General features: G+C 72.7%; 110 protein-coding genes and 3 riboswitches (1 of these 113 only partly in view). Of the genes, 46 read left to right on the plus strand and 64 right to left on the minus strand.

Annotated elements, in window-relative coordinates:
- Positions 1–110: 110 nt before the first annotated feature.
- Positions 111–1106 (minus strand): DMT family transporter, encoded by a 996-nt coding sequence (locus tag ACWCYY_RS19460; protein ID WP_449796770.1) that lies wholly within the window; start codon positions 1104–1106, stop codon positions 111–113.
- Between the two features lie 82 nt (positions 1107–1188).
- On the opposite strand from ACWCYY_RS19460, the gene ACWCYY_RS19465 reads away from it, so the two are divergent.
- Positions 1189–2022: an AraC family transcriptional regulator gene (locus tag ACWCYY_RS19465; RefSeq protein ID WP_449796771.1), complete on the plus strand. Its 834-nt coding sequence runs from the start codon at positions 1189–1191 to the stop codon at positions 2020–2022.
- Here ACWCYY_RS19465 and ACWCYY_RS19470 read toward each other — a convergent pair.
- Positions 1988–3241 carry a cation:proton antiporter gene (locus ACWCYY_RS19470; protein WP_449796880.1) on the minus strand — a complete coding sequence of 418 codons (1254 nt, stop codon included), beginning with the start codon at positions 3239–3241 and terminating at the stop codon, positions 1988–1990. The two genes, ACWCYY_RS19465 and ACWCYY_RS19470, sit on opposite strands and share 35 nt — an antisense overlap.
- Positions 3242–3829: 588 nt before the next feature.
- Between ACWCYY_RS19470 and ACWCYY_RS19475 the strand changes: the two genes are divergently transcribed.
- From ACWCYY_RS19475 to ACWCYY_RS19495, 5 genes are all read left to right on the plus strand, one after another.
- On the plus strand, positions 3830–5341 hold the full coding sequence (locus ACWCYY_RS19475; RefSeq protein WP_449796772.1) for an amino acid adenylation domain-containing protein: 1512 nt from the start codon (positions 3830–3832) through the stop codon (positions 5339–5341).
- On the plus strand, positions 5338–5607 hold the full coding sequence (locus ACWCYY_RS19480; protein ID WP_345279710.1) for an acyl carrier protein: 270 nt from the start codon (positions 5338–5340) through the stop codon (positions 5605–5607). The genes ACWCYY_RS19475 and ACWCYY_RS19480 overlap by 4 nt, the downstream gene beginning before the upstream one ends.
- Positions 5608–5612: 5 nt before the next feature.
- Positions 5613–6569, plus strand: a complete 957-nt coding sequence (locus tag ACWCYY_RS19485) for a chlorinating enzyme (protein WP_345279712.1) — start codon at positions 5613–5615, stop codon at positions 6567–6569.
- 97 nt (positions 6570–6666) lie between these two features.
- Entirely contained in the window at positions 6667–7389 is a 723-nt protein-coding gene (locus tag ACWCYY_RS19490; protein WP_345279714.1) for a thioesterase II family protein, read from the plus strand.
- Positions 7386–8039 carry a hypothetical protein gene (locus ACWCYY_RS19495; protein WP_449796773.1) on the plus strand — a complete coding sequence of 218 codons (654 nt, stop codon included), beginning with the start codon at positions 7386–7388 and terminating at the stop codon, positions 8037–8039. Before ACWCYY_RS19490 ends, ACWCYY_RS19495 begins: the two co-directional genes overlap by 4 nt.
- 328 nt (positions 8040–8367) lie before the next feature.
- Here the strand turns inward: ACWCYY_RS19495 and ACWCYY_RS19500 are convergent, their stop codons facing one another.
- From ACWCYY_RS19500 to rsmH, 15 genes are all read right to left on the minus strand, one after another.
- Positions 8368–9639 carry a DivIVA domain-containing protein gene (locus tag ACWCYY_RS19500; protein WP_345279718.1) on the minus strand — a complete coding sequence of 424 codons (1272 nt, stop codon included), beginning with the start codon at positions 9637–9639 and terminating at the stop codon, positions 8368–8370.
- A 50-nt stretch (positions 9640–9689) separates the two neighbouring features.
- Positions 9690–9980, minus strand: coding sequence for a YggT family protein (locus tag ACWCYY_RS19505; protein ID WP_345279720.1), 291 nt, complete (start codon positions 9978–9980; stop codon positions 9690–9692).
- 99 nt (positions 9981–10079) lie between these two features.
- Complete coding sequence (locus tag ACWCYY_RS19510) at positions 10080–10688, minus strand: cell division protein SepF (protein ID WP_345279722.1); 609 nt, start codon at positions 10686–10688, stop codon at positions 10080–10082.
- Between the two features lie 188 nt (positions 10689–10876).
- Complete coding sequence (locus ACWCYY_RS19515) at positions 10877–11662, minus strand: YggS family pyridoxal phosphate-dependent enzyme (protein ID WP_449796774.1); 786 nt, start codon at positions 11660–11662, stop codon at positions 10877–10879.
- A gap of 118 nt (positions 11663–11780) precedes the next feature.
- Positions 11781–12974 carry a cell division protein FtsZ gene (gene ftsZ / locus ACWCYY_RS19520; RefSeq protein WP_345279723.1) on the minus strand — a complete coding sequence of 398 codons (1194 nt, stop codon included), beginning with the start codon at positions 12972–12974 and terminating at the stop codon, positions 11781–11783.
- A 387-nt stretch (positions 12975–13361) separates the two neighbouring features.
- Complete coding sequence (locus ACWCYY_RS19525; protein WP_449796775.1) at positions 13362–14141, minus strand: cell division protein FtsQ/DivIB; 780 nt, start codon at positions 14139–14141, stop codon at positions 13362–13364.
- Positions 14134–15237, minus strand: a complete 1104-nt coding sequence (gene murG / locus ACWCYY_RS19530; RefSeq protein ID WP_345279727.1) for an undecaprenyldiphospho-muramoylpentapeptide beta-N-acetylglucosaminyltransferase — start codon at positions 15235–15237, stop codon at positions 14134–14136. The genes ACWCYY_RS19525 and murG overlap by 8 nt, the downstream gene beginning before the upstream one ends.
- Before the next feature lie 6 nt (positions 15238–15243).
- Positions 15244–16590 (minus strand): putative lipid II flippase FtsW, encoded by a 1347-nt coding sequence (ftsW, locus tag ACWCYY_RS19535; RefSeq protein ID WP_396292285.1) that lies wholly within the window; start codon positions 16588–16590, stop codon positions 15244–15246.
- A 32-nt stretch (positions 16591–16622) separates the two neighbouring features.
- Positions 16623–18053 (minus strand): UDP-N-acetylmuramoyl-L-alanine--D-glutamate ligase, encoded by a 1431-nt coding sequence (murD, locus tag ACWCYY_RS19540; protein ID WP_449796776.1) that lies wholly within the window; start codon positions 18051–18053, stop codon positions 16623–16625.
- On the minus strand, positions 18050–19111 hold the full coding sequence (gene mraY, locus ACWCYY_RS19545; protein WP_345279733.1) for a phospho-N-acetylmuramoyl-pentapeptide-transferase: 1062 nt from the start codon (positions 19109–19111) through the stop codon (positions 18050–18052). The genes murD and mraY overlap by 4 nt, the downstream gene beginning before the upstream one ends.
- Entirely contained in the window at positions 19108–20508 is a 1401-nt protein-coding gene (locus ACWCYY_RS19550) for a UDP-N-acetylmuramoyl-tripeptide--D-alanyl-D-alanine ligase (RefSeq protein ID WP_345279735.1), read from the minus strand. Before ACWCYY_RS19550 ends, mraY begins: the two co-directional genes overlap by 4 nt.
- Positions 20505–22058 (minus strand): UDP-N-acetylmuramoyl-L-alanyl-D-glutamate--2,6-diaminopimelate ligase, encoded by a 1554-nt coding sequence (locus tag ACWCYY_RS19555; protein WP_345279737.1) that lies wholly within the window; start codon positions 22056–22058, stop codon positions 20505–20507. Before ACWCYY_RS19555 ends, ACWCYY_RS19550 begins: the two co-directional genes overlap by 4 nt.
- Positions 22059–22171: 113 nt before the next feature.
- On the minus strand, positions 22172–24292 hold the full coding sequence (locus ACWCYY_RS19560) for a peptidoglycan D,D-transpeptidase FtsI family protein (RefSeq protein ID WP_449796777.1): 2121 nt from the start codon (positions 24290–24292) through the stop codon (positions 22172–22174).
- Positions 24289–24786 (minus strand): FtsB family cell division protein, encoded by a 498-nt coding sequence (locus tag ACWCYY_RS19565; RefSeq protein ID WP_345279741.1) that lies wholly within the window; start codon positions 24784–24786, stop codon positions 24289–24291. Before ACWCYY_RS19565 ends, ACWCYY_RS19560 begins: the two co-directional genes overlap by 4 nt.
- 123 nt (positions 24787–24909) lie before the next feature.
- Positions 24910–25878, minus strand: a complete 969-nt coding sequence (rsmH, locus tag ACWCYY_RS19570) for a 16S rRNA (cytosine(1402)-N(4))-methyltransferase RsmH (protein ID WP_345279743.1) — start codon at positions 25876–25878, stop codon at positions 24910–24912.
- Between the two features lie 643 nt (positions 25879–26521).
- On the opposite strand from rsmH, the gene ACWCYY_RS19575 reads away from it, so the two are divergent.
- The 4 genes from ACWCYY_RS19575 (at position 26522) to ACWCYY_RS19590 (ending at position 32142) form a co-directional block, all read left to right on the plus strand.
- The gene (locus ACWCYY_RS19575) at positions 26522–27061 is read left to right on the plus strand and encodes a beta-class carbonic anhydrase (RefSeq protein ID WP_345279745.1); all 540 of its coding nucleotides are present in this window, start codon (positions 26522–26524) and stop codon (positions 27059–27061) included.
- Between the two features lie 234 nt (positions 27062–27295).
- Complete coding sequence (locus ACWCYY_RS19580; protein ID WP_380150212.1) at positions 27296–28288, plus strand: AAA family ATPase; 993 nt, start codon at positions 27296–27298, stop codon at positions 28286–28288.
- Between the two features lies 1 nt (position 28289).
- Positions 28290–29609, plus strand: a complete 1320-nt coding sequence (locus ACWCYY_RS19585; RefSeq protein ID WP_345279748.1) for a DUF58 domain-containing protein — start codon at positions 28290–28292, stop codon at positions 29607–29609.
- Positions 29610–29727: 118 nt separating this feature from the next.
- On the plus strand, positions 29728–32142 hold the full coding sequence (locus ACWCYY_RS19590) for a transglutaminase family protein (protein WP_345279750.1): 2415 nt from the start codon (positions 29728–29730) through the stop codon (positions 32140–32142).
- Between the two features lie 142 nt (positions 32143–32284).
- On the opposite strand, the gene ACWCYY_RS19595 is transcribed toward ACWCYY_RS19590, so the two are convergent.
- The 3 genes from ACWCYY_RS19595 to ACWCYY_RS19605 all read right to left on the minus strand — a co-directional run bounded on the left by ACWCYY_RS19595 (position 32285) and on the right by ACWCYY_RS19605 (position 34516).
- On the minus strand, positions 32285–32668 hold the full coding sequence (locus tag ACWCYY_RS19595; protein ID WP_345279751.1) for a DUF3040 domain-containing protein: 384 nt from the start codon (positions 32666–32668) through the stop codon (positions 32285–32287).
- Positions 32669–32965: 297 nt separating this feature from the next.
- Complete coding sequence (locus ACWCYY_RS19600) at positions 32966–33718, minus strand: methyltransferase domain-containing protein (RefSeq protein ID WP_345279753.1); 753 nt, start codon at positions 33716–33718, stop codon at positions 32966–32968.
- 258 nt (positions 33719–33976) lie between these two features.
- On the minus strand, positions 33977–34516 hold the full coding sequence (locus ACWCYY_RS19605) for an SAV_6107 family HEPN domain-containing protein (protein ID WP_345279755.1): 540 nt from the start codon (positions 34514–34516) through the stop codon (positions 33977–33979).
- Positions 34517–35011: 495 nt separating this feature from the next.
- Here ACWCYY_RS19605 and ACWCYY_RS19610 point away from each other — a divergent pair, with 495 nt between their 5' ends.
- The gene (locus ACWCYY_RS19610; RefSeq protein WP_345279757.1) at positions 35012–35650 is read left to right on the plus strand and encodes a DUF4126 domain-containing protein; all 639 of its coding nucleotides are present in this window, start codon (positions 35012–35014) and stop codon (positions 35648–35650) included.
- Between the two features lie 7 nt (positions 35651–35657).
- Here the strand turns inward: ACWCYY_RS19610 and ACWCYY_RS19615 are convergent, their stop codons facing one another.
- On the minus strand, positions 35658–36530 hold the full coding sequence (locus ACWCYY_RS19615; RefSeq protein WP_345279759.1) for a sigma-70 family RNA polymerase sigma factor: 873 nt from the start codon (positions 36528–36530) through the stop codon (positions 35658–35660).
- An 87-nt stretch (positions 36531–36617) separates the two neighbouring features.
- Here ACWCYY_RS19615 and ACWCYY_RS19620 point away from each other — a divergent pair, with 87 nt between their 5' ends.
- A complete protein-coding gene (locus ACWCYY_RS19620) occupies positions 36618–37997 on the plus strand; it encodes a phytoene desaturase family protein (RefSeq protein ID WP_449796778.1) in 1380 nt (459 codons plus the stop codon).
- A 66-nt stretch (positions 37998–38063) separates the two neighbouring features.
- On the opposite strand, the gene ACWCYY_RS19625 is transcribed toward ACWCYY_RS19620, so the two are convergent.
- The gene (locus ACWCYY_RS19625) at positions 38064–38420 is read right to left on the minus strand and encodes a tetratricopeptide repeat protein (RefSeq protein ID WP_345279763.1); all 357 of its coding nucleotides are present in this window, start codon (positions 38418–38420) and stop codon (positions 38064–38066) included.
- A gap of 142 nt (positions 38421–38562) precedes the next feature.
- Between ACWCYY_RS19625 and ACWCYY_RS19630 the strand changes: the two genes are divergently transcribed.
- Positions 38563–38817 (plus strand): DUF2630 family protein, encoded by a 255-nt coding sequence (locus tag ACWCYY_RS19630; RefSeq protein ID WP_345279765.1) that lies wholly within the window; start codon positions 38563–38565, stop codon positions 38815–38817.
- 15 nt (positions 38818–38832) lie between these two features.
- Here the strand turns inward: ACWCYY_RS19630 and ACWCYY_RS19635 are convergent, their stop codons facing one another.
- On the minus strand, positions 38833–39624 hold the full coding sequence (locus ACWCYY_RS19635; protein WP_449796779.1) for a hypothetical protein: 792 nt from the start codon (positions 39622–39624) through the stop codon (positions 38833–38835).
- Between the two features lie 373 nt (positions 39625–39997).
- Complete coding sequence (metF, locus tag ACWCYY_RS19640; RefSeq protein ID WP_345279769.1) at positions 39998–40912, minus strand: methylenetetrahydrofolate reductase [NAD(P)H]; 915 nt, start codon at positions 40910–40912, stop codon at positions 39998–40000.
- Positions 40913–41131: 219 nt separating this feature from the next.
- On the opposite strand from metF, the gene ACWCYY_RS19645 reads away from it, so the two are divergent.
- Entirely contained in the window at positions 41132–42238 is a 1107-nt protein-coding gene (locus ACWCYY_RS19645) for a polyprenyl synthetase family protein (RefSeq protein WP_449796780.1), read from the plus strand.
- Positions 42239–42277: 39 nt separating this feature from the next.
- Here ACWCYY_RS19645 and ACWCYY_RS19650 read toward each other — a convergent pair whose 3' ends face one another.
- The 5 genes from ACWCYY_RS19650 to ACWCYY_RS19670 all read right to left on the minus strand — a co-directional run bounded on the left by ACWCYY_RS19650 (position 42278) and on the right by ACWCYY_RS19670 (position 46565).
- On the minus strand, positions 42278–43045 hold the full coding sequence (locus tag ACWCYY_RS19650; protein ID WP_449796781.1) for a polysaccharide deacetylase family protein: 768 nt from the start codon (positions 43043–43045) through the stop codon (positions 42278–42280).
- A gap of 167 nt (positions 43046–43212) precedes the next feature.
- Positions 43213–43851 (minus strand): thiamine phosphate synthase, encoded by a 639-nt coding sequence (gene thiE, locus ACWCYY_RS19655; RefSeq protein WP_345279774.1) that lies wholly within the window; start codon positions 43849–43851, stop codon positions 43213–43215.
- A complete protein-coding gene (locus ACWCYY_RS19660) occupies positions 43851–44216 on the minus strand; it encodes an Rv2175c family DNA-binding protein (RefSeq protein WP_345279775.1) in 366 nt (121 codons plus the stop codon). The genes thiE and ACWCYY_RS19660 overlap by 1 nt, the downstream gene beginning before the upstream one ends.
- Before the next feature lie 33 nt (positions 44217–44249).
- The gene (locus tag ACWCYY_RS19665; RefSeq protein WP_380150211.1) at positions 44250–45431 is read right to left on the minus strand and encodes an NAD(P)/FAD-dependent oxidoreductase; all 1182 of its coding nucleotides are present in this window, start codon (positions 45429–45431) and stop codon (positions 44250–44252) included.
- A 141-nt stretch (positions 45432–45572) separates the two neighbouring features.
- Entirely contained in the window at positions 45573–46565 is a 993-nt protein-coding gene (locus ACWCYY_RS19670) for a zinc-dependent alcohol dehydrogenase family protein (RefSeq protein WP_449796782.1), read from the minus strand.
- Between the two features lie 143 nt (positions 46566–46708).
- On the opposite strand from ACWCYY_RS19670, the gene ACWCYY_RS19675 reads away from it, so the two are divergent.
- The 6 genes from ACWCYY_RS19675 to ACWCYY_RS19700 all read left to right on the plus strand — a co-directional run bounded on the left by ACWCYY_RS19675 (position 46709) and on the right by ACWCYY_RS19700 (position 50675).
- Positions 46709–47017 carry an ArsR/SmtB family transcription factor gene (locus ACWCYY_RS19675; protein ID WP_345279778.1) on the plus strand — a complete coding sequence of 103 codons (309 nt, stop codon included), beginning with the start codon at positions 46709–46711 and terminating at the stop codon, positions 47015–47017.
- A gap of 69 nt (positions 47018–47086) precedes the next feature.
- Positions 47087–47199, plus strand: a riboswitch (TPP riboswitch).
- Complete coding sequence (thiO, locus tag ACWCYY_RS19680; RefSeq protein WP_449796783.1) at positions 47193–48344, plus strand: glycine oxidase ThiO; 1152 nt, start codon at positions 47193–47195, stop codon at positions 48342–48344. (Overlaps the previous riboswitch by 7 nt.)
- On the plus strand, positions 48341–48559 hold the full coding sequence (gene thiS, locus ACWCYY_RS19685) for a sulfur carrier protein ThiS (protein WP_345279780.1): 219 nt from the start codon (positions 48341–48343) through the stop codon (positions 48557–48559). Before thiO ends, thiS begins: the two co-directional genes overlap by 4 nt.
- Positions 48560–48561: 2 nt before the next feature.
- A complete protein-coding gene (locus ACWCYY_RS19690) occupies positions 48562–49359 on the plus strand; it encodes a thiazole synthase (RefSeq protein ID WP_345279781.1) in 798 nt (265 codons plus the stop codon).
- Positions 49360–49438: 79 nt separating this feature from the next.
- Positions 49439–49894, plus strand: a complete 456-nt coding sequence (locus ACWCYY_RS19695) for a hypothetical protein (protein ID WP_345279782.1) — start codon at positions 49439–49441, stop codon at positions 49892–49894.
- A 10-nt stretch (positions 49895–49904) separates the two neighbouring features.
- Positions 49905–50675, plus strand: a complete 771-nt coding sequence (locus ACWCYY_RS19700; protein ID WP_345279783.1) for an endonuclease/exonuclease/phosphatase family protein — start codon at positions 49905–49907, stop codon at positions 50673–50675.
- Here ACWCYY_RS19700 and ACWCYY_RS19705 read toward each other — a convergent pair.
- From ACWCYY_RS19705 to ACWCYY_RS19715, 3 genes are all read right to left on the minus strand, one after another.
- Entirely contained in the window at positions 50665–50892 is a 228-nt protein-coding gene (locus ACWCYY_RS19705; protein ID WP_345279784.1) for a hypothetical protein, read from the minus strand. The genes ACWCYY_RS19700 and ACWCYY_RS19705 overlap by 11 nt on opposite strands.
- Before the next feature lie 65 nt (positions 50893–50957).
- Positions 50958–51554 (minus strand): hypothetical protein, encoded by a 597-nt coding sequence (locus tag ACWCYY_RS19710; RefSeq protein ID WP_345279785.1) that lies wholly within the window; start codon positions 51552–51554, stop codon positions 50958–50960.
- Positions 51555–51570: 16 nt separating this feature from the next.
- A complete protein-coding gene (locus ACWCYY_RS19715; protein WP_345279786.1) occupies positions 51571–52371 on the minus strand; it encodes an alpha/beta hydrolase in 801 nt (266 codons plus the stop codon).
- Positions 52372–52540: 169 nt separating this feature from the next.
- On the opposite strand from ACWCYY_RS19715, the gene ACWCYY_RS19720 reads away from it, so the two are divergent.
- Positions 52541–53356: a lysophospholipid acyltransferase family protein gene (locus tag ACWCYY_RS19720; protein ID WP_345279787.1), complete on the plus strand. Its 816-nt coding sequence runs from the start codon at positions 52541–52543 to the stop codon at positions 53354–53356.
- A gap of 19 nt (positions 53357–53375) precedes the next feature.
- Positions 53376–54527: a MacS family sensor histidine kinase gene (gene macS, locus ACWCYY_RS19725; RefSeq protein ID WP_345279788.1), complete on the plus strand. Its 1152-nt coding sequence runs from the start codon at positions 53376–53378 to the stop codon at positions 54525–54527.
- 7 nt (positions 54528–54534) lie between these two features.
- On the opposite strand, the gene ACWCYY_RS19730 is transcribed toward macS, so the two are convergent.
- A complete protein-coding gene (locus ACWCYY_RS19730) occupies positions 54535–54918 on the minus strand; it encodes a hypothetical protein (protein WP_345279790.1) in 384 nt (127 codons plus the stop codon).
- A gap of 85 nt (positions 54919–55003) precedes the next feature.
- Here ACWCYY_RS19730 and ACWCYY_RS19735 point away from each other — a divergent pair, with 85 nt between their 5' ends.
- Positions 55004–55666: a response regulator transcription factor gene (locus ACWCYY_RS19735; protein WP_345279792.1), complete on the plus strand. Its 663-nt coding sequence runs from the start codon at positions 55004–55006 to the stop codon at positions 55664–55666.
- Positions 55667–55696: 30 nt separating this feature from the next.
- On the opposite strand, the gene ACWCYY_RS19740 is transcribed toward ACWCYY_RS19735, so the two are convergent.
- A complete protein-coding gene (locus ACWCYY_RS19740) occupies positions 55697–57634 on the minus strand; it encodes an anthranilate synthase family protein (protein WP_449796784.1) in 1938 nt (645 codons plus the stop codon).
- A gap of 303 nt (positions 57635–57937) precedes the next feature.
- On the opposite strand from ACWCYY_RS19740, the gene ACWCYY_RS19745 reads away from it, so the two are divergent.
- The gene (locus ACWCYY_RS19745) at positions 57938–59272 is read left to right on the plus strand and encodes a class II 3-deoxy-7-phosphoheptulonate synthase (protein WP_380150210.1); all 1335 of its coding nucleotides are present in this window, start codon (positions 57938–57940) and stop codon (positions 59270–59272) included.
- Between the two features lie 140 nt (positions 59273–59412).
- Positions 59413–59649 (plus strand): (2Fe-2S)-binding protein, encoded by a 237-nt coding sequence (locus ACWCYY_RS19750; protein ID WP_345279796.1) that lies wholly within the window; start codon positions 59413–59415, stop codon positions 59647–59649.
- A 4-nt stretch (positions 59650–59653) separates the two neighbouring features.
- Here the strand turns inward: ACWCYY_RS19750 and bfr are convergent, their stop codons facing one another.
- The gene (bfr, locus tag ACWCYY_RS19755; RefSeq protein WP_449796785.1) at positions 59654–60133 is read right to left on the minus strand and encodes a bacterioferritin; all 480 of its coding nucleotides are present in this window, start codon (positions 60131–60133) and stop codon (positions 59654–59656) included.
- A 185-nt stretch (positions 60134–60318) separates the two neighbouring features.
- Here bfr and ACWCYY_RS19760 point away from each other — a divergent pair, with 185 nt between their 5' ends.
- Positions 60319–60948, plus strand: a complete 630-nt coding sequence (locus tag ACWCYY_RS19760; protein WP_345279799.1) for a sulfite oxidase-like oxidoreductase — start codon at positions 60319–60321, stop codon at positions 60946–60948.
- 7 nt (positions 60949–60955) lie between these two features.
- Here ACWCYY_RS19760 and pknB read toward each other — a convergent pair whose 3' ends face one another.
- The 6 genes from pknB to ACWCYY_RS19790 form a co-directional block, all read right to left on the minus strand.
- Positions 60956–62689 carry a Stk1 family PASTA domain-containing Ser/Thr kinase gene (gene pknB / locus ACWCYY_RS19765; RefSeq protein WP_345279801.1) on the minus strand — a complete coding sequence of 578 codons (1734 nt, stop codon included), beginning with the start codon at positions 62687–62689 and terminating at the stop codon, positions 60956–60958.
- A 39-nt stretch (positions 62690–62728) separates the two neighbouring features.
- Positions 62729–63151, minus strand: a complete 423-nt coding sequence (locus ACWCYY_RS19770; RefSeq protein WP_449796786.1) for a hypothetical protein — start codon at positions 63149–63151, stop codon at positions 62729–62731.
- A 100-nt stretch (positions 63152–63251) separates the two neighbouring features.
- On the minus strand, positions 63252–64193 hold the full coding sequence (locus ACWCYY_RS19775; RefSeq protein ID WP_345279805.1) for an ROK family glucokinase: 942 nt from the start codon (positions 64191–64193) through the stop codon (positions 63252–63254).
- A gap of 195 nt (positions 64194–64388) precedes the next feature.
- On the minus strand, positions 64389–64643 hold the full coding sequence (locus ACWCYY_RS19780; RefSeq protein WP_380150209.1) for a DUF5304 family protein: 255 nt from the start codon (positions 64641–64643) through the stop codon (positions 64389–64391).
- A gap of 34 nt (positions 64644–64677) precedes the next feature.
- The gene (locus tag ACWCYY_RS19785) at positions 64678–65832 is read right to left on the minus strand and encodes an ArsA family ATPase (protein WP_449796787.1); all 1155 of its coding nucleotides are present in this window, start codon (positions 65830–65832) and stop codon (positions 64678–64680) included.
- 179 nt (positions 65833–66011) lie between these two features.
- A complete protein-coding gene (locus tag ACWCYY_RS19790) occupies positions 66012–66443 on the minus strand; it encodes an SRPBCC family protein (RefSeq protein ID WP_345279809.1) in 432 nt (143 codons plus the stop codon).
- A gap of 269 nt (positions 66444–66712) precedes the next feature.
- Between ACWCYY_RS19790 and ACWCYY_RS19795 the strand changes: the two genes are divergently transcribed.
- Positions 66713–68506, plus strand: coding sequence for an AMP-dependent synthetase/ligase (locus ACWCYY_RS19795; protein ID WP_449796788.1), 1794 nt, complete (start codon positions 66713–66715; stop codon positions 68504–68506).
- 139 nt (positions 68507–68645) lie between these two features.
- Here the strand turns inward: ACWCYY_RS19795 and ACWCYY_RS19800 are convergent, their stop codons facing one another.
- On the minus strand, positions 68646–69785 hold the full coding sequence (locus ACWCYY_RS19800) for a glycosyltransferase family 4 protein (protein WP_449796789.1): 1140 nt from the start codon (positions 69783–69785) through the stop codon (positions 68646–68648).
- 217 nt (positions 69786–70002) lie between these two features.
- Here ACWCYY_RS19800 and ACWCYY_RS19805 point away from each other — a divergent pair, with 217 nt between their 5' ends.
- A complete protein-coding gene (locus ACWCYY_RS19805) occupies positions 70003–71388 on the plus strand; it encodes a glycosyltransferase 87 family protein (protein ID WP_380150207.1) in 1386 nt (461 codons plus the stop codon).
- A 59-nt stretch (positions 71389–71447) separates the two neighbouring features.
- On the opposite strand, the gene ACWCYY_RS19810 is transcribed toward ACWCYY_RS19805, so the two are convergent.
- From ACWCYY_RS19810 to ACWCYY_RS19835, 6 genes are all read right to left on the minus strand, one after another.
- The gene (locus ACWCYY_RS19810; protein WP_449796790.1) at positions 71448–72704 is read right to left on the minus strand and encodes a hypothetical protein; all 1257 of its coding nucleotides are present in this window, start codon (positions 72702–72704) and stop codon (positions 71448–71450) included.
- Positions 72701–73756 carry a C40 family peptidase gene (locus ACWCYY_RS19815; protein WP_345279817.1) on the minus strand — a complete coding sequence of 352 codons (1056 nt, stop codon included), beginning with the start codon at positions 73754–73756 and terminating at the stop codon, positions 72701–72703. The genes ACWCYY_RS19810 and ACWCYY_RS19815 overlap by 4 nt, the downstream gene beginning before the upstream one ends.
- A gap of 217 nt (positions 73757–73973) precedes the next feature.
- Positions 73974–75029: an NlpC/P60 family protein gene (locus ACWCYY_RS19820; RefSeq protein WP_449796791.1), complete on the minus strand. Its 1056-nt coding sequence runs from the start codon at positions 75027–75029 to the stop codon at positions 73974–73976.
- A gap of 61 nt (positions 75030–75090) precedes the next feature.
- Positions 75091–75252, minus strand: a riboswitch (cyclic di-AMP (ydaO/yuaA leader).
- Positions 75253–75624: 372 nt separating this feature from the next.
- Positions 75625–76656, minus strand: coding sequence for a C40 family peptidase (locus ACWCYY_RS19825; RefSeq protein ID WP_345279821.1), 1032 nt, complete (start codon positions 76654–76656; stop codon positions 75625–75627).
- 195 nt (positions 76657–76851) lie between these two features.
- Entirely contained in the window at positions 76852–78153 is a 1302-nt protein-coding gene (locus tag ACWCYY_RS19830; protein ID WP_449796881.1) for an NYN domain-containing protein, read from the minus strand.
- A gap of 329 nt (positions 78154–78482) precedes the next feature.
- Complete coding sequence (locus ACWCYY_RS19835) at positions 78483–78746, minus strand: hypothetical protein (RefSeq protein WP_345279823.1); 264 nt, start codon at positions 78744–78746, stop codon at positions 78483–78485.
- A 194-nt stretch (positions 78747–78940) separates the two neighbouring features.
- On the opposite strand from ACWCYY_RS19835, the gene ACWCYY_RS19840 reads away from it, so the two are divergent.
- Together ACWCYY_RS19840 and ACWCYY_RS19845 are read left to right on the plus strand one after the other, a co-directional pair.
- Positions 78941–79738 (plus strand): rhomboid family intramembrane serine protease, encoded by a 798-nt coding sequence (locus tag ACWCYY_RS19840; RefSeq protein WP_449796792.1) that lies wholly within the window; start codon positions 78941–78943, stop codon positions 79736–79738.
- The gene (locus ACWCYY_RS19845; RefSeq protein ID WP_345279827.1) at positions 79735–80013 is read left to right on the plus strand and encodes an Lrp/AsnC family transcriptional regulator; all 279 of its coding nucleotides are present in this window, start codon (positions 79735–79737) and stop codon (positions 80011–80013) included. Before ACWCYY_RS19840 ends, ACWCYY_RS19845 begins: the two co-directional genes overlap by 4 nt.
- A 152-nt stretch (positions 80014–80165) precedes the next feature.
- On the opposite strand, the gene ACWCYY_RS19850 is transcribed toward ACWCYY_RS19845, so the two are convergent.
- The 3 genes from ACWCYY_RS19850 to ACWCYY_RS19860 all read right to left on the minus strand — a co-directional run bounded on the left by ACWCYY_RS19850 (position 80166) and on the right by ACWCYY_RS19860 (position 83445).
- Complete coding sequence (locus tag ACWCYY_RS19850) at positions 80166–81527, minus strand: aminotransferase class V-fold PLP-dependent enzyme (protein ID WP_345279829.1); 1362 nt, start codon at positions 81525–81527, stop codon at positions 80166–80168.
- A 53-nt stretch (positions 81528–81580) separates the two neighbouring features.
- Positions 81581–81698: riboswitch (SAM riboswitch) on the minus strand.
- A 112-nt stretch (positions 81699–81810) separates the two neighbouring features.
- Positions 81811–82842, minus strand: coding sequence for an anthranilate phosphoribosyltransferase (trpD, locus tag ACWCYY_RS19855; RefSeq protein WP_449796793.1), 1032 nt, complete (start codon positions 82840–82842; stop codon positions 81811–81813).
- 183 nt (positions 82843–83025) lie between these two features.
- Positions 83026–83445, minus strand: coding sequence for a response regulator (locus tag ACWCYY_RS19860; RefSeq protein ID WP_345279832.1), 420 nt, complete (start codon positions 83443–83445; stop codon positions 83026–83028).
- 438 nt (positions 83446–83883) lie between these two features.
- On the opposite strand from ACWCYY_RS19860, the gene ctaE reads away from it, so the two are divergent.
- The 5 genes from ctaE to ACWCYY_RS19885 all read left to right on the plus strand — a co-directional run bounded on the left by ctaE (position 83884) and on the right by ACWCYY_RS19885 (position 88640).
- Positions 83884–84504 (plus strand): aa3-type cytochrome oxidase subunit III, encoded by a 621-nt coding sequence (ctaE, locus tag ACWCYY_RS19865; protein ID WP_345279833.1) that lies wholly within the window; start codon positions 83884–83886, stop codon positions 84502–84504.
- 144 nt (positions 84505–84648) lie between these two features.
- Positions 84649–85458 (plus strand): cytochrome bc1 complex diheme cytochrome c subunit, encoded by an 810-nt coding sequence (qcrC, locus tag ACWCYY_RS19870; protein WP_345279834.1) that lies wholly within the window; start codon positions 84649–84651, stop codon positions 85456–85458.
- Positions 85455–86522 (plus strand): cytochrome bc1 complex Rieske iron-sulfur subunit, encoded by a 1068-nt coding sequence (qcrA, locus tag ACWCYY_RS19875; RefSeq protein ID WP_345279835.1) that lies wholly within the window; start codon positions 85455–85457, stop codon positions 86520–86522. Before qcrC ends, qcrA begins: the two co-directional genes overlap by 4 nt.
- Complete coding sequence (gene qcrB, locus ACWCYY_RS19880) at positions 86519–88171, plus strand: cytochrome bc1 complex cytochrome b subunit (protein WP_345279836.1); 1653 nt, start codon at positions 86519–86521, stop codon at positions 88169–88171. Before qcrA ends, qcrB begins: the two co-directional genes overlap by 4 nt.
- 103 nt (positions 88172–88274) lie before the next feature.
- Complete coding sequence (locus ACWCYY_RS19885) at positions 88275–88640, plus strand: GntR family transcriptional regulator (protein ID WP_449796794.1); 366 nt, start codon at positions 88275–88277, stop codon at positions 88638–88640.
- Positions 88641–88755: 115 nt separating this feature from the next.
- On the opposite strand, the gene ACWCYY_RS19890 is transcribed toward ACWCYY_RS19885, so the two are convergent.
- From ACWCYY_RS19890 to ctaC, 4 genes are all read right to left on the minus strand, one after another.
- Positions 88756–89994, minus strand: a complete 1239-nt coding sequence (locus ACWCYY_RS19890) for an Ig-like domain-containing protein (RefSeq protein ID WP_449796795.1) — start codon at positions 89992–89994, stop codon at positions 88756–88758.
- 200 nt (positions 89995–90194) lie between these two features.
- Positions 90195–90593, minus strand: a complete 399-nt coding sequence (locus tag ACWCYY_RS19895; RefSeq protein ID WP_345279839.1) for a cytochrome c oxidase subunit 4 — start codon at positions 90591–90593, stop codon at positions 90195–90197.
- A complete protein-coding gene (ctaD, locus tag ACWCYY_RS19900; RefSeq protein ID WP_380150205.1) occupies positions 90593–92374 on the minus strand; it encodes an aa3-type cytochrome oxidase subunit I in 1782 nt (593 codons plus the stop codon). Before ctaD ends, ACWCYY_RS19895 begins: the two co-directional genes overlap by 1 nt.
- Complete coding sequence (ctaC, locus tag ACWCYY_RS19905) at positions 92371–93225, minus strand: aa3-type cytochrome oxidase subunit II (protein ID WP_345279841.1); 855 nt, start codon at positions 93223–93225, stop codon at positions 92371–92373. Before ctaC ends, ctaD begins: the two co-directional genes overlap by 4 nt.
- A 444-nt stretch (positions 93226–93669) precedes the next feature.
- Between ctaC and ACWCYY_RS19910 the strand changes: the two genes are divergently transcribed.
- Positions 93670–95055 carry a cysteine desulfurase/sulfurtransferase TusA family protein gene (locus ACWCYY_RS19910; protein WP_345279843.1) on the plus strand — a complete coding sequence of 462 codons (1386 nt, stop codon included), beginning with the start codon at positions 93670–93672 and terminating at the stop codon, positions 95053–95055.
- 43 nt (positions 95056–95098) lie between these two features.
- On the opposite strand, the gene ACWCYY_RS19915 is transcribed toward ACWCYY_RS19910, so the two are convergent.
- On the minus strand, positions 95099–96076 hold the full coding sequence (locus ACWCYY_RS19915; protein WP_345279845.1) for a carbohydrate kinase family protein: 978 nt from the start codon (positions 96074–96076) through the stop codon (positions 95099–95101).
- 253 nt (positions 96077–96329) lie between these two features.
- Here ACWCYY_RS19915 and ACWCYY_RS19920 point away from each other — a divergent pair, with 253 nt between their 5' ends.
- Together ACWCYY_RS19920 and ACWCYY_RS19925 are read left to right on the plus strand one after the other, a co-directional pair.
- Positions 96330–96551, plus strand: coding sequence for a hypothetical protein (locus ACWCYY_RS19920; RefSeq protein ID WP_345279847.1), 222 nt, complete (start codon positions 96330–96332; stop codon positions 96549–96551).
- Positions 96552–96634: 83 nt separating this feature from the next.
- Entirely contained in the window at positions 96635–97216 is a 582-nt protein-coding gene (locus ACWCYY_RS19925; RefSeq protein WP_449796796.1) for a hypothetical protein, read from the plus strand.
- A 62-nt stretch (positions 97217–97278) separates the two neighbouring features.
- Here ACWCYY_RS19925 and erpA read toward each other — a convergent pair whose 3' ends face one another.
- On the minus strand, positions 97279–97632 hold the full coding sequence (erpA, locus tag ACWCYY_RS19930) for an iron-sulfur cluster insertion protein ErpA (RefSeq protein WP_345279850.1): 354 nt from the start codon (positions 97630–97632) through the stop codon (positions 97279–97281).
- Between the two features lie 208 nt (positions 97633–97840).
- On the opposite strand from erpA, the gene ACWCYY_RS19935 reads away from it, so the two are divergent.
- Both ACWCYY_RS19935 and ACWCYY_RS19940 read left to right on the plus strand, forming a co-directional pair.
- Positions 97841–98713, plus strand: coding sequence for a GNAT family N-acetyltransferase (locus tag ACWCYY_RS19935; protein ID WP_449796797.1), 873 nt, complete (start codon positions 97841–97843; stop codon positions 98711–98713).
- Between the two features lie 32 nt (positions 98714–98745).
- A complete protein-coding gene (locus ACWCYY_RS19940) occupies positions 98746–99378 on the plus strand; it encodes a (2Fe-2S)-binding protein (protein WP_345279854.1) in 633 nt (210 codons plus the stop codon).
- Between the two features lie 18 nt (positions 99379–99396).
- Here the strand turns inward: ACWCYY_RS19940 and ACWCYY_RS19945 are convergent, their stop codons facing one another.
- From ACWCYY_RS19945 to ACWCYY_RS19955, 3 genes are all read right to left on the minus strand, one after another.
- Complete coding sequence (locus tag ACWCYY_RS19945) at positions 99397–100758, minus strand: pyridoxal phosphate-dependent decarboxylase family protein (RefSeq protein ID WP_449796798.1); 1362 nt, start codon at positions 100756–100758, stop codon at positions 99397–99399.
- A gap of 178 nt (positions 100759–100936) precedes the next feature.
- The gene (locus tag ACWCYY_RS19950; protein WP_345279858.1) at positions 100937–101401 is read right to left on the minus strand and encodes an Lrp/AsnC family transcriptional regulator; all 465 of its coding nucleotides are present in this window, start codon (positions 101399–101401) and stop codon (positions 100937–100939) included.
- A gap of 87 nt (positions 101402–101488) precedes the next feature.
- Positions 101489–102838 carry a hypothetical protein gene (locus ACWCYY_RS19955; RefSeq protein ID WP_449796799.1) on the minus strand — a complete coding sequence of 450 codons (1350 nt, stop codon included), beginning with the start codon at positions 102836–102838 and terminating at the stop codon, positions 101489–101491.
- A gap of 195 nt (positions 102839–103033) precedes the next feature.
- On the opposite strand from ACWCYY_RS19955, the gene ACWCYY_RS19960 reads away from it, so the two are divergent.
- The gene (locus ACWCYY_RS19960) at positions 103034–103375 is read left to right on the plus strand and encodes a DUF5713 family protein (protein WP_345279862.1); all 342 of its coding nucleotides are present in this window, start codon (positions 103034–103036) and stop codon (positions 103373–103375) included.
- A gap of 37 nt (positions 103376–103412) precedes the next feature.
- Here the strand turns inward: ACWCYY_RS19960 and ACWCYY_RS19965 are convergent, their stop codons facing one another.
- Complete coding sequence (locus ACWCYY_RS19965; protein WP_449796800.1) at positions 103413–104339, minus strand: NADP-dependent oxidoreductase; 927 nt, start codon at positions 104337–104339, stop codon at positions 103413–103415.
- A gap of 175 nt (positions 104340–104514) precedes the next feature.
- Here ACWCYY_RS19965 and nadA point away from each other — a divergent pair, with 175 nt between their 5' ends.
- Positions 104515–105696: a quinolinate synthase NadA gene (gene nadA, locus ACWCYY_RS19970; protein WP_380150203.1), complete on the plus strand. Its 1182-nt coding sequence runs from the start codon at positions 104515–104517 to the stop codon at positions 105694–105696.
- Positions 105697–105758: 62 nt separating this feature from the next.
- Here the strand turns inward: nadA and pspAA are convergent, their stop codons facing one another.
- Both pspAA and ACWCYY_RS19980 read right to left on the minus strand, forming a co-directional pair.
- The gene (gene pspAA / locus ACWCYY_RS19975; protein ID WP_380150202.1) at positions 105759–106052 is read right to left on the minus strand and encodes a PspA-associated protein PspAA; all 294 of its coding nucleotides are present in this window, start codon (positions 106050–106052) and stop codon (positions 105759–105761) included.
- 30 nt (positions 106053–106082) lie between these two features.
- Positions 106083–106868, minus strand: a complete 786-nt coding sequence (locus ACWCYY_RS19980; RefSeq protein ID WP_380150201.1) for a PspA/IM30 family protein — start codon at positions 106866–106868, stop codon at positions 106083–106085.
- A 271-nt stretch (positions 106869–107139) separates the two neighbouring features.
- On the opposite strand from ACWCYY_RS19980, the gene ACWCYY_RS19985 reads away from it, so the two are divergent.
- Together ACWCYY_RS19985 and ACWCYY_RS19990 are read left to right on the plus strand one after the other, a co-directional pair.
- Positions 107140–107733, plus strand: a complete 594-nt coding sequence (locus ACWCYY_RS19985; RefSeq protein ID WP_449796801.1) for a DUF3043 domain-containing protein — start codon at positions 107140–107142, stop codon at positions 107731–107733.
- Positions 107734–107903: 170 nt separating this feature from the next.
- Positions 107904–108617 carry a class I SAM-dependent methyltransferase gene (locus tag ACWCYY_RS19990; RefSeq protein ID WP_380150218.1) on the plus strand — a complete coding sequence of 238 codons (714 nt, stop codon included), beginning with the start codon at positions 107904–107906 and terminating at the stop codon, positions 108615–108617.
- Positions 108618–108624: 7 nt separating this feature from the next.
- Here the strand turns inward: ACWCYY_RS19990 and ACWCYY_RS19995 are convergent, their stop codons facing one another.
- Entirely contained in the window at positions 108625–108825 is a 201-nt protein-coding gene (locus ACWCYY_RS19995) for a hypothetical protein (RefSeq protein WP_380150199.1), read from the minus strand.
- A gap of 88 nt (positions 108826–108913) precedes the next feature.
- Here ACWCYY_RS19995 and cobU point away from each other — a divergent pair, with 88 nt between their 5' ends.
- Together cobU and ACWCYY_RS20005 are read left to right on the plus strand one after the other, a co-directional pair.
- Complete coding sequence (cobU, locus tag ACWCYY_RS20000) at positions 108914–109477, plus strand: bifunctional adenosylcobinamide kinase/adenosylcobinamide-phosphate guanylyltransferase (RefSeq protein WP_449796802.1); 564 nt, start codon at positions 108914–108916, stop codon at positions 109475–109477.
- 11 nt (positions 109478–109488) lie between these two features.
- A protein-coding gene (locus tag ACWCYY_RS20005) for a nicotinate-nucleotide--dimethylbenzimidazole phosphoribosyltransferase (RefSeq protein WP_380150198.1) crosses the window boundary here: on the plus strand, positions 109489–110175 show its 5' portion. 432 nt of this gene lie beyond the right edge of the window; 687 of the gene's 1119 nt are visible here — the first part of the coding sequence; its start codon is at positions 109489–109491; the stop codon falls past the right edge of the window.

The following is a 110175-nucleotide window of genomic DNA, read 5'->3' on the forward strand; positions in this document are numbered from 1 at the left end:
AACCCTCCCGCCCGGCGTTCACCGCGGCGTACCGGCGTGCCCCTTCCCCCCCGCCCCCCCGCCCCCCCCCCCCCCGGCCGCGGTCGGTGTGCTCCGCTCCGGACCCTCCGTCAGGAGCTCGCCGACCGGCCGACCTCGCTCGCCCTGGCCTCGACCGGGCTCGGCGCCGGCACGGCCTCGGCGGGCGCGGCCGGCACGGCCGGCACGGCGGGCGCGCGGCGGGGCAGCTTGCCCTGCGTCACCGCCAGGACCGCCCCGAGCACCAGCACCAGCGCACCCGTGCCCTGGATCCAGCCGAACGACTCCCCGAGCAGCAGGGTCGCGCACAGGGTGTTGACGATCGGCACGTTGAACATCATCAGCGAGGCCCGCGCGGGCCCCACCGAGCCGACGCCCCGGTAGTAGAGGAGGTTGGCGACGGCGGCCGCGCCGATGGCCAGGTAGGCGGAGTTCCACCAGACGCCGGCGGGCAGGTCCGACCAGACCACCTCGCCGAGGTCGGGCGCCGCGAGGACACCCAGCAGCACCGCACCGGCGCAGGTCGCGTAGGTGGTGGCCCGCAGCGGGTCGACACCCGCCAGGACCCGGGGGCCGATCAGCGTGTAGGCCGCCCAGCAGACGGCGCTCAGCACGAAGAGCGCGTCACCGAGCAGCCGGGACGAACCGCCCGATCCGTGCCCACCGGCCCCGACGAAGAACACCGCCGCGCCCGCGAGCCCCAGGCTCAACCCGGTCACCCGGGCCCAACTCGCCTTCTCCTTGCCGGTGACGAGCAGGAAGGTGTTGGTCAGCAGCGGGCTCATCACCGGAATGAGAATGCCGGCGTCGAGGGACGGGGCGAGCGACAGGCCCCAGAAGAAGAACCCGTTGTAGGCGAAGACGCCCAGCACGCCGGCGGCTGCCGCGAGCCACCCGCTGCGGGCCGGCACCCGGACCTGGCGGTTGCCGAACATCGCCACCGCCAGGAGCAGCGCCACCGCGCCGCCGCCGAAGCGCAGGAGCGCACCCACCGAGTGCGGCACGTTCTGCACGACCATCTTGGAGCTGGAGAAGGAGCTGCCCCAGAGCACCATGGTCGTGAGGAGGAGGATGTACGGATTGCTCATCCGACGTGATGTTCCCATGATCCAACCTTCTTCGAGTTCACCGGCCGTGTCTTGAACGCTGGTGCGCGGCCACAATGGGTTCATGTCAACGGCAAGCAGCTGGGTACGGTACTGGCGGGACGGCGCCCGCTCCCTGGAAGCCATGCACGCGCACTTCCGCAACCACGTGTACGCGCCGCACAGCCATGACACGTACTCCTTCGGCATCACCGACCTCGGCGCCCAGAGCTTCCACTGCCGTGGGGCCAACCACACCAGCGGCGCCGGCATGGTGATGGCGTTCAACCCGGACGAGGTCCACGACGGCCAGGCCGCAGCCGAGTTGGGCTACCAGTACCGGATCGTGCACATCGGCCCGGCGGTCGTCCGCGACGTCCTCGCCGACGCCGCCGCCCGCACGACGGGAGCGATGCCGCTGTTCGTCCGCCCGGTGCTGACCGACCCGGTGCTCACCACGCTGCTGGCCCGCCTGCACGGTGCGCTCGTCGACGGGGCGGGCCCCGTCGAACGGGACGAGCTGCTCACGGCGACCGTCCTGGCCCTGGCCGAACGCGGGTCGACGAAGGCGCCGCGCACCCGGGGCCTGGACGGCACCGCACAGCGTCGAGCGGCCCGGCGGGCCCGCGAACGGCTGGACGAGTGCTTCCTCGACCAGCTGTCCGCGGACGACCTGGCGGCCGACGCCGGCTGCAGCCGCTTCGCCCTGTACCGGGCGTTCCGGGCGGAGTTCGGCCTGGCTCCCAGCGAGTACCAGCGTCTGCTGCGGCTGCGCCGGGCGCGGCAGCTGCTGGTCGGCGGCCTGACGCCCGCTCAGGCCGCAGCGTCCGTGGGCTTCGCGGACCAGGCCCATCTCGGCCGGTGGTTCAGGCGCACCTACGGCATCACTCCGGCGATCTACCAGCGGGCGACCCGCTGACCGCGCCGGCCCCGGCGAGCACGGACTCGACCGGCTCCGCCGACGGGACCGGCTCCTCCGGTGCGGGCCCCGCTCCCGCGGCCCGCAGGAGCGGCGCGGTCATCACGGTGGTGACCAGCGCCACGATGGTCAGCAGGCCGAGCATCTGCTGGCTGATGATGTGGGCCTGGTAGCCGATCTGGATCACCACCAGTTCGGTCAGTCCGCGGGCGTTGAGCAGCACTCCGAGGACGGCCGAATCCCGCCAGGGCAGTCCGGTCAGCCGGGCGCACAGGCCGGGACCGACCAGCTTTCCCACGATCGCGACGGCCAGGAGCGCCAGCAGGACCAGGCCGGCCCCGCCGTCGAGGTGGAGCGAGCGCAGGTCGACGTTCAGACCGAAGCCCAGGAAGAAGAACGGCAGGAGGACGGTCTTGGCCGTCGACGCCAGTGGGGCGGCGGCCGCGACCGCGATCCGGTTCCCCTGCGGCCAGACCAGGCCCACCAGCAGGGCGCCGATGAGCTGGTGAATGCCCAGCATCGCCGTGAGGGTGGAGACCGCGCCCACGGCGATCACCAGCAGGACCGCGGCGCTCGGCGCCCGCTTGGCCCAGTCCGTCCGGTCGGGCACCTTCGTCGCGAGCCGGCGCAGCGGCCCGACGAACAGCGCGACCAGCACGAGCACGGCAACTGCCCTTCCCAGCAGGGCAGTCGGGTCCGAGCCGTGCGCGAGCGAGAGGATGACGGACAGGATCAGCCAGCTGCCGCCGTCGCCGACCGCCGCGGCGAACAGGCTGAGCTGCCCGGGCCTGGTCCGGGTGAGGCCGAGGTCGCTGAGGATGCGCGCGAGCACGGGGAACGCGGTGATGCTCAGCGCGCAGCCGATGAACAACACGAAGGCCACGGGCCGGACTTCGGTCCCCATGTACTGGCCCATCAGGGGCAGGGCGATCAGGACTCCCGCCGCGAACGGCACCAGCAGGGAGGCCTGGCTGATCAGCAGGGCTTGCGGAGCCGCACCACGCAGCCGCATGGCGCCGAGCTCCTGCCCCACTCCGAACATGAACAGCACGAGGCCCAGCTGCGCCAGACCGTTGAACATCGGGACGACGCCCGGAGGAAAGAGGAAGTGAGCGACCCCTGGTGCCACCGACCCCAGGAAGGAGGGGCCGAGAAGAAGTCCGCCTACGATCTCACCAGTCACTCGCGGCTGGCGCAAGAGAATGGCAACACGTCCCATGATGTGAGACACGGCCAGGACGGCGGAAACGCCCAGGAAGAAGTGTCCGGCCGTATCCAGAATGGATGATTCCGCTCCGGTTGGGCTTTTCTCGACAACAGGCCCCGCCACCTGGAGTGATACGGCGATCACCACGAGCGCCGGCGCCAGGATCGTGAGCGCGATCGCGGTCCGAGTCCGCCGCCGAGGTCCTGCTTGTCCGGATTCGAGTAGTCGGATTTTCGCCAAGTCTCCCCCTTGGAAGCTGAGTTGGGCTCAGGGGCTGCGACTCGGATCACACTGACGTCCCGTCAGGATCACGCCGCCCCCGGCGTCCGCCGCCTACTCGGAGTGAGCAGTGGGACGCAAGCTGCGAGCGAGTCAACCCCGAAAATTGCTCACTAGTCCATCAGGTGTGACGGATGTCACATGATCTTGACGATCTTGACCGTGGCGTGTCAGCGTCGATAGCGGCCCACCAGCCACCGGGGATTGCGTCTCGTAATGCGAGACGTGAATTGAGGTACAACAGAACAGAAATGGGGGGTTCAAATGGATCGATCTGTTTCCATCGAGGCTGAAATCGGCCTTTTGGCGATGTTCCGGGAAATGGCCTCCACCCATGCGGGGCGCACGGCACTGTCCGCCGAGGGCAGGCGCTACACGTACCGCGAGCTCGACGCCTGGTCGGACCGCATCGGACAGCTGCTCAAGGGCCGTGGTGTACGGCAGGGCGACCGGGTCGCCCTGCGGATGCTTCCCGGTGCCGAGGCGATCGCCGCCATGATCGGCGTCCTGAAGGCGGGGGCGGCCTACGTTCCGCTGGACGTCCGGCACCCGTCGGCCAGAAGGAGCTTCATCCTCACCGACAGCGAGTCGACCGTGCTGATCGGCGACCCGGGCGAGGGGCACGACACCGCGAGCGTCGCGGTGATCGCCGAGTCGGAGATCGCCGCACTGGCCGAGGGCCCGGCCGGCGAGCCGTTGACGGTCGTCGACGACGCCTCCGCCGAGGCGTACGTGATCTACACGTCGGGCACCACCGGTACCCCCAAGGGCGTCCCGGTCCAACACCGCCACGCGGGAGCGCTGTTCACCGCTGCCAGGGCGGCCTTCGAGTTCGACGAGCGGGACCGCTGGCTCCTCTTCCACTCCCTCGCCTTCGACTTCTCGGTCTGGGAGATCTGGGGCGCGCTCACCACGGGCGCGGAGCTGGTGGTGCTGCCGCACTGGGCCGCACGCTCGCCCGAGAAGTACCTCCAGGTCATCGTGGACGCGGGCGTCACGGTGCTCAGCCAGACGCCCACGGCCTTCACCGCGCTCGCCGCCGCGGCACTGCGCTCGGACCACGACCTGGCGGGCCTGCGCTACGTCGTCTTCGGCGGCGAGAAGCTGGTGCCCGCGACGCTCCACCCGTGGGCGAAGCGGTACGGTCTGGAGCAACCCCGCCTGGTCAACGGCTACGGGATCACCGAGACCACGGTCTTCACCACCTTCCACGAGGTCGGGACGGACGACCTGGCCTCGAACCGCTCCGTCATCGGTACCGCCCTGCCGGGCTTCCGGCTCCGGGTGGTCGACGAGAACGGCCGGGACGTCGAGGACGGAGAGGCCGGCGAGCTGTGGCTGGCCGGCCCGCAGGTCACCGACGGGTACCTCAAGCGTCCCGACCTGACCGCGGACAAGTACCCGCTGGTCACGGAGCAGGACACCGGTGAGGCGGTCCGCTACTACCGCTCCGGCGACCTGGTGACCCGGCTGCCCGACGGTGCGCTGGCGTACATCGGCCGCGCCGACCTCCAGGTGAAGCTCCGCGGCTACCGCATCGAACTCAGCGACATCGAGGCCGTGGTCCGCACCCATCCGGGGGTGCTCGACGCGGTGGTCCAGGTACGGGAGTTCAAGGCCGGCGACGACCGGCTGGTCTGCGCCTTCGTCGCCCGCGACGAGGACGGAGCCCCTGACGCCGCGGACCTGCGCCGACACGTCAGGGACCAACTGCCCGCCTACATGCAGCCGGCCCGCTACCTGCGGCTGCCGGAACTGCCGAGCACGGTCAACGGGAAAGTCGACCGGGCCGCTGTCGCCCGGTCATGGAACGAAACGGCTGTCAACGCATGACTGAACTGACACACGGCGGAGAGCAACTGGCTGAGGCTCAGGCGCTGATCCTGGCATGGGCCGAGGAGCTCCTCGAGGAGCCGGTCACCACCGAGGACAACTTCCTCGACCTGGGCGGCCACTCGGCCCTCGCACTCGAACTGGGCAACCGGATCAACGAGCGCTTCGGCGTCGAGCTGGACATCGAGGTGCTCTTCGAGGACAGCCTCGGCAAGGTCGCCGCCAGCGTCCTCCACCCCACCAACACCCCCGTACAGAGCGGATGACACTGATGACGACTTCCGAGCAGACGACGTTCACCCTGACCGCGGCCGAGCTGGAGCAGTTCGAGCGGGACGGCTTCCTCGGCCCCATCAAGATCTACGAGGTCGAGGAGATGGAGGAGCGCTGGAAGACCATCCAGCGCGAGCTGCGCGACCGCTCCCACGCCATCTACCCGGTGGGTGAGGGCAAGGCGAGCAGCATCTCCAACTACGACCGGCACCTGGACATCGACCTGCTGTCCGAGCACATCCTCAAGGGCGAGATCGTCGACCGGGTCGCCTCGATCCTCGGCCCGAACCTCCTGTGCTGGCGCAGCGAGTTCTTCCCCAAGTACCAGGGCGACGAGGGCACCGACTGGCACCAGGCCGCGACCTTCGCGCACGCCAGCGGCAGCCCTCAGATCCTCTGGCCCTCCGAGAACGGCCTGCCGGCCTTCGGCGGGACCATCACCGTGTGGACCGCCTTCACGCACTCCACCAAGGAGAACGGCTGCCTGCAGCTGATGCCCGGCACGCACAAGTTCATGAACTACGACGAGTCGAAGGGCATGGAGTACGAGGCCGAGGCGTTCAACGCCCGCGAGAAGGACGGCATCAAGCGCGGCTTCTTCGGCTACGACTACCGGCAGCTGCAGAAGGACCCCGACTGGAGCCCGGACGAGTCCCAGGCGTTCCCCCTGGTGATGAAGCCGGGCGAGTGCGTGATCTTCTGGTCCACGCTCATGCACGCCTCGCTGCCGCACACCGGCACCAAGAAGGACTACCGCATGGGCTACGCGGCCCGCTTCGTACCCACCCAGGTCCAGGTCTACCCGGGCACCGAAGAGGTGAGCGAGTACGGCGGCGGCATCGTGCTCGACAAGTACGGCACGGTCCTGGTCTCCGGTGAGGACACCTACGGCCACAACCGGGTGGCGAAGGAGAGCCAGCGCGGCTTCCAGTTCGTACCGCGCCAGCAGGCCTGACCCCGGATCCCTGCGGCGGAGGCGGCCCCCGGGCCGCCTCCGCCGGCTCGCTCGCTCGCCGGGCCTTCCACGGCCCGGCCCGGCCGACTGGAGATCGATGTCCACGCACCCCCTCCCCCTCCTGATGCTCCATCACGCGGGCGGATCCGCAAGCTACTTCGACGTGCTGGCCAAGGCCCTGCCGCCGGAGATCCGGCCCGTCGCGGTGGATCTGCCGGGGCGAGGCCGTCGGTGGCGGGAGGCGCCCGCCACCACGATGAACGAAGCCGTCGACGCGTTGCTGGACGGTGTCGCCGAGCTCGACGCCCCGTTCGCCGTCTTCGGGCACAGCCTGGGGGCCTACGTCGGCCTGTCACTGGCGGCCCGGTTGGAGGAGACCGGCGCCGCGAACCGGTGCGTCACCCTGTTCGCCTCCGCGAACTCCGGCCCGCGGGGGGCGGTCCTGCCCTTCGACGGCTCGCCCCTGACGACCAGTGACGAGGAGATCTTCCGCATCGCGGCGGAGTCCGGCGGCGGAGTCCCCCGGACGATCCTCGACCACCCGCAGCTCCGGCGCCGGACCGCCGATCTGCTCCGTGCGGACTTCTCGATCTCCGAGTCCTTCCTGGCCAAGGACCGGCAGACCGTCACCGAGGCGGACATCGTGGTCTGCTACGGCGCCGACGACATCTTCACGGCCGACCAGCTCGACCTGTGGCGTCTCAACACCACGCAGTCCTCGCAGATCCACCTCTTCCCCGGCGGTCACTTCTACGTCGAGGAGAACGCCACCGCCCTGGCCGAGCTCATCGCGCGGCGATTGCTCGCTCCGGTGGCGTGAGCGGGGACGAGCTCGGCCGGCTGCTGGTCTCGTTGGCGCACCGGGCCGGGCTGGCGAGCGGCTTCGCGATCGGAGTACGGCGGATCGCCGACCTCGACGTACCGGCGCGGGTCCCGGAACTCGAGCGGGGATTCCGCGTCTCCGAGCGCCGACGCCGGGAGTTCACGGCCGGCCGGGCAGCGGCCGCCGAGGGGCTCGCCCGGCTGGGCGGGCCGCGGCGGACCGTGGCCAGATCGGCCCGCGGGGTGCCGGTCTGGCCGTCGGGGTCGGTCGGCAGCATCTCCCACACGAAGGCCTGGGCCGTCGCGCTCGTCGCCGACTCCGCCTTCGCCCGCCGTTGCGGGGTGGACATCGAGGAGGCGGCCGCGGCGGATACGTCGGCTCAGCGGCTCTGCGCCCGGGAGGCGGCGTACAAGACGCTCTCACCCGGCACCGGACTGCCCTTCCGTCCCGACGACTGGCCGCTCCTGGAGGCCGGCCCGGCCACCGACAGCTGGACCGTCGGAGTCCCCGGACCCTTTCGAACAGGTGACCCCGCTCTGGACGTGGTCACCGGCTGGGTCTCGGGCGTCCACGCGGCGCTGACCGTGACCCTCCGTCCGGATCCCGGCCCCCCGCTGAAGCACGAAGACGGCCTCCACAAGGCCTGACCCACCCCGAAGGGGCGCCCGGAGCACACCAGCTCCGAGCGCCCCTTCGGCGTTCGCGCGAGGGGCTGATGCCGGGGGCACGGGGCGGTGATCCCGGGGGCGCGAGCACGTACGTGGTGATGCCAGGGGCGCGAGGAACTGCGCGAGGCGGAAGGCCCCTCACGTGCAACCGACCCACTGCCGGCCAGGTGCAGGTGCTGCCGTTCCCCTTCGCGCAGTTCCTCGCGCCCCCGGCATCACCAGGTACGTCCTCGCGCCCCGGAGAACGCGAGGGCGCCCCCGTGGTGACGGTTCGTCACTACGGGGGCGCCCTCGTGGGTGGTGCTGTTTAGTTGTCGCCGTCCTCGTCGATGAGGAAGCCGCGCATCGGGGCCGGAGCCTGCTGCATCGGCTGCGGCGGCTGCGGGCGGACCGCGGCCATCGGCTGGGTCATCCCGGCGGGAGCCATCTGCGCGGCGCCGGTGGGGGCACCGGTCGGCTGACCGCCGAAGGAGGGCTGGCCGTTGCCGCCGAAGGAGTTCTGACCGCCGAAGGACGGCTGGGCGCCGCCGCCGAAGGAGTTCTGACCGCCGAAGGACGGCTGGCTGCTCATCGCGGAGGAGCCGGCCGGCGGAAGCGAGGCGGTGGCCGGGATCCGCGGCGGGGCCAGCGAGTCGTCCGCCTGCGACTCCAGCTGGCGCAGCTGGGTCTCCAGGTAGGACTTCAGGCGGGTGCGGTACTCGCGCTCGAAGGCGCGCAGGTCCTCGACCTTGCGCTCCAGGGTGGCGCGGGCGGACTCCAGGGAGCCCATCGCGACGCGGTGCTTCTCCTGCGCGTCCCGCTCCAGGGCGTCGGCCTTGGCGCGGGCGTCCCGCTCCAGGCCCTCGGCGCGGCTGCGGGCCTCGCCGACGATCTTGTTGGCCTCGGAGCGCGCCTCGGAGATCGCCTGGTCGGCGGTCTGCTGGGCGAGGGCGAGCACGCGGGCGGCGCTGTCGCCACCGGGCTGCTGCTGCGGCTGGGGCTGCATCGGACCGCCGAGCGGGCCGCCGAGCTGCTGCTGCATCGGACCGCCCATGGGCTGGAGCTGCTGCCCGCCCATGGTCTGGCCCATCTGCGGCTGACCCATCGGCTGGAGCATCTGGCCGCCCATCGGCTGGACCAGCTGCTGCTGGCCGCCCATGGTCTGGCCCATCTGCTGCGGCTGACCCATCTGCTGCATGGGCTGCATCTGCTGCGGCTGGCCCATCGGACCGCCCTGGCCGGCCGGCAGCTGCGGGGCGCCCGAGGGCAGGCCGAGCGGCTGGTGGCCCTGCTGCTGCGGGGGCTGCTGCATCTGCGGCTGGCCCGGCACCGGCGGGCCGGATATGGCGGCCGGGACGGGGGCGCCCTGCTGGCGTCCGTCCTGCGGCTGCTGCTCCTTGCGCATGTTCGCCTGGTTCTGCGCGGCGGCACGGGTCGCGGCGGCCAGCTTGGCGCGCAGGTCCTCGTTCTCGCGGAGCAGGCGGGTCAGTTCGGCTTCGACCTCGTCGAGGAAGGCATCGACCTCGTCCTCGTCATAGCCTTCACGCAGGCGGACGGTCGTGAACTGCTTGTTCCGAACGTCCTCGGGGGTCAACGGCATCTCTTCACCTCAACGTGATCGTCGGCATCAGCGGCATCCTGTGGCAGCGCTCAAGACGGCAGAGTCAGCACGAGCGATCTCAGGACAAACACAATGATCATCAGTACGAAGAAGGACAGGTCGAGCGCCACGCCCCCGAAACGCAACGGCGGGATGAAACGCCGAAGAAGCTTGAGCGGCGGATCGGTGACAGTGTACGTGGCCTCCAGGACGACGACCATGGTCTTCCCGGGACGCCACGAGCGGGCGAACTGGAAGACCCAGTCCATCACCAGACGGAAGAGGAGGACGAGCAGGAAGGCGCTCAGTGCGTAGTAGAGCACTGCCCGCACGATCCCCATCGAGTCTCCCTCTCCCTGGTCCTTCTGTCCCGCTCTTAACGGACGGTCCGTCAGCCGCGTTCCACTGCCATCAGATCCACACATGAAGTCGTGGCCGGGTCAGCTCTGGTTGAAGAACCCACCCTCGGCGATCCGAGCCTTGTCCTCCGCCGTTACGTCGACGTTAGCAGGAGACAGCAGGAACACCTTCTGTGTCACTCGCTCGATACTGCCGTGCAGACCGAAGACGAGTCCAGCGGCGAAGTCTACGAGCCGCTTGGCGTCCGTGTCGTCCATCTCGGTCAGATTCATGATCACGGGGGTACCGCCGCGGAACTGTTCCCCGATGGTACGGGCCTCGTTGTAGGTCCTGGGGTGCAGCGTGGTGATGCGGTAGGGCTCGCGTTCGTTGACGACCTTGGGCATGATCACCGGGCTGCTCTTCTCCAGGTTGTGGCGGCGTTCGGGTGTGATGGACGACACTGGCGCCATCCGCGGCGGCTCCTGCCGGATCGGCACCGCGGCCGGGACGGGCTGGGGCGCGATGTGCGCGACCGGCGCCGGGGCGGGCGCCGCGGGGGCGGGCCGGTCCAGGCCCTCGGTCCGTCCGGTCCGGATCGGCTCGGGGTCCGCGTCGTAGTCGTCGTCGGGGTCGTACCCCTGGCCGTCGTACGTCTCGTCCTCCACGAGGCCGAGGTAGACCGCCATCTTGCGCATCGCGCCGGCCATGCTCCCGTCTCCTCCGCTCGGTGGTGGATCGATCCGGCCTTCGCCTGCGGTCCCCGCGCGCGCCCGACACCCCGTCAGGGGGCTTGGGCGGGGGCGGACTTCCGTCGATCCACGGTTGCCAGCGCTGTAGGCAGCTGCTGGGTTCTGTCCTGTTTTGTCCTGCAGTCTGATCTACTTACCCGCTGACGTTACCGGAGCGTCGGGCGCACTCCGAGCACCGCCGTCCCGACACGCACGTGCGTCGCCCCGGCGGCCACCGCCTGCTCCAAGTCCCCGCTCATCCCTGCCGAGACCATCGTGGCAGCCGGGTGGCTCCCGCGTACGGCGCTTGCGATTTCCGCCAGCCGCTCGAAGGCCTTGGCCGGGTCGCCCGCCAGCGGCCCGGCCAGCGGAGCGACGGTCATCACACCGTCCAGGCGCAGCCCGGGCGTGTCGGCGATGGCACCGGCCAGCGCGAGCACCTCCTCGGGGGCCACCCCGGCGCGGCCCTCGCCCTCGCCGCTCTCCTTGTCCAGGGCGACCTGGACCAGGCAACCGAGCGGCGGGCGTTCGGCGTTGCGCACCGCGGCGGCCAGCGACTCGACCAGCCGCGGGCGGTCGACGGAGTGCACGTGGTTGGCGTAGCGGACCACCGAGCGCACCTTGTTGGTCTGCAGCTGGCCCACGAAGTGCCAGTCCAGCGGCAGTTCACGGCAGGTCTCGGCCTTGGGGGCGGCGTCCTGGTCACGGTTCTCGGCGACGTCGGTGACGCCGAGCGCGGCCAACAGGGCGGTGTCCTCGGCGGGGTAGGTCTTGGTGACCACCACCAGCCGCACCTCCTCGCGGGCCCGCCCGGCGGCGGCGCAGGCGTCGGCGATCCGGCGCTCCACGACCTCCAGGTTGGTGCCGAGCTCCTCGTACCGGGCGCGCTGACGGTCGGTCAGCGCGGCCAGGAAGTCCGGGCCGCCCGGGAAGGGTCCGTACAGATCAGTCATGGTCGCCTCGGTGGGGTTCGCCGGGAGGAGCGATCAGATGATCGCACCCCGGACCGCACGATGCCCACCGTGTTCCCGCCCTGGGACGGGGACGCGGTGGGCATCGGCGCGTGGTCTGTTACTTGAGGAAGTCCGGCACGTCGAGCTCCTCGGCGGGGCTCTCCACGAAGGGCTGGCGGGCCGGCTGGACCTGCGGCGGCACCGGCGGGGCGGTGGTGGTCGCCGTCTCGGCCGGGGCCTCCTTCGGACGCTCCGTCACCGATCCGAGGCCGCCGCCGTAGGTGGCCGGCCGGGTGGTGGGGCGCTCCGGCGTGGTGGAGGCCGGGGTGGACTTCACCACCGGGTCGCGGACGATGGCCGGCGGCTGGCCGCCGTCGAAGCCGGCCGCGATCACGGTGACCCGGACCTCGTCGCCGAGGGCGTCGTCGATGACCGCACCGAAGATGATGTTGGCCTCGGGGTGGGCGGCCTCGCTGACCAGCTGGGCCGACTCGTTGATCTCGAACAGGCCGAGGTCGGAGCCGCCGGAGATGGAGAGCAGCACGCCGCGGGCGCCGTCGATGGACGCCTCCAGCAGCGGGGAGGAGATGGCCATCACCGCGGCGGCCTTGGCACGGTCCTCGCCGCGGGCCGAGCCGATGCCCATCAGGGCCGAACCGGCGTCGGACATGACCGACTTGACGTCGGCGAAGTCGAGGTTGATCAGGCCCGGGGTGGTGATCAGATCGGTGATGCCCTGGACGCCCGAGAGGAGCACCTGGTCGGCCGAGCGGAACGCGTCGAGCACCGAGACCTGGCGGTCCGAGATGGAGAGCAGCCGGTCGTTGGGGATGACGATCAGGGTGTCGACCTCTTCGCGCAGCTGCGCGATGCCGTCCTCGGCCTGGTTGGCCCGGCGGCGGCCCTCGAAGGTGAAGGGGCGGGTGACCACGCCGATGGTGAGCGCGCCGAGCGAGCGGGCGATGTTCGCCACCACGGGGGCGCCACCGGTGCCGGTGCCGCCGCCCTCGCCGGCCGTCACGAAGACCATGTCGGCCCCCTTGAGGACCTCCTCGATCTCCTCGCGGTGGTCCTCGGCGGCCTTGCGGCCGACCTCGGGGTTGGCCCCGGCGCCGAGGCCCCGGGTGAGTTCACGGCCCACGTCGAGCTTGACGTCGGCGTCGCTCATCAGGAGGGCCTGCGCATCGGTGTTGATCGCGATGAACTCGACGCCCTTGAGACCGACCTCGATCATCCGGTTGATGGCGTTGACACCACCGCCGCCGATACCGACGACCTTGATGACTGCGAGGTAGTTCTGCGGTGCTGCCACGTCGAAGGCCTCTCGCCTCGAGATTCCGGGTCGCCCGCACCGGTTGGCGCGGTCCGACGGATGTCGATGGGTGGGGAGCCCGAGTGATTCCTGACTGTATGTCCGAAATTCCGACCACCGACCCGAACCCTAAACTTGACCTTTAGGGTTGCAGCTGTGCCTGCGTCACATCACCGTGGGACACAGCCTGGTGACACAGGACACTATGGCGGCGAGCGGGCCGTGTTCAACGAACACGCCGAGCTTCCCGTTTTTCTTTTGAGCCTATGTGATCATCCATTGCCGGGTGAAACCGGGGTGACCACCAAGAGTCGGGCCGGAGCTGCTGCTCCGTCAACACCTCCTCCGGGAGGAGAACTTACCGGATCTTCCGGGCCCGACGGGCCGTCAACCCCCGATACCGGGCGCTTCCGGGGCACTCACGTCGTAGATCCGGGCCTTCCTGACCAGCAGCGCGGTGAGCACCTGCGCCTTGCGCGCGGTCCGCTCCGCGCTCCCCCAGCGCACCACGGCACCGTCGGCCAGCTGGAGTTGGATGTCGTCGAAGGACTGCACCTTCACGCTGCCGGCCTGCTTGCGGACCGCCTCCGGCAGGCCCGCCGCGACGGTGATCGCCGAGCGCAGCAGCTCCTCCCGGGGGAACACCGCCGCGGCGTCGTTCGCCTGCTGACTGAGCGCCAGCTCCACCACCGGCACCCCCTCGGGGGCGGCGTCCTCGGTGGCGAAGGTGAAGCCGGCCGCGTCGACCTGGCCGTACCTGCCCTCCGGGGTCCTGACGGCGGCCACCGCCCGGCGCTCGGTCACCTTGATCCGCAGGGTGTGCGGCCAGCCGCGCCAGACCTCGGCCTTGGCCACCCGGGGCAGCGCCTCCACCCGGCGTTCGGCCTCGTCCAGGTCGATCCTGGCCAGCGGCCCCTGCTCGCCGTCGCCGAGCGCCTCGCGCACCTGGTGGGCCGTCAGCTTGTCGCCCACCAGGCCCTGGACGGCGACCACCCGGACGTCCAGCACCGAGGAGAAGAACACCAGCCAGCCGAGCACGCCCAGGACCAGTGCCCCGAACGCGCTCAGCACCACGATCCCCCGCCGGGAGAGCCGGAGCCGGGGCGGGTACTCGCCGTCGGCCTCCTCGTCCTCCTCGACGGGGTCGAGGACCGGCGTCTCAGCCACGGCGGCCCCGCCGGGAGGCCTCGATCGCCTCGTACACCATCCCGACCAGCAGGTCGTCGGCGTCCCGGCGGCCGAACTCGGCGGCGGCCCGGCTCATCTCCCAGAGCTTCTGAGGGGCGGTCAGCACCGGGAGGACGTTCTGCAGCACCCACTCCGGGGTCAGCTCGGCGTCGTCCACCAGCAGGCCGCCGCCCGCCTTGACCATCGGCTGGGCGTTCAGCCGCTGCTCGCCGTTGCCGATCGGCAGCGGCACGAAGGCGGCGGGCAGGCCGACGGCGGCCAGCTCGGCCACGGTCATCGCGCCGGCCCGGCAGAGCATCAGGTCGGCGGCGGCGTAGGCGAGGTCCATCCGGTCCACGTAGGGGACGGCCCGGTACGGCGGCATCCCGGGGATGTCGTCGATCACCGGCAGCTCGTTCTTCGGTCCGACCGCGTGCAGCACCTGGACCCCGTACTGCTGGAGCCGGGGGGCGATGGTCTCGATGGTCTGGTTCAGCCGGCGGGCGCCCTGCGAACCGCCGGAGACCAGCAGGGTGGGCAGCCGCTGGTCGAGGCCGAAGTACGCCCGGGCCTCCGGGCGGACGGCGTTGCGGTCCAGGGTGGCGATGGTGCGGCGCAGCGGGATGCCGATGTACCGGGAGTCGCGCAGCTTGGAGTCCGGGGTGGAGACCGCGACGAAGTCGGAGTACCGGGCGCCGATCTTGTTGGCCAGACCCGGCCGGGCGTTGGCCTCGTGCACCACGATCGGGACCCCGGCGCGCTTGGCGGCGAGGTAGGCGGGCATCGCCACGTAGCCGCCGAAGCCGACCACCGCGTCGGCCTTCACCCGCTCGATGATCGCCTGGGCGGCCCGGACGGTGGAGCGCAGCCGGCCCGGGACGGTGATCAGCTCGGGGGTGGGCTTGCGCGGCAGCGGCACGGCCGGGATCAGCTCCAGCTGGTAGCCGCGTTCCGGCACCAGCCGGGTCTCCAGGCCGCGTTCGGTGCCCAGGGCGGTGATCCCGATGGACGGGTCGTGCCGGCGGAGGGCGTCCGCGAGGGCCATGGCCGGCTCGATGTGACCGGCGGTCCCGCCGCCTGCGAGTACGACATGCACCGAAATTCACCGCTCCCTGCGCTTCGGCCTCGCGGCCCCGCGCCCCGTGGTTCGTCCTGGCAGCACCCGGTTCAGGACCGACCTGAACCGGCTGTTCTTGCTCCGCGCGGCCAGCGCCGCCCTGGCCTCCGGCGAGCTGCGCGCGAAGCAGAGCAGCACCCCGACGGCGCACAGGGCCGACAGCATCGCAGACCCGCCGTAGGAGAACAGCGGGAGGGGCACGCCCGCGATGGGCAGCAGTCCCAGCGCCGACCCCAGGTTGACCATGGCCTGGGCCATGATCCAGGTGGTGACGGCTCCCGCGGCGTACCTGACGAAGGGGTCCTTCGTGCCGCTGGCCACTCGGATACCCGCGTAGCCTAGTGCCGCGAAGAGCCCGAGGACCGACAGCGTCCCCACCAGTCCGAGCTCCTCGCCGGTCGCGGCGAAGATGAAGTCGGTGTGGGCCTCCGGGAGTTGGCCCCACTTCTCGACCCCGGCGCCGATGCCGGAGCCGAACGGGCCGCCGGCCGCGAAGGCGTAGAGGCCGTGCAGGGCCTGGAAGCAGTTGACGTTCGGGTCCGGCTTGGTGACGCCGATGCAGGCCAGCCGGTCCATCCGGTGCGGCACGGTGATGACCAGGGCGGTGCAGGCCACCACGGCGATGCCGAGCACCGCGGCGAACAGCCGCAGCGGGGCGCCGACCGTCCAGAGCAGGCCGAACAGCATGGCGATCAGGATCATCGTGGTGCCCATGTCGCCGCCGAGCATGATCAGCAGCATCAGCAGCAGGGTGCCGGGCACCAGCGGGACCAGCAGGTGCTTCCACTGGTCGAGCATGTGGGTCTTCTGCTTGCGGGCCAGCAGGTCGGCCGCCCACAGGGCGAGCGCGAGCTTGGCGAACTCGGAGGGCTGGAGCTGGAGCAGGCCGAGGTCCAGCCAGTTGCGGTTGCCGCCGACCTCCTTGCCGATGCCGGGGATCGCGACCAGCACCAGGGCGGCCGTCACCCCGAGCACCACCGGGTAGACCAGCATCCGCAGCAGCTTGACCGGCATCAGGGCGAACAGCACCAGGCCGACCAGGCCCATCAGCACCGCGATGAACTGCTTGCCCACGAAGAAGGTGGCCGGCAGGCCCCAGCGGACGGCCAGGATCTGCGAGGAGGAGAAGACCATGCTGAGCCCGAGCACCAGCAGCAGCAGGGCCGAACCGACGATCAGCAGGTACGGGGTGAGCGGACGGGAGAGCAGGTAGGCCACCCGGCCGCGGAACTGCCGCAGCCGGGTGACCGGGTCGGCCGCCTTGAAGGTGGCACTGCTGGCCGAGATGACCGGCGCCTGCCACGGGCCTCGCTCCGGGGCCTGACCCGCCATCACACCGCTCCCCCGTCTTGGTACTCGACTCGTTACAGCGCCCGGACCGCCTCGGCGAAGAGGTCGCCGCGCTCGCCGTAGTTGGTGAACATGTCCATCGAGGCACAGGCCGGGGCCAGCAGGACGGTGTCGCCCTCCCGGGCCAGTCCTGCGGCAACGCGGACCACCTCGGTCATCGCCACGGCGCCAGTCTGACCGGCCGCCGCCTCGATCACCGGGACATCCGGGGCGTGTCGGGCCAGGGCCTCCGCGATCAGCGCCCGGTCCTCGCCGATCAGCACCGCGGCCCGCAGCCGGCCCGCGGCGCCCCCCACCAGCTCGTCGAAGGTCGCCCCCTTGGCCAGCCCGCCGGCGATCCAGACCACCGGCTCGTAGGCGGCCAACGAGGCCGCCGCCGCATGGGTGTTGGTGGCCTTGGAGTCGTCCACGTAGGTGACCCCGCCGACCACCGCGACCTCGGCGATCCGGTGCGCGTCGGGGCGGAAGGCCCGCAGGCCGTCCCGGACGGCGGAGGTGTCCACCCCGTAGGCCCGCGCCAGCGCCGCCGCCGCCAGGGCGTTGGTGACGTTGTGCGGCGCGGGCGGGTGCACGTCGGAGACGGCGCCGATCTCGGCCGCGTTCTTGTGCCGGTCGGGCACGAAGGCGCGGTCCACCAGCAGGCCGTCCACCACGCCGAAGTCGGACGGGCCGGGCGAGCCGAGGCCGAAGCCGACGGCCCGGCAGCCCTCCTCGACGTCGGCCTCCTCGACCAGCGCGCGGGTGGCCGGGTCGGCCAGGTTGTAGACGCAGGCCACCCGGTTGCCCTGGTAGATCCGGCCCTTGTCGGCCGCGTAGGCCTCCATCGAGCCGTGCCAGTCCAGGTGGTCGGGGGCCAGGTTGAGCACCACGGCCGAGTGCGGGCGCAGGCTGGGCGCCCAGTGCAGCTGGTAGCTGGAGAGCTCGACCGCGAGCACCTCGTACGGCTCCTCGGCCAGCACCGCGTCCAGCACCGAGACGCCGACGTTGCCGACCGCGGCGGTGCGCTTGCCGGCCGCCGTCAGGATCGAGGCGAGCATCTGCACCGTGGTGGTCTTGCCGTTGGTGCCGGTGACGGCCAGCCAGGGGGCCGGCTCGTCGGTGCCCGGCAGCGGCCTGCGCAGCCGCCAGGCCAGCTCGACGTCGCCCCAGACCTCCACCCCGGCCGCCTCGGCGGCCAGGAAGAGCGGGCTGTTCGGCGGCCAGCCGGGCGAGGTGACGACCAGTCGGGTCCCCTCGGGGAGGGTGGCACCGTCGCCGAGCCGCACCGCGATGCCCTCGCCGAGCTGCTCGGCGCGCACGCGCAGGCCCTCGCCGTCTCCGCCGTCCACCACGGTGACCTCGGCGCCGAGGTCGCGCAGCACCCGGGCGGCGGAGACGCCGGAGATGCCGAGGCCGGCCACGACGACGGGCAGGCCCTTGAAGTCGGGGTTGTGAGGGGTCGTCATCCGGTCACCCAGCCCGCGTAGAAGAGGCCGAGGCCGACCGCGACGCAGAGGCCCTGGATGATCCAGAACCGGACCACGATCAGCACCTCGCTCCACCCCTTGAGTTCGAAGTGGTGCTGGAGCGGGGCCATCTTGAAGACGCGCTTGCCGGTCATCCGGAAGGAGCCGACCTGGATGATCACCGACAGGGTGATGATCACGAACAGGCCGCCCAGCAGGGCCAGCAGCATCTCGGTGCGCGAGCAGATCGCCAGACCGGCCAGCGCGCCGCCCAGGGCCAGCGAGCCGGTGTCGCCCATGAAGATCTTGGCGGGCGAGGTGTTCCACCACAGGAAGCCGAAGCAGGAGCCCATCAGCGCGGAGGCGATGACGGCCAGGTCCAGCGGGTCGCGGACGTCGTAGCAGCTGCTGGTCGCGGTGGCCATCACCGCGCAGGTCTGGCCGTACTGCCAGACGCCGATGAAGACGTAGGCGCCGAAGACCATCACCGAGGCGCCGGTGGCCAGGCCGTCGAGGCCGTCGGTGAGGTTCACGCCGTTCGACATCGCGGCGATCATGAAGTACGCCCAGATCACGAACAGCACCGGGCCGATCGACCAGCTGAAGTCCTGGACGAAGGACAGGCTGGTGGAGGCCGGGGTCAGCCCGCGGTCGTCCTTGAACTGCAGCGCCAGGATGGCGAAGGTCAGGCCGACGAACGACTGGCCGAGCAGCTTGGCCTTGGCCCGCAGGCCCAGCGAGCGCTGCTTCACGACCTTGATGTAGTCGTCCAGGAAGCCGACCAGGCCGAGCCCGGCGGTCAGGAAGAGCACCAACAGCCCTGAGGCTGTGGGCCTCTCACCCGTTATCACCTTGGTCGCGGCGTACGCGATCAGGGTGGCCAGGATGAACGCGATGCCGCCCATGGTGGGCGTGCCGCGCTTGCTCAGGTGGGCCTGCGGGCCGTCGTCCCGGATCATCTGGCCGTAGCCGTGCCGGGCCAGCAGCCGGATCAGCGCCGGGGTGCCCAGCAGCGAGAGGACAAGGCCGATCAGGCCGGAGAACAGGATCTGCTTCACTGCGCGGCTCCATCGGCCAGCAGGGCCTCGGCGACCCGCTCCAGACCCACCGAACGGGAGGCCTTCACCAGGACCACGTCCCCGGGCCGCAGTTGACCCCGCAGCAGCTCCACCGCCGCGTCCGCGTCGGACACCAGCACCGACTCCTCACCCCACGAACCTTCGTTCCTCGCGCCCAGTTCCATACAGGCCGCGTCCCGTCCGCCGACCGCCACCAGCTTGGTGACGTCCAGTCGGACCGCGAGCCGCCCGATGGCGTCGTGCTCGTCGAGGCTGTCCTCGCCGAGCTCCCGCATCTCTCCGAGCACCGCGAAGGTACGGCGGCGCTCCGGGCCGCGTCCAGCCATGTTCGCCAGCGCCCGCAGCGCGGCCCGCATGGACTCGGGGTTCGCGTTGTAGGCGTCGTTGACCACGGTGACACCGTCGGCCCGTTCGACGACCTCCATGCGCCAGCGGGACAGCGCTTCCGCCTCGCCGAGGGCGGCGGCGGTGTCGTCGACGGACATCCCGAGCGCCACCGCCACCGCTGCGGCGGCGAGGGCGTTCGAAACGTGGTGCTCACCGTACAGCCGCAGGCTCACGGGTGCGGAACCGGCCGGGGTGCTCAACGTGAAGCGTGGCCGTCCGGCGTCGTCCAGGTGAACCCCGGTGGCCCGGACGTCGGCGTTCGGGCTCTCCCCGAAGTAGAGGACCTTCGCCTGCGTACGGGCCGCCATGGCCTTGACCAGCGGGTCGTCGGCGTTCAGGATCGCGGTGCCGTCGGCGGGCAGCGCCTCCACCAACTCGCCCTTGGCCTCGGCGATCCCGGCCTTGGAGCCGAACTCGCCCAGGTGCGCGGTGCCGATGTTCAGCACGGCGCCGACCACGGGCGGGGTGATGCCGCAGAGGTAGGCGATGTCGCCCTTGTGCCGGGCGCCCATCTCCATCACCAGGTGCTCGGTGGCCGGCTCGACCCGCAGCGCGGTCATCGGGTGGCCGATCTCGTTGTTCATCGAGCCGGGCGGGAAGACCGTCACGCCCTTGCGGGCCAGCACCTGGGCGATCAGGTCCTTGGTGGAGGTCTTGCCGGCCGAGCCGGTCAGCGCCACCACGGCGGCCGTGGAGCGGTCCACCACGGCCCGGGCCAGCTTGCCCAGCGCCGTCTGCACGTCGTCCACCAGCACGGTGGGGACGTCCAGCTGACGGGTCGCCAGCACGGCGACCGCCCCGGCCCCGACCACCTGCGCGGCGAAGTCGTGCCCGTCCACCCGCTCGCCGACGATGGCGACGAACAGGCTGCCCGGCGTGACCTTGCGGGAATCGTGCTCCACGGTCCCGGTCACCACGGCGGCCGGGTCCGCGTTGTGCAGGGTGCCGCCGACGGCCTCGGCCACCTCGGCGAGGGTCAGTGCGATCACAGGTGCTCAACTCCCTTGGAACCACGGTGCTCGATGGCCGTGCGCAGGACCTCGCGGTCGTCGAAGGGGCGGACCTCGCCCCGGACGTACTGGCCGAGTTCGTGGCCCTTGCCCGCGACCAGGACGGTGTCCCCCGCGTGCGCGTGGGCCACCGCGTCGGCGATCGCCTCGGCGCGGTCCGGGACCACCAGGACCTCGCCGCGCTCCGTCTCCGGTACCTCGGTGGCGCCGTTCAGCATGGTGGCGAGGATCGCCAGGGCGTCCTCGGAGCGCGGGTTGTCGCTGGTGAGCACCGCCGTGTCGGCGAGCCGGGCGGCGATCGCGCCCATCGGCCCGCGCTTGAACGGGTCCCGGTCGCCGCCGCAGCCGACCACCACGTGCAGGCGGCCCTTGGTGACCTCGCGCAGCGACTCCAGGACGGCCTGCAGGGCGTCCGGCTTGTGCGCGTAGTCCACCACCGCGACGAACGGCTGCCCGGCGTCCACCCGCTCCAGCCGCCCGGGCACCCCGGGGACGGCGGCCACACCGGCGACCGCCTCGGCCAGCGGCACCCCGGCGGTCACCAGCGCGGTGATCGCGCCGAGCGCGTTGGAGACGTTGAACGGGCCCGGCAGCGGCACGCTCGCCTCGGCCGACGCGCCGTCAGGACCGGTCACCGTGAAGGTCGAGCCCAGCGGGCCCAGCTGGACGTCCAGCGCCCGCCAGTCGGCCGCCGGGTCACCCTTGGCGGAGAAGGTGGTGACCGGGATCGGCGCCTCGGCGGCGATCCGCCGGCCGTACGCGTCGTCCTGGTTGGCCACCCCGAGGCGGGCCTTGTCGGCCTGGAACAGCTTGGCCTTGGCCCGGTAGTAGTCCTCCATGTCCGGGTGGAAGTCCAGGTGCTCCGGCGTCAGGTTGTTGAACAGCGCGACGTCGTAGACCACGCCGTCCACCCGGCCGTAGCTGAGCGCGTGGCTGGAGACCTCCATGACCACGGCCCCGGCACCCCGCTCGCCCATCACGGCGAGGATCGCGTGCAGGTCGGTGGACTCCGGGGTGGTGCGCTCGCTCTTGATCCGCTCGCTGCCGACCCGCATCTCCACCGTGCCGATGACGCCCGGGTTCAGGCCGGCCGCCTTGAGGCCGCCCTCCACCAGGTAGGCGGTGGTGGTCTTGCCGTTGGTGCCGGTCAGCCCGATCATCCGCAGGCCCTCGCTGGGGCGGCCGTACACGGCGGCGGCCAGCTCGCCCATCCGGGCCCGCGGGCTCTCCACCACCAGCAGCGGCGCCCCGCAGCCGGCCGCCTGCTCGGCGCCCTCACGGTCCGTCAGCACCGCCACCGCGCCCTGCCCGACCGCCTGGGCGGCGAACCGGGCCCCGTGGTGGTTGGCGCCGGGGAAGGCCACGTAGACGTCGCCGGGCCGGACGGCCCGGGAGTCGTGGGTGACGCCGGTGACCGCCGCGCCCTCGACGGCCGGCACCCCCAGCAGTCGGGCGGCCTCGGCCAGCGGCAGGGCGGCCACGGAGGTCGGTCGGGGCGGGCTCGCGGAGATTTGATCGGGTTTCGGCACGGCCGGAAGGCTATCCGCCCCACCCCCGTGAGGGCCAAACGCGCCCCCCGGCGCGGCCGGGGACGGCTTCGGCTGAGCTTCCGTCAGGCGGGGCGAGGGCTGGGGGTCGTTCATCAGGGCTTCCGCTCGACGGGGAGGTTCGGGGCCTGGCTGCCGCTGGGGGCGACGTGCAGGGACTTCAGGGTGAACTCCATCACCTGCTTGAACACCGGCCCGCAGAGCTGGCCGCCGAAGTGGCCGTTCTTCGGGTCCTGGATCACGCAGGAGACGGTGACGCGCGGGGCGTCGGCCGGCGCGAAGCCGATGAAGGAGGCGGTGTAGCCGTTGTACTTGCCGGTCTTGGGGTCCACCCGGTTGGCCGTGCCGGTCTTCCCGGCCACCCGGTAGCCCTCCACCGCCGCCTTGGTGCCGGTGCCCTGCTCGTCCGAGACCACCGACTCCAGCATCTCGGTCAGGGTCTTCGCGGTCTCCGGCTTGACCACCCGGGTCTCCTTGCCCGGCGGTGCGGCCACGTACCGCCCGTCCGCCCCGGTGGTCCCGGCCAGCAGGTTGGGCGTCACCCGCACGCCGCCGTTGGCGATCGTGGAGAACACCGAGGTGGCCTGGAGCGCGTTGACCGACAGGCCCTGGCCGAACGGGATGGTGTACTGCTGCGAGCCGTTCCAGGCCTCCGGCTTGGCCAGGATGCCCTTGGTCTCGCCGGGGAAGCCCAGCCCGGTGGACTGCCCGATCCCGAACCGGGTCAGGTAGTCGTGCAGCACCTTGTTGGAGGCCGCCTGGTCGGCGCCGAGCCGCTCGGCGGCCAGGATGGTGCCGATGTTGGAGGACTTGGCCAGCACGCCCGCCAGGGTCAGGTGCCAGGTCGGGTGGTCGATGTCGTCGTGGAAGATCCGGTCCGAGCGCTGGAGCGTGTTCGGCACCTCGACGTAGGTGTCCCAGGCCGCCGTGCCGGTGTCCAGCACCGCCGCCATCGTCATCAGCTTGGCGGTGGAGCCCGGCTCGAAGGCGTCGCCGACCGCCGCGTTGCCCAGCTGGTCCGCCTTCGCCTTGGAGAGCTCGTTCGGGTTGAAGCCCGGGGAGCCGGCCATCGCCAGGATCTGACCGGTCTTCACGTCCTGGACGACGACGTAGCCCTTCTCCGCCCCGGCGTTGGCCACCTGGTCGGTGATGGCCCGCTGGGCCGCCCACTGGATGTCCCGGTCGACGGTCAGCCGCAGGTCCGAGCCCTCCACCGGGGACTGCTGGCTGCCGCCGGCCGTCGGCACCATCCGCCCGTTCACCTGGGCGTAGGTGCTGTGGCCGTCCTTGCCCGCCAACTCGCCCTGGTACTGGAGCTCCAGGCCACCGGTGCCGATGCCGTCCGCGTTCACGTAGCCGAGCAGGTTGGCGGCCAGGCCCCCGGCCGGGTAGACCCGGCGCTTGGAGTCCTGGAAGACGATCCCGGCCAGCGGGTTGGCGCAGGCGGCGTCCACCGTCTGCCGGCCCCCCTGCTCGGCGGGCTTGCCGACCAGCTTGCGCTGGGCCCGGCAGGCGGCGGTGTCGGCCTGCTTGGCCAGGGTCGACTTGAGGTCGGTGATCTGCTTCTTGGTCTCCGGGCTCTGACGGGGCGCCAGCATCACCCACTGGGTCTTCGGGGTGTGCAGCAGGGCGGCCAGCTGCTCCTTGCTCCGGTTCAGGATCGGCGCCAGCAGCGCGGCGGCCTGCTCCGGGGCGTCCGGCACCAGCGACTTGTCCGGCGGGTAGAGCGAGGGGTCGGCGGTGACGTCGTACGCGTCCACCGTGGTGGCCAGCGCCACGCCGTCGGAGGACGTTATCGAACCGCGGTCGGCGGAGAGCTTGGCCTGCACGTACTTGTTCGCCTGGGCCGCGGCGGCCAGCTCGTCCGAGTCCAGCAGCTGCAGCTGGACCAGCCGGCCGGCGAAGACCGAGAAGACCGCCACCATCGCCACACCCACCAGCCGCAGCCGCTTCTTCGGATCGCCCAGCTTGATCAGCCGCGGCTGCGGCGGGGCCGGGCGGCGGGGCGGCTGACGGCGCGGCGGCTCGCCGCTGCGCGGGCGCGGGGTGCGGGGGCGCTGCGCTCCGGCCGCCGCCCGGGCGGCTCCTGACGCACCGGCGGCGGGGCGGCGGGCGGGCTGCGGGCGGGCCGCTCCGGCCGCCCCGGCCGGGCGGGGCCGGGGCTTGCCGCTCCCCCTGCCGTTCCCGCTTCCACCGGGCTGACGGGGGGTGCTCATCGCGCGGTACCTCCGGACGGGGCGGCCGCCGACGGGGTGCCGAGCGGTGGGGCCGGGTTGATCTGCACCCCGGTGTCGGCGGGCGGCGGCGCCGCGGGGGTGGGGCTCGGCGAGGCGCCGGTGCGGCTCCACAGCTCCTGGTCGGTGCGCTTGACCGGCGGGCTGTCCTCGGCCTTCTCGGGCTTGCCGTTGACCGAGCCGTCGTCCTGCAGGAAGGCCAGGTCCCCGCCGGGCACCATGCCCAGCTCACGGGCCCTGCGCTCCAGCGCGTCCGGTGCGGACTGCTGGTCGATCTCCTGCTGGAGGGTCTGCTGGCGGTCCGTCAGCTCGGTGGTCTGGCGCTCCAGCCGGCTCTGCTCGAAGGAGCCCTCGTTGAGCGCGGTGTTCAGCATCAGCAGCCCGAGCAGCCCGGCCGAGAGCAGCGCCACCACCAACACCGCGAAGGGCGTGCGCCCCCGCACCTGCCGCCGGGCCGGGCGCACCGAGATCCGCACCCCGCCCCCCTGACCCGGTACCGACCCGCGCTCCCGCCGCGTCCGACCACCCGTCAGGCCTCCACCGGCCACCGGCACCGCTCTTCTCCCTCGCCGCTCACGTCCCCCCGTCCGGCGTCCGTTCTAGCCGCGGGTCTCCCTGATCCTCTCCGCCACGCGCAGCCGCACGGGCGCGGCACGCCGGTTCTCCTCGATCTCCTCCTCCGTGGCCAGCTCGGCACCGCGGGTGAGCAGCTTCAGCCAGGGCTGGTGCTCCTCCGGGATGATCGGCAGCCCCGGCGGGGCGGTGTTGGTGGCCCCCTGGGCGAAGTACTGCTTCACCAGGCGGTCCTCCAGCGACTGGTACGACATCACGGCGATCCGGCCGCCGAGCGCGAGCACGTCCAGCGCGCCCGGGATGGCCCGGTCCAGCACCTCCAGCTCGCCGTTGACCTCGATCCGCAGTGCCTGGAAGGTGCGCTTGGCCGGGTTGCCGCCGGTGCGGCGGGTGGCCGCCGGGATGGCGTTGCGCACCAACTCGACCAGACGCGCGGAGTTGGTGAACGGTTCCTTCTCGCGCTCGCGCAGGATCACCGAGGCGATCTTCCCGGCGAACCGCTCCTCGCCGTAGACCTTGAGGATCCGGGCCAGCTGACCGTGGGTGTAGGTGTTCAGCACCTCGGCCGCGCTCAGGCCGCGGGTCTGGTCCATCCGCATGTCCAGCGGGGCGTCCTGGGCGTACGCGAAGCCGCGGTCCGCCTCGTCCAGCTGCATCGAGGAGACGCCGAGGTCGAACAGGATGCCGTGCGCCTCCGGGATGCCGAGGCGGTCCAGCACCTCGGGGATCTCGTCGTACACCGCGTGCACCAGCGTCGCCCGCTCGCCGAAGCGGGCCAGCCGCTCCCCAGACAGCTTCAGCGCCGCCGGGTCGCGGTCCACGGCCACCAGCCGCACCTCGGGGAACTGCGTCAGCAGCGCCTCGCTGTGGCCGCCGAGGCCGAGGGTGGCGTCCACCACCACGGCGCCGGGGGCGGAGATCGCCGGGGCCAGCGCGTCTACGCAGCGCTGCAGCATCACCGGGACGTGCTTGGGGGCCGGACTGTCGGTGCTCATGACGACCATTCTGGTCCATCCCGCCCACCCCGCCGCCCACCCGGGCCCGCGGAGGCGGCAGGTCGGTCACCCCGGGGGCGCGAGGAACTGCGCGAATCGGGAGGCGGCCCAGCGTGAGGTCGGGGCAGGCGAGCCAGTTGCAGGCGCTGCCGTTCCCCTGCGCGCAGTTCCTCGCGCCCCCGGGGTGACCACCTCCGCCGGGAGCGTGCCTGCGGGACGCAGGCCGGGGTCCCCGCCCGCTCGTCCGGGGAAGGAGTGGCCGCCCGGCACCGGGGAAGGTGCGCCAGGTGGACACGGAGCGGGTGGAGGCCTCGGACTGCGTACCGGCCCGGCCCCGGGCGGCGGTTGACGGGCCGTCAGGGGTGGGGCTCCACTGGCCGGAACTCTACCGTCCCCACCTGCCGAGTCAATCGACCGCGACCGCGCGCCACCCGGGCGGCGGCATGGATTCCCGCAGGTGGGAGCAGGGACGGCCATCCGCTCCCCCGCACGGCCGCACCGCGCACGGCCCCCACCGCGCGCCGGACGGACCGGCACGAACCGGACGTGCGGCACCGCTCAGCAGCTATGCCCTCCGTCACACCCCACCCGTTCACCACCGGCCCCCCTCCGCAACGGCCGGAAGGCCACTACCGTCATCGGCATGACAGTGACCCCCGACCGGCCCGTGCCGACCGCCGCTGCCGACTCCACCCCGTCCATCACCGACCGGTTCGTCGCCGCGAACCGCGAGTACGCCAAGACCTTCCGGGACGGCGGGATGGACGCCCGCCCGGTGCGGAACGTCACCGTGGTGGCCTGCATGGACGCCCGCCTCGACCTGTTCGCCGCCCTCGGCCTCGAACTCGGCGACGCCCACCTGATCCGCAACGCCGGCGGCGTCGTCACCGACGACACCATCCGCTCCCTGACGATCAGCCAGCGCGCCCTGGGCACCCGCTCGATCGTCCTCATCCACCACACCGGCTGCGGCCTCCTCGGCCTCACCGAGGACTTCCGCCGCGACCTGGAGCTCGAGGTCGGCCAGCGCCCCACCTGGGCCGTCGAGTCCTTCGTCGACCTGGACGGCGACGTCCGACAGTCCATGCAGCGGGTCCGCACCTCCCCCTTCATCCCCCACCGCGACGACGTCCGCGGCTTCGTCTTCGACGTCCACACCGGCCTCCTCCGCGAGATCCACTGAACCCTCGCGCCCCTGGGAGGACGACGAAGTCGTCACCCCGGGGGCGCGAGGAACTGCGCGAAGCGGAGGAAACGAACGGTCAGATCGCGGCACACGGCTCAGCCCCGCATCGGAGCGCAAAACGGACACTCCCCCCGTGTCGCCCACTCGGGTGACGTTCCGCCCCCCGACAAGGAAGAATGCGCCTTCAGGCCGACCGGCCAGCTTGCATTTTCGGGGCATGGGAGCAATCGAGTGACGACCTTCAACGGACAGAGCGGCACGGGCGGTTCAGGACTGCACGAGCTCGGCGCAGTGGTCGAACGGGTCCGGGCCTCGGTGGAGAGCGTCATCGAGGGCAAGCCCGAGGCCGTCCGGATCGCCCTCACCGTCCTCCTCGCCGAGGGCCACCTCCTCCTCGAGGACGTCCCCGGCGTCGGCAAGACCATGCTCGCCAAGGCCCTCGCCCGCTCCGTCGACTGCACGGTCCGCCGGATCCAGTTCACGCCGGACCTGCTGCCCTCCGACGTGACCGGCACCAACGTCTTCGACCAGCAGCGGATGGACTTCGAGTTCCGCCCGGGCGCGATCTTCGCGCAGATCGTGGTCGGCGACGAGATCAACCGCGCCTCGCCGAAGACCCAGTCCGCGCTGCTGGAGTCGATGGAGGAGCGCCAGGTCACCATCGACGGCACCAGCTACGAGCTGCCGTCCCCGTTCATGGTGATCGCCACCCAGAACCCGGTGGAGATGGAGGGCACCTATCCCCTCCCCGAGGCGCAGCGCGACCGCTTCATGGCCCGGGTGTCGATCGGCTACCCCAGCGCCGAGGCCGAGTTCGCGATGCTGGACGTGCACGGCGGCGCCAGCCCGCTGGACCACCTGACCCCGGTCGCGCACGCGCACGACATCCTCAAGCTGGTCGAGGTGGTCCGCTCGGTGCACGTCTCCGAGGCGGTCCGCCGCTACGCGGTCGAGCTGGTCGGCGCCACCCGCTACCACCAGGAGCTGCGCCTGGGCGCCTCGCCGCGCGCGACCCTGCACCTGATCCGGGCCGCCCGCGCCCACGCCGCGCTGGACGGCCGCGACTACGTGCTGCCGGACGACGTCCAGGCGCTGGCCGTGCCCGTGCTGGCGCACCGTCTGCTGCCCACCGCGGAGACCCAGCTCAGCCGCCGTTCGACCGAACAGATCGTCACCGACCTGGTGGCGAGCCTGCCCATCCCGCGTCCGCAGGGCCGGGGCTGAGGTGGCCAAGGGGGACAGCGCGACCGGACTGCGCACCGGACTGCGCGGCCTGACCACCCGGGGGCGGTCCTTCCTGGCCGCCGGGATCACCGCCGCGCTCTGCGCCTACGTCTTCGGCCAGGACACCCTGCTCCAGGTCTCGGTGCTGCTGGCCGCCCTGCCGCTGGCCGCCGCCGTGCTGCTGCTGCGCACCCGCTACCGGGTGGCCGGCGGGCGGCGCCTCAGCCCGTACCGGGTGGCGGCGGGCCAGGAGGCCCGGGTGCACCTGCGCCTGGACAACGTCTCCCGGGTGCCCACCGGCCTGCTGCTGCTGGAGGACCAGGTCCCGTACGTGCTGGGGCCGCGGCCGCGGTTCGTGCTGGACCGGGTGGAGCCGCGCGGCTTCCGCGAGGTCTCCTACCGGGTCCGCTCGGACCTGCGCGGGCGCTACCCGCTGGGGCCGTTGCAGCTGCGGGTGGCCGACCCGTTCGGGATGTGCGAGCTGAACCGTTCGTTCGCCGCCTCGGACGTGCTGACCGTGGTGCCCCAGGTGGTGGCCCTGCCGACCGTGAAGCTGCCCGGGGAGTCCACCGGCCACGGCGAGTCCAACGTCCACACCCTGGCGCTGGCCGGGGACGACGACGTGATCCCGCGCGAGTACCGGCACGGCGACGACCTGCGCCGGGTGCACTGGAAGTCCACCGCCCGCTACGGCGAGCTGATGGTCCGTCGGGAGGAGCAGCCGCTGCGGGCCAAGGCCACCGTGCTGCTGGACACCCGGGACGTGGCGCACCGGGGCTCCGGCCCGGCCTCCTCCTTCGAATGGGCCGTCAGCTGCGCCGCCTCGGTCGGCGTGCACCTGCTGGAGCGCGGCTACCAGACCCGACTGCTGACCGACACCGGTCTGGCCGTGCCCGGCCCCGAGGCCGGGGCGATCGCCACCGTGGCGGAGGCGGCCGGCCTGCTGCTGGACTCCCTCGCCGTGGTCGAGCTCTCCGACGGCGGCACCCTGGCCCGGGCCGAGCAGGTGCTGCGCCAGGGCGGCGACGGCGTGCTGGTCGCGGTGCTCGGCTCGCTGGACGAGGAGCAGGTGGCCCGGCTCGGGCGGCTGCGGCGGCGGGCGGCCGGAGCGGTCGCCTTCCTGCTGGACACCGCCACCTGGGCCGGCCTGCGCCACCTGGCGCCGGACACCCCGGACCAGGACGCCACCGACCAGGTGACCCGCCTGCGCGAGGCCGGCTGGACGGTGCTCTCCGCCCGGGCCGGCGACTCGGTGGCCACCCTGTGGCGGCACGCCGAGCGCGCCGCCGCGGTCCCCTACCGCAACGGGGCGGGGTCATGACCGCCGCATCCTCCCGGGCCCGCCGCGCCCGCCGGAGCACGCCGCGGGACCGTTCCCTCCCGGCCGCAGGCGCCGCGCGCCCGGCCGTCCGTACCGACCGAAGCGGGGAGGCCGCCGGATGACCACCCGGGCCAAGCTCACGCTCTACTCGGCGCTGGCCACCGTGCTGGTGACGCTCTGTCTGACCCCGCTGGTGGAGCCGGCCTCCTGGGTCCTGCGCGCCGTGCTGGTGACCGCCGCCGCCGGAGGCGCCGGGGCCGGGCTGCGCCGGCTGGCGTTCTCCCGCGCGCTCCAGGTGCCGCTCCAACTGCTGGCCGTGCTCTACCTGTTGATGCTGCTGTTCGTGCAGCGTTCGATGGACTACCTGGTGCTGCCCGGCCCGAGCGCGCTGGACGCGGTCGGCAGCCTGCTGGCGGAGGGCCAGAAGACCGTCCAGGAGTACACCGCCCCGGCCCCGGCGACCGAGGGCGTGCAGCTGATCCTGGTCGGTGCGGTGGCGCTGATCGCGGTGCTGGTCGACGCCCTCGCGGTGACCTTCCGCCGGGCCGCGCTGGCCGGGCTGCCGCTGCTCGCGCTGTACTCCGTCGGCACCGGCCTGAACGGCGCCGACAACGCCTGGCTGTGGTTCCTGCTCTCCGCCGCTGGCTACCTGCTGCTGCTCTTCGCCGAGGGCCAGGACCGGCTCTCCCGCTGGGGCCGGGTCTTCCACGGCACCTCGCAGGACGGCAGCGGCACCATCTCGCACAGCGGCCACCGGGTCGGCCTGCTCGCCCTGGCCTGCGCGGTGGTGATCCCGCTGATCGTCCCGCAGACCGGCCTCGGCCTGTTCGGGGACGGCAACGGGAGCGGCGCGGGCCTCGGCAAGGGATCGGGGCGGCCGGTCACCTCGCTGAACCCGGTGGTGGCCCTGACGGCCAATCTGACCCGCCAGGACGTCAACACCGAGATGTTCACCTTCCGCACCGACTCCAACGCCACCGACCTCTACATGCGGATCGGCGCGCTGGACAGCTTCGACGGCGTCTCCTGGAAGTTCTCCGAGCAGCGCCTCCAGCAGATCCCCAGCCCGATGCCCTACCCGCAGGGGCTCGGCCAGGACGTCCAGGCCGAGAGCTTCCGCACCGACATCAAGATCTCCAAGAACCTCTCCACCGAGTGGTTGCCGATGCCCTACCCGGCCGACACGGTCACCGTGCGGGGCGACTGGAAGTACGAGCCCGACACCCGCTCGGTGGTCGGCGACGGCGGGCAGAAGACCGACGGCATCACGTACTCCGTGGTCAGCAAGGACGTCCGCCCGACCCCCGAGCAGCTCCGCTCGGCCGGCCCCGTCCCGAACGAGATCGCCCGCCGCTTCACCTCCCTGCCGGACACCCTGCCGCCGGTGGTCGCCCAGACCGCCCGCAAGGTGGTGGCCGGCAAGAACAACCCGTACGACCAGGCCGTGGCGTTGCAGGCCTGGTTCAACGGCCCCGAGTTCCGCTACAGCCTCCAGGTCGCCGCGGCCACCGGGAACGAGGCCATCGAGCGCTTCCTGCGCGAGAAGACCGGCTTCTGCGTGCACTACGCGGCCACCATGGCCGCGATGGCCCGCTCGCTGGGCATCCCGGCCCGGGTGGCCATCGGCTTCGCTCCCGGCACCGACATGGGCCGGGGCAGCTTCCTGGTGCGCAGCCAGGACTACCACGCCTGGCCGGAGCTGTACTTCCCCGGCTCGGGCTGGCTGCGCTTCGAGCCGACCCCGAGCCGCGGCAGCGCCCCCGAGTACACCTCGGAGAAGGCCGCGCCGGCTCCGAGCGCCCAGCCGACCGAGGCGACCACCGCGCCGAGCACCGCGCCCTCCGCGGCGCCCAGCTCCAGCAGCAGCTGCACCGCGCAGCAGCAGCGCCAGGACGGCTGCGCCGACGAGCAGGCGGTCACCCCGCTCACCGTCGAGGAACGGCCCTGGTGGCTGGAGTGGCCGGTGCTGGTCTCCGTGCCGGCCGCACTGCTGCTGCTGGCCCTGCTGGCCACCCCGATGCTCTGGCGGATCCGCCAACGGCGCCGACGGCTCGGCACCGGCCGACGGGCACCGGGTGGCGACGGCGGCGGCGAGTTGACGGACCGCCAGGTGCTGGCCGCCTGGGAGGAGCTGATCGACACCGCCTGGGACCTCGGCATCCCGCCGGACGACTCGCGCACCCCGCGCACCGCCGTCCGCCGGATCGCCGAGGTCGGGCAGCTGGATCCGGAGGCGACGGCTGCGGCCGGCCGGGTGGCGCTGGCCACCGAACGGGTGCTCTACGCCCGCAGCGCCGACACCGAGCTGCCGCTCGGCCCGGACGTGCGGACCGCCGCCGAGGGCCTGCGGGCCTCGGCCGGCCGCCGCGGCCGGACCAGGGCCGTGCTGCTGCCGCCGTCCTCGGCGCGGCTGCGCCGGCGGATCGGCGACCGGGCGGCGGCGGTCGGCGACGCGGTCCGCTCCCGCCTGGACCGGCTCTCCGCGGCGGTGCGCCGTCTGCCGGGCCTGCGGGGGCGCGGCGAACGGGACTGACGGACGGCGGGAGGGCAGGGGGCTCGGCCCCCTCCCCTCCCGCCGCGCGGTTCACCTCCGCACGGACGCACGACGAGGGCGGGCAGTCGAATCGACTGCCCGCCCTCGTGCGAACCCAGGTCTTCCGGTCTTCCGGTGCCGGTCACATGCCGTCGTGCTCGTCCCGACGGCGTTGCCAGCGCTGCTCCATCCGGTCCATCACACCGGCCTTGCGGCGGGGAGGCGGGGAAGCCTTGGCTCCCGCTCCCTGCCCGGCCGGACCACGCCTCCAGCCCTTCACGGCGAAGACCGCGCAGCCCAGCATCACCACGAAACCGACCACGCCCACCACGATCACGTTGGCGACGAGGCCCCCCATCAGGAGGGCGATGCCCACCACGAACCCTGCGGCGGCCAGGTAGACCCGCCGACGGGTGTAGGTGCGCAGCCCGGTTCCCTCAAGCGCTGACGCGAATTTGGGATCTTCGGCGTACAGCGCTCGCTCCATCTGCTCGAGCAGTCGCTGCTCGTGCTCCGAGAGCGGCACGGAGTCCTCCTACTCGTCGGTCGCGGGGCGACCGGTCCGCCACCCCTGGCTCGGGTCGTTGTGTGGACCATATGCCCCACGGGCCAGGCCGTCATGCTTTCCGGCTTTACCCAGATCATACGGTCCGGGCCGCCGGTTCGGGACGGTCAGGAGCACGTGGCTCGGGCCACGTCGCGTTCCCCGTCCCCAGCCACCCAACGCCGCGGTGCACCGACAAGTGCCCGAGGCGGTGGAATCATCCCGACGGAGTCGCGACGAGCCGGGTTTCGGGGCGGGAAACGGCGGGCGAAGGAGGGGTCAGGCGAGGGCGGCCAGCAGGTGGAGCTGGGTCGCCACGGCGTGGAAGGCGGGCTGCTCGGCGGCGGCCTGCTCCAGCTTGAGCAGGGCCTCCACCGCCCCCGGCTCGGTGTCCACCAGAACGCCGGGCACCAGGTCGGAGAAGACCCGGACGCCGTGCACCGAGGAGACCCGGAGCCCGGCGGCGGCGGCCAGTCCGTTCAGCTCCTCGGCGGTGAAGCGGCGGGGCATCGGGTCCTGGGCGCCCCAGCGGCCGTCCGGGGCGTCGAGCACCGCGCGGGCGTCGTCGAAGTGGCCGGCCAGGGCGCGGGCCAGCACGGCGCCGTTCCGGTTGGCGGCCAGCAGGCTGACCAGACCGCCCTCCGCCAGGGTGGCGGTCAGGTTCTTCAGCGCCTCGGCCGGGTCGTCCACGACCTCCAGGACACCGTGGCAGAGCACCGCGTCCACCGACCCCGGGGTGACCACCTCGGGCAGGGTCTGGGTGTCGCCCTGGACGGCCCGGACCAGCTCCGTGACGCCGGCCTCGGCGGCCCGGCGCTCCAGCGCGAACAGCGCGTCCGGGCTCGGGTCCACCACCGTCACCCGGTGGCCCAGCTTCGCCACGGGCACGGCGAAGTTGCCCGTGCCGCCGCCGGTGTCGAGCACCTCCAGCACGGGCTTGCCCAGCTCGGCCGCCCGGGTCTCCAGGGCGGCTCGCACCACCTCCCACACCACGGCGGTACGCAGGGCACTGCGGGGACGGGTCGGGTACAAGGCGGAGGCTCCTCGGCTAGGGCGAAGCGGGACGCTGGACGCCACCACCTTAGACGCCCCGGACACCACTCCCGGTTCACCGCCGCCCACGGCCCCACCGAACGGCCTGACGGCCCGTCACCCACCCCTTCCCGAACGCCGACGGCCAGGCCGGACGCTTCAGTCCGCGTCCCCCACCTCATCCCCCGGCGGGAGCGATCAGGTCCGACCCCCTACACCGACCCCCTCACCCCACGCCCCCCACCCCGACCCTCCCCCTCACTCCACGTCCCCCACCCTGTCCCCCAGCGGGAGCGGCTGGTCCGGGTGGAGGTCCAGCAGGCGCTGCACCAGGCGGAGGTAGAGGGCCGTGTTCCTGATCAGGTCGTCCGCGTCGCGGGCCGAGGCCGCGTTCGGGATCCCCGCCTCGGCGGCCGCGCGGCGCCGCGCTCCGGCGGCGAAGTACGCGGCCCACTCGACCAGCTCGGGGGCCACCTCGGGCAGCACGTCCCAGGCGCTGCGGATGGCCTGGCGCCGCCTGCCCCGTTTCTCCGGGCGCCCCCGGACGGCCAGCACGGCGGCGGTGGTGCGGAGTGCGGCGAGGTGGGCGGTGGAGTAGCGCTGCAGCGGGTCCTCGTACTGGCGGGCCTGCAGCAAGGTCAGCTCGGCGTGCCGGAGCAGGTCGAGCGCGGCCGGCGGGGCGGCCGCGCGACGTGGCACCGGGTGGATGTCGGCGCCCCTCAGGCGGCCGGCCGGGACGGACGGCGGGCCTGCGGGCGCGGGCAGCAGTGGGGCGGTCTCGGGCTGACTGATGGTCATACTCTCCCCCGGTCCACGGCGGGTGCACGGACCGGACGGCCCGTACGTCTCCATGGTGGACGGCGGCACTGACAATCTGGTAGTGGGCGCTGACGCACGGACACCCCGCACCGGTCGGTGCGGGGTGTCCGGACGCGTCCCCCCGTGGTTCCCCCGTAGGCCCCCCGGTGGGTCCCCCCGGACCCGGCGTTCCCCCGTACCGCGTTCCGCCGCCCCGTGTCGGCGGTCCGCGGCCGCACCCGGCCCGTTGTCGCGGCCCGAGTGGTTGCCCACCGGTCCCCCACAGTCCGTGGACGTCGGGCCGCTGCCCGGAGGAGACCTGACGGTCCGTCGCTCCGGGATGCCCCCACTCTGCCGTTCCCGCAGGTGGGACGGGTATCCGTCGCCGTACTCAAGTGCGCGGCTGAGTATCCGTACTCATCTTCGGCACCCGCGGAACCGGCACCGGTACGGTGGCGTCCTGACAGCGCCTGGAGTGTTCACGAGGGGGAGCGGATGAGCGTCATCCCGTTGGTCTTCACCAGCGGTTGGGCCAGTGGCATCAACGCCTACGCGGTGGTCCTGCTGCTCGGCCTGCTGGGCCGGTTCGGCGGGGCCGATTCGGTGCCGCCCGCACTGGAACGGACGGACGTGCTGATCGCGGCCACCGTGCTGTTCCTCTGCGAGGCGGTGGCGGACAAGATCCCGTACGTGGACTCGGTCTGGGACGCGGTGCACACCGTGATCCGCCCGATCGCGGGCGCCACCGTCGGCGCGCTGCTGGCCGGTCAGGACCCGGGCTCGCTGGGCGAGGTGGCGGCCGGAGCGGTGGGCGGCACCACGGCGCTGGTCAGCCACGGCATCAAGGCCTCGCTCCGGATGGCGATCAACACCTCGCCGGAGCCCGCCAGCAACGTCATCGCCAGCATCCTGGAGGACCTCTCGGTGGCCGGGCTGATCACCCTGGCGATCTTCCACCCCTGGCTGGCCGCCTCGGCCGCCGCCGTCCTGCTGGTGCTGGGCGCGCTGCTGGTCTGGTTCGCGGTCTCCCGGATCCGCCGCTTCCTGGCCCGCCGCCGGGAGAAGAAGGCCGACCGGCGGTCGGGTGGCGCCGCCCCGGTGGGACAGGGCGGCGCCACCCGGCTGCCGTACTGACGGGCGGTCAGACCGCGGGCGGCAGGTCCAGCCGGGCCAGCCGCTCGCGGTCGGCGAGGATGGCGATCTCGGTGATCCGTCCGTCCCGGACGGTGAAGGCCATCAGCGAGTACGGGCGGCCGTTCGGCTCCACCAGACTGCCGACGCTGCCGTTGACCAGCACCAGCCGCCCGAACGGGGCCAGCCCGGCGAACCGCGCCGCCTGCGCGGCGACCAGCCGGGCACCCCGCAGCAGTTGGGAGACGCCGGGGCCGGAGTCCACCCGGAGCAGCACCTCCGGGTCGAGCACCTCCAGCAGCGCGTCGAAGTCGCCGTCCCGGGCGGCGTTGCGGAAGGCCTCCACCACCACGCGCTGCAGCCCCCGGTCCGGCTCCTCCGGCGGGGTCGCGCCCTGCACCCGGCGGCGCGCCCGGCTGGCGAGCTGACGGGCGGCGGCCGGCTCGCGGTCGACGATCCGGGCGACGGTGTCGAAGTCCACCTGGAACATGTCGTGCAGCACGAAGGCCACCCGCTCGGCGGGCGGCAGGGTGTCCAGCACCACCAGCATGGCCAGGCCGACCGAGTCGCCGAGCAGCGCCTCCCCCTCCGGGTCCGTCCGCGCCAGGTCGGAGACCACCGGGTCCGGCAGCTGGAAGTCGGTGGCGTCCTCCGGCCGGGCCTTGCGCGAGCGCAGCTGGTCCAGGCAGACCCGGCCGACGACGGTGGTCAGCCATGCCCCGAGGTTGCGCACCTCGCGCACGTCCGCGCGGCTCAGGCGCAGCCAGGCCTCCTGCACCGCGTCCTCCGCCTCGGCCAGCGACCCCAGCATCCGGTACGCCACCGCCCGGAGCGCGGGCCGCTCGGCCTCGAACCGCTCCGCCAGCACGATCTCCTCGTTCACCCGGCCCACCCTAGGCGCCGGGCTGACGGGGCGTCAGGCCAGGGCGCCGTTCGGAGCGGGCGGGCGACGCTGTCTAGGATCGTCCGCATGGCACGGATCGTGATCGTCGGCGCGGGGATGAGCGGACTGGCCGCGGCGGCGCGGCTGGGCACGCTGGGGCATCGGGTGACGGTCTGTGAGGCCGGGCCGACGTACGGCGGGGAGCTCGGCCGGTACGAGCACGACGGCTTCGCCTTCGACACCGGGCCGACCCTGCTCGCGCTGCCCGCCGTCTACCGCGACCTCGCGCTGAAGAGCGGCCGGGAGCCGCTGGAGCAGCTGGTGCGGCTGGCCCCGGTCGACCCGGAGAGCCGGCACCTGTTCCCCGACGGCACCGAGCTGGTGCTCTCCAACGCCTCCCGCGGCCGGGTGGCCGAGGCCCTCGACACCGCCTTCGGCCCCGGCACCGGAGCCCGCTGGGGCGAGGTCACCAACCGCGCCCGCACCGTCTGGGAGGCCACCCGCCGCCCCCTGCTCGAGGAGCCGCTGCCCGCCGACCCCACCCCGCTGCACACCGACCCCTACCCCGCACCGCCCCGCCGCGGCCTGGCCCGGCTGCGCCGCGAGCGCCCGCACACCCTGGCCGCCGTGGCCGCCGAGGAGCTCGGCGGCGGGGCCGGGCCGACGGCGCTGCTGTACGAGTACGCGCTCCGGTACGGCCTGGACCCGCGCACCGCTCCGGCCGGGGCGGCGGTGCTGGCGTACATGGAGCAGTCCTTCGGGGTCTGGTCGGTGGGCGGCGGGATGCGGGAGCTGGCCACGGCGGTGTACCGGCGGTGCGAGCAGCGCAAGGTGGAGTTCCACTTCGACACCGAGGTCGACGAGGTGCTGCACCGGGACGGCCGGGTGACCGGGGTGGCCGCCGGGGCACGCCGCTTCGAGGCCGACGTGGTGCTCACCTCGGCCGACCGCACCGGGGCCCGCCTCGGACGGTCCCGGTTGTCGGTGCTGCTGTCGCTGCGCGGCGAGCGCCCGGCCGACACGGTCGTCCGCACCGTGGTGCACGCCCGGGACACCGCCGCCGAGCTGGCCGCGCTGTTCGACCGGGACGAGTACCCGCGCTTCCCCACCGTCCAGGTGCACCGCCCGGGCGACGGCGCCCCCGAGGGCCACGAGGCCGTCACCCTCACCGTCACCGTGCCGCCGGGCACCGCCGTCCCCGCGGACTACGCCGACCACCTGCTGGAGCACCTCGCCTCGGCCGGTCTCGACCTCCGGGAGCGGCTGGCACACCTGCACGTCCCGGCGCCCTCGGCCGCGCAGCCGCTGCCCTCGCTGGCCGGGACGGGCGGAGCCCTCCTCAGCCCGCCGAACGCGACCGGGTACCCCAACCTGTACCGGATCGGCTCCGCCTCCCACCCGGGCGGCGGACTGGCGCGCACCGGGATGTCGGCCTCGATCGTGGCCGGGCTGGTCGGCCCGGCCTGACGGAACGCCAGTGGCCCGTCGCACCCCACGGAGTGCGACGGGCCACCTGACGGCTCACCCACCGGCTCAGTCGGCCAGGTTGGCGGCCCTCACCTCGTAGACGGCGCTCGTCTCCTGGTCCGTCCCCATCGCCTCGGCGAGACGGCGGAACCCGGCCGCCTCCTCCGGGCGGCCCTGCCGGTGCAGGGTGCGGCCGAGCGCCTCGTAGGCCCACCCGTTCGCCGGGTCGAGCTCGACCAGACGGCGGAACGCGGCCTCGGCGCGGCCCAGTTGGGCGCTGTGGAAGTAGGACCGGCCGAGCAGCTCGACGGCCGCCCGGTTGGCCGGGTCCGCCTCGACGATCGGGGCGAGGATCGCGGCCGCGCCGCTGTAGTCCTTCGAGTCGAAGAACAGGTTGGCGCGCTGGTACTCCTGGTAGCTCACTGCGGGGGCTCCTTCCTCGGTCAGGCCCTCGTTCCGCCCCCTCCAACCAGCGCCGCCCTCCGGGTGTTCCCGGCTTGTGGGCGCGGCCCGGTGGGGCAGGATGGAGCGGGTCCGGAACCCCACTCGTTCACAGGAGACACCCATGAGCGGCAAGGAGAACGCCGAGATCCTCGGCTCGATCGGCTCGATGGTGGAGGCCGAGAAGCAGCTCCGCGCGCGGATCGCCTCCGGCGGCGCGGACCAGGAGGCGGCCCGGGCCGAGCTGGCCGCCCTGGAGGTCAAGCTCGACCAGTGCTGGGACCTGCTGCGGCAGCGGCGGGCCCGGGCCGAGTTCGGCGAGGACCCGGGCGGGGCGAAGCTGCGGCCGGCCGCCGAGGTGGAGGGCTACCAGTCCTGAGCCGCTGACGGCGCGTCAGGACTGCTGCTGGTAGTTCCAGTTCTGCTGCTGGTCGTGGCCGGCCGGGCCGGACTGCTGCGGGATCACCGGCTGCTGCTGCCAGTCCTGCTGCTGCCAGCCCTGCTCGTAGTAGCCGGTCTGGGCGTACGGGTCCTGGTACTGCTGCTGGTACTGCTGCTCGTAGCCCGGCACCGGCTGCTGCTGTTGCTGCTGGTAGCCGAACTCGTCGGTGGCGGCGTAGTACTGCGGCTCGGGCTGCGGCTGGTAGTACGCACCGGCGTAGACGCTGTCCTCGGTGAGCGGCTCCGGCTGGTACACGGCCTGCTCGTAGGCGGCGGCCTCGTAGGCAGGGGCCTCGAAGGCGGCCGGCTCGAAGGCCACCTGCTCGAACTCGTACGGCGCGGCGGCGGGTACGGCGGCGGGCTCCTCGATCGGGCCGACCTCGCCGACCTGCACCACGGCGGCGGCCTCGGCGGCCGGGTCCTCGCCCCCGGTGGCGGCGCTCAGCAGCGGCACCTTGGCGAGGGCACCGGGCAGCTCGCCGTCGGCCTTGCGCAGCGACCAGCCCGAGGTGTAGCCGCGCTTCACCGAGAGGGTGACCATCACCTGACCGGCCGCGAAGCCGGCCGCACCGGCGCCGATCACCGGGACGGAGGAGAGCACCATCCCGACGACGACCAGCAGGAAGCCGCCCAGCGCGACGGCGCGCCAGTGCAGCGGGGAACGGCTCTGCAGCAGCAGCTCGGCGACCAGCCAGAGCGCGACCGCCGCGAGCGCGGCGTACAGCACGAGGTACCCGACGCCCATACCGCGTTCCTCCAAGTCACCGGCCCAGCCACCGCCCCCGCGTCCCGGCGACTGTACAGGCTCGCCCCACCCCCGGACGACCCTCCGGACCGCCTACCGGCGCAACGCCCACGGGACCGAGAGCCCGGCCCACCGCCGAATGACCCGCTGGACCGCTCGCCGGCACTACGACACGGACCGAGAGCCCGGCCCACCGCCGAATGACCCTCGTGCCCGGCAGCCGCCTGTCTGCCTTCCGCTGCGCGCAGTTCCTCGCGCCCCTGGTGAAACCGCCTGCCGGCGGGCGACACCTCAGCGCTGGTGCAGCCCGAGGTCCTGGCAGATCTCCAGCCACCCCAACCCCCGCCCCAACCCCCGCCGGGCAGGCGACACCTCAGCGCTGGTGCAGCCCGAGGTTCTGGTAGATCTCCAGCGTCGAGGTCGAGTGGTTCAGCGTGATGAAGTGCAGCCCCGGCGCCCCCTCGGCGAGGAGCCGCTCGGCCATCGCGGTGGCGTGGTCGAGGCCGACCGCCCGCACGGCCTCCGGGTCGTCGGCGACGGCCAGGAAGCGGTCCTTGAGGCCCGGCGGGAAGTCCGACCCGGAGAGCTGCGGGAAGCGGGTGAGCTGGCGGATGTTGGTGACCGGCATGATCTCCGGGATGATCGGCGTCGTGCAGCCCGCCGCCTCGACCCGGTCGCGCAGCCGCAGGTAGTCCTCCACCTCGAAGAACATCTGGGTGATCGCGTAGTCGGCACCCGCGCGGCACTTGGCCACGAAGTGACGGATGTCCTCGTCCCAGTTCTCCGAGCGCGGGTGCATGTTGGGGAAGGCGGCCACGCCGACGCAGAAGTCCCCGATGCCCTTGATCAGCTCGACCAGCTGGTAGGCGTACTCGACGCCCTGCGGGTGGCGGACCCACTCGCCCTCGGGGTCGCCGGGCGGGTCGCCCCGGACCGCGAGCACGTTGCGGACGCCCTGGTCGGCGTACTGGCCGATGATGTTGCGCAGCTCGGCGATCGAGTGGTCCACCGCGGTCAGGTGGGCGACGGGCGTCAGGGTGGTCTCGGTGGCGATCCGGCCGACCAGGTTGACGGTCCGTCCGCGGGAGGAGCCTCCGGCGCCGTACGTCATGCAGACGAAGTTGGGGTCGAGGGCCTCGACACGGCGGATCGCGTCCCACAACTTGGACTCGCCGGCCTCGGTGCGGGGCGGCATGAACTCGAAGGAGAAGGACCGGTCGCCGGCCGCCAAGAGGTCGCGGACGGTCTCTGCCCGGTCGGTACGGGTGGACGGGATGCCGAGAGCCATGCTGGCAGATTAGCCCTCCGCGCGAACGGCCCCGCAAACGTCGTCCACCTGCTGAGACGCGCTTCATCCGCCCGGTGGACGGGTCGTCCGGCCGTTCGACGGCGGCTCCGAGCACGGGTTCGAGGGGTGCCGCGCGCACGTTCGGCGGACGGGCCCGGCACGGCTGCCGACGGCCGCCCGGTTAGGCTGATCGTCAACCGAGTGATCCGGAGTTCCATCGTGCCCACGCCCACCGCCCGGCCGGTCAGCCCCCTGGAGACCGAGTCCGTCCGCGAGCGAGTCAACGCGGCGCTCGCGGTCTTCATGACCGAGCAGGCCGAGCTGCTCGGCACCGTCTCGGCCCAGCTGGGCCCGGTCGCCGACGCACTGCGGGAGTTCCTGCTGGACGGCGGCAAGCGGCTGCGCCCGGCGTTCTGCTACTGGGGCTGGCGCGGGGCCGGCGGCGCGGCGGAGGGCGAGGCGATCGCCCGGGCGGCGGCGGCGCTGGAGCTGCTCCAGGCGAGTGCCCTGGTGCACGACGACCTGATGGACCGCAGCGACACCCGGCGCGGCCTGCCCTCGATCCACCGGCGCTTCGAGGCGCTGCACCGGGCCAGCGGCTGGCGCGGGGACCGGGAGCAGTACGGGGCCTCGGCGGCGGTGCTGCTCGGCGACCTGCTGCTGATCTGGTGCGACGAGCTCTTCCTGCGCTCCGGCCTGCCGGCCGAGCGGGTGCTGGCGGCCAAGCCCGCCTTCGACCTGATGCGCACCGAGGTGATGGTCGGCCAGTACCTGGACGTGCTGGAGCCGGTGGCCGGGGACTCCGCCGACGAGCAGGCGCTGGAGCGCGCGCAGACGGTGCTGCACTACAAGTCGGCGAAGTACACCATCGAGCGGCCGCTCCAGGTCGGCGCGCTGCTGGCCGGGGCCGGGCCCGAACTGGTCTCCGCCTACTCGGACTTCGGGCTGCCGCTGGGCGAGGCCTTCCAACTCCGGGATGACCTGCTCGGGGTCTTCGGCGATCCCGCGGTCACCGGCAAGCCGGCCGGGGACGACCTGCGCGAGGGCAAGCGGACCCTGCTGGTCGCGCACGCGATGCGCGGCCTCTCCTCCGCCGACGCCCGGCACCTGGACGAGCGGCTCGGCGCCCCGGACCTGACGGCCGAGGAGGTCCCGGTGCTGCGCGGCCTGGTGGAGCGCAGCGGAGCGGCCGAACTGGTGGAGCACCGGATCGACGAGCTGATGGCCCAGTCGCTGGCCGCCCTGGACGCGGCCCCGCTGGCGGCCGGGCCGGCCCGTGCGGTGCTGCTCGCGCTGGCCGAGGCGGCCACCGTCCGCAAGTACTGACGGGCCGTCGGGCCGGCCCGGAGACGGCGCCCGGCCCGCTCAGCGCTGCGGGTAGCTGTACGTGTAGCCCTGCTGCTCGAACCAGGGCAGCAGCTTCTCCAGCGCCTGGTAGGTCTGCGAGCGGTCGCCGCCGCCGTCGTGGAAGAGCACGGTCGGGCCGGTGCCCTTGGCCAGGCCGTTCTGGACGGCGGTGACGATGGCGTCCACGCCGGGGCGCTTCCAGTCGTCCGGGTCGACGTTCCAGCCGAGCGGCCGCATGCCGTGCTCGGCGGCGATCTTGCGGCTCTCGGGGGTGAAGGCGCCGCCCGGGGCGCGGTAGTACTCGACCTTGGCGCCGTCCCCGGCGGCCTGCTCGATCATCCGCTGGGCGTCCAGGATCTCGCTCTCCTGGTAGGCGACGGGCTTCTTGTCCATCGTGGTGTCGTGGTGCACCGAGTGGTCGCAGAGCCGGTACCCGGCCGCCGCCACCTGCTTGACCACCTCGGGGTGGGCCTTGGCGTTGGGGCCGACCATGCAGAAGACGGCCTTGGCGTGGTGCTCCTGGAGCAGGCCGAGGATCTTCGGGGTCCAGACCGGGTCGGGGCCGTCGTCGATGGTGAGGTTGACGGTCTTCCCCTGGTCCTCGGAGGCGTGCACGATCGACTGGTCCACCGTCGCCACCGGGCTCGCCGACGGGCTCGGAGCGGCCTTGGGCTCGCCCTTGCTGCCGAGCGCCTGGTCGGCGACCACACCGGTGACCACCACCAGGGCGGCGGCGACCGCCGTCGCCGCCGCGGTCCGTATGCCACGCCCGCCCGTACCCGTCATCGTCACGCTCCCCTTGCCACCGTTCCGTTCGTCTACGGTGACAAATACGCACAAAGAACACCAGCGGTTCCGGCACTCCCGAACTGCCGCGTGCGTCACACCCGTTCACGCACGCGACCGGCCGCCCGCAGCGGACTGCGGACGGCCGGTCGTGGGTGTCGCAGGGGCTACTGCCGGACGCGGCGGGCCAGTTCGGCCGCCGCGGCGCCCGGGTCCTCGGCCGCGGTGATGGCGCGCACCACCACGATCCGGGTGGCCCCGGCCTCCAGCACCTGGTCCAGGTTGGACAGGTCGATGCCGCCGATGGCGAACCACGGACGGTCCGTCACCGCCTTGGCGGCGTACGAGACCAGGCCCAGGCCGGGGGCGTACCGGCCGGGCTTGGTCGGGGTCGGCCAGACCGGGCCGGTGCAGAAGTAGTCCACCCCGGGCTCGGCGATCGCCGCGTCCACCTCGGACTCGGCGTGGCAGGAGCGGCCGAAGAGCACGTCCTCGCCGAGGATCGCCCGGGCGGCCGGCACGGGCAGGTCGTCCTGGCCCAGGTGCAGCACGTCCGGGCGGGCGGCGTGCGCGACGTCGGCCCGGTCGTTCACCGCGAACAGCTTGCCGTGGCGGCGGGCGGCGTCGGCGAAGACCTCCAGGAACTCGAGCTCCTGCTTCGCCTCCAGCCCCTTGTCCCGCAGCTGCACGATGTCCACGCCGTTGGCCAGCACCGCGTCGAGGAACTCCGGGAGGTCCCCCTGCTCGCGGCGGGCGTCCGTGCACAGGTAGAGCCGCGCGTCGGCCAGCTGCTGACGGCGGTCCATCAGATCAGCTCCGCCTGGGCGCGGCGCTTGACCTCGGTGCCGCGGTTCTCGACCAGGGCCTCGATCGGGCTGCCCGGCAGCGAGGGCTGCTCGGTGAACAGCCACTCGAGGATCTCCTCGTCGGTGAACTTGGCGTCCCGCAGCAGCGTCAGCGTGCCGGACAGGTGCTTCACCAGACCGTCGTCCACGATGAACGCGGCGGGCACCTGGAGCGACCGGTTCGGGCCGCGGCGCACCGCGATCAGCTTGCCGGACCGCACCATGTCGCGGACCTCGGTGACCTGCACGCCCCAGCGCTCGCTGATGTCGGGCAGGTAGGTCCACTCGCGGACCAGGGATTCGATCTTGGACTCGTTCTCACTCACGGCACCAAGACTGCCACCTCGGGCCCGCGCGCCCTAACCCAGTGCGGCCTTCAGCTGGACGGCCGGGTCGGCGGCCGGTGCCGGGTCCAGCACCGCCCCGCGCTCGATCAGCTTCTTCGCCTGCCCGGTGTCCCGCGGCCGGTCCACCGCGAGCAGCCCGGTCAACCGCCCCGCCGCGTCCAGCCAGAGCACCGTCCAGCCGGCCTCCTCCGGCGAGCCCCGCCACAGCAGCTGGTCCCCCGCGCCGTGCCGGCCGGCGTACTGCACCATCCGGCCGAACTGCTCCGACCAGAAGTACGGCACCGGGTCGTACGGCGCGTCCGCCCCCAGCAGCGCGGCGGCCACCGCCCGGCCGGACTGCAGGGCGTGGTCCCAGTGCTGGGTGTTCAGCCGGGCGCCGAGCCGGGCCGAGGGGTAGGAGACGCAGTCCCCCGCCGCCCACACCCCGGGCAGCGAGGTGCGCAGCCGATCGTCCGTCAGGACGGCCCCGCTGCGGTCGAGTTCGACCCCCGTCCCGGCCAGCCAGCCGGTGGCCGGGCGGGCGCCGATGCCCACCACCACCTCGTCGGCGGCCAGTTCGGTGCCGTCCGCGAGCAGCACCGCGCCCGGCTCCACCGCCGCGACGCCCACCCCGCAGCGCAGCTCCACCCCCGCCTCCGCGTACCAACGGGCCATCAGCGCGCCGATCTCCGCGGGCAGCGCCCCCGCCACCGGGGCGGCGGCGGCCTCCACCACCGTCACCTCGCAGCCGAGCTGCCGCGCCACCGTCGCCGTCTCGGCACCGATCCAGCCCGCGCCGACCAGCACCAGGCGCAGGCCCGGGCGCAGACGCTCGCGCAGCGCGTGGGCGTCCTCGACGGTGCGCAGCGTCCGGGCCCCGGGGAGGGTCACCGGCTTGGCGCCGGTGGCCAGCACCAGGGCGTCATAGCCGAGTTCACCCCGGTCGGTGTGCAGCGTGCCGGGGGTGAGGCCGGTGGCCCGGTGGCCGGGGAGCAGCTCCACGCCGGACCAGTCGACGTCCAGGGTGGTCGAGTCGGTCCGGCCGAGCAGCACGTCCTTGGAGAGCGGCGGGCGGTCGTACGGCGCGTGCGGCTCCGCCCCGAGCAGCGTCACCGGCCCGTCCCAGCCCCCGGCCCGCAACGCGAGCGCGCACTGCGCCCCCGCCATGCCGCTCCCGACCACGACCGCCCGCCCACTACCCGTCAGCTCTGCCACACCGGTCACCCTATGGTCACCCCGGGGGCGCGGGGAACTGCGCGCGGGAACGGCACCACGTGCGACTGGCCCGCCTGCCCCGATCTCACGGTGGGCCGCCTTCCGGACTCGCGCAGTTCCTCGCGCCCCTGCGGGGCGCCGCTATGCCTCCACGGTGACGACGATCTTGCCGATGTGGGTGTTGGCCTCCATGTACCGGTGCGCCTCCGCGATGTCCGCCAGGTCGAAGGTGCGGTCCACCACCGGTGCGAGCGAGCCGCTGCGCAGGCCCGCCGTGACGAAGGCGACGCCGCGCCGCAGCCGCTCCGGGTCGGAGGTGACCTCGAAGAGGGTGTAGGTGCGGGTGCTGAGGGCCGGGTACTCGTCGGCGTTGGGCAGCGGGGTGGGCCGCGGGTCGAGCCGGCCGTAGACCACCAGCCGCCCGCCGGGGGCGATGGCCCGGGCGAGGGTGTTCACTCCGGGGCCGGCGACGGGGTCGAAGGCCAGCCGGACGCCCCGGCCGCCGGTGATCTCGGCGACCCGGGCGGGGAGGTCCTCCTCGTCGGTGACGATCACCTGCTCCGCACCGGCGTCCAGCAGGGCCTTGCGCTTGGCCTCGCCCCGGGTGGTGGCGATCGGCACCGCGCCGAGGTGACGGGCCGTCTGGATCGCGGCCAACCCGACGCTGCTGGAGGCGGCGGTGATCAGCACGTGGTCGCCGGGCCGGACCGGGGAGCCCTCCGCCAGGGCGCCGTACGCCGTCAGGTACGCCATCCAGACCGCCGCACCGCTCACCGGGTCGAGGCCCGCCGGAGCGGGCACCAGCGCGTGGGCCGGGACGATCACGCGGTCGCCGTAGGTGCCGTACACGTTCTGCGGGAAGGCCGGGACGACGCCGACCCGGTCGCCCGGGGCGAAGCCGGTGACGTCCGGGCCGAGCTCCTCGACCACGCCGGCCGCCTCGGCCCCGAGGCCGGAGGGGAAGGCCGGCTGCAGGAAGTACCCGCCCGAACGGAACATCACCTCGGCCCGGTTGAGCCCGATCGCCTCCACCCGGATCAGCGCCTCACCGGGCCCGGGGGCGCGGACCTCCACCTGACGCACCGTCAGGACCTCGGGACCGCCGATCTCGTCGAACTGGACGTGTCGTGCCATGGGGTGGCCTCTCCTTCTGCCGGATCCACTGACCGGGACGACCTCACCACGAACTTCGACGCGCGTCAAACTTTGACAGGCATCGAACTTCACCGGCGGCGGCCGTACGATGGGACCTACCCGCCCACCCCCGAGGAGTCACCGTGGTCCGCACCCTGGAGCACCCCGATCCGGCCGACCTGACGCTGCAGCAGGTCCTGGACGCCCTGGTCGACCCGGTCAGGCGGCGGATCGTCACCCAGCTGTCCGAGGCGGCCGACGGCATGAGCTGCGGCACCTTCGACGCCACGGTCTCCCGCTCCACCCTCACCCACCACTTCAACGTCCTGCGCGAGGCCGGCCTGATCCGGCAGACCTACGCGGGCACAACCAAGCTCAACGTGCTGCGCACCGAGGATCTGGAGTCCCGCTTCCCCGGCCTCCTCCCGGCCCTCCTCGCCGCCGAGGCCTGACGCCCGCCGCACGCGCTCTCACTCCGTGAACTCGCCCTTCGGCGGGTGCCCCGGGCGGGGATATGGTGGGGCGGTATCCACGGGAGCCCGGTGCACCGGGCTGAGAGGCGGGCTGAGGCGGCCCGCGACCGTCCGAACCTGATCCGGGTCATTCCGGCGAAGGGAGTGCACGGCTTTGACACGCACCGAGACCGACGTCCTGGTGATCGGCGGCGGCATCATCGGCCTCGCGGTCGCCTGGCGGACCGCCCAGCGCGGGCTCGCCGTCACCGTGGTGGACCCCGAGCCCGGCCGGGGCGCGGCCCAGGTCGCGGCGGGCATGCTGGCCCCCGTCACCGAGCTGCAGTACGGCGAGGAGCCGCTGCTGCGCCTCGGGATGGCGTCCAACGACCGCTACGCGGACTTCGTCGCCGAGCTCACCGACCTCACCGACCTGGAGACCGGCTACCGCCGCACCGGCACCCTCGCGGTGGCGCTCGACTCCGACGACCGGGAGGAGCTGCGCGAGCTGCACGCCTTTCAGCAGCGCCTCGGCCTGGAGTCGCACTGGCTGACCGGCCGGGAGGCCCGCAAGCTCGAACCGATGCTGGCCCCCGGGGTCCGCGGCGGCCTGCACGTGACCGGCGACCACCAGGTGGACGGCCGACGGCTGGCCGCCGCCCTGGTGCTGGCCTGCGAGCGCTCCAACGTCACCCTCACCCGCTCCGCCGCCGTGGAGCTGGTCGTCGCGGACGGGCGGGCCACCGGCGCCCGCCTCAGCTCCGGCGAGGAGGTGGCGGCGGCCCAGGTGGTGCTCGCCGCCGGGCCGCAGAGCCACCGCCTGCCCGGCCTGCCGGACGGCGTGCTGCCGCCGGTGCGGCCGGTGAAGGGGCAGGTGCTGCGCCTGCGGGTGCCCTCCGCGTACGCGCCGTTCCTGTCCCGCAACGTCCGGGCCGTGGTGCGCGGTCAGCACATCTACCTGGTGCCGCGCGCGGACGGCGAGCTGGTGATCGGCGCGACCAGCGAGGAGCAGGGCTACGACACCACCGTCACCGCCGGCGGGGTCTACGAACTGCTGCGCGACGCGCACGAGTTGGTGCCCGGTCTGACCGAGCTCCCGTTGGTGGAGACCGGCGCGGGGCTGCGCCCCGGCTCGCCGGACAACGCCCCGCTGCTCGGCCCGACCGCCCTGCCGGGCCTGGTCGCCGCCACCGGCCACTACCGCAACGGGGTGCTGCTCACCCCGGTCACCGCCGACCTGACCGCCGACTACCTGGCCACCGGCGCGGTGCCCGCGCTGGCCGCCCCCTTCTCCCCCAGCCGCTTCGCCCCGAAGGCCGCCGCATGAACCAGCCGAGCCCGATCCCCCTCACCGTCAACGGCACCCCGCGCGAGGTGCCCGCCGCCACCACCCTGGACACCGTGGTCGGCCAGCTCAGCGCCTCCCCCAGCGGGGTGGCCGCCGCCGTCAACGAGGCCGTGGTGCCGCGCAGTTCGTGGAACGTGACCGTGCTCAGCCCGGGTGACCGGGTGGAGATCCTCACCGCAGTGCAGGGAGGCTGACCATGGCCGACGACCAACTCGTCATCGCCGGAACGGCGTTCGACTCCCGCCTGATCATGGGCACCGGCGGCGCCCCCAGCCTGGAGGTGCTGGAGCAGGCCCTGCTGGCCTCCGGCACCCAGCTGACCACCGTGGCGATGCGCCGGGTCGACCCGGGCACCCAGGGCTCGGTGCTGGACGTGCTGACCCGCAACAACATCCAGGTGCTGCCGAACACGGCCGGCTGCTACACCGCCGGGGAGGCCGTGCTCACCGCCCGGCTGGCCCGCGAGGCGCTCGGCACCGACTGGGTGAAGCTGGAGGTGATCGCCGACGAGCGCACCCTGCTTCCCGACCCGGTCGAACTCCTGGACGCGGCCGAGACCCTGGTGGACGACGGCTTCACCGTGCTGCCCTACACCAACGACGACCCGGTGCTGGCCCGCAAGCTGGAGGACGTCGGCTGCGCGGCCGTGATGCCGCTCGGCTCCCCGATCGGTTCGGGCCTGGGCATCCGCAACCCGCACAACTTCCAGCTGATCGTGGAGAGCGCCGGCGTCCCGGTGATCCTGGACGCGGGCGCGGGCACCGCCTCCGACGTGGCACTGGCGATGGAACTCGGCTGCGCCGCCGTGATGCTGGCCTCCGCCGTCACCCGGGCCCAGCAGCCGGTGCTGATGGCCGAGGCCATGCGGCACGCGGCCGAGGCCGGCCGCCTGGCCCACCGGGCCGGCCGGATCCCGCGCCGCTTCCACGCGGAGGCCTCCTCCGCGATGGCCGGCCGGGCCGACCTGGACACCCGGGAGCGCCCGGCCTTCTGACCGGCACTCCGCCCGGCACCGAGCGTGCGCGGCGGCTCCTATGCTGGCGGAGCCACGTGACGCCGGGACGGGAGCGCCGATGCACCGAGCACTGACGGTCGCCGCCGTGCTGGCGCTCGCCCTGGCGGGCGCCGTCGCGGTGCCGCTGCCCGGCGGCGGCTGCACCGGCGTCTGCTCGGAGACCGTCAACGCCGCGGACCGCCCGCTCACCGCCGGGCGCAACTACTGCGCGGGCGGCCAGTCCACCGGCGACCTGACGCTCCGTCGGCCCGGCTGCGCCTCGGCCGAGTCCGAGCAGCGCTGGGCGACCGTCCCGCCGGGCCGGCAGACCCCGGCGGGACAGGACTGGGACACCCTCCGGGTGGACCCGGGCTGGTGCTACCGGGTCTCCTTCGAGGGGTTCTTCCCGTGGACCGCCGACTTCGCCCGGGACTACGCGGCCGGGGAGGCCGCCCTCTACGTCAAGGTGGGCAACGACTACACGGCGCGCGTCGAGAGTCAGGAGTACGGCCCCTGCGGGGGCTCGTCTCGGTAGCATCGGCCGGGTGAGCCGACCGAACCAGCTGCCTCCGCTGCCGGAGTCCGGGACCGGGGCCGACGGGTCCCGCACGGTCCGGGTGTTGAGCTACAACGTGCGCTCCCTGCGCGACGACCGGGACGCGCTGGTGCGGGTGGTCCGGGCCTGCGCGCCGGACGTGGTCTGCGTCCAGGAGTCACCGCGGTACTGGCGCCCCGAGGGGCAGGCGGCCTGGCTGGCCGCCCGCAGCGGGCTGGTGATCCTCTCCGGCGGCGGCCGGATCGCCGCCGGACCGCTGCTGCTCGGGCGGCTCTCGGTGGACGTGCTGGAGGTCCGGGACCGGCTGCTGCCCAAGACCAGGGGCCTGCACGCGCGCGGCTTCGCCACCGCCCGGGTGCGGATCGGCGGCTCGGCCCCGTTCACCGTGACCAGCTGCCACCTGAGCCTGGACCCGGACGAGCGGCTGCGGCAGTTCGCCCTGCTGCCCGAGCAGTTCGGGCCGGGCGAGGAGGGCTTCGTGGCCGGGGACTTCAACGAGCACCCGGACGGGCCCGGCTGGCGCCGGATGGCCGAGCGCTACCAGGACGGCCACGCCACGGCTCCGTGGGGCGGCACCAACACCTCCGTCCCCTCCGACCCGCACCAGCGGATCGACGCGCTCTTCGCGACTCCGGGCGTGGAGGTACTGGCCTGCGGCGTGCCGCACGGCCTGCCGGGCGTCACCCGGGCCGACCTGGTGGCCGCCACCGACCACCTGCCACTGCTCGCCGCCGTACGGGTGCCCGCCGTCAGAGGTTGAACAGACGGGTGTACGGGGCGCAGACCCGCACGCGCTGCGAGCCGCAGTCGACCAGGACGGCACGGTCGGGGCCGTCCTCCAGGGCGATCACCCGGCCCAGGCCGTACTGGTCGTGCGACACCCGCTCCCCCACCGTGAACTCCTTGGCTTCGGGCTGCGGTTGCGCCTTGAAGGGACTGGTGGGCAGTGCGCGGCGTCCTGCTCCTGATTTCGTCATCTTCGCCAGTATGCGCCCCCGCGCGGCGTTCCGACCCCCACCTTCGATTCCGATGCCGTCACGGCTCAGACCACCGCACCGCCGTGCGGGTCCTCCGGCTCGTCCTCGTCGCGGTCCTTCATCCGGATCACCAGGGTGGCGAAGCCGCCCAGGAAGGCGCTGACGCCCACCCAGGCCGGCCAGCCGGAGACCTCGCGCCAGACCAGCACGTCGAACAGGAGCAGCGCCGGCCCGCCGAGCACCGCGAGCCAGGCGAACCGGGCGGTGGTGTCCAGGGAGGGCAGCGGCGGCGGCTCCGGCGGCACGAAGTGGCCCTCGTCCGGGTCCTCCGCGGCCACGTAGTCGCGGGGGCCGGGCGCCTCCGGGCGGCGGCGCGGCTGCGGGGCGAACTCGTCCAGCCCGTCGGCGCCGCCGGGCAGGTCCTGCCGGGCCTCGCGGGCCTTGGTCTCCTTGGCCCGGACGTTCTCGATCTCGGGCCAGTCCGGGTCGGTCAGGTCGACCGGATCGTCGAACTGGGCCACCAGTGCCGCGAAGATCGCGTCCTGCTCGGCCTGGCTGCCGCCGAGCGGACGGCGCGCGGGCACGTCGGACCCGCCCGACGGCTCGGGCTTCGCCTTGCCGTCCAGGGGCAGTTCCTCGTCGTCGCCCGCGGTGTTGTTCATCTGCACTGCCGGCCCTTCAGCCCAGGTGGTCCTCGGCACTCACGTCCACGCCACGCGCCTCCACGACGGCGGCCGGGGTCAGCCGCCGGACGAAGTCGAGGCTCGACTCGACGATCAGTCCGGCGTCGTGGTCCAGCGTGGCCACGTGGTAGCTGCGCTCGCAGAGCAGCTCGGTCACATCGGTCGAGGATATCCGGGCCAGCACCAACTCGGAGTTGGCCGGGGAGACCACGTGGTCCTGCGGACTGTGCAGCAGCAGCACCGGCTGGCGGACGTCCGGCAGCTCCGCCTGCACCGTCCTCCAGAGCCGGGCCAGTGACCAGGCCGCGTGCAACGGCGTCCGGTCGTAACCGAGTTCGTGCACACCCGGCTTGGCGATGTCGTCGGCCACCCCCGGCAGGCTGGGCACCAGGTGGCGGACCACCGGCAACAACACACTTGCGGGGTTGTCGGAACGCACGGACGGGTTGACGAGCACCAGACCGGCCAGCGCCGAACCGTGCCGGGCGGCCAGCCGCAGGGCCAGCGCACCGCCCATCGAGAGCGCGCAGACGAAGACCCGCTCGCAGGTCTCCGACAGCTCCCGGAAGGCCCGGTCCACCTCGGCGTACCAGTCCTCCCAGCGCGTCACCTGCATGTCCTGCCAGCGGGTGCCGTGGCCGGGGAGCAGCGGGAGCGAGACGGTGTACCCGGCGGCGGCGAACTCCTCGGCCCAGGGCCGCATCGACTGCGGCGAGCCGGTGAAGCCGTGCACGAACAGCACTCCGACCGGCCCGCCCTCCCGGTGGAACGGTTCGGCACCGGGCATCAGCGGCATCGGCGGGCTCCTCGGCGAGTCGGGCGGGCCACGAGCTTCGGGCGGCCGCACCAGGGAACTGACGCTCGAATCGTCCCACGCTGGGACACGGCTCGTACAGACCCGCCGGTGCGTACCGGACCGGCCGGAAGCATTAGGATCGTGCGGTCCGCACTCCAGGAGGCCCCGGTTGTTCTACCGACTGATGAAGATGATCGTCGCACCGCTGCTGCGGATCTTCTTCCGGCCCTGGATCGAGGGTGCCGAGAACATCCCCGAGGACGGCCCGGCGATCATCGCCAGCAACCACCTCTCCTTCTCGGACTCGTTCTTCCTCCCCGCCCTGATGAAGCGTCGGGTGACCTTCATCGCCAAGGCGGAGTACTTCAACACCCCCGGCCTCAAGGGCAAGCTGACCGCCGCGTTCTTCAAGGGCGTCGGCCAGCTCCCGGTGGACCGCTCGGGCGTGCGCGGCGCGGGTGAGGCCGCGATCCGCAGCGCCATCGCGGTGATCGAGAGCGGCGAGCTGTTCGGGGTCTACCCCGAGGGCACCCGCTCCCCCGACGGCAAGCTCTACCGCGGCAAGGTCGGCGGCCTGGCCCGCGTCGCGCTGGCCACCGGCGCCCCGGTGATCCCGGTCGCGATGATCGACACCGAGAAGGTGCAGCCGCCCGGCCAGGTCAAGCCCAACTTCGGCATCCGCCCCGGCATCCGGATCGGCCGCCCGCTCGACTTCTCCCGCTACCACGGCATGGAGAACGACCGCTTCATCCTGCGCTCGGTCACCGACGAGGTGATGTACGAGATCATGCGCCTGTCCGGCCAGGAGTACGTGGACATCTACGCGACCGCCGCCAAGCGGCAGATCGCCGAGGACAAGAAGCGCGCCGACTCCGAGCGCAAGGCCGAGCAGAAGGCCGTCAAGGCGCAGCAGGAGGCGGAGAAGAAGGCCGCCGCCGAGCTGGCCGCCGCCGAGGCCGCCGAGAAGGACGAGAAGCCCGAGTAGTCGGGGCCCGGGGGGTCTGATGGACGTTCAACGACCGGGCTGGGGCGGGCCCCTGGGGGCCGGCGGGATGTCGGTGGAGATGCCGCTCTGGCGCGCCATCTCCACCTTCCGGGTGCTCGCGCTCGCCTACGCGGTGCTCCGGTTCTTCGGCTCCTACCTGGACTTCCTGCACCCCGTCTCCGGCTGGATCTACCTCGGCGCGCTCACCCTCTGGACGCTCGCCTCCACCCGGGCCTTCGCCGGGCCGCAGCGCTGCACCTGGTACGTGCTCGCCACCGACATGGCGTTCGCCGTGACCGGCATCGTGATGAGCGGCATCATCGACAAGCCGGAGCGGATCACCGCCGGGGCGCCCACCCTGCCCACCATCTGGGCGGCCGGCACCGTGCTCGGCTTCGCCGGCAAGGGCGGCTGGCGCTGGGCCGCGTTCGCGGGGGCGGTCATCGGGATCGCCAACATCGCCGGGCACGGCGGCGTCACCCCCGACAACCTGCACAACATCGTGCTGCTGATGGTCGCCGGCTGCGCCATCGGCTACGTCATCGAGATCGCCCGGGCCGGCGAGAGCGCCCTCACCCGGGCGCTCCAGGTCGAGGCCGCCACCCGCGAGCGCGAGCGGCTCTCCCGGGACATCCACGACGGCGTCCTCCAGGTGCTGGCGCTGGTCCAGCGGCGGGAGGGCGACGCCGACGAGCTCGGCCGCCTGGCGGGGGAACAGGAACGTGCCCTGCGCGCCCTGATGACGGGCCACCAGCCGGTCGCCTCCTCCACCGAGGAGGAGGACCTCAGCGCCCTGCTGGCCCGCTACGCCGACGACCGCGTCACCCTCTCCGCGCCCGCCACCCCCGTGCTGCTCCCCGCCCCGGCCGCCGCCGAGCTCACCGCCGCGGTCGGCGCCGCCGTCGACAACGTCCGCCGCCACGCCGGCCCCGCCGCCCGCGCCTGGATCCTGGTCGAGGACGAACCCGCGGCCGTCACCGTCTCCATCCGCGACGACGGCCCCGGCTACGCCCCCGAGCGGCTCGGCGAGGCCGAGGCCGCCGGACGCCTCGGCGTCTCCCAGTCCATCCGGGGCCGCCTCCTCGACCTGGGCGGCACCGCCGACCTCTACTCCGCCCCGGGCGAGGGCGTCGAGGTCGAGCTCCGCGTCCCCCGCCAGCCGCGCGGCTGACGCCGCGTCACCACACGTTCCCGTAGCAGTCGTCGCTCGGCAGCGGGCCCGAGGCCAGCACGGCGAGGTACAGCGGCACCGTCAGCAGGGCCAGTGCCACCGGGGTCCACCAGGGCACCCGCCGGCGCCGCAGGCCCCGGACGGCCGGCCCGCCGGCCAGGACCAGCCAGAACAGGCCGGAGATCACCAGCCACGGGGCCTCCGTGCCGCCGAAGCAGGTGAGGGGGAGGACCAGCGCGCCGCACAGCACGGAGACCACCGCGGCCAGCGGCACCGTGAGCACCAGCCACCCGGCGACGCCGGCCCACGACCGCCCGCCGCCCCGGCCGGCGTCCCGGCCCCACCCGGCGGCCCCGTCGCCGTCCCGTCCGTCCGTTCCGAGCTCGCTCATGCCCGGGGGACGCCGGACCGGGGCGGGGCGGTTGCTAACCTCCCCGGGAACGTACGAGCACCTGCACACCCCGAGGAGCCCCCTGATGGACGCTCAGGTCCGCGTCATGGTCGTCGACGACCACCCGATGTGGCGGGAGGCGGTGTCGCGGGACCTCGCGGAGGCCGGGTTCGACGTGGTGGCGACGGCCGGGGACGGCGAGGAGGCGGTCCGGCGGGCGCGGGCGAGCCTGCCGCAGGTGGTGGTGCTGGACCTGAACCTGCCGACGCTGCCCGGGGTGGCGGTCTGCCGGCAGGTCGTCACCCAGGACCCGACCGTCCGGGTCCTGGTGCTCTCCGCCAGCGGCGAGCACGCGGACGTGCTGGAGGCGGTGAAGTCGGGTGCCACCGGGTACCTCGTCAAGTCCGCGCACCGGGACGAGCTGATCGACGCCGTCCGCCGCACCGCCCAGGGCGACCCGGTCTTCACCCCGGGCCTGGCCGGTCTGGTGCTCGGCGAGTTCCGCCGCCTCGCCACCGAACCGGCCGCGCCCGCCTCCCCCGCCGCGCCGCAGCTGACCGCGCGCGAGACCGAGGTGCTCCGCCTGGTCGCCAAGGGCCTGTCGTACCGTCAGATCGCCGACCGCCTGGTGCTCTCCCACCGCACGGTGCAGAACCACGTCCAGAACACCCTCGGCAAGCTCCAGCTCCACAACCGCGTGGAGCTGGTGCGCTACGCCATCGAGCAGGGCCTGGACGACACCCTCTGACCGCCCCCGGCCGGCCCCTCGGCCGGCCCCTCAGACCGCGACCGCCGCCCGCAGCAGCTCGGCGACCAGCGAGACGCCGTCCCGGGTGAGCACCGACTCCGGGTGGAACTGGAGCGTGGCGAAGCCCGGCCCGCGCAGCGCGACGACGTCCTCGGAGTCGTCCGCCCGGGCCACCTCGACGCCCTCGGCGGCCAGCCGGGCCGCGTCGGCGTCGGTGCAGCGGGCGGTGAAGGTGTTGTAGAAGCCGACGGTGTGCCGGGTGCCGAACAGGTCCACGCCCTCCTGGGCGCCCTGGTACGGAACGTCCTTGCGGGCCAGCGGCAGGCCGAACTCCGCGCTGACCAGCTGGTGGCTGAGGCAGACGGCGAGCAGCGGGGCCGTCCGGGCACCGGAGCGCGCGGCGGCCAGCGCGTCCGCGACGATCGGCCGCAGCACCGCCATCTTGGCGTCGGCGGGGTCGGCCGGGTCGCCCGGACCGGGGCCGAGCACCAGCGGGCCCTGATGGGCCGTCAGCAGTCCGCGCAGGCCGGGGGTGTCGTAGCGCAGCACCCGCACCCGGTGGCCGAGCGAGCGGAGCAGGTGGGCCAGCATCGAGGTGAAGGTGTCCTCGCCGTCGACCACCAGGGTCTCGTGCTCGGCCGTGACGACCGCCGGCTGCTGCATCCGCAGCCAGAACGGCGCCAGCTTGGCCCGCCGGGAGTCCAGCGAGGTCTGCACCCGGTGGTCGTCCGCCAGCACCGGCCCGCCCCGGCGGGCGGTGCGCCCGGCCGGCGCCGGCCGGGCCCCGATCGCGGTGAGCACCCCGGCCGCCTTGGCGTGCGTCTCGGCCACCTCGGAGTCCGGGTCGGAGTGGCGCACCAGGGTCGCCCCGGCGCGCACCACCAGGGCGCCGTCGGGGGCGATGTCGACGGTGCGGATGCAGATCGGCGAGTCCAGCTGCTGGCCGCCGCCGGCCGAGCGGCCGATCAGGGCCAGCGCGCCGGAGTAGTAGCCGCGCCCGGTGCGCTCGTAGCGCTTGATCACCCGGGTGGCGTTCTGCACCGGGCTGCCCGTCACGGTGGCGGCGAACATGGTCTCCTTCAGCACCTCCCGGACGTCCAGCGAGGTGCGCCCGCGCAGCTCGTACTCGGTGTGCGCGAGGTGGGCCATCTCCTTGAGCCGGGGGCCGAGCACCTGACCGCCGAGGTCGCCGACGGTGCACATCATCTTGAGCTCCTCGTCGACCACCATGGTGAGCTCCTCCAGCTCCTTGGGGTCGTGCAGGAAGTCCAGCAGCGAGTCGATGTCAGGGCCCCCGGCCGGATAGCGGTAGGTGCCCGAGATCGGGTTCATCACCACCGTGCCGCCGCTCTGCCGGACGTGGACCTCGGGCGAGGCCCCGACCAGGTACCTCTCGCCGGTGTACACCAGGAAGGTCCAGTACGCCCCGCGCTCCTGCTCCAGCAGCCGGCCGAACAGCCCCAGCGGGGTGGCCGGGCCGAACTCGCCGAGGCGGGCCGTGAAGTCACGCCGGATCACGAAGTTGGCGCCCTCGCCGCGGCCGATCTCGTCCGCGATCACCCGCCGGACGATCCCGGCGTACTCCTCGTCCGGGATGTCGAACCCGCCGCCCTCCAGCGCGATCACCGGCTCCGGCAGCGCGGCCAGCACCTCGGCCAGCGGGAAGGCGTACTGCTCCTCGATCCGCAGCGCCTGCAGCGGGGTGCCGTCGTCGTGGGCGTCGAAGCCCCGCTCGCGGATCTGCCGGTACGGCACCAGGGCGAGCAGGTCGTGCCGGGCCCCGCCCTGCGGCGCGCCGTCCGGGACGGGCAGCTCGGCCAGCGTGTCGTACGCGCCGACCGTGCCGACCAGGACCTCGACGGTGTCCACGGCGTGCCGCGGGGTGCGGCGGTGCAGCAGGGCGTGGGCCGGGGCGCCGGGCGCGGCGAGGCGGGCGAGCAGGTCGGTCAGCGAGGTGAGGCTGGTCACGGTGGATCGGTCCTTCCGGAGCGTTCGCGGGTCTGGGTTTTCCGCTTCCGGGAGGCCGTCCTGCTCTCCGATACGCCGACGGCCGCCCCGTGGGGCGGCCGTCTCAAGCGTCTAGGAACGCGCGATCCGTGGGCCACCCGTGGGGTTGGCCCACCACCAGGAGAAGGTGTGCGGCGCGTTCATGGGGCAGAGCCTAGCGGGCCCGCCCGGCGGAGTGAAGCGGGTCACCCGTTTGTCCGCGCGGTGTCTCACCCATCGGGCGGTGGTCACGATTCGGACGTCACACCCCGTAGCCTTGACCTCGTGACCGTGACGAATCATCACTCCTGGCAGTCCCTGCCCGCGGCGCAGCAGCCTGAATGGCCGGACCAAGAGGCTCTGCGCAAGGTGCTTGCGGACCTCGCGTCCTATCCGCCCCTCGTCTTCGCCGGCGAGTGCGACCAGCTGCGTTCCCGGCTCGCTGCCGTCGCACGTGGTGAGGCGTTCCTGCTCCAGGGCGGCGACTGCGCCGAGGCCTTCGACGGCGTCTCGGCGGACCACATCCGCAACAAGCTCAAGACCCTGCTCCAGATGGCCGCCGTGCTCACGTACGCGGCCTCGGTGCCGGTCGTGAAGGTGGGCCGGATCGCCGGCCAGTACTCCAAGCCGCGCTCCAAGTCGACCGAGACCCGCGACGGTGTGACCCTCCCGGTCTACCGCGGCGACTCGGTGAACGGCTTCGAGTTCACCCCGGAGTCCCGGATCCCGGACCCGGAGCGGCTCAAGCGGATGTACAACGCCTCCGCGGCGACGCTGAACCTGGTCCGCGCCTTCACCACCGGTGGCTACGCCGACCTGCGCCAGGTGCACGCCTGGAACCAGGACTTCGTGCGCAACTCGCCCGCCGGCCAGCGGTACGAGCAGCTGGCCCGCGAGATCGACAACGCGCTGGCCTTCATGAACGCCTGCGGGGTCGCCCCCGAGGAGTTCAAGACGGTCGAGTTCTACTCCTCGCACGAGGCGCTGATCCTCGACTACGAGACGGCCATGACCCGGACCGACTCGCGCACCGGCGACCTGTACGACGTCTCCGGCCACATGGTCTGGATCGGCGAGCGCACCCGTCAGCTGGACCACGCGCACATCGAGTTCGCCGCCAAGGTCCGCAACCCGATCGGCGTGAAGCTCGGCCCGACCACCACGGTCGACGAGGCGCTCACCCTGATCGAGCGGCTCGACCCGGAGCGCGAGCCCGGCCGCCTGACCTTCATCACCCGGATGGGCGCGGGCAAGGTCCGCGAGCACCTGCCCACCCTGGTCGAGAAGGTCACGGCCTCCGGCGCCCAGCCGGTGTGGATCTGCGACCCGATGCACGGCAACACCTTCGAGGCCTCCAGCGGCCACAAGACCCGCCGCTTCGACGACGTGCTCGACGAGGTCAAGGGCTTCTTCGAGGTGCACCGCGCCCTGGGCACCCACCCGGGCGGCATCCACGTCGAGCTCACCGGTGACGACGTCACCGAGTGCGTCGGCGGTGGCGACGAGGTGCTGGTCGACGACCTGCACCAGCGCTACGAGACGGCCTGCGACCCGCGCCTGAACCGCAGCCAGTCGCTCGACCTGGCCTTCCTGGTCGCGGAGATGTACCGCAACCAGTAGGCCCTCGGTCCGGCCGATGTGACGAAGACCCCTCCGCTTTCCGGGTTACGGAAGCGGAGGGGTCTTTTTCGTGCCCGGAATTATGGGTAAGGTAAGCCTTAGCTCATTGATCGGCCGCCCTAGTCCCTGGAGTCACCGCGATGTACGTGTGCATGTGTCATGCGGTCACCGAGGCGCAGGTCAAGCAGCAGATCGACGAGGGCGCCCAGACGCCCCGCCAGATAGCCCAGGGCTGCAAGGCCGGCACCGACTGCGGGTCCTGTGTGCGACGGATACAGGCCCTGCTCGGCGAGCACGGCGCACGCCCCTGCCCCACCGCGCGCCTGGCGGCCAAGCTCGGCCTGGCCGAGCCGGAGACCGCGGCGCACGCGGCCTGACCCCTCAGGACTCCGGCTGCTCGATCAGCTGGGCCAGGTAGAGCGGCTCGCCGAGCCGCTCCAGGAGCTCCAGCTGGGTGTCCAGGTAGTCGATGTGGTGCTCCTCGTCCGCGAGGATGGCCTCGAAGATGTTGGCCGAGGTCACGTCGTTCTTCGCCCGCATGACCACGATGCCGCGCTTGAGGCGGTCGATCGCCTCCACCTCGACCTGCCGGTCGGCCTCGAACATCTCCTTGATGGTCTGGCCGATCCGGACGTGGAAGAGCCGCTGGTAGTTGGGCAGCCCGTCCAGGAAGAGGATCCGGTCGGTCAGTACCTCGGCGTGCTTCATCTCGTCGATGGACTCGTGCCGGGTGTACTTCGCGAGCTTGGTCCAGCCGAAGTTCTCCTGCATCTTCGCGTGCAGGAAGTACTGGTTGATCGCGGTCAGCTCGGCGGTGAGCTGCTCGTTGAGGAACTCGATGACCTCGGCGTCGCCCTTCATGGCGGTGCCCTCCTGTTGCTCTGTTCAGCTGTACGACTGACCGCATCGTGACACCCTTTTGCCGTGCATTTCCAGTAAGTTCACGCTTAGTGGCAGATGTGTCGAACTATCCGATTTGATGGTTTTCGAGAGCCGTCCGGAGGGGCGGGCGCGGCGGCCGTCCGGTGGTCTGTCACCATGGAGCCATGGGTCAGTCAGAACGCGAAGCAGATCCGCCGGCTGATCCGAGACTCCCCCCGGGCCAACGGCTCCAGCGCGGCTGGCCCGTCCTGCACTACGGCCCGGTCCCCCGCTTCAAGCCGATGACCTGGGACTTCCAGGTCTTCGGGGCCACCGCCTCGGCGGAGAAGCACAGTTGGGGCTTCGAGGAGTTCCAGTCCCTCCCCCGGGTGACGGTGCGCGGCGACTTCCACTGCGTCACCCGCTTCTCGATGCTCGACAACGAGTGGTGCGGCGTGTCCGCCTCGACCGTGCTCGACCTGGTGCCTCCGGCCGACCACGTCACCCACGTGATGGTCTGGGCCGAGTACGGCTACAGCGCCAACCTGAGCCTGGCCGACTTCGCGGACCCCTCCACCGTCTTCGCCACCCACCACGACGGCGAGCCGCTCACCGTGGAGCACGGCTTCCCGGTGCGGCTGGTGGTGCCCGGGCGGTACGCCTGGAAGGGCCCCAAGTGGGTCCGCGCGGTCGAGTACATGCGGGCCGACCGGCGCGGCTTCTGGGAGGAGCGCGGGTACCACAACCTGGCCGACCCCTGGGCGGAGAAGCGTTACTCCTACCAGGAGGAGCCCGGGGACGGGCCGCTGCGCTGAGCCGGCGTCAGCCCAGCGGGAAGGTCACCGTCACCAGGCCGTCCTGCTTCAGCGGCTGGCCCGCCGCGGGCGACTGACCGCTCGCCTTCGCCGTCCCGAAGACGTTGTAGCCCTTCACCTCCACCCGGTACCCGGCGGCCTTGAGGGTGCGCTCGGCGTCGGCCTGGCCCATCCCGGTCACGTCCGGCACCAGGTGCATCCCCTTGCTGACCGTCAGGGCGACCGGCGCGCCGACCGCCAGCCGGGTGCCGGGGGCCGGATCGGCCGAGACCACCGCGCCCTGGGGCACCGTGTCGCTGTACTGCTCGGTGACGGTGCCCGCGGACAGCCGGGCGTCGGCCAGCTGACGGGCCGCCTGCTCCTGCGGCTGGCCGACCAGCGGCGGCACCGCCACCCGCTCCGGCCCGCGGGAGACGGTCACCTTCACCGGATCGCTCTTGCGCGCCCGGGCACCCACGCCGGGGTCGGTGGCCAGCACCTTCCCCTCCGGGACGCTCTCGCTGTACTGCTGCACGTAGCTGCCCTGCAGTCCGGCCGCCTCCAGCGCCTGCTCGGCCTGCTCCTGACTCTGCGTCAGGATGCCCGGCACCGTGCCGTACAGCCCCTCGGAGAGCGCGTACGTGGTGCCGCCGACCAGCAGCAGCACGGCCGCCAGCACCGAACCCCAGACCAGCGGCTTGCGCGGCAGCCGCCGGCGGCGGGCCGGGCGGACGGGGGCGGGCTCGTCGTACGGGCGGATCCGGCCGAGCGTCATGGTCGGCGGGTCGAGCTCCAGCACGCTGGTCGGCTCGACCCGGTCGAGCACCGAGGTGGCCTCGGTGGTGGGGTGGAGCGGGCTGCGGCGGGCCGAGGCCGGGGGTTCGGCGTCCAGCTGAGCGGGCGTCAGGGCGCGGCGGGCGCGCTGCAGGGTGGCCAGCAGTTCGACCGCGTCCCAGGGGCGGCCCTGCGGGTCGCGCGCGGTGGCGGCGGCCACTATCGCGTCCAGGCCGGGGCCGGCTGCCGGGGCGGTGCGCGAGGGCGGCGGCACGTCCTCGTGCAGGTGACGGTAGATCACCTGCATCGGGTTCTCGCCGGTGTGCGGCTTGCTGCCGGTGAGCATCTCGTAGAGCAGGATGCCGGCCGCGTAGACGTCCACCCGCTGGTCGGTGGGGAGCCCGGGCCGCACCTGCTCGGGCGCCAGGTAGGAGACGGTGCCCAGCACGGTGCTCGCGCTGGTGGTCTCGGTGACCCCGTCGGAGCCGGTGAGCAGCCGGACCAGGCCGAAGTCGGCGACCTTGACCAGGCCGCCGTCGGTGATCAGCACGTTCTCCGGCTTGACGTCCCGGTGCACCAGCCCGGCCCGGTGGGCGGCGCCGAGGGCGGCGAGCACCGGCTCCAGCACGTCGAGGGCGGCCCGCACGCTGAGCGCGCCGCGGTCGCGGAGCAGGTCCCGCAGGGTGCGGCCGGGGACGTACTCCATGGCCAGGAAGACCGCGGCGCCGTCGGCCCCCTGGTCGAAGACGTTCACCACGTTGGGGTGGGCGAGCCGGGCGACGGCCTTGGCCTCGCGGATGAACCGGCCGGTGAACTCGGCGTCCGCGGCCAGCGAGGGGTGCATCACCTTGACCGCCACCGTCCGGTCCAGCCGGGTGTCGGTGGCCCGGTAGACGGTGGCCATCCCGCCGACCGCGATCCGCTGCTCGATCCGGTACCGGCCGTCGAGCAGGGTGCCGGTCAACCGGTCGGGCGGGGTGGTGTCCATCCGAGGAGTCTATGGCCCGCCCGGCGGCTCACCCGTCCCTCACCTGCCCTGCCAGGACGGGAGGTCGGCGGCGGCCATCACCGCGCCGTCCTTCCGGTAGAGCACCAGCATGGCACCGCGCTCGCTCCCGCCGGTCCAGGACAGGTACGAACGGATGATCAGTTCGGTGCGGGAGGGCTGGGAATCCTCCCAGTCGGTGGCGAGGTAGCTGTTGGTGTGCCCGTCCTGCGGCACGTCCCGGGTGGCCCGGGTGATGTGCCCGAGCACGGCACCGCGCTGCTCCGGCGTGCCGTACCGCTCGACGTGCGCGGTGAACTCCGCCGCCACGTCCCGCCCCTCGGCCGGCATCCGGGCCGGGGCCGATCCGCCGCCCGGCGTGCTCCGCGGCGGTTCGGCGGTGCAGGCGGTACAGACGGTGAGCAGCAGGCCGGCGGCCGCGACGGCGGCGGTGGTGCGGGTCATGACGGTCCTCCCCCGATGGACTACGGGAAGGAGTCTAGGCGGTACGACGAAGGCCGGGATCCCTTGCGGGGTCCCGGCCTTGACGGTGCGTCGGGGACGCTCAGGTGCGGGCCAGGTCGGCGGCGCCGACGATGCCCGCGGCGGAGCCCATGGAGGCGAGCGCCACCTCGGCGCGGGGGCGGTGGACGCCGCCCGTCAGGTACTGCTGGAAGGCCTTGGCGACCGGGTCGAGCAGCAGGTCGCCGGAGTCGGAGACGCCGCCGCCGAGCACGAAGACGGCCGGGTCGAAGAGGGCGGCCAGGTCGGCCATGCCGCGGCCCAGCCAGTCGGCCAGCTCGGCGTAGCACTCCAGGGCGAGCGGGTCGCCCTCGGCCGCGGCCTCGGTGATGTGGATGCCGCGGATGGTCTCGGCGACGCCGTCGTTGAGCTCCAGCATCCGGCGGCCGGCCACCGCGTCGGCGGCGGCCTTCTCCCGGCCGTAGCGGCGCAGCGCGCGGCCGGAGCCGTACTGCTCCCAGCAGCCGTGGCCGCCGCAGCCGCAGAGCAGGCCGTCCGGGACCATGTTGAGGTGGCCGATCTCGCCGGCCACGCCGAAGCGGCCGCGGTGCAGCCGGCCGTCGAGGACGATGCCGCCGCCGATGCCGGTGCCGACGGTGATCAGCACCATGTCGGAGTGCTCGGCCGCAGCCCCGAAACGGAACTCGGCCCAGGCCGCGCAGTTGGCGTCGTTCTCCACCACGGTCTCGAGGCCGGTGAGCTCCTCGACCCGGGTCTTGAGCGGCTCGTTCTCCCAGTCGATGTTGGGCGCGAAGATCACCGTGGCGCGCTCGCGGTCGACGAAGCCGGGGGCGCCGACGCCCACGCCGGCCACGTCCGGGTACTGCTCCTTGAGCTCGCGCACCGCCTGGGCGATGGCGTCCACCGCCCACTGGGGGTCGGCCGGGGTGGGGACCCTGGTCCGGGCGAGGATCTCGCCGTTCTCGTCGACCACGCCGGCCGCGATCTTCGTGCCGCCGACATCGACGCCGATGGTCAGAGCCATGTCTCCCTCAGCTATTCACTCGTTCCCGCTGAGCGGAACGGTACCCGCAGAAGGGGGCTCCCGTACACAGTGATTCATACATTATTCGAAGACAATTCCCACTCACGTGGCGATGAGCATTCAGGAGTCGTACGTTTTGCCCCATCCGGTGACGTTACGGAGCCGCGGCTTCACCGGCCAGGATTGGTTGGTTCACTACTTGTCCGACGCTCCGTCGAGGTCGATGTGCTCGGCCTCGGCGCGTCCGGGTGCCGACCAGCGGCGCTCGTGGCCGCTCACCGCCGCCCGGTACGCGGCCAGCAGTTCACCCCCGGCGGCGGCCAGGTGGCCGTAGACCTCGGGGTTCTGCTCGCGCCAGCGGCCCACCGTCTCCTGGGCCTTCTCCCCCACGGCGGCGGCGATCTTCCGGACCTCCTCCACCAGGTCGCTGTCCTGCTGCTCCTCGGCCATCGGGCCCTCCCTCAGTGATGGTTGGCGGCCGACACTACCCGCGCGGCCAGAGATCGTGGTCCGGGGCGAAGCGGACGGAGAGCACCCCGTCGGTGAGCGCGGCACCGCTGACGGTGCAGCGGCGCAGCGCCGAGGGCAGCTCCAGGATCCGGCGGTGGTCGCCGAGGCCCAGCACCAGCTCGTCGCCCCGCCGGACCAGGTCGAGCTCCGTCCGGTCGGCGCCGGGAAGCGTCAGGTGCCAGACCAGCAGACCGTCCTCGGCCAGCCGGTCCTCCACCCACCACGGGTGCTCGGCCACGGCGGGGGCCGCACCCTCGTAGAGCCGGGCGGCCACCGACTCCAGGGTGGGCTCGGGCTGACGGCTGATCAGCAGGGGGACGTCCAACTCCTCCGCCAACGCGGCCAGTTCGTCATGCTCACGGGCGGCCCGGTCGGCCAGCCAGGGGTCGGCGGAGCCGAGCGCGGCGGCGGGCAGCGCACGGTGGGCGACCACCGCGTCCAGCCGCAGCCGGTGCAGGGCCAGGCCGGCCCGGGCCCGGCGCAGCTCCTGCGGGCGGGGCGCGGCCGCGTCCACCACCAGGCGGACGGTGGTGGTCGGGGCCTCGATCACGGCGCGGGCCCCGGCCAGGGCGGCGGCGGCCCGGCCGCGGGCCTCGAACAGCCAGTCGGCGGGCATCGGCACCCCGGCGACGGCGGCCAGCAGCGGGCGCAGCGCCCGGGCGGCCTGGCGCTGCTCCGGCAGCAGCCGGGCCAGGTGGCGGTCCAGCTGCTCCGGCAGGGCGAGGGCGGCGATCAGTTCGGCGGGGCGGGGCGCGGCCACCACCAGGACGGCGGCCTCGGCGCGGCGCAGCGCCCCGAGCAGGGCGAGCTGGGCGGTGCCGGGGAGGGCGGTGAGCTCCTCCCGGTCGAGCGGGGTCGCGCCGAGCAGGTCCAGGGCCGGGCCGAGCGCGTCCTGGATCCCGTGCACCGCGTCCCGGAAGGCGGCCTGCGGATCGGTCCGGGCGACCGTCAGGGCGTCGGCGTAGCGGGCGGGTTCGGCGGTGAGGCGCACCCCGAGCAGGGCGTCCATCGCCCGGTGCGGGTCGTCCGCCGCCAGCAGGTGGGTCCGCCGCCCGCGGCCGGCGTGGTGCAGCGCGGTCGCGGCGGCCACCAGCTCGGCGCCGTCACCACTGACCAGGATCGTCCGCATCGGGGTCCTCTCTTGCACCGGGGTCGGGCGAAGGTGGCTGCACCGGGGGCGCGAGGAACTGCGCGCAGGGGAACGGCACGCGCTGCAACTGGCTCTCGTGCCCCGATCTCGCTCTGGGCCGCCTTCCGGACTCGCGCAGTTCCCCGCGCCCCTGGCCGCCCTGCGGGCGGCAGGCGGCGTCAGCCTTCGACGCGCTTCTTGAGGCCGGCGAGGGCGCGGTCGATGATGACCTTCTCGGCCTTGCGCTTGATCATGCCGAGCATCGGGATCTTGACGTCCACCGCGAGCTGGTAGGTGACGGCGGTGCCCTTCCCGGCCGGGGCCAGGGTGTAGGAGCCGTCCAGGGAGCGGAGCATCTGGCTCTTGACCAGCGTCCAGCTGACCTCGCGGTCGCCGTCCCAGGTGTAGGCGAGCACGTGCTCGTCGCGGATCGCGCCGGCGTCCAGCACCAGGCGGACCTCGGCGGCGCGGCCGTCCTCGACGGTGGAGAGCACCTCCACCTCCTTGACCTCACCGGTCCAGGCGGGGTACGCGGCGAAGTCGGCGATCACGGCCATGACCTCGGCCGGGCTCGCGTCGATGGTGATGCTCGACCTGGTGTGTTCCGCCATGGCACGGCCTCCGCTGTCCTCATTCAGGTGTGCGCCCAGGGAAGGCTATCGCGCCACCGGGAGCCCACCGGCCGCCGGGGCGTCGCCGCAGGTCAAGGGACCAGGGGCTACCGGCGGGTATCCCTACGCTGTCGTAAGGTGCGAGTCGGGCAGAAACGGAGTACCCGGACGATGTGACGCTTCGAACACCTCGGCGAACAAGTCTGGCCATTCGTCCTACCGGGCAGTAACGTCCTGCCGTCCCGCAGCGTCGCAGACGAGGAGCAGCCTTGCTCGAGTTCAGCAATCCGGCCCGCTACCAGGTACCCAGCGGGGGCAACCTCTCCGACCTGGTCCACCAGAACGCGGAGCGGCACCCGGGCGTCGCGGTCGTCAGCCGCAAGCTGGACGGGCAGTGGACCGACCTGACCGCCACTCAGTTCCTGGCCGAGGTGCACTCCGCCGCCAAGGGCCTGATCGCCGCCGGCGTCGCGCCGGGCGACCGGGTCGGCGTGATGTCGCGCACCCGCTACGAGTGGACCGTGCTGGACTTCGCGATCTGGTGCGCGGGCGCCATCACCGTGCCGGTGTACGAGACCTCCTCCGCCGAGCAGGTGGCCTGGATCCTGGGTGACTCCGGCGCGGTCGCCGTGGTGACCGAGACCGCTGCGCACGCGGCGCTGGTGGAGGGGCTGCGCGAGCGGCTGCCGGAGCTGAAGCACACCTGGCAGATCGAGGACGGCGCGCTGGCCGCGCTGGCCGAGGCGGGCAAGGGGGTCGCCGACACCACCGTGACCGAGCGCCGCTCGATCGCCACCGCCGACACCATCGCCACCATCGTCTACACCTCGGGCACCACCGGCCGCCCGAAGGGCTGTCAGCTCACCCACGGCAACTTCCTGGCCGAGCTCGGCAACGTGACGGCCCGGATGGAGCCGCTGTTCCGCACCGGCGAGGCCTCGGTGCTGCTCTTCCTGCCGCTGGCCCACGTGCTCGGCCGGATCGCCGAGATCGCCGCCGCGATCGCCCCGATCAAGCTCGGCCACGTCTCCGACATCAAGGACGTCACCGCCGAACTGGCCTCCTTCCGGCCGACGTTGATCCTCGGCGTGCCCCGGGTGTTCGAGAAGGTCTACAACACCGCCCGGGCCAAGGCGCAGGCCGACGGCAAGGGCAAGATCTTCGACAAGGCCGCCGACACCGCCATCGCCTACAGCCGCGCGCTGGACCACGGCGGCGCCTCGCTGGGCCTCAAGGTCAAGCACGCGGTCTTCGACCGGCTGGTCTACCGCAAGCTGCGGGCCGCGCTCGGCGGCCGGGCCACCCACGCCATCTCCGGCGGCGCCCCGCTGGGCGAGCGCCTGGGCCACTTCTACCGGGGCGTCGGCTTCACCGTCCTGGAGGGCTACGGCCTCACCGAGACCTGCGCCGCCACCTCCTTCAACCCGCACGACAAGCCGAAGATCGGCACCGTCGGCCAGCCCCTGCCCGGCTCCTCGGCCCGGATCGCCGAGGACGGCGAGGTACTGCTGAAGGGTCCTCAGGTCTTCACCGGCTACTGGAACAACCCCGAGGCCACCGCCGAGGCGCTGCGCGACGGCTGGTTCGCCACCGGCGACCTGGGCACCCTGGACGCCGACGGCTACCTGACCATCACCGGACGGAAGAAGGAGATCCTGGTCACCGCGGGCGGCAAGAACGTCGCCCCGGCCGTGATCGAGGACCGGATCCGGGCGCACGCCCTGGTCGGCGAGGTCATGGTGGTCGGCGACCGCAAGCCGTTCATCGCCTGCCTGGTCACCATCGACGAGGACTTCTTCCCGCGCTGGAAGGAGGCCCACGGCAAGCCGGTCGGCGCCACCGTGGCCGAACTGCGGGACGACGCCGACCTGCTGGCCACCATCCAGTCCGCCGTGGACGACGGCAACCAGGCCGTCTCCCAGGCCGAGGCGGTCAAGAAGTTCCGCATCCTCGACACCGTCTTCTCCGAGGAGACCGGCCACCTGACGCCCTCGCTGAAGCTCAAGCGGAACGTGGTCATGAAGGACTTCGCCGACGAGGTCGAGGGCCTCTACCGGCGCTGACACCCCGCCAGGGGCGCGAGGAACTGCGCGAACCGGAAGGCGGCCCGGTGTGAGATCGGGGCACGTCAGCCAGTTGCACGTACTGCCGTTCCCCAGCGCGCAGTTCCTCGCGCCCCTGTCGGGGCGCTGCACAGCAGCGCTACTGCTGCGCGAGCAGCGAGGTGAGCCGGCCGGCCAGCAGGTCCCAGCGCCAGGAGCGCTCGACCCAGCGGCGGCCGGCCTCGCCCATGGTGGCGCGCAGCTGAGGGTCCTTCAGCAGCCTGACGATCCGTTCGGCGGCCGCCGCCGGGGAGCCGCCGGGCACCACGTAGCCGGTCTCGCCCTCCAGCACCGCGTCCGGGGCCCCGCCGGAGTCCCCCGCGACCACCGGCAGACCGGTGGCGCTGGCCTCCAGGTAGACGATGCCCAGGCCCTCCACGTCCAGCCCGCCGCGCCGGGTGCGGCAGGGCATCGCGAAGACGTCCCCGGCCCCGTAGTGCGCGGGCAGTTCGGACCACGGCACGGCGCCGGTGAAGCGGACGGAGGCCGCGACCCCGGTGCGCTCGGCGAGCTTCTCCAGCTCGCCCCGGTACGGGCCGTCGCCGACGATCAGCAGCACCGCGTCCGGCACGTCGCGCAGGATCTGCGGCAGTGCGGCGATCAACGTGTCCTGCCCCTTGCGCGGCACCAGCCGGGAGACGCAGACCACCACCGGACGGTCCGTCAGGCCGAGCGCGGCCCGGACGGCGTCGCCGCCGGAGTCCGGCCGGAAGGTCCCCTCGTCCACGCCGGGCGGCAGCTGCACCATCCGGGCGGCGGCGGCCGGGCCGACCGCCGAGGCGATCCGGGAGCGGGTGTACTCGCCGAGGTAGGTGAGCACGTCGGTGCCCTCGCCGATCCGGCGCAGCAGCTGCCGGGAGGCGGGCAGCTGGGCCCAGGCGGCCTCGTGACCGTGCGTCATGCCGAGCAGCCGTCCGGCCCCGGCCCGACGCAGCCGGGGGGCCATCAGGCCGAGCGGGGCGGCCGCGCCGAACCAGACCGAGTCGCAGCCCTCGGCCCGCAGGATCTCGGCGGCCCGCCGGGTGACCCGGGGCGTCGGCACCATCATCCTCGTCCGGTCCCGGATCACCGGGAACGGCTGCTCGGCGTCGAACCGGGCCACCTCGGTGCCGTCCCGCCAGGTCGACGCGTAGACCACCACGCTGCCCGGGGGCTGCCGGACGGCCATGTTGTGCACGAACGCCTGGATCCCGCCCGGGCGGGGCGGGAAGTCGTTGGTGACGATCAGGGTCTTCTGCATGTCACGGCTCGCTCGGTCGGGGGGTGCTCGGTGTACCGGTCGGTGGTCCGTACGATAGGTCAACACCCCGGTGCGCCGGGAACGCGACCGGCCGCGCATCCGTTGGCCGATCGGACCTGACGGAGTCTGCGCCCGGCGAGAAGGCCGCAGGCCGGGAGGGCGGACGGGGGCCGGGGTGGACGGGCGCGGTGCGCGCACGCGTGGACGAGGGAGTGCGGTGGAGTTGGTCCCGGCCGGGAGCACCGGTCTGAGCGCGGTCGAGCGCGCCCCCGTACCCGCGAACGGTTCGCCGAGGCCGGCCGGAGGTGCGCTGTGGGCGCTGGCCGGCGGCTGGCTGGCCACCCGGACGCTGCTCGTCCTGATCGTGACCGGAGTGCTCCGGATCGCCGCCACCGACGTCACCGCCGACGTGTCGGTGATCTACCACGGCTGGTACCAGGTGCTGCAGACCGGCACCTTCCCGCTGGACGACGTCACCTGGCAGTACCCGCCCGGCGCCGCCCTGGTGATCCTGCTGCCGGGGCTGCTGCCCTGGTCCTACCTGGTGTCCTTCTGGGTGCTCTGCGCGGTCTTCGACGCCGTCACCATGGTGCTGCTGACGCGGGCCGGGACCAGGCGCGGCCGGAGCTTCTCCGGAGCCTGGGTCTGGGTGGCCGGGGTTCCGCTGCTGGGGCCGACGGTCTACTGCCGCTACGACATCCTGGTGACCGCCCTGGCGGTGGCCGGGCTGCTGGTGCTGCTGCGCCGCCCGGGCCTGGGCGGGGCGCTGCTCGGCCTCGGCGGGCTGGTGAAGGTCTGGCCGGTGCTGGCCCTGCTCGGCACCCCGAAGGGCCGCCGCACCCGGCGCTCCTGGACGGCGGCGATCGCCTCGTTCAGCGCGCTCGGCTTCCTGCTCACGGCGGGGATGAACGGTGCCTTCGAGTTCCTCAAGTTCCAGCGCGACCGGGGCATCGAGGTGGAGTCGCTCGGCGCGCTGCCGCTGCACTACGCCCGGATCTTCGGCGGCTGGCAGGGCGAGGTGAAGATGAACTACGGCTCGGTGGAGATGCTCGGGCCGTGGGTGCCGGTGATCACCAAGCTGGCGCTGGCCGCCTCGGTCGGCGGCTTCGGCTGGCTGCTGTTCTGGCGGCTGCGGGCCCGCCGCTGGACCTCGGCCACCACCTACGACGCGGCGCTCGCGGCGCTGCTGGTCTTCACCGTGACCAGCCGGGTGATCAGCCCGCAGTACATGGTCTGGATCGTCGGCGTCGCGGCCGTCTGCCTGACCGTGCGCGGCACCAGCCAGCGGCCGGTGGCGGTGCTGGTCCTGGTCACCACGCTGCTGACCATGCTGGAGTTCCCGATCCTGTTCGGCCAGGTCGTCGCCAGCGAGCCCTGGGGCGTGGCCGTCCTGACGGCGCGGAACCTGACGCTGCTGGCCGCCGCGGTGCTCTCCTGCCGTCGCCTCTGGCTCTCCACCAAGGTCCCGGGGCAGACCAGGACCCTGGTGCTGCCGCCGCGCGCCCTGGAGCCGGCCGCCCCCGCCGGCTACCCGGTGCGGCCCGGCATCGCCTACGAGCAGGACCTGCTGGACGACGTCGACAAGCCCGCCGTCCCGCGCTGACTGGTACTCGCCCGCTCGCCTCCGGGCGCGGCTCGGGGCGCCCTTCGGCTCGGGGCGTGTCAGTGCGCGAAGCGCTGGTGCAGGTCGTCGGCCCACAGGCGGGTGAACTCGTCCAGGCCGAGGCCGAGGGTGGTGCGCAGCAGGCCGTCCAGCCACTCCTCGCGGGTGGTGGCCGGGCCCGCCGCGGCGTTCGCGCGGTAGAGGGCGACCAGCCGGCGCTCGCCGAAGCGGCGGACCATCAGGTCGCAGGCGGACCAGGCCAGTTCGTAGGCCAGCGCGATCCCGGTGGCCCCGGCCGTGAAGTCGGCGTCGGCGGGCAGCTTCGGGGAGAAGCCCCGGGCCGCGGCGGCCTTCGCCAGTTCGGGGGCGATCTGCTGCGGGGTGCGGTCGGTGCCCCGGTAGCCGGTGTGGTCGGCCACGCCCTCGGAGAGCCAGAGCGGGGTCCACGGCTTGGTGTCGGCGCGGGTGGCCACGTGGGTGATCTCGTGCGCGGTGACCACCCGGCGGCCCAGGTCGCTCAGGCCCGCGTAGGCCTGCGGGTTGATCAGGATCCGGTCGGCCGGGGTGCGCACCGGGGCCCCGGCCGCGGCGGTGGTGACGGCGGCTATCCCGGCGTACTGCCCGGCGGGGGTGCCGAGCAGCCGGTCGAACTGCTCGGCGGTGGCCGGGTGGCCGATCAGCAGCTTCCCGGGCCAGCCCGCGCCCCAGACCTCACCGACCAGCGGCACCGCCTGGTCGGCGGCGGCCGCCGTCCGGGCCAGCTCGGCCGGGGCGGCCTGGCCGAACACCAGGCAGTGCCGGCCCGGCGCCACCGAGACCGGGCCGAGGTCCCAGGGGGCGGCGGGGCCCTCGGGCTGCTCCTGCGTCAGCCGCCAGCCTCCGGTGCCCCGTTCGAAGGAGAGCCGGCGCCGCAGCACCGCCGGGTACTCGTCGTACTCCGCGACCCGCCAGCCGAGCTCGGCCGTGAGGGTCACGCCGGTGCCCGCCGGCTCCGTGAACTCGGTGATGCGGTACGAGAGTTCGGCCAGCGGAAGATCGGCCAGCCGGCGCAGCGCGGCCTGCCCGGCCTCCCCCGCGGGCAGAGCGGCCGCGTCGTGCCGCAGCAGCGCGCGGGCGCGGTCGGCCAGCAGCGCCTCCAGCTCGGGCCGGACGGCGGGCACGGTGGCCGCCGCCGTCGGCCCGGAGAACACCGGGGCGGCCGACCGGCCGCGGGGCGGGGAGAGCTGCACCAGCCCGGCGGCCGCGAGCAGCAGCGCGGCCCGGCGGGAGAGCGGCGGGGCGGAGCCGGACGCACTCCGGCCACCGGCTGCTGTCATACCCGGACGACTCCGGTGACGGGCATCGCGTTGACGCTCTCGTAGCGCACCCGGGCGCCGGGGTAGGGCGCGTGCACCACGACACCGCCGCCGGCGTACATGCCGACGTGGTGCATGTCCCTGTAGAAGATCACCAGGTCTCCCGGGCGGGCGTCGGCCAGACTGATCCGCTGGCCCGCGTTGGCTTGCTGCTGCGAGGTCCGCGGCAGGGTCACTCCGGCCTGCCGCCAGCTCCAGTACATCAGACCCGAGCAGTCGAAGGTGCGGGGGCCGGTGGAACCGTACACGTAGGGCGAGCCGATCTTGCTGGCGGCGGCGGCCAGCGCGGCGGCGGCCCGGCCGGAGGCGGCCGGGAGGTTGCCGAGGTCCACCCGCTCCCCGCCGCGGGCCGCGCGGCGCTCGGCGTCCCGGGCGTCGTCCGCCTGGAGCCGGGCCCGCTCGGTGGCGCCCAGACCGTTCAGCAGCCGCTGCGCCTTGGCCAGGCGCTGGCGGATCTCCTGCTTGCTCTCCGCCAGGGTGCGCCGCACCGACTCCAGCTCGGCCAGCTTGGCCGAGGTCTCGGCGCGGCGCTGGTCCAGCCGGCGCTGACGGTCGATCACCTGGCGCAAGGTGTCGTTCTGCCGTTCGCTGACCTGGTCCAGGGTGCGGGCCCGGTAGAGGTAGCCGGCCGGGTCGGAGTCCAGCATCAGCTGCACGGCCGGGTCGATGCCGCCCGCCCGGTACTGGGCGGCGGCCACCGAACCGAGGTCGGAGCGCAGCCGGTTGAGCTCCTCCTGGGCGGCGGCCACCTGGTCCTGGAGGGTGCCGGTCTCGGCCTGCAGGACGCGCTGCTGCTCCTGGGCGGCGTTGGCGCGCTCGGAGGCCTGCTCGGCCTCCTCGTAGATCTGGTCGACCTGGGCCTTGACGTCCTTGCGCGAGGTCGGCTCGGCCGGGGCGCCGGGCGCGGCGGCCGCGCCCCCGGCCGCCGCCACGCCGAGCACCGTGGTGGCGGCGGCGGTGAGCACCAGCGCGCGGGTCAGCCGGCGGGCGGCCGGCAGGGGGGAACGAGACACGGCGGCGGCTCCTGTGCGGCCGGGCCACCGCCGCCGACCAGGTGGGCGGGCGTCCTGACGGAGGTCCGGGGGCAGACGTTAGCGAGTCGCGGCGATCTAGTCCAAACCCCTACAGGGACGAATATTTGACCACTAATCGGACAGCTGATCCACCGTCGGGAAACGCCGCAGGCCCGGCACGGGGCCGGGCCTGCGGGCTGTAGGACGTTCGGGTGGGTCAGACCCGGACGATCGCGTTGATCGGCATCACCGTGGCGGACTCGTGCCGGACCAGGGTGCCGGTGCGCGGGGCGTGCACGATCTGGCCGCCGCCGACGTACAGGCCGACGTGGTGCCGGTCGCCGTAGTAGATGATCAGGTCGCCGGGCTTGGCGTCGGCGATGTTGGTGCCGATGTTGGTGCCGGCGCCGGCCTGCGACTGCGAGGTGCGCGGCAGCGAGATCCCGGCCTTCTTGAACGACCAGACCATCAGGCCGGAGCAGTCGAAGGAGTCCGGGCCGGTGTCGCCCCAGCCGTAGGGCTTGCCGATCTGCGCCTCGGCGGCGGCGACCACGGTCGCGGCGAAGGAGCCGGCCGGGAGGGAGCTCAGGTCGGTGCGGCTCTCCGAACGGGAGGCGCGCTCGTCACCGCCGGAGGACTGCGGCTTGGCCGCGGACTTCGCCGCGGCGGCCTTGGCGCTCGCCTCGGCGGCGGCCTTCTGCTCGGCCTCGCGGATCTTCTGCTTCTCGGCCGCGTCCAGCGAGTCGTACAGGGCCTGGGCCTTCGCCAACTTGCCCTGGACGTCCTCCTTCTGGGCCTTCAGCTGCTGGCTGGTCTTCTCCAGGTCGGCCAGCTTGCCCTGGGTCTCGGCCTTCTGCTGGTCGAGCTTGTCCTGCTCGGTCTTCAGCTGCTTCAGCGCGTCGGCCTGCGAGACGCCGACCTGGTTGATCGCACCGGCCTGGCCGAGGAAGGCGTCCGGGCTGCTGGAGAGCATCAGCTGGACGGTCGGGGATATCCCACCGCTGCGGTACTGCTCGGCGGCGATCTCACCGAGGCTGGCCTGGAGGGCGTTCACCTGCTCCTGACCGCGCGCCACCTCGTCCTGGAGGTGGCCGACCTGGGTCTGCAGGGCCTGCTGCTTCTCGGTGTTCGCGTTGAACTGCTCGGTCGTGACCTCGGCCTGCTCGTTGAGCTGGTCGATCTGGCTCTTGACCTCGTCCTTGGAGGGCTGCGGGTCGGCGTGCGCTCCGGTCTGGCTGGAGAGGACCACGGCGGCGGCAGCGGCGGCCGTCATGATCGAGACGCGGGTACGACTGGCAGGCTTGGGACGACGATGGGACGCCACGAAGGCGGGCTCCTTCTTCCTACGTCCGCCTACCGGGTGAGCTGACGGGTTCGGGCTGGAAGGTAGCCCTACGACGTCTCACCCCCGCACCGTCTCGCGACGGACCGGCCGGCCTGACGCCGATTCACCCCGAGGAACGTGGTTCCCCGGCTCCGATCGGCAGCCACCCCCTCGGGGGTCCCCTGTCGGGCAGTCAACTCTCCCTGCCCCGCTGCGTCTCGAACTCGGCGGTAACCACCGCCGCCGCCCAGGCTGGACGATCGACAGTGCGGTGGTTCGACAATGACCCTAGTAACCCAACCGTGATCGGTTCAAATCCTTGTAAGAAAAAAGACGGAAGAAAGTCCAAGTGCATTTGTGATTGCGACCGACCGTGATCACGAATGCACGGTGAGCTGAGATTTCGCCCTCCGGAGACGACGGAGGGCCCGCCGGAGGTGTCCCACATCACAGCGGGATTCCGGCGGGCCCGGGCGTGTCACGGGGCGTCAGTTGCCCCGGCTCACACCAGATGTCCGTTATGCCGTGCTCGGCTGACCGGCCGTCAGACGCGGCGGATGGTCTTGATCGGCATCACGTTGGCGGGGGCCACCTTGACCACGTCACCGGTGCGCGGCGCGTGCACCATCATGCCGTTGCCGATGTACATGCCGACGTGGTGCGCGTCGCTGTGATAGATGATCAGGTCGCCCGGCTGGGCGTTGGCCACGTCGTTGCCCACGTTGGTGCCGACGCTGGCCTGCGACTGCGAGGTGCGCGGCAGCGAGACGCCGGCCTGCGCGTAGGCCCAGACCATCAGGCCGGAGCAGTCGAAGTTGTTCGGGCCGGTGGCGCCCCAGACGTACGCGCGGCCCTGCTTGCTGAGCGCGGCGTTCATCGCGACGCCCGCGTAGCCGGCGGCCGGCGGCAGGGTGCTCGGGTCGATCCGGGTGGCACCGCGGGAGGAGCGGTCGCCGCTGGTGATGGCGGCGCGGTCGGCGGCGCTCAGCTGGTTGAGGAGGTTCTTGGCCTCCTGCAGCTTGCGCTGGACCTCGTTCTTGGAGTCGTTCAGGGCCTTGGTGTTGCGGTCCAGCTCGGCCAGCACCGAGGCGGCCTCGGCCTTCTGCTGGTCCAGCCGGCGCTGCTGGTCCTGGAGCGAGCGCAGGGTCTGCGCCTGGGTCTGGTTGACCTGGTCGGCGCTGGAGGCCTTGCTCAGGTAGCCGTCCGGGTCGGAGGCGAGCATCAGCGCCACCGACGGGTCGACCCCGCCGTTGCGGTACTCGTCCGCCGCCACGGCGGCCAGGCCGGTCTGGAGCTGCGTCATCTGCTCCTGGCCGCGGGCCACCTGGTCCTGCAGCTGGTCGGCCTGCTTGCGCAGCTGGTCGGCCCGCTCCTTGGCGCCGTTGTAGCGCTCGGCGGCCTGCTCGCCCTCTTCGTAGAGCTTGTCGACCTGGGCCTTGACCTCGTCCTTGGTCGGCTTCGCGGGGGCCGCGTAGGCACCGGACTGGGCGGAGACGGCGACCGCGGTCGCAGCGGCGGCGGTGAGCACGATGACCCGTGCGCGGCTCGGCTGCTTGGGACGGCGGTGGGAAGCCAAGGTGACGAACTCCTTCAGCACTCCTGGACGCCCACCCGTTCGAGCGATAGTCCAGAAAATAGGTTTGACGCCTGACCCTAGTGAGTCAGGAGCCGTCGCGCCACTCCCCTACCGGGACGAACTTCCCTACGCACAGCGGCTTTCACGAGACGGACACAAACGCGCCACGCTCCCCTGACCGGACATCAGAAGAGTTCACGGCCTGGACAGCCGCCGGAGCAGCAGCATCGAGGAGACCGGGCGCGCACCCGCCTTCTTCACGCCGTCCGCCACCTCCTTGTCGGTGGAGACCACCACCACCGGCCGCCCCTGCGGCTCGGCCCGCACCAGCCGGCGGATCAGCTCGTCCGCCGTCTCGCCGGTCCGGCTGAACCGCACCCGCACGCCGCGCGGCGGCGCCATGATGACCGGAGCGTCCAGGTCCTGACCGTCGAACACGCAGGTCACCTCGGCCTGGGTGCGCTGGGCCAGCATCGCCAGCCCGCCCAACAGCCGCATCCGCTGCTGCTCCAGCGGCAGCGTCGGGTACCCGGTCTTCGTCACGTTGTAGCCGTCCACCACCAGGTGCACCTGAGGGATCGCCAGCAACTGGTCCAGCAGCGCCGGATCGTCCTCGGCCAGCGCCCGCCGGGCCACGTCGTGCGGCGAGGCCGAGCCCGGTACCACCGCGTCCACCAGATCGGCGGGATGGAGCTGCGTCACCGGCAGCGCCAGCTCCCGCTGGAGGCCCTGGGCCGACTGCAGCACCGTGTCCAGCAGCAGCCGCAGCCGCATGTCCTCGACGCTGCGGCCCTCCCGGACCGAACGGCGGCCGGTCTCCAGCGCGCCCTCCAGCTCGGTGATCCGGTGCCGCAGCCGCCGGGACTCCGCCTCGGCGGCGCTCAGTTCGGCGGACGCGGCGGCCCTGGCCTCCGCCAACTCGGCCTGCGCCTTGCGGGCCTCGGCCTGCGCCCGCCGGGTGTCGCTCTCCAGGCTCCGCACCTTCTTGCGCAGCGACTCCGCCTCGCGCCGCACCCCCTCGCCCTCGGCGCGCTGCCGGTCGAGGTCGGCCCGGGCGTGGGCCCTGGCCTCCGCCAGCTCCTCCTGGAGCTTCTCCACCAGCCGCTCGGCCTCGGCCGCCGCCCCCTCGGCGCCGGCCCGCTCGGCCTGCTCCCCGGCCTCCGCCACCAGCGCGGCCCAGCCCGCCGGGCGGACCAGGTAGGCGGCGGCGGCCACGTCCATCGGATCGGCCGCGCCCGGCACGCTGCCCGACTCCAACGCCTTCACCAGATCGGGCTGACCCAGCCGCAGGCGTTCGGCTATCCGCTGCCGGAAGGCCGGGTCCGCCTCCAGCGCGGCGGCCAGCGCGGTGGCCGCGTACTTGGCCCGGCGGGCGGGGGTGAACTTGGCGTACTGCCGCAGCGAGGCCGGGAGTTCACCGGCGGGGAGGCCGCCGAGGGCGTCGGCGGCGATGCCCACCACGCGGTGGCGGACGCCCTCCGGGAGCGGACGGCCCAACTGCTCACCGTGGGGCTGCTCGGCGTCCTGCGGTACGGGGCCCTCGACGGTGGGGCCCGCGGTGGTGGGGTCCTCGGTGGCGGGGTCCTCGGTGGCGGGGTCCTCGGACGCGGCGGCCGCAGGGGCCGGCCCCGCCGGGGGTCGCTGCCCCTGCGGTTCAGCTGTCCCCCTGGCTGCGTCCACCACGTCCTCGGCTCCGATCCTGCTGCGCGGGGTCCGCACGGCCGGTTGCCGCTGCCCTCAAACACACCGCTCTCTGCAATTGTCGCGGGTACCGTGCCCCGGCCCGACACGCGCCACACGCCGGGCGGGCCGGGGCACCCGCGATCTCAGGAGTCCTGCTGCTCCGCGGCGGCGTCCTCCGCCCCCGGACGGGCCACCAGCTCGACCTGGTCGACCGCGTTGCACCAGCGGCAGCGGACCGACTCGACGGTCTCGGCGAGCACCTCGGTCTCCTCCACCTTGGACTCACCGGCCAGGTCGAAGTGGAGGAACTCCACCGTCCGGGCGGAGCGGGTCACGTCGAAGCGGGTGAGGTTGCCGCAGAGCGTGCAACGCCAGCGGGTCTCGGCGGTGGGGAGTGCGATGGTCATGTGCCAAGTCCTCTCGTTGGTGCCGCGCGATCGGCGGTCACCCAGGGTCCGGGAGGCCAAGCCTATTGCCTGGCCGGGTGCCCGCGGACCGGGCGTCCGCGATCCGGTCCGACGGATTACGGCCCGCCCGGCGGGTCCCCCACATGCAGCAGGCCCGGGTGTGCCGGACCGGCCCCGGAGGAATGCCTGCACCCATGGCCACCCCCGTCCTGGACCCGCCCGGCACCCGCGACCTCCGCCCGCCGGAACGGGTCCCCGTGGTCACCTGGACGCTGATCGGCCTGAGCCTGCTGGTCCTGCTGGTCTCCCCCAGCGCCGGCCTCAACCCCCGCTACGGCACCGGCCCGGCCCGGGTCTGCGCCGAGCAGCGCTACGAACAGCGCTGGGGGGCCGTCCCCGCCGAGCTGCTGGCGAACCGTCCGCTGACGCAGGACCGGCTCCGGCAGCTGCCGCCCGCGTCGGCGGACTGCCCGCCGCCGGTGCCCTCGCCGCACAAGCTGGTGCTGCTCTCGCCGCTGACCGGTCTGTTCGTGCACGCCGGGTGGGCGCACCTGCTGGGCAACCTGCTCTTCCTCTTCGTCTTCGGGCCGGGGGTGGAGCAGCGGTTCGGGCGGGTCCGGTTCCTGCTCGGCTACCTGATGGTGGGTCACCTCGCCACCTACGGCTGGGCGCTCGCGCAGACCGGCGGGCCCGAATCGGTCCGCGCCCTGGTCGGGGCCTCCGGGGCGATCGCCGGAGTGCTCGGCGCCTACCTGCGGCTGTACCCGAGGGCGCGGGTCACCGCGCTGGTGCCGGTGCTGCTCTTCCTGCCGCTGCGGTTCCCGGCCTGGCTGGTGCTCGGGCTCTGGTTCCTGCTCCAGTGGCTCTCGGTCCGCCAGGGGGGCACCGGCGTGGCCTACGCGGTCCACGTCATCGGCTTCGCCGCCGGGTACCTGGGCACCTGGGCGGCCGTTACGCTGACCCGGAACCAACGGACAGGAGCTTCAGAGTGATCACCGCGATCGTGCTCATCAGGACCAGCGTCGACCGGATCCCCGAGATCGCCGAGGAGATCGCGGCCATCGAGGGCGTCAGCGAGGTCTACTCCGTGACCGGCGGCTACGACCTCGTCGCCATGGTCCGGGTCCGCCACCACGACGACCTCGCCGCCGTCATCCCGGCCAAGGTCAACAAGATCCCCGGCGTCCAGCACACCGAGACCCAGATCGCCTTCCGCACCTACTCCAAGCACGACCTCGAAGCGGCGTTCGCCCTCGGGCTCGACTGACGTACGGAGCCTCGGCAGGGCAAGCGCTCAGGGGCGCGAGGAACTGCGCGGGTACGGAAGGCGGCTCACCTGCAACTGAGGGTACGTCAGCCAGTTGCAGGTGCTGCCGTTCCCCCGCGCGCAGTTCCCCGCGCCCCTGCGGGACGCTCCGCTCAGCTGCGACGGGAGTCGGCGACGCAGCGGCCGCCCTCGTTGCGGTAGTTCCAGGCCGCCCCGTCGGAGACGAGCGCCCGGACGGCGGCCAGGAAGCGGTCGAGGTGCTCGTCCGGGGTGCCGGCGCCGAAGGAGACCCGGATGGCGTTGAGGCTGCGCTCGCCCGGCAGCGACGGCTCGGGGGCGCCGCACTCGGAGGGCGCCGCCTCCTCCCCGCCGAGCAGGGTCCGCACCAGCGGGTGCGCACAGAACAGACCGTCGCGCACGCCGATGCCGTACTCGGCGGAGAGCGCGGCGGAGAAGTGCGAGCTGTTCCAGCCCTGCACCACGAAGGAGAGCACGCCGACCCGGGCGGCGTCCTCGCCGAACAGGCTGAGCACCCGGACCTCGGGGACCTCGGCCAGACCGGCCTTCAGACGGGCGATCAGCTCCTGCTCGCGGGCCTCCAGCGCGTCGAAGCCGGCCTCGGTGAGCGCCCGGCAGGCGGAGGCGACGGCGTAGGCGCCGATCACGTTCGGGGAGCCGGCCTCGTGGCGGGCCGGGCCGGTCTGCCACTCGACGGCGACGGAGCCGTCGAGCTCGCGGGCGACGGTGCGGCTGGCGCCGCCGCCGGCCAGGTAGGGCTCGGCGGCGTCCAGCCAGTCGGAGCGGCCCGCCAGGACGCCGGCGCCGAACGGGGCGTAGATCTTGTGGCCGGAGAAGGCGATCCAGTCGACGTCCAGCTCGCGGACCGAGACGCGGTGGTGCGGGGCCAGCTGGGCGGCGTCCAGGACGACCCGGGCACCGTGGCGGTGGGCCACCTCGGTCAGTTCGGCGATCGGCCAGAGCTCGCCGGTGACGTTGGAGGCACCGGTGACGCAGAGCAGGCGGTGCTCGGCGGGGTTCTGAGCGAGCGCCAGGTCGAAGGCCTCGACCGCCTCGGCGTGCGAGCGGGGGGCGCGCAGGTAGGTGACCTTGAGGCCGTTGTGCGCCCAGGGCAGCAGCGAGGCGTGGTGCTCGGTCTCGAAGGCGAAGACCTCGGTGCCGGCCGGGACGGCGGCGGCCAGCAGGTTGAGCGAGTCGGTGGTGGCGCGGGTGAAGACGACCTGGTCGCCCTCGCGCAGGTCGAGGAACTCCTCGACGGTGCGGCGGCTCTGCTCGAACAGGTCGGTGGAGAGCTGGGAGAGGTAGCCGGCGCCGCGGTGCACCGAGCCGTAGTACGGGGCGTAGGCGGCGACGTCGTCCCAGACCCGCTGGAGGGCCGGGGAGCTCGCGGCGTAGTCGAGGGCGGCGTAGGTGACCTTCTCGCCGGAGGCCAGCGGCACCTGGACGTCGTGGCCGAGGACGGGGAGCGGGGCGCAGGTGGAGGTGGCGACGGACATGGGGGTGCACTCCTCTGAAGGTCCGGGACCTCGGGGTGCAGCTGTGCCGCCGACGTCCGCGCTTGCGCTGCGGACGGATCGCCGCAGTGCCCGGTCCTCACCCAGGGCACCCCGCCACGGACGGAGGGTTGCCGGACAGCAAGCTGGGGCTTGTCGCTGTCGCTCATGACCTGTCGTGAACTCTAGAGCGGCTTCCGAGGAGTGGTCAAACAGGCTTCCACTATCTGGACGCATCCGGGTACGAAGAAGGCCCGGACCGTGGTCCGGGCCTTCAACTCGACGCTCAGGAACGGGTGGTGGCCTCGGCCCAGTTCTTCAGCAGGGTCTCGGCGGCGCCCGAGTCGATGGCCTCGGCGGCCCGCGCCATCCCGGCCTTCAGCTGCTCCGGGAGCGGGGCGTCGGTGAGGTCCAGGGCGGTCAGCGCGGCGGCCGAGTTGAGCAGCACCGCGTCCCGGACCGGGCCGCGCTCGCCCGCCAGCAGGCGGCGGACCACGGCGGCGTTGAAGGCCGGGTCGCCGCCGCGCAGCGCCTCGATGCCGACCAGGTCGATGCCGACCTCGCGCGGGTCGAAGGTGGTCTCGGTGACCTGACCGTCCTTCACCCTCCAGACGTGCGAGGTGGTGGAGATGGTCAGCTCGTCCAGGCCGTCGTCGCCCCGGAAGACCAGCGCGCTGGCGCCGCGGCGGGCCAGCACCCCGGCGATCAGCCCGGCGAGGCGGGTGTCGAAGCAGCCGATCGCGTGGGCGGTCACCCGGGCCGGGTTGGTCAGCGGGCCGAGGATGTTGAAGGCGGTCGGCACCCCGAGGTCGCGGCGGGCCGGGGCCGCGTGCCGCATCGCGGGGTGGAACACCGGGGCCGGGCAGAAGGTCAGGCCGACCTCCTCGGCGATCTCGGCCACCCGGTGCGGCGGGACGTCCGGGCTGACGCCGAGCTGCTCCAGCACGTCGGTGGCGCCGCTGGCGGAGGAGGCGGCGCGGTTGCCGTGCTTCACCACCTTGGCCCCGGCGGCGGCGGCCACGATGGCCGACATGGTGGAGATGTTGACCGTCTTGGCGCGGTCGCCGCCGGTGCCGACGATGTCCACCGCCGGTCCGGGGACGGTGAGTTGGACGGCGTGGGCGTACATCGAGTCGACCAGGCCGGCGATCTCGTCCACCGTCTCGCCCTTGGCGCGGAGCGCCACCACGAAGCCCGCCACCTGGACGGGGGTGGCCTCGCCGCTCATGATCCGGTCCATCGCCCAGGCGGCGTCGGCCTGGGTGAGGTTCTCACCGGCGAGCAGTGCGCTCAACAGGTCGGGCCAGGTACGGGCCATGGCTAGCTCCAGTTCTCCGTCTTGACGTGGACTGGAGCCAGCCTAGCGAGGTGCGGCCCGCTGATGCGGTCTTGTTCTTCCCTGTGAGACGGCCGAACCGTGCGGGACAGACCGTCAGATCCGGAGTGCGGCACCGTGGGTGGCTGGGCGCGCAGTTCCCCGCGCCCCCGGACGCATCACCACCTACGCAGGAGTACGCCTCGCCACGCGAGCTCGCAGTAGGGTGGCGGCGGACTCGGCGAAGGGGACCGGGTCGACCGGGTGGGAGATGGCGGCGTCGGCACGGGACCAGGCGGCGAGCCAGGAGTCCTGCGGGCGGCCGATGAGGACGAGGACCGGCGGGCAGCCGTAGATCTCGTCCTTGATCTGGCGGGCGACGCCGAGGCCGCCGGCCGGGACGGCCTCGCCGTCGAGGACGCAGAGGTCGATGCCGCCCTTCTCCAGGGCGCGCAGGACGGCGGGCACCGTCGCGCACTCCAGCACCTCGACCTCGGGGAGGTCGGCGGCGGGGCGGCGGCCGAGGGCAAGGGTGACCTGCTCGCGGGTGTTGCGGTCGTCGCTGTAGACGAGCACGGTGAGCGTCTCGTCCGTCGTGTGCGCCATGGGCCCTGCTCCCGGTGCTCGTCCTCTTATATGGGTGGTGCGCGCGCGGAGGCTCGACCGGGCCCGGATGTGATCCGGACCACGTTCACTTCCGGATGCTACTCCGGCGCACCGCCCGTGGTGAGCCCCTCGCGCGATCTCGCCGGGACGAGCCCTCCCGGGACTCACCCGCTCGGGCGACGGACCGTCACCCGGTGGGCCGAGTCCACCCGGACGGCGGAGGGAGCGGGCGCCCCTAGCCGACGGACCGTCAGGAGGCCCGGAGCAACACGCGGGGCGAACGGGTGTCGGCACCTTCCGATGAACCATCAGAAAACGGACACCGGGCCGGTGGAGGGGGTCTCCGACGCCCCGTCGGCTGCCATCGGGGCATACCGCACGCACCGGACACTCCGAGGTGGACCCCCCGGCGTGAAGACGGAATAAGGGACCGACATAATGTCCGTCGTGGCGACAGCAACAGCAACAGAAACCGGACACGCGCACGGAGCGGTCAACAGGCCGAACCTCGTCAGCGTCGGAACCATCGTCTGGCTGAGCTCGGAGCTGATGTTCTTCGCGGCCCTGTTCGCGATGTACTTCACCCTCCGCTCGGTCAAGGGCGCAGAGTTCTGGACCGAGAAGGCTCACGCACTGAACGTGCCCTTCTCCTCGGTGAACACCACGATCCTGGTGCTCTCCTCCCTCACCTGCCAGCTCGGCGTCTTCGCCGCCGAGCGCGGTGACGTGAAGAAGCTCCGCTCGTGGTTCGTCATCACCTTCGTGATGGGCGCGATCTTCATCGGCGGTCAGATCTTCGAGTACACCGAGCTGGTCAAGAAGGACGGCCTCTCGCTGTCCTCGGACCCGTACGGCACGGTGTTCTACCTGACCACCGGCTTCCACGGCCTGCACGTGACGGGTGGTCTGATCGCGTTCCTGCTGGTCCTGGCACGGACGTACGCAGCCAAGCGGTTCACGCACGAGCAGGCCACCGCCGCGATCGTGGTGTCGTACTACTGGCACTTCGTCGACGTCGTGTGGATCGGCCTGTTCGCGACCATCTACCTGATCAAGTAACCAGCTAGATCAGGTCGCTGGCCGCCGGCCGGAGCCGACTGACCGCACCGACCGACCGCGCGCGGCCCCGCAGCACCCGAGCAGAACGGGCCGCGCGGGGCACGCCCATCCAGCCGACCAGATCCTGACCCCGGGGTTAAATCCGTGAAAAAGCTCTCAGCACGACGGCGCCACCCACTGGCGGCGCTGCTCGTCCTAATCTTCGCCCTGGCGGCCACCGGGGGACTGTACGCCGCGTTCGCGCCCGCAGAGAAGGCGCAGGCCGACAGCTCGGCGCAGTCGCTCGCGATCGATGAGGGCAAGAAGCTCTTCGCCGTCGGCTGCTCCTCCTGCCACGGCCTCAACGGCGAGGGCACCTCGGACGGTCCGAGCCTGGTCGGCGTCGGCACCGCCGCGGTCGACTTCCAGGTGGGCACCGGCCGCATGCCGGCCCAGCAGCCCGGCGCGCAGGTGCCGAAGAAGAAGGTCATCTACTCGCAGCCCGAGATCGACCAGATGGCCGCCTTCGTGGCCTCGCTCGGCCCCGGCCCGGTGGTTCCGCTCAAGGAGCAGTACACCTCCACCAACCCGGACGACGTCGCCAAGGGCGGCGAGCTGTTCCGGACCAACTGCGCCCAGTGCCACAACTTCGCCGGTCAGGGTGGTGCCCTGACCCGGGGCAAGTACGCCCCGTCGCTCGAGGGCGTGGAGGCCAAGCACATCTACGAGGCCATGCAGACCGGCCCGCAGAACATGCCTTCCTTCCCGGACAGCACCATGCCCGAGGAGCAGAAGAAGCAGATCGTGGCCTTCGTCCGCCACACCACCAACGACGAGCCCAACCCCGGCGGCCTGACCCTGGGCAGCCTCGGTCCGGTGACCGAGGGCCTGTTCGGCTGGATCTTCGGCCTCGGCTCGCTCATCGCGGTCGCGATCTGGGTCGCCGCCCACACCACCAAGGCCAAGAAGTCATGAGCCACGACATGTCCAAGGACAACCTGCCGGAGTCGCACGACTCCCACGGCACCGCGGTCGCCACGCACGGCGACCCGTTCGCCGACCCGGGCCTGCCGGCCCACGAGCCGCGTCGCACCGACATCGACGAGCGGGCCGCCAAGCGGGCCGAGCGCCAGGTCGCGATGCTGTTCATCCTGTCGATGCTGTCGACCATCGGGTTCATCGCGTCCTTCGTGATCTTCCCGATCGACAAGATCGTCTACATCTTCCCGATCGGTCACGTCAGCGCGCTGAACTTCGCGCTCGGCCTGACCCTCGGCGTGGCGCTCTTCTGCATCGGCGCGGGCGCGGTCCACTGGGCCCGCACCCTGATGTCGGACCACGAGATCCCGGCCGAGCGCCACCCGATCGAGGCCGACGACGAGGTCCGCGCCGACGTCATCGAGCAGTTCAAGACGGGTGCCGCCGAGTCCGGCTTCGGCCGTCGCAAGCTGCTGCGCAACACCCTGATCGGGTCGATGGCCCTGGTGCCGCTCTCCGGCGTGGTGCTGCTCCGCGACCTCGGGCCGCTGCCCGAGGACAAGCTGGAGCACACCGGCTGGAAGGAGGCCACCCAGGCCAAGCCGCTCCAGCTGATCAACATGAACACCAACGAGCCGATGAAGCCCGAGGACGTCATCGTCGGCTCGCTCACCTTCGCGAAGCCGGAAGGCCTCGAGGAGGACGCGCACGACTTCCAGGTCCAGATCGCCAAGGACGCGCTGATGCTCGTCCGGATCGCGCCCGGCGACCTCAAGGACGAGAAGTCCAAGGAGAAGGGCTTCGAGGGCATCCTCGCCTACTCGAAGATCTGCACCCACGTCGGCTGCCCGATCAGCCTCTACGAGCAGCAGACCCACCACGCGCTCTGCCCCTGCCACCAGTCGACCTTCGACCTGGCGGACGGCGCGCGCGTCATCTTCGGCCCGGCCGGCCACCCCCTGCCGCAGCTGAAGATCACCGTTGACGAAGCGGGCTACCTGGTCGCCACCGGCGACTTCGACGAGCCCGTCGGTCCGAGCTACTGGGAGCGCAGCCGATGAGCACGAGCAGCACCTCGGGTGCCGCCAAGCCGGCCAGCACCCGCGCCAAGCCCGCCAACAAGTACGAGGCGGCCGCGGACTGGGCCGACGGCCGGCTGGGCATCTACAGCCTGGCCAAGGCCAACCTGCGGAAGATCTTCCCGGACCACTGGTCCTTCATGCTGGGCGAGATCTGCCTCTACACCTTCATCATCATCATCCTGACGGGTGTCTACCTCACCCTGTTCTTCACCCCGAGCATGGGCGAGACCGTGTACCACGGCTCCTACGCCCCGCTCCAGGGGATCAGGATGTCGGAGGCCTACGCCTCGACCCTGGACATCTCCTTCGAGGTCCGCGGTGGTCTGCTGATCCGTCAGATCCACCACTGGGCCGCGCTGGTGTTCGTCGCCGCGATGATCGTGCACATGATGCGCGTCTTCTTCACCGGCGCGTTCCGCAAGCCGCGCGAGGTCAACTGGGTCTTCGGCTTCCTGCTGCTGTTCCTGGGCATGTTCGACGGGTTCATGGGCTACTCGCTCCCCGACGACCTGCTCTCGGGCACCGGCATCCGGTTCATGGAGGGCGCCGTCCTGGCGGTGCCGCTGGTCGGCACCTACCTCCAGATGTTCCTGTTCGGCGGCGAGTTCCCCGGCACCGACATCGTGCCGCGGTTCTTCACCATCCACGTCCTGCTGCTGCCGGGCATCATGCTCGGCCTGCTGGTCGCCCACCTGATCCTGGTCTTCTACCACAAGCACACCCAGTGGGCGGGCCCGGGCAAGACCGAGCAGAACGTCGTCGGCATGCCGCTGATGCCGGTCTACATGGCCAAGGCCGGTGGCTTCTTCTTCCTGGTCTTCGGCATCATCGCCGCGGTCTCGGCGATCGCCACGATCAACCCGATCTGGGCGTACGGCCCGTACCGTCCGGACCAGGTGTCGACCGACGCCCAGCCCGACTGGTACATGGGCTTCTCCGAGGGCCTGATCCGCGTCATGCCGGGCTGGGAGATCGGCCTGTGGGGCCACACGCTGAACCTCGGCGTGTTCATCCCGCTGATGATCTTCCCGCTGGTCCTGGTCGCCATCGCGGTCTACCCGTTCATCGAGAGCTGGGTCACCGGCGACAAGCGCGAGCACCACATCCTGGACCGCCCGCGCAACGCTCCCGTCCGCACCGCCTTCGGCGCGGCCTGGATCAGCCTCTACCTGGTGCTGCTGATCGGTGGTGGCAACGACCTGTTCGCCACGCACTTCCACCTCTCGATCAACGACATCACGTACTTCGTCCGGGTGGGCTTCTTCGTCATCCCGGTGATCACGTTCATCGTCACCAAGCGCTGGTGCCTCGGCCTCCAGCGCCGCGACAAGGAGAAGGTGCTGCACGGTCGCGAGACCGGCATCATCAAGCGCCTGCCGCACGGCGAGTTCGTCGAGGTGCACGCGCAGCTGCCGCAGGCGGACCTGCACAAGTACACCGCCCACGAGCAGCCGCAGCCGATCGAGCTGCCGGCCGAGGTGGACGAGAACGGCGTCAAGCGCAAGGTCGGCGTCCTCGCCAAGACCCGCTCGAAGCTCTCCCGGGGCTTCTACGGCGAGGGCAGCCAGATCCCCAAGCCCACCGCCGAGGAGCACCACGAGATCACCAGCGGCCACGGCCACCACTGATCTCACCCGTAGCAACGCCACAGCCGATGGCCCCCGCCGCTCCCGCGGCGGGGGCCATCGGCCTTTCCGGCAGAATGGGGCCAACGAACCGTCAGGAGACCACGTGCAGCTGTCCGTCGACCACCAGTCGGCCACTCCCCCGTACGAGCAGGTACGGCTCCAGATCGCCGAACAGGCCCGCAGCGGGGCCCTGGCCGCCGGCCTGAGGCTCCCCACCGTCCGGGCCCTGGCCGAGGAGCTCGGCCTCGCCGCCAACACGGTGGCCCGGGCCTACCGCGAGCTGGAGGCCGACGGGGTGGTCGAGACCCACGGACGACGCGGCACCCTCATCGCCGCCACCGGCGACACCGCCCACAAGCTCGCAGCGGCGGCAGCGGCGGACTACGCGCAGCGGACGGCCCGCCTCGGCCTCACCGAGGCGGAAGCCCTCGCAGCGGTCACCAACGCGCTGAAGATCGCCCATCACTGACCCGGGGGCGCGAGGAACTGCGCGCTGGGGAACGGCAACACGTGCGACTGGCTGACGTGCCCCGACCTGGCGCTGGGCCGCCTTCCGCACTCGCGCAGTTCCTCGCGCCCCCGGGTCAACCGATGATCGGAGCCGCAGCCACCGTGGTGGTCGTCGGGGCCGCCGTGGAGACGGGCTTGCCGAGGGCGGAGTGCTGGACGTACTGGTCCCAGGGGACGTTCCAGTCGCCGAAGCCGTTGCCGAAGGGCTCCATCTGGTCGCCGCGGCTGTTGACGACCTGGACGACGTCGCCGATGCGGGTCTGGTCGAAGAACCACTTGGCGTTGTCGGTGCTCATGCCGGTGCAGCCGTGGCTGACGTTCTCGCGGCCCTGGGAGCCGACCGACCACGGGGCGGCGTGCACGTACTCGCCGCTCCAGGTGACCCGGGTGGCCCACTTCACCTGGAGGTCGTAGGCCTCGCTGCTGCCCTCGCGGATGCCGATCGACTCGCCGTTCATCCGGACCTGGGCCTCCTGCCCGAGCACCACCTTGACGCCGTTCCGGGTGGAGAAGCCGGGCTTGCCGGTGGTGACCGGGATGGACCGCTCCTCGACGCCGTTGCGCTTGTAGGTCAGGTAGTGCGAGCCGGCGTCGACCGTGACCTCCACCCGGTCGCCCGTGCGCAGCGTCCTGGTGGCCGTCTCGCCGCCGTACAGGTCGCCGGCGATGTGCCGGCCCTGCCGGTCGAAGGCGAGGCTGACGGTGGCGTTGGCGGGCCAGTACTCCTTGGGGCGGAAGTGCAGGTTCCTGGAGTCGACCCAGTACCAGGCGCCGGTGACGGCGGGCTCGGAGACCACCGTGAGGCCCCGCTCGACCTCCTGACGGGCCGCCGGGTCCTCGACCGCCTCGGAGAGCTTCACGGTGAGCGGCTGGCCAACGCCGTAGATCCCGCTGCCGGAGGAGTCGGGGCCGAGCTCGGCGGTGAGCAGGTGGGTGGCGGCGGCGGTGGTGAACTGCCGGGTGGTGCCGCCGCGGCCGCCCTTGCCGTCGTCGGCCAGTACCAGGACCCGGTACTTGCTGCCCGCCATCAGCGGGCCGGTCGAGCGCCAGCTGCGCTGATCGGCCGTCAGCTCACCGGGCAGCAGCCGCCCGTCGGCGCCGATCACCGTCACGTCGGTGAGCAGCCCGCCCTGTTCCGCGGAGACGGTGACGGCCTGTCCGGGGTCGGTCTCGCCGGTGGCGGAGAGCCGGACCATCGAGGTGACGTCCACCGGATCGGCGGGCCCCACGGCCGTCTCGGCGGGCCCCGCCGAGGAGCATCCCGCCAGGAGGGCCAGGGCCGCTGCCGCCGCGAGTCCGTGCCTGGTCTTCACGGCTGCCTCCTGGTGGGTGATCCGACGACGTATCAGATCGTAGGAACAGCCGACCGCAGAGGGCACCTCCAACACCACCGGCGTGCGCCCGGGCGGGTGAACGCACCACCCGGTGAGCCGCTGCGGGGTGCGGGAACGCCGGACGGCCGGACACCCCGTCAGGGATGTCCGGCCGTCCGGTCGGTGCGGGTGCCGGAACCTTACTGGTTCTGGTTCTCGCCCCGGTAGAACTCGAAGACCCAGCCGTACAGGCCGACCAGGATGATCGGGATGGCCCAGTACAGCAGCCACCAGCCGAAGACCACGCCCATGAAGGCCAGGGCGCCGCCGATGGCCAGCGAGAGCGGCTGCCAGCTGTGCGGGGCGAAGAAGCCCAGCTCGCCGGAGTCGTCCGCGACCTCGGCCTCGGGGTTGTCGCCCGCGCCGGTGTCCACCCGCTTGGCGGTGAACGCCAGGTAGTAGCCGACCATGGCGCACAGGCCGAAGGCGAGGAACAGCGCGGTGGTGCCGGCCGGCTCCTTCGACCAGATGCCGTAGACCACGGCCATGATCAGGATGAAGACGGCGAAGCCGATGAAGATCTTGCCCTGTTCCTTCATCAGGCGTCCCCGTCCTTCTTCAGGCCCTTGCCCAGCTGCGGAGCGTCGTACTTCGCGGGCGTGACGCCCTCGAAGTGCTTGCCCGGCTCACCGTGGTACTCGAGGTAGTCGAGCGCGGCGATGTCGGGGTGGTGCAGGTCGAACGCCGGGGACTCGGACCGCACCCGGGGAAGGGTGAGGAAGTTGTGCCGCGGCGGCGGGCAGGAGGTCGCCCACTCGAGCGAACGGCCGTAGCCCCACGGGTCGTCGACCTCGATCTTCTCGCCGTACTTCGCGGTCTTCCAGACGTTGTAGAGGAACGGCAGGATCGACAGACCGAGCAGGAACGACGCGATGGTCGAGATGGTGTTCAGGGTGGTGAAGCCGTCCGCGGCCAGGTAGTCGGCGTAGCGGCGGGGCATGCCCTCCGCGCCGAGCCAGTGCTGGACCAGGAAGGTGCCGTGGAAGCCGATGAACAGCGTCCAGAAGGTGATCTTGCCCAGACGCTCGTCGAGCATCTTGCCGGTCATCTTCGGCCACCAGAAGTGGAAGCCGGCGAACATCGCGAACACCACGGTGCCGAACACCACGTAGTGGAAGTGCGCCACCACGAAGTAGGAGTCCGAGACGTGGAAGTCGATCGGCGGGGAGGCGAGCAGAACACCCGTCAGACCACCGAAGAGGAAGGTGACCAGGAAGCCGACCGTCCAGAGCATCGGGGTCTCGAAGCTCAGCGAGCCCTTCCACATGGTGCCGACCCAGTTGAAGAACTTCACACCGGTCGGGACCGCGATCAGGAAGGTCATGAACGAGAAGAACGGCAGGAGTACCTGTCCGGTCACGTACATGTGGTGCGCCCACACGGTGACCGAGAGGCCGGCGATCGCGATGGTGGCGGCGATCAGGCCCTGGTAACCGAACATCGGCTTGCGGCTGAAGACCGGGATGATCTCCGAGACGATGCCGAAGAACGGCAGCGCGATGATGTACACCTCGGGGTGGCCGAAGAACCAGAACAGGTGCTGCCAGAGGATGGCGCCACCGTTGGCCGGGTCGAAGACGTGGGCCCCGAACTTCCGGTCCGCCTCCAGGGCGAACAGCGCGGCCGCGAGGACCGGGAAGGCCAGCAGCACCAGCACGGCGGTCAGCAGGACGTTCCAGACGAAGATCGACATCCGGAACATCGTCATGCCGGGCGCGCGCATGCAGATGATGGTGGTGATGAAGTTGACCGAGCCGAGGATGGTGCCGAAGCCGGAGAAGGCCAGGCCCATGATCCACATGTCGGCGCCGATGCCGGGCGAGCGCACGGCGTCGGAGAGCGGCGAGTAGGCGAACCAGCCGAAGTCCGCGGCACCCTGCGGGGTGAGGAAGCCGGCCACCGCGATGATCGAGCCGAACAGGTAGAGCCAGTAGGCGAACATGTTCAGTCGCGGGAAGGCGACGTCGGGGGCGCCGATCTGGAGCGGCATGATCCAGTTCGCGAAGCCCGCGAAGAGCGGGGTGGCGAACATCAGCAGCATGATCGTGCCGTGCATGGTGAACGCCTGGTTGAACTGCTCGTTCGAGAGGATCTGGGTCCCCGGACGAGCGAGCTCGGCGCGCATGACGAGCGCCAGCACACCACCGATCAGGAAGAACGCGAACGACGTCGCCAGGTACAGCGTGCCGATCGTCTTGTGGTCGGTGGTGGTCATCCACTTGATGATGGTGGACCCGGGCTTGCGGGTCCGCTGGGCACCGGCCGTGACCGAAGCCCCGGCGGCCCCGCCCGCGGCTGCGGGCTCGTTGAGGATAGTCACTTCTCACTTCCCTGGCTGCTGAAGATGCCCGAGGGCACCGCGCCCTTCTGGCCCTTAGCGCGCAGCTCGGCCAGGTGCTTGTCGTACTCCGCCCGGTCGACGACCTTGACGTTGAACAGCATCCGGGAGTGGTCGTTGCCACAGAGCTCGGCGCACTTGCCGCGGAAGGTGCCGTACGAGGTCGGCGTGACCTCGAACTTGTTCACCACGCCCGGGACCACGTCCTGCTTCATCAGGAAGTCGACGGGCCAGAAGTCGTGGATGACGTCCCGCGAGGTGAGGCGGAACTGCACGGTCTCGTTGATCGGCAGGTAGAGCGTCGGAGGCTCGCCCGTGGTGCCGACCTCGTACGCGGCCTGGGTGTTGGCCGGGTCCGGGTTCTCGGTGTTCTCGTAGTTGAACGCCCAGCTCCACTGGAAGCCGACCACGTTGATCATGTGGTCCGGCTTGGCGGAGGTCTGGGTCAACCGGGCCTCGTCGCGGGCGACGAAGTAGAACAGGACCGAGACGATGACGAGGGGGACCGCGGTGTACAACGCCTCGATGGGCAGGTTGTACCGGGTCTGCGGGGGGATCTCCACCTTGCTGCGGCTGCGGCGGTGGAAGATCACGCTCCAGATGATCAGACCCCACATCAGTGCGCCGACCACCAGAGCCGCGATCCAGGAGCCCTGCCACATGCGGAGGACCAGCGGGCCCTCTGCGGTGACGGGGGTCGGAAGGCCAAGCCTGGGGAGGTCGTTGGCCGAGCAGCCGGTGGCGGTCGCGATGACGAGGCCCAGTGCCAGCGCCTGAGGCAGCTTCCGCCGCATCGTGCGCCGCGGCGAGCGGTCGGAGCCGTTGGGACTCACGTAGCGCCTTCCCGAAGTCTCGCCCGGGATCGCGTCGCCCCCGGGAGTCGCTGTGCGCCTCCCCGGCGACCCGGCCACGGGCACGGTTTGAATGCTTATGCGGGCCAAACGCTACTGCATCCTTATGCGGCACTCACGAGCAGCCCCCGCTAACGCGCCGTCCGGCTACCCGATCAGCCCTCAGAAGAGTGGAGTACCAGGTCAGAGCGGCCGATCAAGGCTCTCACACCCGGACTCCGGGCCCTCGGCGCCACGCTCAGGCGTACCGGGCAAACCGTCAGGAACCAGGCTGCGGAGCCCATCTGGAGGATCGAGCTCCGTACGCACGTCTGACACTCGGTCAACTGTCCGTCCACCGTACGGGTGAGGTGACCCGGCCGTCCGGACCCCTCCCGGCCGTCCCCGGGACGACCCCTCGGGGTCCGCTTCGGGTTAGATGGCGCCATGTACTTCGACGTGGCGTCCACGGCCCCGCTGCACCCCGTCGCCCGGCAGGCGCTGACCGCCGCACTGGAGGAGGGGTGGGCCGACCCGGCCCGGCTGTACCGCTCCGGGCGGCAGGCCCGGATGCTGCTGGACGCCGCGCGGGAGACGGTGGCCGAGGTGCTGGGGTGCCGGGCCGACGAGGTGTCCTTCACCGCCAGCGGCACCCAGGCCGTCCAGCTCGGCGTACTGGGCGCGCTGACCGGCCGCCGCCGGACGGGCCGTCACCTGCTGCACTCGGCGGTCGAACACTCCAGCGTGCTGCACTCGGCCGAACGCTTCGAGGCCGAGGGCGGCGAGGTCACCGCCGCCCCGGTGGACCGGTACGGCCGGGTCTCCCCCGGGGCCTTCGCCGCCCTGGCCCGCCCGGACACCGCGCTCGCCGTGCTGCAGTCCGCCAACCACGAGACCGGCACCGTCCAGCCGGTGGAGGAGACGGCCGAACTGCTCGGCGAGGTCCCGCTGCTGGTGGACGCCGCCCAGTCGGCCGGCCGGGTGGCCCTGCCCGGCGGCTGGTCGCTGCTGGCCGCCAGCGCCCACAAGTGGGGCGGCCCCGCCGGGGCCGGCGTGCTCGCCGTCCGCAAGGGCGTCCGCTACGTCTCCCCGCTGCCCGCCGACGAGCGCGAGCGCGGCCGGGTGCCCGGCTACGTCAACGTCCCGGCGATCGTCGCGGCCGCCGCCTCGCTGCGCGCCGTCCGGGCGGAGGCCGAGGCGGAGAACGCCCGTCTGCACGCCCTGGTCGAGCGGATCCGCCGTCAGGTCCCGAGCCTGGTCCCCGAGGTGGAGGTGGTCGGCGACCCGGTGCACCGGCTGCCCCACATCGTCACCTTCTCCTGCCTCTACGTGGACGGCGAGGTGCTGCTGGGCGAGCTGGACCGGGCCGGCTTCGCGGTCTCCTCCGGCTCCTCCTGCACCTCCTCCACCCTGACGCCCAGCCACGTCCTGGCCGCGATGGGCGTCCTGACGGAGGGGAACGTCCGGGTCTCGCTCCCGTACGGCACCCCCGAGGCGGGGGTGGACCGTTTCCTGGAGCTGCTTCCCGGGCTGGTCGCCGGGGTCCGCGCCCCGCTCGGCCTCGACCTGCCGGCCCCGGCCGCGGCCACCTCGGAGGAGCTGGTCCTCGACATGCTGGGCAAGCGCTGCCCGCTGCCGGTGATCGAGCTGGCCAAGCGGATCGGCGAGGTGCCGGTCGGCGGCAGCGTGGTGGTGCTGGCCGACGACGAGGCGGCCCGCCTCGACGTCCCCGCCTGGTGCGAGATGCGCGGCCAGGCCTACCGCGGCACCGCCCCGGCCGAGCACTACGGGGTCGAGCGGGGCACCGCGTACCTGGTGGAGCGGACGGCCTGAAGGGGGCCCCGGCCTGCCGGGACCCCCTCCGGGTGACGGTGCGTCAGCGCGCGAGCTTCGCGCGGACCTCGGCTGCGGCCTCCTCGCCGTAGGCGAGGGCGAAGCGGTCCAGGAAGACGCCGTGCTTGAGCTCGTACTCCTGGGTCCCGACGGTCTCGATCACCAGGGTGGCCAGCATGCAGCCGAGCTGGGCCGAGCGCTCCAGGCCGAAGCCCCAGGACAGACCGGCCAGGAAGCCGGCCCGGAAGCCGTCGCCCACGCCGGTCGGGTCGGCCTTGCGCTCCTCGACCGGGCAGCCCACCGTGACGTCCGGCTCGCCGGCCCGCTGGATCCGCACGCCCTTGGAGCCCAGGGTGGTGATCCGGGTGCCGACCCGGCGCAGGATCTCCTCCGCGTCCCAGCCGGTCTTGGTCTCGATCAGCGCGGCCTCGTACTCGTTGGTGAACAGGTACGTGGCGCCGTCCACGATGGTGCGGATGTCGTCGCCGTCCAGACGGGCCAGCTGCTGCGAGGGGTCGGCCGCGAAGGCGTAGCCCCGGGTGCGGCACTCCTGGCTGTGGCGGACCATCGCGGCCGGGTCGTCGGCCCCGATCAGCACCAGGTCCAGGCCGCCGACCCGGTCGGCGATCGGCTTGAGCTCGATGCTGCGGGCCTCGGCCATCGCGCCGGTGTAGAAGGACGCGATCTGGTTGTGGTCCTGGTCGGTGGTGCACATGAAGCGCGCGGTGTGCCGGGTCTCGGAGATGTGCACCGAGTCGGTGTCCACGTTGTTGCGCTCCAGCCAGCTGCGGTACTCCTCGAAGTCCGCTCCGGCCGCCCCGACCAGCACCGGGCGCAGGCCCAGCACACCCATGCCGAAGGCGATGTTCGGCGCGACCCCGCCCCGGCGGATGTCCAGGGTGTCCACCAGGAACGAGAGCGACACCGTGTGCAGCTGCTCGGCGACCAGCTGGTCGGCGAAGCGGCCGGGGAAGGTGGTCAGGTGGTCGGTGGCGATCGAGCCGGCGACGGCGATGCGCACGGAGGACTCCTCAGGTGGCCGGCGACGGCCGGGTCAAGCGATGGAATTGACCCCCACACGTTACCGGGCCGTCGCCCGGGCGCCCACCACGCCTCCGGTTCCACCCGGGCGCGACACCCACGGGTACTACCGCGCGGTAAGCCTGGCCCGGCCCGGTCCGCCGATCTAGGGTCGAATCTGCCGGGGCCCGACCGCCCGGCCCTTCCCAGGCCCGCGACCCACCCTCGCGGCCCGCCGATCGGAGCCCGTACCGATGATGCCGAACCGGCCGACCACCCTGCGCGTGCCGTCCGCCCTCCGGGGTGACGCGGACCTCGAGTCCCTTGACGCACTGGTCAGTTCCTCCCGCCGGATGGGCCACTTCTGGCCCACCAGCACCCTTCAGCCCGAGCCCGCCCGCCCCACCCGCGGCGCCGTCTCGGTCCCGCCGGGCACCCGCCGGCTGGTGGCGGGGATGTCCGAGTACGGCAGCTGACCCGAGGCCGGTGGAACCGGTTTCCTCCCGGGCACGTCAAAGCCGCACAGCACGACGCTGCACCCTCGGGAGGAAGACGCACCATGGACCAGAAGACCCGGCTCCGCCGGACCGTCGCCGTCGCCGGCCTGCTGCTCGCGCTGGGCACCGCGACGGCCTGCGGCTCGGCCACCACCTCCGGTTCGACCGCGCCCGGCGACGTCCCGGCGGGCACCCCGTCGGCCACCGCCTCGGCCTCCGCCTCCGCGAGCCCGTCCAACCCCGAGCCCCGGCCCTCCACTCCCCCGCCGGTGAAGGTCTCGCCCACCCCCACCCCCACCGCGACCACCCCCGGCATCGCGGTGGGCGAGCCCGACCCGAACGGCAAGGCGCCCGGGGTCTCGTACCGGGTGGACGGGCTCCGGCTGACCGTCACCTTCTACGGCGGGGTCTGCGAGAAGTACGGGCTGAAGCTGGACGAGTCCAAGGCCGGCACCGTGCAGGCCAAGGTCGTGGTCCGGGAGCCGCAGCCGGCCGGGCAGGCCTGCGCCGCGATCGCCAAGCTGCAGGAGGTCTCGGCCGACCTCAAGACGCAGCTGGAGGGCCGGACGGTCTTCGACCAGAACACCGGCCAGGAGCTGCCGCGCAACCAGGGCCCGGACGAGGTCGGCGGCCCCAAGCACTGAGTCGTCCCGGACACGGCGAAGGCCCCCACCCGGAACTCCGGGTGGGGGCCTTCGCGGTACGACTAGCTGAACGAGTCGCCGCAGGCGCAGGAGCCGGTGGCGTTCGGGTTGTCGATCGTGAAGCCCTGCTTCTCGATGGTGTCGACGAAGTCGACGGTGGCGCCGCCCAGGTAGGGGGCGCTCATGCGGTCGGTGACGACCTTGACGCCGTTGAAGTCCTTCACGACGTCGCCGTCGAGCGAACGCTCGTCGAAGAAGAGCTGGTAGCGCAGGCCGGAGCAGCCACCGGGCTGCACGGCGACGCGGAGCGCCAGGTCGTCGCGGCCCTCCTGGTCCAGCAGACCCTTGACCTTCTCCGCGGCGGAATCGGTGAGGAGCAGACCACTCTCGACGGTGGTCTCGTCCTGGACGCTCATCTGGTTACTCCCGGTATGTGACGACGAACTGCCGCCAGTGCCAACCAGCGGCCTCCCGGATTCATTTCCCCGGGCGGTGGTTCTCGAGTGCTGGAGGTGGTACGTGTCCACCCTCCACGCCCCATGCTCGCACACCGCCGGGGCCTGGTCACCGGCCGATCCTGACAAACCCCCCGCCCGGGGCACGCCGTCGCGGCAGGATGAGCGGGTGATCATTCGTCAGCTCCAGGACACCTCCGCCGACGCGGCGGCCGTCGAGGCGGTGAGCCGGGCCGCCTTCCGCGACCTGGCCGGCCGGGAGGACGGCTCACCGCCCGATCCGGACCGGCGCACCCGCGAGCTCGCCCGGACGGTGCACGCGATCCGCCACGACCAGCCCGGCTGCTGGGTCGCCGAGGAGGACGGCGAGACCCTCGGGGTGGCGCTGTCGCTGCGCCGCGAGGGCCTCTGGCTGCTCTCGCTCTTCGCCGTGCTGCCCAAGGCCCAGGGCCGGGGCATCGGCCGGCTGCTGCTGGAGCGGGCGGGCACGTACGGGCGGGGCTGCCTGCGCGGGATGCTCTACGCCTCGGCCTCCCCCGCCGCCGCCCGGCGCTACCGGCGGGCCGGGTTCACCCTGCACCCGGCGATGCGGCTGACCGGGAGGGTGGACCGGGCCGGGCTGCTCGACCCGGGCGACATCCCGGTGCACCCGGGCAACCGCACCCACCTGCACCTGCTGGACTCGGTGGACCGCCGGGCCCGCGGCGCGGCCCACGGGGTGGACCACGGGTTCATGCTGGCCCACTACGACGAGCTGCTGATCGCCGACACCCTGGCCGGGAGCGGCTACTGCTACCGCGACGGCGGGACCGTGAAGCTGCTGGCCGCCACCTCCAAGCGGATCGGCACCCGCCTGCTGCGGGAGGCGCTGGCCCGCACCCCGGACGGCACCGAGGTGCTGGTCGAGGGGCTGACGGCGGAGCAGGAGTGGGCGGTGGACGTCGGGATGGAGCTGGGCCTGTCGCTCTCCACCGAGGGCTACCTGGCGGTGCGCGGGATGCGGCCGCCGGCCACCTACGTGCCGAACCCGGCGTTCCTGTGACCGGGGACGGGGGCCTGACGGAGGGTCAGGAGGTGCTGCGGAAGGTGGGCGCCGTCGGCGGGTTCTTCGCCGTCGCCACCGGGCCGAGGCCGCCGGAGGGATTCCGGCCGGTGGCCGAGCTGCGCTCGGCGGCCTTCCTCCGCGAGCGGATCGCCGACGTGGCGCGGCGGATGCGGACCTCCGAGCTCCGGGTGGCGGCCTCGGCGGCGCAGCTGGGGGCGGCGGCCCGGCTCTGGTCGGTGGCGCTGGGCACGGCGGCCGTCGGCGGGGTGGTGCCGGACCTGGCGGGGGCGTACTGGCGGCTGGTGCCCGGCGGGATGCTGGAGCTCTGGGTGCCGGGGGTGCGGGAGCCGGGCCCGGCGGGGCTGGCTGCGGAGCTGTACCTGGAGGTGGTGGAGGGTCAGCTGCGCCCGTTCGGCGAGGCGGTGCGCCGGGTGGTCCCGGTGGCCGAGGGGCTGCTCTGGGGGAACGCGGCTTCGGCGCTGGCCGGGGCGGTGAAGGTGCTGGGGGCCGGTCGTGAGCTGGCGGCCGAACTGCAGGCCGTCGGCCCGCTGCGCGGTGCGCTGCGGGCCGACGGGAGACGCACGAGCTGCTGCCTGTACTACCGGGCGCCGGCGGGCGGCCTGTGCGGGGACTGCGTCTTCGACCGGCCGCCGGGGCGGTGAGCTGACGGCGGGTCGGGCTCAGGCCATGGTGGCGAGGATCTCCTCGACCATCTCCATGGTGGTGCCCGGGTGCAGGAAGGCGAAGCGGGCGACGGTCTCGCCGTCCCAGCCGGTCGGGGTGACGAAGCCGATCTGGTCGGCCAGCAGCTGCTGGGACCAGCGGTAGTAGTCCTCGTGGGTCCAGCCGGTGCGGCGGAAGCAGACCGAGGAGAGCTGGGGGTCCATCAGGAGCTCCAGGTGCTCGGTGCGCTCGATCAGGGCGGCGGTCTCCCGGGCCAGGGTGAGGCCGGCCTCGATCGCGTCGGTGTAGGCCTGGGTGCCGTGCACAGCGAGGGAGAACCAGAGCGGCAGGCCGCGGGCCCGGCGGGTCAGGTGGTAGGCGTAGTCGGTGGGGTTCCACTCGTCGCCCTCGGTGTGCAGCACGTCCAGGTAGGAGGCGTCCTGGGTGTGCACGGCGCGGGCCAGCTGCGGGTTGCGGTAGATCAGCGCGGCGCAGTCGAACGGGGCGAACAGCCACTTGTGCGGGTCCACCACGAAGGAGTCCGCGTGCTCGATGCCGTTGTAGCGCTCCCGGACGGAGGGGGCGAACAGGCCGGCGCCGCCGTACGCGCCGTCCACGTGGAACCACATGCCGCGCTCGCGGGTGACCTCGGACAGGCCCTGGAGGTCGTCGACGATGCCCTCGTTGGTGGTGCCCGCGGTGCCGACCACCGCGATCACGGTCTCGGGGTGCGGGTCGGCGGCCAGCGCGGCGCGCAGCGCCTCGCCGGTGAAGCGGCGGTCGACGGTGGGGACCTTGAAGGCCTCGACGCCGATGATGTTGAAGGTGTTCTTCACCGAGGAGTGCACCTGGTCGGCGACCGCGACGCGCAGCTTGACGCCCTCGCCGAGGCGGCGGCGGGCGGTGTCGCGGGCGACCACCAGGGCGGAGAGGTTGCCCGCCGAGCCGCCGGAGACGAAGGTGCCGCCGGCCGTCTCGGGCATCCCGGCCCGGTCCGCTATCAGGCGCAGCACCTGGTTCTCAGCGGCGATGGCGCCGGCCGCCTCCAGCCAGGAGATGCCCTGGAGCGAGGCGCAGGAGACCACCATGTCGAAGAGCAGCGCGGCCTTGGTGGGGGCGCACGGGATGAAGGAGAGGTAGCGCGGGCTGTCGGCGGAGATCACCGCGCGGGACAGCTCGTGGTCGTAGAGCTTCAGCACGTCGGCCGGGTTGTTGCCGCTCGGGTTGAGCAGGCCGGCCAGCTGGGCCTTGAGGTGCTCGCCGTCGCCGGGGTGGTCGAGCGGCACCGGGTCGTACTGCAGCCGCTCGCGCATGTAGTCGAACACCAGGTCCACCAGCTCGTTGTCGGGCCGGTGCATGCGGTCGGGGGCTGCGGACATGGTGGTGCCTCTCGCTGCGGTGAGGGTCGGGGGAGGCCCGGGGCGCGTGGGGTTGCCGGACATGATCAGCGTAGGCAGCGGTGTGCGCCCGGCGCGCGTCGGAACGCGGCGGTCCGGGCCGGAATCGAGCGTGTTCGCGGGGGGCGACGCAGGATTCCTGCGTCATCCGGGGGACGTGCTAGCCGATGAGCCGGGAGAGGACCACCGAGCTGCGGGAGCGCTGGACGCCGGGCTCCTTGCGGATGCGCTCGATCACGGCCTCCAGGTGCCGGGTGTCGGAGGCCCGCAGGTGGACCAGGGCGTCCGGGTCGCCGGTCACCGTCCAGGCGGCGACCACCTCGGGGAACTGCCGCAGGCTGGCCAGGATCTCCTCGGGGGCGGTGCGCTCCCGGCAGTAGACCTCGACGAAGGCCTCGGTCTGCCAGCCGAGCACGTCCGGGTCGACCACCACGGTGAAGCCGCGGACCACGCCGCGGGCCCGGAGCCGGTCGATCCGGCGGCGGACGGCGGTGGCGGAGAGGTTGGCCAGCAGGCCGATCTCGGCGTAGGAGGCGCGGCCGTCCCGGCTCAGGTGGGTGAGCAGCAGCCGGTCGGTGTCGTCCAGGGAGGCCCCGCCGGGATCTGACGGTCTGTTGGTGCTCATCGGTACGGGGCTCCTGGGAAGAAACGAAACGCCGAACCATTCTGCACCGAGGGACGCGCCCGGTGCCGGGCGCGCCCCCGTGGCGGGTTACTGGCCCTTGACGTCGGGGATCCGGACGGCGCCGGCCGAGCAGTCCCGGAACTCGTACCAGGGCGCCGTGCCGGTCCAGCGCAGCAGGCCTCCGGTGGCTCCGGTGCCGCCGGTGGCGGCGTTCGCGTCGGAGAACCGGCAGCCGTCGTAGAGCAGCTTGCCGGTGGTGGTGGCGCTCGTGGTGGTGACCTGGTGGGAGCCCATCAGGGCGCAGTCCTGGTACCGGATCATCGGGGCGCGGTTCGGGGTGACCGCGTCGAAGCGGTAGACGTGCGTCGCCACGGCCGTGGTGGCCCAGCCCTGGAAGGAGAGCGCGGTGTCGTCGCAGGAGACGAAGGTGATGTTGCCCTTGTACCAGGCCGAGTCGATCACCTTGTGCTTGTCGCTGCGGAGCTCGAAGCGGATGCCCTGGACGTACAGGCGGTTGACCGAGTCGGCCCGGCCGGTGGTGCCGCCGAGCTTGAAGAAGGTCCCGTAGGCCTCGGTGTCGGTGAGGATGTACGAGCCACCGGTGAAGTTCATCGAGCCGCCGCGCTCGTTGCGGACGAAGACGCCGGACTTGAACTCGACCTTGCAGTCCCGGAACCACATGTTGAGGAACTGGTCCTGCTGGCTCGCGGCGGGGGTGGCGCCCATCACCAGGAAGGCGTCGGCGTAGCTGCCGGCCACCTGGCAGTGGTCCCAGCCCATCTCGCTGTTGAGGTCGGACTGCGGGCTGGTCTTGTCGCCCGCCGCCCGGTCCGGCGCGCCGTCCAGGACGATCCCGGCCTTCCAGTCGCCGCGCCACTCGACGTCGGTGTACCAGGTGTCCTGCACGCCGCCGGCGTCCGAGGAGTAGGCGTAGTTGAAGGTGGAGGTGGCGTCGCGGCTGTCGAAGGTGAGGCCGCTGATCCGGATGTTCTTGTACCGGTCCCGGTTGGTCCAGAAGGTGGTGTTCCGGGCGGTCGGCGCGTAGGTGATCCTGCTCAGCCGCTTGCCGTGGCCGACGATCGCGATGCCGTCCACGATCCCGCCGTTGCCCGGGCCCGCGATGCCGGGCAGCAGCGCGTCCGGCTGGGTGATCAGGTAGTTGCCCGGCGGGATCAGCAGCACCTTCTTCGGGATGGCGCCGGAGACCGGGTCGGGCTGGAAGGACGCCAGCAGCTCGGTGGCCGCGTCCTTGAACGCCTGGTCGCTGGGCGTCTGCCCGGTCGGGTCGGCGTTCTTGGCCAGCACGTCGACCACGTAGGTGCCGGCAGCGGCCTCGGCGGTCCCGGCGCCGAGCGCCAGCGCCCCGACGGCACCCGCCCCGGTCAGGCCGGCCAGCAGTGAGCGGCGGCCGAGCGTGCCTCGTTCGTTCGCGGACATGCGTACTCCCCCGTGAGGTTCCAGTGGATCTTCCTCGATCCGACCAAGATCCTCATTGATGACGGGGATTATCACAAGGGAGATGTGACGACGGGTCAGCTAGGGCGATTCCGCCGGACGGGTGCCCGGGGCCGGCCCGTCAGTGGCGACGGGCATGATCGGCGGATCGGTTCGTCGAGGAGATCGGGTGGGCACGTGGCGATTGCGAACCAGCGGGTGGCGGGGCACGCCTTCCTGTCGCAGATGTTCGAGGATCCGTACTTCCCCGATCACCTCGTCGACCGGGGCAAGGCGATCCTGCTGAGGCTGTGCGAGCGGATCGAGGCCGAGCGGCCGGCGGACCTGGCGGGCCTGTACGCGCTGACCCACGCCTCGACCGAGGAGTTCAACCTGCTGGAGGTGGAGCTCGAGGCGGCCGGGAGCGAGATCGAGACGGTCGCGCGCGAGTGGATCGGCGACGAGTTCTGGTTCGTCGCGTCGGCGTACGGGTTCACGGAGGCGGACGGGGAGGAGCTGATCGCCACCCGGAACTGGTGAGCCGCACTCCGTCCGTCCGCTCTCCGTCCGGCGGCGGTCAGTCGACCAGGAGGACGATCTTGCCGCGGGTGCGGCCCTCGGCGTTCAGGGCCTGGGCGCTGGCGGCCTGGGCGAGGGGGAAGGTGGAGGCGATCGGGACGCGGAGCCTCCCCTCGTCGGCGAGACGGGCGAGGTCGGCGAGGCCCTCGGCGTCGGGGCGGACCCAGACGTAGTGGCCACCGAGGGCCTTGACGCCGTAGTCGGTGACGGAGGCGATCCGGGAGCCGTCCGGGACGAGGCCGGCCGAGACCGCCACCGCGTCGCCGCCGATCAGGTCGACCGCGGCGTCCACCCCGTCGGGGGCGAGGGCGCGGACCCGGTCGGCCAGCCCCTCCCCGTACGTGACGGGCTCCGCGCCGAGGGAGCGCAGGAACTCGTGGTTGCGCTCGCCGGCGGTGCCGATCACCCGCAGGCCGAGCGCCTTGGCGATCTGCACCGCGAAGACCCCGACGCCCCCGGCGGCGGCGTGCACCAGCACGGTCTGGCCCGCCGTCACCCCGAGGGCCCGGACCAGGCACTGGTGGGCCGTCAGCCCGGCCAGCGGCAGGCCGCCCGCCTCGGCCCAGCTCAGCGAGGCCGGCTTGCGGGCCAGCGTCCGCACCGGGGCGGAGACCAGCTCGGCGTACGTGCCGTGCTGCACCGCGTCCTTGCGGACGTAGCCGAAGACCTCGTCGCCGGGGGCGAACTCGGTGACCCCGCCGCCGACCGCCTGGACCACCCCGGCCGCGTCCCAGCCCATGACCAGCGGGAAGTGCGCGTCGGTGACGCCGTCCAGGTACCCTTCCCGGATCTTCCAGTCCACCGGGTTGACCCCGGCGGCCTTCACCCGGACCAGCACCGAGTCCGGGCCGATCTTGGGGTCGGGGAGCTCGGTGTACTCGACGACCTCCGGGCCGCCGTAACGCCTGATCGCGATTGCCTTCATGGCTGTCCAGCCAACCCGACGCGACGGTCTACACGACGCAACGGCACGCGGTTCTCGTCACATCGACACTTCGGCCATCGTCAGAGTGACGCTAACGGGTTATCATAGATAGCGTCAGATAGACGATAACGGCCAAGGCACCACAGAGTTCCGCCGCACAGGAGGGCACCCGCCCGTGACCACCACCACCGAGACCTACGGCGTCGACCCCACTCCGACGCCGCTCGCACTGCTGCTGCTCGGCCGCGAGGCCGACCCGAACAGCGAGCGCGGCGTCGAGTGCCCCGGCGACCTCCCGCCCGCCTCCGACCCGGACCTGGTGGCCCGGGCCCGCGCCGCCAAGGCCGCGCTCGGCGACCGGGTGTTCATCCTCGGCCACCACTACCAGCGCGACGAGGTCATCGAGTTCGCCGACGTCACCGGCGACTCGTTCAAGCTCGCCCGGGACGCCGCCAACAAGCCGGAGGCGGAGTACATCGTCTTCTGCGGCGTGCACTTCATGGCCGAGTCCGCCGACATCCTCACCAGCAGCGCCCAGCAGGTGATCCTCCCAGACCTGGCGGCCGGCTGCTCGATGGCCGACATGGCCACCGCCGAGCAGGTCGCCGAGTGCTGGGACGTGCTCACCGAGGCGGGCATCGCCGACGTGACCGTCCCGGTCTCGTACATGAACTCCTCCGCCGACATCAAGGCCTTCACCGGCAAGCACGGCGGCACCATCTGCACCTCCTCCAACGCCGAGCGCGCCCTGAACTGGGCGTACGAGCAGGGCGAGAAGGTGCTCTTCCTGCCGGACCAGCACCTGGGCCGCAACACCGCCGTCCGCGACCTGGGCTTCTCGCTGGACGACTGCGTGCTCTACAACCCGCACAAGCCGAACGGCGGCTTGACCGTCGAACAGCTGCGGAACGCCAAGATGATCCTCTGGCGCGGCCACTGCTCGGTGCACGGCCGCTTCTCGCTGGACTCGGTCAACGACGTGCGCGAGCGCATCCCCGGCGTCAACGTCCTGGTGCACCCCGAGTGCAAGCACGAGGTGGTCGCGGCGGCCGACATGGTCGGCTCGACCGAGTACATCATCAAGGCGCTGGACGCGGCCGAGCCCGGCTCCAAGTGGGCCATCGGCACCGAGCTCAACCTGGTCCGCCGCCTCGCCAAGGCGCACCCGGACAAGGAGGTCGTCTTCCTCGACCGGGCGGTCTGCTTCTGCTCCACCATGAACCGGATCGACCTCCCGCACCTGGTCTGGGCGCTGGAGTCGCTGGTCGACGGCCGGGTGCCGAACGTGATCACCGTGGACCCGGAGACCGAGAAGTACGCCAAGGCCGCGCTGGACCGGATGCTGGCCCTGCCGTAACGATTCGCCGCAGCACGCACGAAGGGCGGGCCCCCTGGGGGCCCGCCCTTCTTCGCGTACCGCTACTCCGGGATGCCGGGGATCAGGCCGTCGCCCTCGGCGCGGAGCAGCTCGCGCACCTCGTCCAGGGAGGCCTCCGGGTCCGGCAGGATCAGGTCGGAGGGCTCCAGCGAGTCGTCCGGCAGCGGCGTGCCGAACTCCTTGACGGCGCTGAGCAGACTGCCGAGCGCGGCCCGGAAGTGCTGCTCGTCGCCCGACTCCAGCGCGGCGAGGAGCTCCTCGTCGAGCTCGTTCAGCCGGTTCAGGTGCCCCTCGGCAACCTGGAACTGGCCCTCGCCCATGACCCGCATGATCATGCCGGTGTTCTCCCTGCGCTAGGGGGGGTGTTACTTGTTGTAGTTGATCGTAGGAGGGGTGTCCTGCTTGCCCTGCTCGATCGCCTGCGGCGCGCCGCCCGGGGTGCCCCCGGTCAGCTCGGCCTTCATCCGGGCGAGCTCCAGCTCGACGTCGCTGCCGCCGGCCACCCGCTCCAGCTCGGCCTCGATGTCGTCCTTGCGGCCCAGCCCGCTGGCGTCGTCGAGCGCGCCGGAGGCCAGCAGCTCGTCGATCGCGCCGGCCCGGGCCTGCATCTGCGCGGTCTTGTCCTCGGCCCGCTGGATGGCCAGGCCGACGTCGCCCATCTCCTCCGAGATCCCCGAGAAGGACTCGGCGATCCGGGTCTGCGCCTGGGCGGCGGTGTAGGTGGCCTTGATGGTCTCCTTCTTGGTGCGGAAGGCGTCCACCTTGGCCTGCAGCCGCTGGGAGGCGAGCGTGAGCTTCTCCTCCTCGGCCTGCAGGGCCTGGTACTGCGTCTCCAGGTCGGTGATCTGGGACTGCAGGTTGGCCTTGCGGGTCAGCGCCTCGCGGGCCAGGTCCTCGCGGCCGAGCGAGAGCGCCTTGCGGCCCTGGTCCTCGTACTTGGCCGACTGCTGCTGCAGCTGGGTCAGCTGGAGCTCCAGGCGCTTGCGGGAGGTGGCCACGTCGGCGACGCCCCTGCGCACCTTCTGCAGCAGTTCCAGCTGCTTCTGGTAGGAGTAGTCGAGCGTCTCTCGCGGGTCCTCCGCACGGTCCAGGGCCTTGTTCGCCTTGGAGCGGAAGATCAGCCCCATACGCTTCATGATTCCGTCGCTCATGGGCCTCGGGTGCCCCCTTCTCGGGCCTGCGGTTCCGTCTCGGCTGACAGGAACGAGTCTATGCGCGGCGGCTGCCCGCCCGCAGTGCTCCTGCCTGCAACAAGCGTGCTACAGCCTTGCGGCTCCGGCCTCATCCCCTGGGTGGAGACGACCCCTGACCATGATCGGAGAAGAGGCACCGAGGTCCTAGGGGACACTCCGGGGGCATTCGATATCTGTTTGGGTCCAAGGGCACCACGATTTGCCGATACCCAGCACGTACGCTTGTGGTGTGTTCCGACGCCGTTCAGAAGAAGCCTCCTCCGCCACCGCGCTGGCCGAGCAGGACGACACCCAGCCCCGTGACCCGCAGGCCCCCAAGGGCCGGCCGACCCCGAAGCGCAGCGAGGCCGAGGCCAACCGCCGCACTCGGGTGACGGTCCCCAAGGACCGCAAGGAGGCCGCGCGGCAGTCGCGCGACCGCATGCGGTCCGAGCGGGAGAAGCAGCGCACCGCGCTGCTCGAGGGCGACGAGCGCTACCTCCCGGCCCGTGACAAGGGCCCGGTCCGGAAGTACGTCCGCGACTACATCGACGCCCGGTGGTCGCTGGCCGAGTTCTTCCTGCCGTACGCGGTGGTCGTGCTGGTCCTCAGCGTGGTCCCGAACAACGTGCTGAAGCTCGCCTCGACGCTGCTCTTCATGGTCTTCTTCGTGCTGGTGATCGCGGACTTCCTGCGGCTCGGCTTCGGCCTGCGCAAGGCGCTGGCCACCGAGTTCCCCGGCACCAACACCCGCGGTGCCGTCCCCTACGGGCTGATGCGCACCCTGCAGATGCGCCGCCTCCGGCTGCCCAAGCCGAAGGTCAAGCGGGGCGAGAAGCCCTGACCGCGGACCACGTGCAGCAGCCGTCCTGGGCCCAGCCCTGGACGGCTGACGCGTGGTCGGCCCCCGGCGGCCTGCCCGAGCAGGGCCTCGGGGGGCACGACCGGCTGCCCACCCGCGGCGCGCTGCCCACCGCCGCGACCTGGCTGGAGCGCCAGGGCGGCCTGCGGACGCTGGTCCGCCAGGAGCTGGTGGCCCGTCAGCTGGGTGCCCAGCTGGCCGGGCTGGACGGCCTGCGGGTGCTGGACGTCGGCTGCGGCCAGGGCACCCAGGCGCTCCGGCTGGCCAGGGCCGGCCACCTGGTCACCGGCCTCGATCCGGACCCGGTCACCCTCGGCGCGGCCCAGGCCGCGCTGGCGGCCGAGCCCGAGGAGGTGCGGGTGCGGGTCCAGCTGCTCGGCGGCGACTGCTACCAGGTCGGCCGCTGGTTCGGCCCGCGCAGCTTCGACGTGGTGCTCTGCCACGGTGTGCTGCCGTACCTCTCCGACCCGGACCCGATGCTGGCCTCGCTGGCCCGGCTGCTCGCCCCCGGCGGGGTGCTCTCGCTGGTGGTCCGCAACGCCGAGGCGCTCGCCATGCGGCCCGGGCTGACCGGGGACTGGCGCACCGCGCTGGAGTCCTTCGACTCCACCCGCTTCACCAACCGCCTCGGTCTGCCCGCCCGGGCCGACCGGCTCGCCGACCTCGCCACCACGCTGCGGGACATCGCCGTGCCGGTCCGGCACTGGTACGGGGTGCGGGTCTTCACCGACACCACGCCCGACCACCAGGCCCCGGTGGACGGGCGGCAGCTGGCCCAGCTGCTCGACGCCGAGGAACGGGCCGGGCAGCAGGACCCGTACCGCCAGGTGGCGGCGCTGCTGCACGTGGTCGGCTCGAAGCCCTGACGGGCGGTCAGTCCTCCTGCAGGCTCATGGAGTAGACCACCGCGCCGTCGTCCAGCAGCGCGACCTTGTCGACGCCCTGGTCGAGCAGGTCCTTGTACGCCTCGCCGACCCAGGACTCCGCGTCGCCCTGGCTGGTGAACTCCTCCTGCTCGCCCGGCAGGGTCACCGCGGTGCCGTCCGCCTTCTCGTACCGCCACGTCCAGACCATGCCCGTCTCCTTCAGTTCGGTTGCGCTGCGCGCAGGTTAGCGTGCCCGCCCGGCGGGGCCCCATGCCTCGTGCGGGAGGATGGTGACCATGTCGATGCCCCGCACCCTGATCCTCGGCGGCGCCCGTTCGGGCAAGTCGACCCGGGCCGAGCAACTGCTCGCCGGGCACGAGGACGTCCTGTACGTCGCCACCAGCGGGACCCGGGACGGGGACGCGGACTGGGCGGACCGGGTGCGGCTGCACCGGGAGCGGCGGCCGGCGGGCTGGCGGACCGCCGAGACCTGCGACCTCCCGGCCGTGCTGGCGGACGCCGCCGATCCGGCGCCGGTGCTGATCGACTGCCTGGCGCTCTGGCTCACCGCCGTGATGGACGAGTGCGGGGCCTGGGAGGACGGCGCCTGGCGGGAGGGCGGGGCCGAGGCGGCCGTGCTGGCCCGCTGCGCGGAGCTCGCCCGGGCGTGGGAGGTGACGGAACGTCAGGTGATCGCCGTCAGCAACGAGGTCGGCATGGGCGTCGTCCCGGCCACCGCCTCGGGGCGGCGCTTCCGCGACACCCTGGGCCGCCTGAACATGGCCGTGGCCGACGCCTCCGAACGTGTCCTGCTGGTGGTCGCCGGGCAGGTACTGACCGTCAAACCCGCTGGCGTGTAGCCTTCCCGACGATGGACACCACCGTGGATCTCGACGTTTTCTCCTCCCTCGTGGAGCGCCCCGACGAGAGCGCCCGCCGGGCCGGCGAGGAGCGCTGGCAGCAGCTCGACCGGCCGCGCGGCGGCCTCGGGCAGCTGGAGGAGCTGGGTGCCTGGCTGGCCGGAGTGCAGGGCCACTCGCCCGTACGGCCGCTGACCGCCGCCAAGGTGGTGCTGTTCGCCGCGGACCACGGCGTGGCCTCGGCCGGGGTCTCCCAGCTGACCGGCGGCACCGCCCGCCGGGTGCACGCGGTGCTGGACGGCTCCGCCCCCGTCGCGGTGCTGGCCCGCCGCTACGGCGCGGCCGTGCGCGTGGTGGACGTCGGCGTGGACGCCGGGCCCGAGGAGTTCCCGGCGGAGGTCAGCCGGTTCAAGGTCCGCCGCGGCTCCGGCCGGATCGACCTGGAGGACGCCCTGACGGCCGCTCAGGCCGCCGAGGCCTTCCGGGCCGGCATGGCCGTCGCCGACGAGGAGGCCGACGCCGGGACCGACCTGGTGGTGCTGGGCGACCTCGGGGTCGGCTCCACCACGGTGGCCGCCGTCCTGGTCGGCGCGCTCTGCGGCACCGACGCGGCCGCCGTCACCGGGCGCGGCTCCGGCATCGACGACCGCACCTGGATGGTCAAGTGCGCCGCCGTCCGCGACTCGCTGCGCCGGGCC

This window comes from Kitasatospora sp. NPDC001664 (assembly GCF_053596675.1).

What these genes read in the sequence shown, in the direction of transcription:
- ACWCYY_RS19460 (WP_449796770.1), bottom strand. Translation starts at nt 1,106, where the DNA reads ATGAGCAATCCGTACATCCTCCTCCTCACGACCATGGTGCTCTGGGGC.
- ACWCYY_RS19465 (WP_449796771.1), top strand. Translation starts at nt 1,189, where the DNA reads ATGTCAACGGCAAGCAGCTGGGTACGGTACTGGCGGGACGGCGCCCGC.
- ACWCYY_RS19470 (WP_449796880.1), bottom strand. Translation starts at nt 3,241, where the DNA reads ATGGGACGTGTTGCCATTCTCTTGCGCCAGCCGCGAGTGACTGGTGAG.
- ACWCYY_RS19475 (WP_449796772.1), top strand. Translation starts at nt 3,830, where the DNA reads ATGGCCTCCACCCATGCGGGGCGCACGGCACTGTCCGCCGAGGGCAGG.
- ACWCYY_RS19480 (WP_345279710.1), top strand. Translation starts at nt 5,338, where the DNA reads ATGACTGAACTGACACACGGCGGAGAGCAACTGGCTGAGGCTCAGGCG.
- ACWCYY_RS19485 (WP_345279712.1), top strand. Translation starts at nt 5,613, where the DNA reads ATGACGACTTCCGAGCAGACGACGTTCACCCTGACCGCGGCCGAGCTG.
- ACWCYY_RS19490 (WP_345279714.1), top strand. Translation starts at nt 6,667, where the DNA reads ATGTCCACGCACCCCCTCCCCCTCCTGATGCTCCATCACGCGGGCGGA.
- ACWCYY_RS19500 (WP_345279718.1), bottom strand. Translation starts at nt 9,639, where the DNA reads ATGCCGTTGACCCCCGAGGACGTTCGGAACAAGCAGTTCACGACCGTC.
- ACWCYY_RS19505 (WP_345279720.1), bottom strand. Translation starts at nt 9,980, where the DNA reads ATGGGGATCGTGCGGGCAGTGCTCTACTACGCACTGAGCGCCTTCCTG.
- ACWCYY_RS19510 (WP_345279722.1), bottom strand. Translation starts at nt 10,688, where the DNA reads ATGGCCGGCGCGATGCGCAAGATGGCGGTCTACCTCGGCCTCGTGGAG.
- ACWCYY_RS19515 (WP_449796774.1), bottom strand. Translation starts at nt 11,662, where the DNA reads ATGACTGATCTGTACGGACCCTTCCCGGGCGGCCCGGACTTCCTGGCC.
- ftsW (WP_396292285.1), bottom strand. Translation starts at nt 16,590, where the DNA reads ATGGCGGGTCAGGCCCCGGAGCGAGGCCCGTGGCAGGCGCCGGTCATC.
- murD (WP_449796776.1), bottom strand. Translation starts at nt 18,053, where the DNA reads ATGACGACCCCTCACAACCCCGACTTCAAGGGCCTGCCCGTCGTCGTG.
- ACWCYY_RS19560 (WP_449796777.1), bottom strand. Translation starts at nt 24,292, where the DNA reads ATGAGCACCCCCCGTCAGCCCGGTGGAAGCGGGAACGGCAGGGGGAGC.
- rsmH (WP_345279743.1), bottom strand. Translation starts at nt 25,878, where the DNA reads ATGAGCACCGACAGTCCGGCCCCCAAGCACGTCCCGGTGATGCTGCAG.
- ACWCYY_RS19575 (WP_345279745.1), top strand. Translation starts at nt 26,522, where the DNA reads ATGACAGTGACCCCCGACCGGCCCGTGCCGACCGCCGCTGCCGACTCC.
- ACWCYY_RS19590 (WP_345279750.1), top strand. Translation starts at nt 29,728, where the DNA reads ATGACCACCCGGGCCAAGCTCACGCTCTACTCGGCGCTGGCCACCGTG.
- ACWCYY_RS19605 (WP_345279755.1), bottom strand. Translation starts at nt 34,516, where the DNA reads ATGACCATCAGTCAGCCCGAGACCGCCCCACTGCTGCCCGCGCCCGCA.
- ACWCYY_RS19610 (WP_345279757.1), top strand. Translation starts at nt 35,012, where the DNA reads ATGAGCGTCATCCCGTTGGTCTTCACCAGCGGTTGGGCCAGTGGCATC.
- ACWCYY_RS19620 (WP_449796778.1), top strand. Translation starts at nt 36,618, where the DNA reads ATGGCACGGATCGTGATCGTCGGCGCGGGGATGAGCGGACTGGCCGCG.
- ACWCYY_RS19630 (WP_345279765.1), top strand. Translation starts at nt 38,563, where the DNA reads ATGAGCGGCAAGGAGAACGCCGAGATCCTCGGCTCGATCGGCTCGATG.
- ACWCYY_RS19635 (WP_449796779.1), bottom strand. Translation starts at nt 39,624, where the DNA reads ATGGGCGTCGGGTACCTCGTGCTGTACGCCGCGCTCGCGGCGGTCGCG.
- metF (WP_345279769.1), bottom strand. Translation starts at nt 40,912, where the DNA reads ATGGCTCTCGGCATCCCGTCCACCCGTACCGACCGGGCAGAGACCGTC.
- ACWCYY_RS19650 (WP_449796781.1), bottom strand. Translation starts at nt 43,045, where the DNA reads ATGACGGGTACGGGCGGGCGTGGCATACGGACCGCGGCGGCGACGGCG.
- thiE (WP_345279774.1), bottom strand. Translation starts at nt 43,851, where the DNA reads ATGGACCGCCGTCAGCAGCTGGCCGACGCGCGGCTCTACCTGTGCACG.
- ACWCYY_RS19670 (WP_449796782.1), bottom strand. Translation starts at nt 46,565, where the DNA reads ATGGCACGACACGTCCAGTTCGACGAGATCGGCGGTCCCGAGGTCCTG.
- thiS (WP_345279780.1), top strand. Translation starts at nt 48,341, where the DNA reads ATGAACCAGCCGAGCCCGATCCCCCTCACCGTCAACGGCACCCCGCGC.
- ACWCYY_RS19690 (WP_345279781.1), top strand. Translation starts at nt 48,562, where the DNA reads ATGGCCGACGACCAACTCGTCATCGCCGGAACGGCGTTCGACTCCCGC.
- ACWCYY_RS19695 (WP_345279782.1), top strand. Translation starts at nt 49,439, where the DNA reads ATGCACCGAGCACTGACGGTCGCCGCCGTGCTGGCGCTCGCCCTGGCG.
- ACWCYY_RS19705 (WP_345279784.1), bottom strand. Translation starts at nt 50,892, where the DNA reads ATGACGAAATCAGGAGCAGGACGCCGCGCACTGCCCACCAGTCCCTTC.
- ACWCYY_RS19710 (WP_345279785.1), bottom strand. Translation starts at nt 51,554, where the DNA reads ATGAACAACACCGCGGGCGACGACGAGGAACTGCCCCTGGACGGCAAG.
- ACWCYY_RS19715 (WP_345279786.1), bottom strand. Translation starts at nt 52,371, where the DNA reads ATGCCGCTGATGCCCGGTGCCGAACCGTTCCACCGGGAGGGCGGGCCG.
- macS (WP_345279788.1), top strand. Translation starts at nt 53,376, where the DNA reads ATGGACGTTCAACGACCGGGCTGGGGCGGGCCCCTGGGGGCCGGCGGG.
- ACWCYY_RS19730 (WP_345279790.1), bottom strand. Translation starts at nt 54,918, where the DNA reads ATGAGCGAGCTCGGAACGGACGGACGGGACGGCGACGGGGCCGCCGGG.
- ACWCYY_RS19735 (WP_345279792.1), top strand. Translation starts at nt 55,004, where the DNA reads ATGGACGCTCAGGTCCGCGTCATGGTCGTCGACGACCACCCGATGTGG.
- ACWCYY_RS19750 (WP_345279796.1), top strand. Translation starts at nt 59,413, where the DNA reads ATGTACGTGTGCATGTGTCATGCGGTCACCGAGGCGCAGGTCAAGCAG.
- bfr (WP_449796785.1), bottom strand. Translation starts at nt 60,133, where the DNA reads ATGAAGGGCGACGCCGAGGTCATCGAGTTCCTCAACGAGCAGCTCACC.
- ACWCYY_RS19760 (WP_345279799.1), top strand. Translation starts at nt 60,319, where the DNA reads ATGGGTCAGTCAGAACGCGAAGCAGATCCGCCGGCTGATCCGAGACTC.
- pknB (WP_345279801.1), bottom strand. Translation starts at nt 62,689, where the DNA reads ATGGACACCACCCCGCCCGACCGGTTGACCGGCACCCTGCTCGACGGC.
- ACWCYY_RS19770 (WP_449796786.1), bottom strand. Translation starts at nt 63,151, where the DNA reads ATGACCCGCACCACCGCCGCCGTCGCGGCCGCCGGCCTGCTGCTCACC.
- ACWCYY_RS19775 (WP_345279805.1), bottom strand. Translation starts at nt 64,193, where the DNA reads ATGGCTCTGACCATCGGCGTCGATGTCGGCGGCACGAAGATCGCGGCC.
- ACWCYY_RS19780 (WP_380150209.1), bottom strand. Translation starts at nt 64,643, where the DNA reads ATGGCCGAGGAGCAGCAGGACAGCGACCTGGTGGAGGAGGTCCGGAAG.
- ACWCYY_RS19785 (WP_449796787.1), bottom strand. Translation starts at nt 65,832, where the DNA reads ATGCGGACGATCCTGGTCAGTGGTGACGGCGCCGAGCTGGTGGCCGCC.
- ACWCYY_RS19790 (WP_345279809.1), bottom strand. Translation starts at nt 66,443, where the DNA reads ATGGCGGAACACACCAGGTCGAGCATCACCATCGACGCGAGCCCGGCC.
- ACWCYY_RS19800 (WP_449796789.1), bottom strand. Translation starts at nt 69,785, where the DNA reads ATGCAGAAGACCCTGATCGTCACCAACGACTTCCCGCCCCGCCCGGGC.
- ACWCYY_RS19810 (WP_449796790.1), bottom strand. Translation starts at nt 72,704, where the DNA reads ATGACAGCAGCCGGTGGCCGGAGTGCGTCCGGCTCCGCCCCGCCGCTC.
- ACWCYY_RS19820 (WP_449796791.1), bottom strand. Translation starts at nt 75,029, where the DNA reads ATGACGGCCGCCGCTGCCGCCGCCGTGGTCCTCTCCAGCCAGACCGGA.
- ACWCYY_RS19835 (WP_345279823.1), bottom strand. Translation starts at nt 78,746, where the DNA reads ATGACCATCGCACTCCCCACCGCCGAGACCCGCTGGCGTTGCACGCTC.
- ACWCYY_RS19840 (WP_449796792.1), top strand. Translation starts at nt 78,941, where the DNA reads ATGGCCACCCCCGTCCTGGACCCGCCCGGCACCCGCGACCTCCGCCCG.
- ACWCYY_RS19850 (WP_345279829.1), bottom strand. Translation starts at nt 81,527, where the DNA reads ATGTCCGTCGCCACCTCCACCTGCGCCCCGCTCCCCGTCCTCGGCCAC.
- trpD (WP_449796793.1), bottom strand. Translation starts at nt 82,842, where the DNA reads ATGGCCCGTACCTGGCCCGACCTGTTGAGCGCACTGCTCGCCGGTGAG.
- ACWCYY_RS19860 (WP_345279832.1), bottom strand. Translation starts at nt 83,445, where the DNA reads ATGGCGCACACGACGGACGAGACGCTCACCGTGCTCGTCTACAGCGAC.
- ctaE (WP_345279833.1), top strand. Translation starts at nt 83,884, where the DNA reads ATGTCCGTCGTGGCGACAGCAACAGCAACAGAAACCGGACACGCGCAC.
- qcrA (WP_345279835.1), top strand. Translation starts at nt 85,455, where the DNA reads ATGAGCCACGACATGTCCAAGGACAACCTGCCGGAGTCGCACGACTCC.
- qcrB (WP_345279836.1), top strand. Translation starts at nt 86,519, where the DNA reads ATGAGCACGAGCAGCACCTCGGGTGCCGCCAAGCCGGCCAGCACCCGC.
- ACWCYY_RS19895 (WP_345279839.1), bottom strand. Translation starts at nt 90,593, where the DNA reads ATGAAGGAACAGGGCAAGATCTTCATCGGCTTCGCCGTCTTCATCCTG.
- ACWCYY_RS19910 (WP_345279843.1), top strand. Translation starts at nt 93,670, where the DNA reads ATGTACTTCGACGTGGCGTCCACGGCCCCGCTGCACCCCGTCGCCCGG.
- ACWCYY_RS19920 (WP_345279847.1), top strand. Translation starts at nt 96,330, where the DNA reads ATGATGCCGAACCGGCCGACCACCCTGCGCGTGCCGTCCGCCCTCCGG.
- ACWCYY_RS19925 (WP_449796796.1), top strand. Translation starts at nt 96,635, where the DNA reads ATGGACCAGAAGACCCGGCTCCGCCGGACCGTCGCCGTCGCCGGCCTG.
- erpA (WP_345279850.1), bottom strand. Translation starts at nt 97,632, where the DNA reads ATGAGCGTCCAGGACGAGACCACCGTCGAGAGTGGTCTGCTCCTCACC.
- ACWCYY_RS19945 (WP_449796798.1), bottom strand. Translation starts at nt 100,758, where the DNA reads ATGTCCGCAGCCCCCGACCGCATGCACCGGCCCGACAACGAGCTGGTG.
- ACWCYY_RS19950 (WP_345279858.1), bottom strand. Translation starts at nt 101,401, where the DNA reads ATGAGCACCAACAGACCGTCAGATCCCGGCGGGGCCTCCCTGGACGAC.
- ACWCYY_RS19955 (WP_449796799.1), bottom strand. Translation starts at nt 102,838, where the DNA reads ATGTCCGCGAACGAACGAGGCACGCTCGGCCGCCGCTCACTGCTGGCC.
- ACWCYY_RS19965 (WP_449796800.1), bottom strand. Translation starts at nt 104,339, where the DNA reads ATGAAGGCAATCGCGATCAGGCGTTACGGCGGCCCGGAGGTCGTCGAG.
- pspAA (WP_380150202.1), bottom strand. Translation starts at nt 106,052, where the DNA reads ATGATCATGCGGGTCATGGGCGAGGGCCAGTTCCAGGTTGCCGAGGGG.
- ACWCYY_RS19980 (WP_380150201.1), bottom strand. Translation starts at nt 106,868, where the DNA reads ATGAGCGACGGAATCATGAAGCGTATGGGGCTGATCTTCCGCTCCAAG.
- ACWCYY_RS19995 (WP_380150199.1), bottom strand. Translation starts at nt 108,825, where the DNA reads ATGGTCTGGACGTGGCGGTACGAGAAGGCGGACGGCACCGCGGTGACC.
- cobU (WP_449796802.1), top strand. Translation starts at nt 108,914, where the DNA reads ATGTCGATGCCCCGCACCCTGATCCTCGGCGGCGCCCGTTCGGGCAAG.